Origin of the sequence: Mesonia sp. K7 (genome assembly GCF_003233725.1) — a bacterium.
Classification (GTDB): Bacteria; Bacteroidota; Bacteroidia; order Flavobacteriales; family Flavobacteriaceae; genus Mesonia.
In genome coordinates, this window is sequence record NZ_QKQV01000003.1 from 1 (window position 1) to 115,343 (window position 115,343).

The following is a 115,343-nucleotide window of genomic DNA, read 5'->3' on the forward strand; positions in this document are numbered from 1 at the left end:
AAATGCTTCGGAAAACTTACGTTGTTTCTTGATTAATTTTAAATTAGCTTTCATATAAATTGACTTTAGTGGTCAACCTATATCAGGGACGTACAAAACCACACCTTTCTCTACTAACTGCACACTATTAATCGCGACACTGGAGCTTAGAATTTTTTGTGCTACTTCTTCAAAGTTAACAGGATTTCCTTCATCATTTATGGTAAGCGCTAAGGTAAGTGCGGCTACATAACTATTTTTTAGCGCGTAATCTACATTTTGTTTGATCGAAGTAATCGTATTTTTTTCTCTTCGCTTTTCTTCCTCTAAGCTTAAATTATAATCTTGGTATAGTATAAATGAAAACAATACCACTACTCCAATAAAAACCAAAAGACCAATTAATTTTGTTCTTTTATAGAAACCAGATAGTATATGATTGATTTTTCTTTCCATTTATACTTCTAAAGTTAAATCAAAATATATTATTCTAAATGATTTACTGATGATTTCTTAAAAAAGAACTTTTCATTTTATTTAAATATCGCTTGCTAAAAAAATTAGAATGTCAGTATATTTAGACTAAAAAATTTGAACATGCTTCACGTCAAACAAACTACCAAATACCTTCAAGAAAAAGGCTTTAAAGACCCAGAAATAGGAATTGTTTTAGGAACCGGGCTCGGAAAACTTATCGAAGAAGTAGAGGTTATCGAAGAAGTAAGTTATAACCACATTCCACACTTTCCTACTGCAACTGTAGAATTCCATAAAGGAAAGCTTATTTACGGAAATCTCATGGGCAAAAAAGTAATCATTATGCAAGGTAGATTTCATTATTATGAAGGTTATAGCTTGCAAGATGTGACCTTCCCTATTCGTATTATGCATCGTTTAGGTATCAAAAAACTACTTATTTCTAATGCTTCTGGAGCGATTAACCTCAACTATAAGAAAGGAGAACTCATGCTCATCGACGACCACATCAATTTACAAGGGGATTCTCCGTTGGCGTTTTTGGGTGTTTCGCAATTTGGCGAACGCTTTGTAGATATGAGTTGTCCTTATGATAAGGATATGAGTAAAAAATTAGTAGAAATAGCTCAAGGCGAAAACATTAGTTTACACAAAGGTGTTTACGTAGCTGTTGTTGGCCCACAATTAGAAACTCGAGCAGAATACCGTTATTTAAAACTTATTGGCGGTGATGCTGTTGGTATGAGCACCGTTCCTGAAGTGATTGTTGCCAACCATCTTGGTTTGCCTGTGGTTGCCGTTTCGGTGTTAACCGATGAATGTGACCCCGACAATCTAAAGCCTGTCGACATCAACGATATTATGAAAATGGCTGCGAAAGCAGAACCCAATATGATTAAGCTTTTTATAGGTTTAATCGCTACTTTCTAAAACAAAAAAGCACCTTCAATAGGTGCTTTTTTAGTCTTTTATAGTAAAAAACTACCTGCTGATTTCTAAAATTTCAAAAGTGATTTTCCCGTTGGGTACTTCAATTTCGGCTTTTTCACCTACCTGTTTTCCTAACAAACCTTTTCCGATAGGAGAATCTACCGAAATTTTACCTGACTTTAAATCGGCTTCGCTTTGAGCGACCAATTTATAGGTCACTTCCATTTTATTCGCAAGGTTTTTTATTTTTACTGTACTGTGTATCAAAGCTTTGGTTGTATCTAATTGTGACTCATCTATTACTCTGGCGTTGGCAACTACTTCTTCCAGTTTCGAAATTTTCATCTCCAATAAACCTTGTGCTTCTTTTGCCGCATCATATTCGGCATTTTCACTCAAATCTCCTTTATCTCTAGCTTCTGCAATCGCTTGTGAAGCCTTTGGTCGCTCGACATCACGCAAGTGATCGAGCTCGTCTTTCAACTTTTTTAATCCTTCTGCGGTATAATAAGATACTTTACTCATAACATCATCGTTTATAATAACAAAAGAATCCCACAAAACTGGGATTCTTGATTACAACAAATATAATAAATTTTAAATTGCATCGCAATTATTATTATTTTGCATAAAAATTTTCAGATGAAAAAGCTTATTTTTTTCTTTTCCTTACTAGGAATTTTGACCGCCTGTAGCAACGACGATAACGTAAACCAAAATCCTAATTTGTTAGATGTAAACGTCAACTATTTTGTGGATATGAATTTACCGCAGTTCAATGCGCTTAACTTTCCTTCTAACCCTGTTTATATAGGTAATCAAGGAAACGGAGGAATCTATGTGATGAATACGGGACCCAATCAGTTTGTCGCTTGGGATGCTGCAGATCCCAATCACCCTTTTACCAACGAATGCCCGACTATGGAACTCGATGGCATACAAGTAACTTGTGCATGTGAGGGAAACACTTACGAGCTTTTTACAGGTAATTTTATGGAAAGTGAAAACGAATTGCAATATACGCTTTGGGCTTATCGCGTTACGGTAAACGGTAACAATACATTGCAAATAACTAATTAAAAAAGAGGCTCGCTTGAACCTCTTTTTAATATAAGTTTTACATATAGCTTAAAACTTTAAGGTTACCCCCAGCAAAAAGTTTCTCGTGGCTTGTGGGTAATAACCTGTTCCTTCTATTGTTGTGACTGTTCCTGGATTGGTAAAGTCATCATCATAACTAAAATAATAACCGTTACTTACATATTCTTCACTAAAAATATTATTCACCAGGCCTGTAAAAACGATTTCACTGAAAAGTTGGGAAGTTTTTAAGGTATACTGTACATTAAAATCGTTAACGAAATAAGCATCTAATTTTGAAGTTTCAGATTCAATATTACTCATGTATTGTTCCCCTACATATTTACTCAATAGGTTAAGGCTTAAATTTTCTAAGGGCTTGTAGGTAAAAATATTTCCTGCGACAACACTTGGTGAAAAAGAAATATCGGTATCGCCAAAGTTTTGCAGTTCACCATTAAAATTAGATTTAAAATCCCTGTTTTTGTTTTGGCTTAAAGCTATATTAGGTCTTACCGTAAATTTCTCCGAAATGTTATAAACCGCATCTATTTCCAATCCTAAACGATAGCTATTTCCACTGTTTTTTCTAATTTGGGCACCTTCCTCATCGATCTCTCCAGTAAGCACCAATTGGTTTTCGTAGTTCATATAATAAAGGTTGGTGTTTAACTGAAATTTTTCCTTTTTCAGACGATACCCCAATTCATAATCTAGGAGTTGCTCTTCAGAAGGGGCTTCTTCTCCATTTTCAAAAGCATCTTCATAATCAGACCTGCTTGGTTCGCGATGAGCTACAGCTACAGAAGCGTATAACTGATTTTGGTTATTGATTTGATAAGTTAAACCTCCTTTGGGGTTAAAGAAAGTAAAACTATCGTCGATAGGGAAATTTGACACCTCCTGTGTAGGACCTTCAGCTTCATAATTGATCGTTCTAATTTGTAAATCACCAAACGCCATGAGCTTTTCAGAAATAGCAAACGTAGCTTTTCCGTAAAGATTAAAATCAGTTTTTTTGGCATTGTTAAAATAATAAGGTTCGTACGGTTCGTTATTTTGAGCAAACCTTGTGTAAATCACATCACCAAAGTGATCGCCATCATATTTGTTCCAGCCACCACCAAAAACAGCGTCTAATTTATCGTTTTTGTAGTTAACACTAAAAACGGTTCCGTAAAAATGATTGTCTAACCAACTTCTATTCACAAGGTCTGAAGTGGTTACTTCTTCTCCGTTTGCGGTGAAATTTTGCATTCCGTATTCTTCTAAAGTAGCATCTTCCTGAAACTCTTCGTAATAACCTCTTCCTCGTGTATAATGAAAAGCCAAATTGGTGGACCAGTTATTATCTAATCTCTGGTTCCATAGCAATTGGTAATGGTCTTGTTGGTAATTGTCAGTTTGGTTGTCATAAAAAAGTTCATTCCCTGCTTCATCGGTGTAAACTCCAGCTGGATTATAGGTTCTATCTTCTTCTAATTGATCACCATCTATACCATACCAAGCTTGATACGTGCGTTCTTTCCCGCTAAACATAATCGCTTTAATCAAAGTATTATCGGCAATATAATTACCTTGTACGAAATACGATTTTAAATCGGATTCTGCGCGGTCGATATAACCATCACTTTTGATAAGCGAACCTCGACCCGAAAACTCAAAATGATTATTGATCAATCCTGTACTGAATTTTGCCGTGTGTTTCCTAGTGTTATACGAACCAAAAGAGTTGGCAATTTCAGCGGAAGCTTCTTTTTGGTATTCATCGGTCTGAATGTTTAAACTCGCACCAAAAGCTCCTGCTCCGTTGGTAGAAGTTCCCACACCACGTTGCAACTGAATGTTTTCTACCGAAGAGGCAAAATCTCCCAAATTTACCCAAAAACTACCTTGGCTTTCAGAGTCATTATACGGAATACCGTTAATGGTCACGTTGGTTCTCGTCGCATCGCTTCCGCGAACACGAATGCCAGTATAACCAACGCCGTTTCCGGCATCGGTTGTGGTCACTACCGAAGGCAAATAATTCATCAAAACGGGAATATCCTGCCCGAGGTTTCGCTCTTCTATTTCTTCTTTGGTAAGATTACTGTAAGTAATAGGCGAATCGGCATCTACCTTGATCGATGACAAAAAGACTTCACCCAATTGCTCTTGAACATTTGATAAATCAACCATCAAATATACATCCTCAAATGCTTCTACGCTTACTGTTTTGGCATTTCCGTAGGTAAATTTAAGGTTGTAATTTCCTGGAAGAACATCCAGTTTAAAATTTCCATCAAGATCGGTAATCGTACCTTGATTGGTTTCTAGAACTTCTACCGAAACATTCGGTAACTTTTTTCCGTCTTGAATAACTGTTCCGGAAATCGTGATTTTGTCTTGTGCAAAGACGAGTGTCGTCAAGAAAAGCGACACCACAAATAATACGTTTTTCATTCGTAAAAAAATTTATACGAAATAAAAGGGGCGATTATTCTTTGGTTAAAAATTAAATAAAAAAATCCTGTAGCATTTTGCATACAGGAGTACATACACACAAACCTATAGTTTGCATCATCCCTTGGCAGCATTACCCGCCCAGGTTCTTTGGGTATGATCTCAGCTTTTTTTAGTTTAGAATTCAGAATTCTTTATTCAAAATTCCGTACTAAAATTAGCACCCCTTTGAGATTTGCGGCAAATGTAAAAATTAATTTTTGATTGTTTTACTTAAAGAAAGTCTTTTTTACGTCGTTCTTTCTTCTCTGCTTGTACCTTTTTGTCTTTTAAGCGTTTTAGCTTCTGATTTTTACTAGGTTGTGTTTTTTTTCGTTTTTTGGTGGGTTTTAAAGCTGAAAATAACAGTTTAAAAAATAATTCGGTAACGGTTTTTTTGTTTTTATGCTGACTTCGCGAAGCATCTGAACTCAACTGTAAAACACCTTTTTTTGAAATTCTGTTTTTGAGCCTCTGTTTGATTTTTTCTTTTTCATTCTCAGAAAATTCCGCTGTTGCGGAAACATCCCAATGTAAAATCACTTTGGTCTCCACTTTATTGACGTGTTGCCCTCCTGCTCCACCACTTAAAGCTGTGGTATAGTATATCTCTTTTTCTAAAGCTTCACGAGAAAACACTTTCTTTAATTTTTATGACTCGATTTCAGTAAATCGTTTACTGTTTTTACTGGATTGAAAGTTGTTATGGGAACTTCTACAAAAATACTGTTCCATAATTCCATAGAACCATTCCAAAGCCCAGGAAGTTCAAGTGCTTTTAAAACTTTACCTTTTTTAAACTTTTCGGAAATGAAATATTTATCGTGATTTACATAATTGACTAAGTCGAACTTTTTACCTTTATAATCTTTAATACTACAAACAAGGTCTACTGGATTAAAATGTGTTGCCTGCTGCGCAATCTTGGCTTGCTCTGCGTCTTCTTTATGAATTTGTGCACTTTCTATGATTTGCAGCTTCGGAATTCCGTTTTGATCTTTTACCCAAAATGGTCCGCCACCAGGCTCTCCTTCATTTTTTACCATACCACAAACCCGAAGTGGTCGGTTTAAAAAGTCGAATGCTTCTTTTACCGAAAATGATTTATCGATATTAAAATAAGTTTGTAATACTTCTTCTGCCTTAGCGAGACCTTCTAATTCATCCTTTTCTAATAAATGAAGCGCTTCAAAAATTTCGCCTTGAGCTTTAACCAATAAACCGCCTATTAACTTTTTGTAATAAACTAAAGTTGGAAAATTATAATCGTTAGAAACATTGTCGATGTTTTTGATAAAAACAATATCTTCTTGTAATTGATTGAGATTTTTTAAAAGGGCTCCGTGGCCACCAGGTCGAAAAACAAGGTGATTATTGGACGTTCTAAAAGGCATGTTCTCTTTATTGACAGCAATGGTATTGCTATTGGAATCTTGCACCGAGAAACTTACTTCAAAAGTATCATCTGAAAATTTTCGCTTGGCTTTTTCTACTGCAACTTTAAATTTTTCTAAGTGATTTGGTGCTACCGTAAAATGCAGTTTAGCAATATTTTCAGCTGATGCATAAGCTTTTGCTTCTTCAAAATGTCTTTCTAACGGAGTAATTTCTTCACCGTCTTTTTCTTGAAAAGGAATCAGGCCTTTAGGGGATTCGCCATAATTCAGGCCATTTTCCAATAACAAGTATTTTATAAAATGATAGGCTTTTTGTTCTTCTTCCATACCTGAAAAGCCTTCCATATTTTCTTCTAAAGCCTTGATGATTCTGTCTGAAAAGGGAAAATCTTGGTAGTTTTCTATAAAAAACTTGAGTTGGTAATTTCCTTTTTTTTCTAAAAAAGAATAAAGTTTTTCAACTTTTGGGTTGAAATTCTCTAACAAATAATACAATGGGCTAAACATTCTTGTTGCACCGCCGCTTGCAGGAACAAACTTAATTTTGCTATGTGTAGAGTTGTCAAAAACAGCAAGTAGGTCTTGTTCTTCGTCGCTCGAAAAAGAAAAGATACCGTCGTTTACGGTTGCATATCTTTCTAAATTAACGCAAGTAGTTCCTTTTTTAAATTTTTCTATCTGCGAATTGATTTCTTCTAAAGATATCTTTTTATTGTTTATTTGTTGTAGGTCATCATTTGTCCACATCCATTTGAGGTTTTTCTAATAATTGTTCAACTATTGTGATTGCTTTTTTTAATCGTTGTTTTTTATTGCCTTCTAAAATAACATAATTTATGTTATCTGCATCTAAAGATGCCTTAAATAATTGAAGCATTTGCTCACGCTCATTGGGTTTGTCACGCAAATCGTCTGCTTCCCAAGGCACATCTATTTGGGTGAGAAAATATAAATCGTAGTGATGTTTTTCGACACACTCTTTCAGTGCTTTGTTTTCAAAATTTTTAAAATAAGCTTTTCCATACTCATAAGTTTGTCGCACATTGGTATCACAAAACAACACCCGATTGGCTTTTTTTGCCAACTCATTTTCTAACTTGATTTGCCCTTTGGCGATAGGAATTAAGTCTGAGATCTCACAAATTTTCTGCTCTTCATCCCACTTTTTTTGAAGGTACGCTCTAGAGTATTCCGGAACCCATTGGGTGTGAAAATGAACTGCCAATTCGCTGGCTAAAGTCGTCTTTCCGGTAGATTCTGGTCCGAAGAGAGCTATTTTTAAGCAGTTTGCAGGTTGTTGTTCAAGAGCTTTTTCCATGAGAAATATCCTAAAATGGCAATGATACTAAGAAAGATATAAAGAAAAGCACTAAAAGTTAATCCTTTATAAAAATAGAGAGGTACCGAAATAATATTGCCTATCATCAAGTAAATCCAATTTTCGATTTTTCTTTTGGCCAAAAGCCACATTCCCACAAAAAAGAAAGCAGTGGTAATAATATCGACATAAGAAACCCAAGTTTCCCATTTTTCAAAAAGCTCATAAACGAGACTAATAAAAACAATTGCTCCTATAAAAATACCTGTCATGATTTTTTTGTCTGCATTTACTACAGTTGAAATTGGCGTCACGTGTACTTCATCAACTTTTCTTGTCCAGATATACCAACCGTAGATACTCATTGCAAAGTAATAGGCATTGATGATCATATCGCCAAGAAGGTTATAAAAATATAAAATATAGACAAAAATTATGGTGCTGATAATACCTGTTGGATAAACCAGTACACTATTTTTTTTGGAATAAAGCACACTTAAAACAGCAAAAAAAACGCCTAAGAGTTCTAAAACAACCAGATGTGTTTCTATACCTTTATATTGTCCGAAAAGCCAATCAAAAATGTGGCTCATAATCGCTTCTATCTGATTTTACAATTTTCATGTACATCAATCCTCTTTCTACCGAGTTAAGTGCAACCTCAATCTCTTTGTTCAATAATTGCATCACTTTTTGGTAATCGCCATATACTTGTGTACTCAGTGGGTTTTCTTTGATTTCAAAACCCGAAGCCCGTAAAGCTTTTATAAAATTGATGATTGCCGGTTCGTAATTATCTTGAATCGGCGTAAACGTAAGTTCTACAGAAATTTTCATAAGGAAATTTATTTTTGGGGTAAAGCGTAGCCACAAGTAAAACCATCAAACTCTATAAAATAGATATTGAAGTATTCTATTTTACCATGATAGTTGACCCTTGCGGTGGTTTTTTGGTCTTCAAAATTAAAATCTTCAACATTAATGTGGTGTAAAAACAACAACCCAGGAATATTCACATACTTATAGATAGACTCCTTGGCACACCAAACAATCGTGAGTTTTCTTTTTACCGCATCTTCATTAGCTAAAGTTTTATATTCTTCTATAGGGGTAAATTTATGGGCTATTTTTAGAATTTTATCCCGTTGTTTTTCGATATCAATTCCTACGGGTTTATCGCTTACAATTATTCCTGAAAAGGTAAACGAATGCGTAATGGAAATAAATTTTCCGTCACTTAAATGCGGTTTTCCAGAATCGTCATAACTCAAATCGCCATCACCATAACCCGCTTCTGCCAACAAATGCCTAATGCTCATAAAACCTCTTCGGTGCAAATCAGACTTCATGTTATTTACCCGATCGGCACAATAAGAAGTAAGTTCTACATTTTTAGAGAGCGCTTCATAACTTTCTTCTATTTTCCAAATCAGCACTTTAGTGGCATTATCAACTGTTATAGTTTTGTAAAGTGGCATAAATTTCTTTAAATATTTATGTATTTTTGCAGTCTGTAAGAAAAATAAATTTTTCAGACTAAAACATTAATCATTCAAATATACTAATATGTCTATTAAAACAATGCCTTATATTCCATATAAAGTAAAAGATATTTCGCTAGCAAGCTGGGGAAGAAAAGAAATTGAGTTAGCTGAAGCTGAAATGCCAGGTTTAATGGCAATTCGCGAAGAATATAAAAACGAACAACCGCTTAAAGGTGCTCGGATTGCTGGATGTTTGCATATGACCATTCAGACAGCGGTACTTATCGAAACCCTTGTAGAATTAGGTGCAGAAGTAACTTGGAGTTCTTGTAATATTTTCTCTACACAAGACCAAGCTGCTGCTGCAATCGCTGAAGCGGGAATTCCAGTATATGCCTGGAAAGGAATGAACGAAGAAGAATTTGACTGGTGTATCGAGCAAACTTTATTTTTCGGCGAAGACCGTCAACCACTCAACATGATTTTAGATGATGGTGGTGATTTAACCAATATGGTTCTTGATAAGTATCCGGAATTGGCAAGCGGCATCAAGGGTCTTTCAGAAGAAACGACAACGGGAGTTCACCGTTTGTACGAGCGTATGAAAAACGGAACACTTCCAATGCCAGCCATTAATGTGAATGATTCGGTGACCAAATCTAAGTTTGATAATAAGTATGGCTGTCGCGAAAGTGCAGTTGATGCCATTAGAAGAGCAACCGACGTGATGCTTGCCGGAAAACGCGTGGTCGTTTGTGGTTATGGTGATGTGGGTAAAGGTACCGCGGCTTCGTTTAGAGGTGCTGGTTCTATTGTGACGGTAACCGAAATTGACCCTATTTGTGCGTTGCAAGCCGCCATGGATGGTTTTGAAGTGAAAAAACTCGAAACTGTGTTACCAAAAGCAGATATCGTAATCACCACTACCGGAAATAAAGACATCGTTCGTGGCGAGCATTTTGAGGCGATGAAAGACAAAACCATTGTTTGTAACATTGGTCATTTTGATAACGAAATTGATGTGGCTTGGTTGAAAAACAATCACGGCAGCACTAAAGTGGAAATCAAACCACAAGTAGATAAATATACCGTTAACGGAAACGACATCATTTTACTTGCTGAAGGTCGTTTGGTCAACTTAGGTTGTGCAACGGGTCACCCAAGCTTTGTGATGAGTAACTCGTTTACCAACCAAACTTTAGCCCAAATCGAACTTTGGAAAAACACCGATCAATATGAAAACAAAGTGTATATGCTGCCAAAACATCTCGATGAGAAAGTAGCAAAATTACACTTAGAAAAAATAGGTGTAGAACTAACCGAACTTTCTCAAGAACAAGCAGAATATATTGGTGTAGAGGTAGAAGGCCCGTTTAAGCCAGAGTATTACCGCTACTAATTTTTTTGCTTCAAGCGGATAAAATATAAAAAACCCTCGCAATTGTGAGGGTTTTTTTGTTGATAAGTATTTTAGATAATTTAAAATGTATGATTTAAATTTGTAACCATATAGAAAGATATATAATATGGTTACAAAATCTATTTACTCGATTTCGGAAGCAGCTGAAATTTTAAACAAAAACCCTGAAACACTAAGAAGATGGGATAATGAAGGGAAATTGAAAGCCGTAAGAGAACCTATGAGTAATTATAGAACTTACAAAAAAGAGCAATTAGAGGTTTTCCCTGAATTTAAAAATTATTTTAAGAAAATTGACGAAGGAAATTTTGTAACTCCTTTTAAAGATTATTCTGTAATGGAACTGTTTGCTGGAGCGGGTGGCTTAGCTATTGGTCTCGAAAAAGCAGGTTTAAATTGTAAAGCTCTTAATGAAATCGATAAATGGGCTTGTCAAACCCTTCGTAAAAACAGACCTAATTGGAACGTTTTAGAAGGCGACATTAAAGATTTGGATTTTTCTACATATCAAAATAAAATTGATGTTGTTACAGGCGGATTTCCTTGCCAAGCTTTCAGCTATGCAGGCAAAAAACTAGGATTTCAAGATGCTCGTGGTACACTTTTTTACGAGTTTGCTCGTGCTGTAAAAGAGATTCAACCTAAAATCTGTATCGGCGAAAATGTAAAAGGTCTTCTCAATCATGATAATGGTCGCACCTTAAAAGGTATGATTTCTATTTTAGACGAAATTGGCTACCGCGTTGTTTCGCCTGTCGAGGTTCTTAAAGCCATACATTATAATGTACCACAAAAAAGGGAAAGGCTTATTTTGGTTGCCATAAAAAAAGATATTGATGTTGATTATACCTATCCTAAACCTTTTTCTGAGGTGTATACCTTAAAAGATGCCTTAAAAAAAGGTTCTTTATTTGATAAAAATGTTCCTAAATCTAAAGGTTCGACTTATCCAGAACACAAAAAGAAAGTCTTAGAGTTGGTTCCGCCAAAAGGCTACTGGCGTGATTTACCGCTTGAAATCCAAAAAGAATATATGCAAAAAAGTTTTTATCTGGGTGGCGGAAAAACCGGTATGGCAAGACGTATTGGCTGGGATGAACCTTGCCTAACCCTAACTTGCAGTCCTGCTCAAAAACAAACTGAGCGTTGCCACCCTGATGAAACCAGACCTTTTACCGTGAGGGAATATGCCCGAATTCAGACCTTTCCCGATGAATGGAAGTTTGAAGGCTCAGTTTCCCAACAATACAAACAAATTGGAAATGCTGTACCCGTAAATCTCGCAAAGGAAATTGGATATTCTATAATTTCTTTTCTTAATAAAACTGAAATACAAAAAAAGAAGTATCAAGTTTCTCTTTCGGAAAATCCTTTGTAGTAATAGAAGTTTTGAAAAGTAATTTCATCTAATAAATTTCTGTTCGATTTTTGCGCATCCGCAGAAATATCAGATAAAATATCGTGTTGCTTCGTTTTTGTTGATTCAATTATTTTAAGAAAGTCATTGATTGCTATAGGTAGAGCTTGATATAGTTTCAATAGAGCATTACCATCACCTGTCAATAAACTGTAAAATTGATCTCCTGAAACAATATAAACTCTACTGTGACTGTATTCTTTTCGGTTAATAATTCCCTCCCATTTTTTAAGAAAGCTCTTTTTTGCTAAAATCTGTACCAAGTAACATTTAGCTTGACGATTGTCATCGGCAAAACGAGCTAATTTCTGAAAAGCACTTTCTGCCGAACTACTATTCATCGTATTGTGCTTGTTTTTGATTTCCGCAAAAAGTGAGTCATCATCAGCCTTTACATCATAACCAGCGTGTTTTGCACTAGAAAACCCTTCAATACCACCCAGTATTTCTTCATGAAAAGTCCCAATCGCATTATTTACCGATTTGTCAACTTGTCGAGACATTTCGAGTTTAATCAATTCTTCTTCTGAAAGCTCATTAAATTTAGAATCAAAAGTAAGTTTAAAAGTATCTACCTTATTTTTATAAAACTTGGCTTTGGTAAATTCCCTTTTGGCTTCCAAATACGACTGATACAGGTTAGATATACATTGCAATAGGTGCTCATCGCTCACAAAATCAACATACTTATTTTTAGATTGGTTCATTAAATTCTTATTTTTATTACAATTATGCCTTACGAAGATAAGAAAATAAAAGTACCTCGTTTTGAGGAGTCGGCTGGGTTTTATACCACCAAAAAACGCTCAAAAATAATGAGCAAAATTCGTAGCAAAAACACGAAGCCCGAATTAATTTTTCGTAAGGCTTTGTGGAAAAAAGGAGTGAGGTATAGATTAAACAACAAGCTTCCGGGGAAACCAGATATTTCCATCAAGAAGTACCGATTAGCTATATTTATAGATGGTGAGTTTTGGCATGGTCATAATTGGGAAGAACGTAAAAAAAACATCAAAAGCAATAGTCGTTTTTGGATTCCTAAGATTGAGCGTAACATGCAACGTGATCGAGAAGTAAACCTCCAATTGGAAAGAATGGACTATAGGGTCTTTAGGTTTTGGAGCCATGAAATAAAAAACAACCTCAACCAATGCATCAGTGATGTTCTCACCTATATTGAAACAGGAAGGAATGACTGGTAAACAAAAAAAACCCTTTCAGTTTTCTGAAAGGGTTTAAATATCAAAAAATCTATAATTTCTTAAGCTTCAAAAGGCTCTATAGAAACGTATGATTTGTTGTTCTTTTTCTTTTCAAACTTTACAATACCATCTACTTTGGCATGTAAGGTATGATCTTTACCTGCATATACATTCTCTCCTGGATTGTGTGCAGTTCCTCTTTGTCTTACAATGATATTTCCTGCCACAGCAGCCTGACCACCAAAAATCTTAACTCCTAAGCGTTTCGATTCTGATTCTCTACCGTTTTTAGAACTACCAACTCCTTTTTTGTGAGCCATGGTTTTAAGGTTTTAAATTATTAATATAAGAAGTAAATTATTTTTTAATTCCTCCGTCTAATTCGTCTTGTAATTTTTCTAATTCTTCCCACTTACCATCAGCAGCTAATTGTGCTTGCTCTGGCCAAGTGTCTGTAACTAAATGAGCTAATCTCGAACTTGCTTCTGTTAAAATCTCACTTAGTTTTTCTGCTTTGGTTTTTGCTACTTTTGCAAAAGTTTCTAAACCAGCATCGGTTAATGCTTCTGCAGCTTTAGGACCTACACCTTCGATTTTAGTTAAATCGTCACCTTTTTTAGTTGACTTTTTAGTTTCTTTCTTAGGTTCTGCTTTTTTGGTTTCAGCTTTAGCTGATTCTTTTTTAGCAGGTTTTTTCTTACCATCTACAGAAATATCTTCAATTACGATTTCTGTAAGGTACTGACGGTGACCATTCTTTACGCGATAGCCTTTACGTCTTTTCTTTTTGAAAACTATTACCTTATCACCTTTTAAGTGACGTGTAATTTTGGCTCCAACAAGAGCTCCTTCTATAGCTGGGGCGCCAAGTGTAACGTTATCACCATCTCCAGTAAGTAATACTTTATCGAAAGATACTGTATCACCTTCTTTACCTGACAAACGATGTACGAAAACTTTTTGGTCTTTCGCAACTTTAAATTGCTGCCCTGCTATCTCTACAATTGCATACATAGCTTAAATAATTAAAATTTATTTTAAAAATGGATGCAAATATACTTTCTTTTTTTGTATTTACAAATAATAGTTTGCAGAAAATCAAGAAGTTCTCGTTTGGTTTTTAATAGGGGTGGTATTCCATGAATCTTTCATAAGTTGCATGTATGCCAAAGTTAGCACTAAGGTTGTACAAAAGCCCATTACAGCTACCACAAAAAGCAACAAGCCTAAAGATTCAGAATATTCGTTTTCCCAGGTAGATAGTATTTCTGTAGCAAAATCGGGGTTAAAATGGGAAGCGTAAACACCAAAGAATGCCGTAAAAATGAGTGTCGCTAAAAACCCACAGATCAAGCCTGCGAGAAACCCTTTTTGATACTTGTATTTTTTTCCTTTATATCTTTTATAATCTCTTATACAGAAATATAAGCCAATTGCCATAATCAATCCGTTGAAAATACTAAAAGCAGGATATTTACTCAATCCAAAAACAGAAAGCAATAAAAAATAAGCAATTAAGGCAATCGCAATAAAAAGTGCGTACTTTACTTGAATGGCATTTATTTTCATAACAAATTAATTTTAGTATATAAATTTCGCTAAAAAACATGCATTTCAATATTAAAACGATGTTAATTTTCTTTTAGATCGAATTTTCACTTCATCGGATTTCACAAAAAAAAACAAGCTAAGTGTAACAAAATGTTACCTTTGTAGTCCAACTAATAGAATAATTAAAAAACAAAAACAATGTTGAAAAAAATTGGTTTAGCTGCAATTACACTACTTGCAACTTCTGGAATTTTTGCCCAGCAAGTTGAATTTACAGCGTATGAATTAGGTAACGGGCTTGACGTTATCTTACACCAAGACAATACTGCTCCTGTAGTAACTGTAGGTGTAATGTACCACGTTGGTGCAAAAGACGAAGCACCAGGAAGATCTGGTTTTGCTCACTTTTTTGAGCACTTACTTTTTGAAGGTACCGAAAATATCGCAAGAGGTGAATGGTTTAATATTGTTGCCGCTAATGGCGGAAGCAATAACGCCAATACCACTCAAGACAGAACCTATTATTACGAAGTTTTCCCTTCAAACAATTTAGAATTAGGATTATGGATGGAGTCTGAAAGAATGCTACACCCTGTAATCAACCAAATTGGTGTTGATACACAAAACGAAGTCGTAAAAGAAGAAAAACGTACACGTATAGATAATGCCCCTTACGGAAAAATAATTTATGGTACCGGAATTGGCCCTTATATGTTTGACAAGCATCCTTATAAAAATTCTGTCATTGGTACGATGGAAGACCTTGATGCTGCTAAGTTAGAGGAGTTCAAAGCATTTTTCAAAAAATATTACGGCCCAAACAATGCTACGCTTGTGATTACAGGTGATTTTCAAGAGAAAGAGACCAAAAAACTTATCAACGATTACTTTGCAGGCATTCCAAAAGGCCCTGAAGTAGCTAGAGTAAACATCAAAGAAGAACCAATCACAGAAACTATTGTTGCAACAGAATACGATAGCAACATCCAGATTCCTGCAAAACTTTTTGTATACAGAACTCCTTCTATGAAAGAAAGAGATGCGTATGTTCTAGATATGATTTCTTCGTTATTAACTGGAGGAAAAAGTTCGCGTATGTATAAAAAAATGGTAGATGAGGACAAAGAAGCGCTTCAGGTTTTAGCTTTCCCACGATCACAAGAAGACTACGGAACTTATGTAATGGGAGCTTTAGCAATGGGAGACACTCCTTTAGAAAATCTAGCAGAATCTATGGATGAGGAGATCAAAAAACTTCAAACAGAATTAATCTCCGAAGAAGAACACCAAAAATTACAAAACCAGTTTGAGAATAACTACGTAAACTCCAACAGCAGCATGCAAGGTATTGCTTCTTCTTTGGCAACCTATCATGTACTATACGGTGATGTAAATCTTATTAATGATGAGATCAAAATATACCGAAGCATTACCAGAGAAGACATTAAAAGGGTAGCCAACAAATACCTTAATCCAAATCAAAGGTTAGAATTAGATTATTTACCAACAAAAGATGGTGAACAATAATAAATCAAAAAATAGCATGACAATGAAATTCAAAATATTATCAATGATTATGATTTGCTTCATTTTCTTAGGAGCTGAAGCACAAATCGATCGATCTAAACAACCACAATCAGGGCCTGCACCAAAAATAAACTTAGGTAAGCCCGAAACTTTTACTTTAGATAACGGTATAAAAGTATTGGTAGTAGAAAACCACAAACTACCCAGAGTGAGAGCAAGTCTTATTATCGACAACAAACCTCATTCATCAGGAAGCAAAGTTGGTGTAAAGTCACTTTACAGCGCAATGATGGGTAATGGTACAACTACAAAAACCAAAGACGAGTTTAACGAACGTGTAGATTTCTTAGGGGCAAATGTAGGTTACGGAACCAATAGCGCTTATGCAAGTTCATTAAGCAAGTTTTTCCCAGAAGTTTTCGGCTTAATGGTCGATGGTTTGATCAACCCAAGATTTGAAGAAGAAGAGTTTACCAAAGAAAAAGATCGTGCAATCGAAGGCATTAAAGCCGAAGAGAAAAGTGCTAGTTCTATTGCAAGCAATGTAAGTAGTCTTTTGGCTTACGGTAAAAATCACCCTTACGGGGAATTTCCTACCAAAGAAAGTGTGGAAGGAATTACTTTAAATGATGTAAAAAACTATTACAACACTTATATCACTCCAAAAAACACATATTTGGTGGTTGTTGGAGATATCAAGGAAAAAGAAGTAAAAAAGCTTGCTGAAAAAGTTTTAGGAGAATGGCAAGCTGGAGCTCCTCCAGTAACAACAATCCCTAATGTTCCTGCTGTTCAGTACACACAAATCAATTTTATTGATGTACCTAACGCTGTACAAAGCGAGATGACTGTTCAAAACACAGTCAACCTAAAAATGGCTGACGAAGATTATTTCCCTATGTTGGTAACCAACCAAATTTTAGGAGGTAGTTTTGGTAGTTATTTAAATATGAACTTAAGAGAAGCCCACGGGTATACTTATGGTGCAAGATCTTATACTGGAAATGATAAATATACAGCTAGCCGTTTCTCTGCTGGAGCAAGTGTAAGAAATGCCGTTACCGACAGTGCGATTGTAGAAACTTTAAAAGAGATCAACCGAATCAAGACCGAAAAAGTATCTTTTGAAGACTTAAATAATGCTAAAAATAAATTTGCCGGTGATTTCGTATTAAGACTAGAAAGCCCTTCTACGATTGCCAATTATGCACTGAATATTGAGACAGAAGATCTTCCAAAAGATTTCTACCAAAAATTCTTACAAAAAATAAATACGGTAACTCAAGAAGATATTCTAAGAGTGGCTAACAAATACTATAAAACCGATAACATGCAAATTGTTGTAGCTGGTAAAGGTAGTGAAGTAGCCGAAAACTTAGAAAACATCACCTATAACGGAAAGAAAATTCCGGTGTTGTATTTTGACAAGGAAGGGAACAAAATCGCAAAACCAGAATACAACAAAGCTGTACCAGAAGGTGTGACTGTAAAAACCGTTTATGACAACTACGTCAAAGCCATTGGCGGAAAAGATGCTGCAGAAAAAGTGAAAACAGTTTCTATGAAAGGTATTGCAACCGTACAAGGAATGACCCTTAATTTTGAAAGAAAAAGCACTTCTGCTGGAAAATCTTTGGAACTTGTTACCATGAATGGAATGACATTACAAAAAGACGTTTTTGATGGTACCAAAGGTTACAAGGAAGCACAAGGACAAAGAATGGATTATACTGCCGAAGAAATAAAAGAAGCCAAAGAAGACACTGAGATTATCAATGAACTTTCTATTCCTGCAGATGCTAAGCTAACAGGTATTGAAAAAGTAGAAGGTGAAGATGCTTACGTTGTACAAATAGATGAAGACACCAAAAAATATTACAGCGTAAATACCGGATTATTAGTAAAAACTTCCAAAACAATAGCTGCTGGTGGTCAGACCATGGAGAATTCTACATACGTTAGTGACTACAAAGAAGTAAAAGGTGTAAAATTTCCACACACTGTTAAAGTAAGTATGGGACCTCAACTTATAGATATTAAGATGAATGAAGTAAAAGTAAACGAAGGCGTTACTGACGGAGATTTCAAATAATTCTCTACTTCCCTAAATTATTCCAAAACCGATTTTGTTACTACAGAATCGGTTTTTTTCTTTCTTTTTTTGTTGGCATAATAAACACCTACAAAAATCAATAAGCCAGAAAGTAATTGCCAAAAATTTAGGTTTTCGCCATCTAAAAAGCCCCAGATTAAAGCTACCACAGGAATCAAATAAGTGACTGAAGTAGAAAAAACCGGGGTTGAGATTTGCACCAATCTGTTAAAAAGGATTTTGGCAATTCCAGTTCCGATAACGGCCAAGATCAAGATATACCACATCGAAGTTTGCGCTGCTGGGTCTAATAATACTTCTTCAGAAAAAAAACCGGAGAAAACTAGTACCATTAGTGCCGGAACGAATAAAACCGTAAAGCATCCTACGGTAATGCTCAAGGCAGGAATATCATGTAAATAATTTTTAATCACATGTACGTTTATCGCATACATCGAAGTCGCAATGAGTGGTAAAATCGCATACCAATAATTTTGTCCTTCGTTAAAGGTTGCTCCACTTACAATCAATAAAATAGAACCTATCAACCCGATAATAACTCCGGTAATCTGTTTGTCGGTAGAAACCGTTTTAAACAGTAAAAAGCCAAAAATCACTGATAAAATAGGAACCGTAGAGTTCAAGATAGAAACAATCGCGCTATCGATTTCCAATTCCGCGAAAGCGAACAAAAAAGCAGGAAAAAAAGTACCTATAGCCGCAGAAATAGAAATCCATTTCCAGTGGTGCTTTTTGATTTTAAACACACTTTTAAAACCAATAATAAATAGAAAAAGAGCGGCAAAAGTGGTTCGTAATGCCCCGAGTTGAATTGGTGTAAGCCCAACCAAACCCTTTTTGATAAGGATAAAAGAAGTACCCCAAACCAAAGCCAAACCAATAAGGTAAATCCACTTGAGATTAGAATTTTGCATCGCCTTTCTTTTTTGCAAAATTGAGATTAAATTTTAGCTTAACCTAAGAAAAAAGATGAATAAAAATGATTTAAAAATAAGAGAAATTTATTTCCACTTAATGGTTTCTATCAAGTGGCGCATGTCATTTTTGAGGTAAGCTGCAGCGGGTAAAATCGAGTCGAAATTGGGTTTGGCATCAAAATAAATAGAGCCCGTCAGAAAATGTTTGATGCTATCGGTTACGTAAAACTGTGCCTGTGAAGCGGCATTTCCCTTTACTTCGTACAACATTCCGTAGGTTTTATTTTCATCGTTGACGTACAAATCACCTTCTATTTCGTCGGCTTTTACTGTATGCTCCAACGGTAATTTTTGACCATCGATAATCAGCTCTTTTAGGTTATCGGTAATAGGTTTGTAAGTGATAAAAATTGTTCCATTGATGCTGGGATACTCCAGGTTTACCCAACAAGCCTGTTTTGTTTTGGCATCTTTTAAAATCACATTTTTATTAACTTCGAAAGTGTATGGGCAAAAAGTAAGCGGCAACTCTTTGTAGCTTGCTTCTTCATAATTTAAAGCCAAATAGGCCTTGGGTTTGGGTTGCAGACTTTCTTCGCAACTTACAAAACCAATTATCGACAATAAAATAAACAGCAAACGGGTTTTCATTAAGCTATGGTAAGTTTTACTTGTTTTATTCTTTTACTTTCTACCGCTTCAATCACAAAAGTAAAATTTTCTACGACAATCTTTTGTCCTCTTCTAGGGAAAAGTCCAGACATTTCTAATAGAAAACCAGCTAAGGTTTCTGCATCTCCTCTATTATCTTCTATAAAATCTATTTCTTCTCGGTTAAGAACACGATAAAAATCTTTAATCGGTGTTTTTCCTTCAAACACATAATTGTTGTCATCTAATTTTGAATATACAAGGGATTCGTCATCAAACTCATCACTAATGTCGCCCACAATTTCTTCGATAATATCTTCTAACGAAATGATTCCGCTGGTACCACCGTATTCATCGACCACAATTGCAAGGTGATTTTTCTTTTCGTTGAAATCGTTGAGCAAATCATCTAATTTTTTGTTTTCAGGTATAAAATAAGCCTCACGGATAAGACCTTGCCAATTAAATTCTTCTTTATTGAGGTGCGGAAGCAAATCTTTGATGTACAAAATCCCTTTGATGTTATCAATACTTTCTTCAAACACGGGAATTCTAGAATAGCCTTGTTCTACAATTACTGCAATGACTTCTTTAAAAGCTTGTTGAATGTTGATTGCAAAAACATCCATTCGGTTTTTCATTACTTCGCGCGTTTCGGTATTTCCGAAGGTGACAATTCCCTGTAATATTTTTTGTTCTTCTTTGGTGGTATCTTCTTCGCTCGTGAGTTCTAAGGCGTGTGAAAGCTGGTCGACACTCAAATTAGATTTTTGCTTGCCTAACCTATTATGAATTAAAATCGTGATGTAACGCATCGGTAAACTAAAAACACTCAAAAATTTATCTAAAAAACTTAACGGATAAGCCATCATGTGCGAAAAAGCAATTTTGTTTCGGTTGGCATAGATTTTCGGCAAAATTTCGCCGAAGAGCAAAATGAGAAAGGTAACGACCACCACCTCAAAAACAAAGCGTAAATTGATTCCGAAAACGATGATTTCTAAAGACGAAAACAACGAATCACCTAACGAATCAAACAATAATACAATGGCAATGTTCACAAAATTGTTGGCTACCAAAATGGTTGCCAATAGCTTTTTGGGTCGGTCGAGTAATCGAATAAGTATTTTCTGCTGCGGACTCTGTTTACTTTCTTCTGCCTCAAAGTCTGTTGGCGTGAGCGAAAACAATGCTACTTCTGAACCTGAAATAAGCGCCGAACAAGCCAATAACAAAACAAGTACTACTATAGTTGCGACCTCGTATGAACCTATCGCTAAAAAATGTAAGAATAAAAAGGAAGGATCAGGATCCAAAGGCTAAAAATTTAATTCAACTTAAAAGGGTAAATCATCGTCGTCTTCCTGTACGTCAGGAGCCTGATAATTCTCATTATTATTAGAAGCTTGTTGGTTTTGTGGTGTAGAAGCTCCGCTTTGATCTTTTGGTGTTAAAAACGTAAAATCGGTACATTGTATCTCGGTAGAGTACCTATCGTTGCCATTCTCATCTGTCCATTTTCTAGTTTTTATACGGCCTTCTATATATACTTTATCTCCTTTTTTAAGGTATTTTTCACAAATTTCCGCACCTTTATTTCGCACTACAATATTGTGCCACTCGGTATTGCTCACACGCTCACCAGAAGTTTTGTTTACGTACTCTTCGTTGGTTGCCAACGGAAATCTACCAATGCAACCTCCTCCTTCAAAATAATGCATTTTTACTTCGTCTCCTGTGTGCCCAATCAGCATCACTTTATTTAATGTACCACTTGCCATAATTATATATTTTAGTAAAAATAATCAAAAAGAATTAGCTGTAAAAATTGTAGGTTTCCAAAAACTTATGAATCACAATTGGCACGGCAAAATCATTTACACGTTTATACTTTACTGGTATAAATTTTTGTGAAAAACCTTTAAAATCATCGACTTCGATTTTCCAAAAATTTACCCATAATTTACGGTGCGAAAGTACATGTTTTATGGGTTTTTCATGCTGTAACTCAATACTTTTTACAAGTAATTTAGGGTTTTGCTGGCGCATATATTCTTTAATGTCACTTTCGTGGAAAATTTGTTGTTCACTTTCGTATAAAGGAAACTGGAATAAATTTCGCCAAATACCTTTTTGTTCGCGTTTCTCTAATAAAACTTCCTCATGTTGGTTTTTAAAAATCAGGAAATTAAAATGCTTTTCCAGCACTTTTGTTTTTTTGAGTTTTACGGGAAGTTCTGTAATTTTATCCAATTGAAAGGCTTTGCAGTCTTTTACCAACGGACAAACTTGGCAATCGGGGTTTTTGGGAGTACATTGCCGTGCACCAAATTCCATAATGGCTTGGTTATAGATTGCAGGTTGGGCCTTGTCAAGTTGCCCCTCTGCCTTTTGTTTGAAGATTTTTATTCCTTCCGTACTATTTATAGGAATATCAATTCCGAAATAGCGACTCAAAACACGATAAACATTTCCATCGACCACAGCAACTGGCTCACCATAACAAAAAGAAGCAATCGCACTTGCGGTGTAATCACCAACACCTTTGAGCTTTTTTAAATCAAGATAATTATCTGGAAACCTGCCTCCGTTTTCTGCAATTTGTTTTGCCGTAAAATGTAGGTTTCTAGCTCGGGAGTAATACCCCAAACCTTGCCAAAGTTTTAAAACTTTATCTTCTTTTGCTTGGGCGAGTTCAAAAACAGTAGGGAAGTTTTTAATAAATTTTTTATAATAAGGTAAACCTTGAGCAACGCGAGTTTGCTGCAACATAATTTCGCTAAGCCATATATTATAAGGCTCCTTGGTTTTCCGCCAAGGTAAATCCCGAGCGTTTTCTCGATACCAAAAGATGATTTGTTGTGAAAATTTCATAAAAACAAGTTGCAAATATCGAACAATTTCTATACTTGGTTATTATTTAAACATTTAGAGTTGTTTGATTGGGAATTTAATTGCTATATTTGCACCCTCGAAAATAATAACTTTATATTAAAATAACACTATAATGACAAAAGCAGATATTGTAGCCAATATTTCAGAGAAATTAGGTATCGAAAAAGGTGATGTTCAAGCTACTATTGAGTCTTTTATGGACGAAGTAAAAACTTCATTAGAAGGCGGAGACAATGTTTACCTAAGAGGTTTTGGAAGTTTTATTATTAAAACTCGTGCAGAAAAAACAGGAAGAAATATTTCTAAGAATACAACTATTAAGATTCCTGCGCACAATATTCCGGCATTTAAACCTGCAAAAGTTTTTGTTGAAGGAGTAAAGACAAACGTAGAAGTAAAATAATTTAATAACTTAATAAAAACACTATCATATGCCAAGTGGTAAAAAAAGAAAAAGACATAAGGTAGCTACTCACAAGCGTAAAAAGAGAAGAAGAGCTAACCGTCACAAGAAGAAAAAGTAATTCTAGGAATTACTTTTTCTGTTCAATACGTTCATTGAAATTGAAACTATCACCGTATAGTTTCGCCGGGAGTTTTACAAAAACCCTGTGAAAAATATTGTTTAATCCATCTGTATACGAAAATTATACGGATAAAAATCTATAAGCAAGAATTATGGATAAAGAACTCATTATCAGATCAAATTCTGCTGCTATTGATTTTGCCTTATTAAAAGATGGAAAACTAATCGAATTACACAAAGAAGACGAAGATAACAACTTCTCTGTTGGCGATATTTTTATTGCCAAAATAAGAAAAGTGGTTCCTGGTCTCAACGCAGCCTTCGTAAATGTTGGCTACGAGAAAGATGGTTTTTTACACTATCATGACCTAGGACCAAAAATCGCCTCTTTGATCAAATTCACCAAACGTGTAAGCACAGGTAAAGCAAAAGATTTTTCTTTAAAGAATTTCAAATTTGAAGAAGACATCTCTAAAGACGGAAGTGTAAACGACGTCTTAAAATCAAATCAGTCTATACTAGTACAAGTAGTAAAAGAACCTATTTCTACCAAAGGCCCAAGAATAAGCAGTGAGCTTTCTTTTGCTGGAAGGTATATTGTTTTAGTTCCTTTTTCCAATCGTATTTCTATTTCACAAAAAATAGAAGAGAAAGAAGAAAAAGACAGACTAAAACGCTTGGTAAAAAGCATTAGACCAAAAGGTTTTGGTATCATTGTACGTACCGTAGCTGAAGGCAAAAAAGTAGCAGACCTCGACAAAGATCTTCAAAATTTGATGAATCGTTGGACGAGTATGTGTAAAAAACTTTATAAAGCATCACATCCTACCAAAGTGATGGGAGAATTAAGTCGTGCAAACTCTATTATTAGAGATATGTTTAACGATAGTTTCTCTGCCATCCATGTAGATGACGAAACTTTATACACACAAATCACAGACTACATCGGAGAGATTGCTCCGCAAAAAGAATCAATCGTAAAACATTATCAATCTAAAGTTCCGATTTTTGAAAAATTTGGAATCGAAAGGCAAATCAAAACCGCATTTGGTAAAACCGTATCTATGAGTAAAGGTGCATATTTGGTGATTGAACATACCGAAGCCATGCACGTAATCGATGTAAATAGCGGAAACCGAAGCAACAAAGAAAAAAGCCAAGAGAACACCGCTTTAGAAGTCAACCTTATCAGCGCTAGTGAAGTAGCTAGACAACTGAGACTTCGTGATATGGGTGGTATTATCGTGGTCGATTTTATAGATATGAACCATGCCGATAATCGCAAAAAACTTTACGATCACTTACGTAACGAAATGAGCGATGACCGTGCAAAACATAAAATCTTGCCACCAACAAAATTCGGACTTGTACAGATTACAAGACAACGAGTAAGACCAGAAATGAATATCAAAACCCGCGAGGTAAATCCAAACGGCCAAGGTGAAATTGAAGCACCGATTGTTTTGGTAGATAAAATAAATACCGATCTGCTCAAAATCATAAAAAAAGATCATAAAAAGATCTCTATAACAGCTCATCCTTTTGTGGCTGCATTCTTAACAAAAGGAATTCCATCACCCAGAAGCAAATGGTTTTTTGACCATAAACGCTGGGTAAAAGTCTTACCAAGAGACGCTTACACGTATTTAGAATATCATTTTCATGATAAAGACGGAAATGTAATTTTATAAAAAAATAATCCCTGTAAATTTATTTTTGCAGGGATTTTTTATTTTTATACCCTTATGAATTTGAGGCCTCAGAAATCTTACACCATAGAAGAAGCTACCCAAAAGCTCAAAAAATATTGTGCTTACCAAGAACGCTGTCACCAAGAGGTCGAGAAAAAACTGAAAGATCTTCGTATCATTCCGCAAGGAAGAGCTAAAATCATTGCCGAACTTATTCAAGAAAACTACCTCAACGAAGAGCGCTTTGCAAAGGCTTTTGCGCGCGGAAAATTCCGTATTAAAAAATGGGGGAAATTCCGTATCAAAAGAGAATTAGAACAAAGGGAGATTTCTGTTTTTAATATAAGATCTGCCTTAGCTGAAATATCTGAAGCCGCTTATGCGGAAACCCTAGAGGAACTTTTCCGAAAAAAAGTAAAAAACACCTCTGAAAATAACACCTACAAACTCAAAAAGAAAGTTGCTGATTATCTACTCTATCGAGGCTGGGAAAGCCATTTGGTTTACGAAAAATTACAGGAACTCGATTAGGGTTTCATTTTTCTTCCTTTATTCCACCACACTAGGAATCCGGTCACGGGCAAACTTGCACAAATCAAACTTATAAAAAAAGCCAAAAGTTTCCCTGCAAAACCAAACACAGCACCAATATGTATGTCATAATTAAGCATACTAATCTTGTCTGCCAGCGCTGCATTTTTATACTCATCGCCTTTTACTCGATAACGTTTTAAAGTATACCGATCGTAGAAATACTCATTACGATTGTAAAAAGAACCATGATCTTGATAAGCAATGATTTCAATAGCGTCATCTTCGTGATGTAATGTAGGAGACATGTAAAATCCACCTGCATTCATTTCTTGTTTACGAGTAAGGTACCAAGCTTTATCTAACGCCGATATACTATCGTTAAGAACTAATTCTGCCTTAGATACATCTGAGTGCGGGTGGCTATGCTCAGGTTTTTCTTGACCTCCTGAGGTTAGATAATATAAGCCATTTTCAAACCATTTAAAACTCCAAACCAATCCTGTTATGGCGATTACCATAGCTAACAATAAACTATAGAAACCTACTACATTATGTAAGTCATAATTTACCCGTTTAAACTTAGCTTTCCATTTAATTTTAAAACTCTTATCCCGATTGGACTTTTTCCAGTTTTTGGGCCACCACATAATCAACCCTGTAATAAGAAGCACTAAAAAAACCAGCGTGGCTATTCCCACAATAGGTCTTCCTATATCATAAGGCAACCATAAGGCACGATGTCCATCAATTATAAATCTGAAAAAATTAAACTCATCACCTCCTATAAGCTTCTGTTTTTTTATAAACTCTCCTGTATAAGGATTTAAGAAAACTGCTGTGAAATGACGTTTGCCGTTTATACGTTCATTAAAGCCAACTGCTGCTGCTCCTTCTCTATTACTGTAGGTTAAACCTGAGGGTTTTATATCTGGCATGTAAATTTTTGCCGTATCTATTAACTGACTTGGCGGTACAAAATCTTTTTTTTGATCTTTCACAAAACGCCAAGGCTCCATTGCATCTTTGATTTCTTGTTCAAACGCATAAATACAACCTGTAATACTTACAATAAAAACAATAATCCCTGAACCCAATCCTAACCACAAATGTAGCCAATCATTGAGTTTTCTTATGTTACTTTTCTTAGCTTTCTTTTTTGTGTTTTTATTTTTTGCCATCAGATAAAAGAAAAATCAGCCTACCTTAAGTAAGCTGATTTAGGTAATTTAATTCTATTAAAATTTAAAGAAACCAGCTACGAAACTTGCTTGAACTTTTGCTCCTTTTGTGGCCGTAAGTGTTCTTGTATCCATTTCATAAACATAGATACCGTTGTCTTCTGGAATACATAAGTAAATATTATCTCCTTCTTGTAAAGCAGCAAGTCTTCTTCCGTTTCCTTTATGCTCTGGCACACCTTGAATAAAATCTACTGTTTGGGTCTCAAAATCGATTACTGCAGATTGCAGCGGGCCATCAGACCATCGTTCTTGTGTATCTCTTGTAGCTGTATTCATTTCGGCGAAAGCCTTGTTAGCCCCTAAAAACTTAAGGTGAGCTGTATTAAAGCCGCCCGAGGCTGCGACTATGTCAAAATAATAGTTTTGATCAAACTCTGTTTCACCTGCGTTAATTCTTAAAACACCAGCCGGTTGGGTAGATTGACTAAAACCGTTTGCAGGATTAGAATGTGAAATCGCATAGACATTCCCATCATTATCTTTTACCAAACCTGATTTAACATTAAATCCTCCTATTGGGCCAACACGGGTATCGGTAATGACTTTTTGAAACTCTAATTCTGGATAAGAGAAAACAGCAACTTCTGCCTGATCTGTATAGTTAGTATCATATGTATTTGGGTCTGAAATATAATAGCTTAAAAATAACTCGTCTCCTCTAACAACCATTCCGGAATAGGAAGGCCCTACCAAATTGGTAAATTCTGAAACCTGTACCACCTTTTCTTCAGTTACGGTGATGCTATTGCTGTTAAATTTTCTAAATGTAATGATATCTGATGAAGAAGACATTGTTACTGAAACCAAAGTATTATCTCCTGCTTTTACCATATCTGAGAGACTATTTGAAAAAGAAACATCCCCTACTTGATTTAAAGTACCATCTGGGTTTTGAGAAATAGCAACTACATTCACATCGTCTAATCCTCCTAGGCTATAAATGGTATTGTCAAAACCAACAAAATCGTAATAACCTGGTTGTTCTATTCCTTGACCTTGAGCGGTTAAAGTTCCTTCCATAATCTGCTCAAAGGGTACTGTGTAATAACTAAAATTGCCTTCTGTACCTTGAATGGCCAGAGACAAAGCATAATCACCCCTACTTACAGGGTCGTTGTCCTCGTTATCATTACTACAAGAAATCATTGCAAATGATAAAAAAAGTAACACTACTATTCGGTTAAGATTTAAATTTAATCTATTCATTGTGTTTAATTTAATTATTGAATTTTTAATTATATACTGTATCTTAATTTTAGGTAAAAGGCCCTACCTGGTTTTTGTAATCTAAATTTGTCGTATAATACTTCGTCAGTAATATTTCGGCATTCTAATGATATATTATATTTACCTTTATCAAAACTATAGATGGCTTCTACACTGTGGGAAAGCTGCCGCGGAATTATAGCTTTACTGTCTGTATACCCATACCGTTCTGAACTTAGAAAATATTCTTCTGTAAAATTGAAGTAATAATTGAAATTGAAATTTGATTTTTCAACAAACAAGTCTTTAAAGTTTAGGCCCGCTACAACACTTCCAAATAAATAGGGTGTGTTTGGTATTCTAGCTCCTTTATTAAAATTTGGTTGAAAGCCAGAATAATCATTATAAATCAAATCTGCTTCATCGGTAATATTCTGGTAAGTAGCATTGGCACTTAGGTTAAAAAACTCTTTATACCTATACCCAAAATTTGCCTGTATTCCGTTAGCTTTTACTTCTGCAAGGTTGTCTTTTTTTGAAGTAGGTCCACTTACAGTTACTATATCATAAATCAAATCTTTCGCCTCACGGTAAATATATGTAGCACCAAGTTCAATATGATTATCTTCTAAGATTTTAAAATTGTAGCTACCCCCAATATTCAGGTTTTTGCTTTGTTCTGGTTTTAGATTTACATTGGGCACTATTGTTAAACCGTTTCCAAAAAATTCCTCTGCAGTAGGCAATCTAAAAGCATTCTCAAACGAAGTTTTAAACTGTAAATTTGGAGTGATAAAATAGGAGGAAGCAATACCATAACCATAATTATGGTTAGATATTTCTACCGCTTCAGTCGTTTCTATGGTGTTTCCTGAGCGTTGGCTTGATTCAACATTTAGGTGATAAGCTTTACCAAAAAAGGTAGTTGACCATTTTTTATTGAGCTGATATTTATAAGACAATCCTAAGGTGTTTTTATGTAATCTTTTAGGAAGGAAGTACTGATTGATATCGGTGTTTACTTCATCAAATTCGTCTCTTTTAAAGTATTGGAAAGAATGGTTAAACGCAAAAGAATGTTTTTCATTAAGTAAATAACTTAAGTTAAGCTGGTTGGCAAACTCATTATCGTCAAATTTTAATAGGTTTGCTTCTCCTAGTTCTGCATCTGTTTGAGATTCTGATGATAACTTTTCACCATACCAGTTGTAGCGAAAACCAACAAGGGTATCAATATTTTCTGTTTTAGTAATATTATAGGATGTGTTAAGACTAACATCTAAGCCTTCTGTAAATAAATCTCTTTTTTTATATTTTAAGGTTGGAATTATGGAATAGCTCTTGCTTTTTACAGCTCCAAAAACAGTTTCCATTGTTGCCCCTGTTTGTACATCTTTATTATCTCCAGATGTAATGACTCCAAATAAGATCTGATCTGCAAAACTCTTATCAATAAAACCTAACTCCAATTGAGCTGTTAAAGATTTATACGTATCATGAAAACGTTCTACTTCTACATTGTTTTCAATAACATTACCTAACTCATCCTTTATATTAACTAAGACATCATAGTTATTATCAGAATAATTGTAATTAGCATTACCTCTTACTGTAAAACCTGTAGTGTCGTTTGTAAAAGCTCCATTTACAGAAGCTCTGTGTGTATTAAAAGAACCATACGTGTAAGAAACATCCAAATATTCCTCTTTTTGATTGGTAATGATATTGACCGCTCCACCTAGAGCGTCGGTGCCTAACCAGATAGGTACTACACCATTATAAACATCGATACGTTCGATAGAATTGACAGGTATATTGCCTAAATTAAAAGAAGAACCAAAATTATCCATCGGGATACCGTTTAAGAAAAACTTTACTTGATTTCCTTTAAAGCCGTTAAGTGAAAAGGTATAATTTGAACCCAAACCGCCATCTTGAAGAATACGAACACTTGGTACTCGGTTTAATATTTGTTGAGCATCTACAGAACTATTTAATAATTCTTTGGTAGATACTGAAGTAACCGCATAGGCTTGCTCATTTATTTGACGAATTTTAGATTTTCCTTGAAGAGTTACCTCATCAATTGCGAAGGTTTCTTCCACTAAAGTGAAATTTAAAATAATATCTTTATTTTTTATTTCAATTTCTCTGGTTTGGACTTTATAACCCAATAAAGAGACTTCTATTATATGCCTCCCTTTCGAGATTCCTTCGATTTTATACTGACCTTGTTTATCGGTAGCAATGCCTATAAATTCATTTTTGAGTGTAATATTTACACCCTCTAATGGCTTATTGAGACCATCTACCACCAAACCGCTAATGCTTTGGGTATTTTGTGAGAAAGAGCTAAGATTATGAAATACAACACACAAAAAGATAGTGTGAAAAACAAAAGATTTATATATCTGCCTCAATTCTAAATTTATTTAGATTAATTATAGAATGACGGCAAAAATAAAAGATTTTTTAGAACTGGTAAAGTTTATTTAGAATTATTCTACCTTAATTTAAGATGTTTTTTTCGGTATTCTCGATGGCTTTTTTATTTTTATATTTCATCCATTTTTCACCTTTCCATTTTTTCTGAAAATTATCGTAATGTCGCATGATGCCAATATTATAAATTGCTTTCATAAGGTGAATAGGCTTTTTAGGCATCGAACGCAAACTCATGGAAAAACCTGGTGTGAGATAAGTCATAAAATGCCAATATCCTTCGGGCATATATAAAGCATCCCCATGATTTAGAGATGTTTCGTAACCTTTAGCATATTTTAGGCCAGGAAATTTTTTAAAATCTGGTTTGTTGAAATTAATATCCTCAAGGGAAATCAAAGCATAGGGTACTTTGTATAAAAATTTACTTTCAGAAGGAGGGTAAAGCACACAACGCTTTTTACCTTCAAAATGAAAATGTAAGATATTGGCGTAATCAATATCGTAATGCATAAAAACACTCGAGTTTTCACCTCCGAAAAACAAAAATGGTAAGCCTTTTAAAAATCGTAAACCTAAGTCTGGATATTTAAAATCGTTTTGCAGCTGCGGTACTTCTTTTAGTAAACTATATAAAAAAATGCGATAATTTGTCGGCTTAGATTGTAAAAGATTGATGTAATCTTCCATCCGCATTTCTGCGTGCGGCTCATTAAATTTATATTTGCTTGTTGTTGGCCTGTCGTCATACAAAGGCACAATTTTATTTTTAGCAATTTGTTTGATATAATCAAAATTCCATTTATGGTAGGCTGACCAATCTTTTGTCAAATTCTGTATGACCACAGGTGTTTGTGATTTTACATACTTATTGATAAAATCTTCTTTCGAAATTGAAGCAACGCGGTCAATTTCTTTTAGCTGAAGTTGATGCATATTATTTCCTTTCTTCTATAGCTTTTTGGGCGTTGGAGATCGCTTTTTGATTTTTATAATCTATCCAAGATTGTCCTTTTAATTTTCGCATAAGGTTGTCAAAAGGCATGGTAAAAGCAAGATTTTTAACAAATTGTAAAGTTTTGTTTAGCGATTTTGGGAAAGAACGCAAGGTAAGTGAAACACATGGGGTTTGATAACGGATGTAATGCCAATATCCACTTGGAATATATAGCATTTCACCAGGTTTTAGTGTAACTTCATAACCTTCTGCATTTTTTAAAGCTGGGTATTTTTTATAATCAGGATAATCAAACTCTATTTCTTCTATAGAAACAATAGAGTACGGAACGTGATACAAAAGTCTTTTCTGCTCATGCGGAAACAGGATAATTTTTTTTTCTCCTATAAAATTGAAATGAAAATTATTAGCAAAATCAATGTCATAATGCAATAAAACTTTTCCATTTTCTCCTCCAAAAAACAATACAGGCAATTTTTTAAAAAATTTAACCCCCAAGTCAGGATATTTAAAATCTTCTTGAAGATTTGGTGCTTTTTTTAGAATATTAAAAAAGAATATTCTTAGGTCTGTTGGCCCTTTTTTAAGAATATCAATATATGATTTAAGTGGTAAATGTTTTACAGGCTTCCTAGATGGCTCTTTTCCCTTAGCTGGATTACTATTATAAAGCGGCACTACAACGTCTCCATAATTATTGGCAAAATAATCTAATGACCATTTTTGGTATGCCGGCCAGTCTTGAGTGAAATTTTCTACAACGACAGGTTTCTCTTGTTTTAAGTAAAGCCTTATAAAATTCTCTTTTGATAGGTGTTTTACCCTAACAATTTGTTCATAGCTCACATGTTCTTTCGTCATTGTTATTGCTGTTAATGAGGTAAAGTTACAATATAGTTTAACTGTAAGCAATAAGAATAGCTATGATTAATAAAATTAAAAAAGGAGAGCTGTTATGCCTCCTTTATCTATTATATAGTAAATTTTATTCTTTTCTGTCGTTCTTACTTAATTCCTTTTAAAAGAAATTGAAAAATAAAAAGGGGCTATTTATATAAATAGCCCCTTTTCGTCTTGTTTTTTTATTAAAAGTTATTCTTTGATAACTTTGTAGGTTTTGGTCTCACCATTTGTGTTAACTTCTACTAAGAAAACACCTGAACCAGACAATCTAGCAGTATCTACTTGTGCATTTAAAGCATTAGGTTGTGTCTCTAAAACTTTTTGCCCTAATAAATTATAAACTTTAACTGTCTGAATTGTTTGTCTTGCTTCCAAGAACAATACATTCTTCACAGGGTTAGGGTATAACACAACCTCGGTAAGTTTATTTTGATTTACTGCAACAGTGTTCTCAATCATGATATCATCAATAGCATTTGCATGTCCGAAATTATTTATTCCTTCAAAAGCTAATTGATAAGTAGCAGAAGGATTAGGTAAAACAATGGTTTCTTGTGTCCAAGAATTTACTGCCGAATTAAGATCTGCTAATTCTACCCACGCATCTTGTTCGCTTATTCTATAATAAACCTTCATGGTATTGTAATCTCCTTGGAAATCTTCTTGAACATAATAAAAGCTTAGTTTAGGATTGTTTAAAGCAGATAAATCTAATACTGGACTTACAAATTTAGTGACAGGATCACCAGTTCCAGTTTGGCTTACATATAAAAGGTTTTTACTTCCGTTATATGCGGTGGTAATATTTCCTGAATTAGTTCCCTCTGCAAGAGTCCAATCTGCAGTACCAACCTCATAAATCTGTGTCCAACAGCTTAAGGTGTTACTGTCATCCTCAAAAGTTTCGACAAACGGATAATTAGTCACTACAGTTGCAGCACAAGGCAATACAAAATCAAAACAATCTGATACTATTGTACAACCATTGGCAGTAACTTCTACGGCATAGCTTCCGCTACTAGTAGGTGTAAAGTCCTGATTGGTTTCATTGGTAATAGGGCTATTCCCATTATTACAATCTAACCACTGATAAGTTGCACCCGCTTCAGCTACTGATAATGTGCTATCACTATTGGTAAGTGAAATTGTGGTGTCTAGACTTGAAGATATAGTGGCTCCAGTCACAAAGTTTGATGTTGTTCCCGTTAATGCAAAATCGTTTAAAACTCCTACATAATTATTTCCTGAGCTATCAATAATACTAGTCAGAGTTGAGTTATCGGCAGCTGGAATACCATCTTCAAACTTAAAATATGCTTTTAGAGAAGTGGGGATATTGCATATTTCAGCGTTCATAGTATTTTGAATTTCAGTTTGCGTTCTAGCTACATCCCAAACTCTAAGTTCATCTATTGTTCCTGAGAAAAAACCTCCAAAAGAAGGATTGATCCTTCTTCCTATAATTAAATCTGTATTTGCTGTTGTATTTAAAGTAGTGCTAATGTCAGCTTCTGTATCTAAAACACCGTCTACGTATAACTTATACTTGTTAGCACTTAAGGTTGGGTCGTAGGTTACTGCTACGTGATGCCAAGCACCATCGTTTACATTTACAGAACCGTTAAAACCACCTCCTTTTATCTCTATTCTTATGACATCATTAGTTCCAGAGGCATTTAAGCGAAAAGTAAAACGTTGTCCGTTTACAGCTTCACTTCCCCAAGTAGCAATAATCTGTTCATTATTATTACTTTCTGTTTTCACCCAAGCTTCAACCGTTCGGGCGTTATCGCCTAAAACTCCTGCATAATCAGTTTGAACATAATCATCTGTGCTATCAAAATGTAATCCTGTTTGAGCTTTTAGCGAACTGCACACCATTAAACTAGCACAGAACAATCCGCATAGGTTTAGTAATCTTTTTTTCATAAAATTTAGTTTATATTAATCATTATACTTTTTTTTTGATCGAAAATCATAAAACCTATTAACTTCTTGCATGATTTCCGCGAATAAATATAAATCATGAAGCTTTTCAGTAAATAAATTGCTTAATTAAAAAACACTCACGCCAAATATATTAACACTCTTTTTTTTATAATGTATTTGTTTTCAGAATATTAAATCATCAGCTCAATGAGCGTAAGTAAGTTGAAACGTTTACTTTTTTATTGGTAAGAAGGAGTTTTTTTCGGAGCCTAGTCCGTGAATTTTCAATCGATTTAAAAGACATTCCTGTAAGTTTTGCAATTTCTTTGGTTGAGAAGTCCAAGAAAAGTAAGATACATAAGCGCCTATCTTTAGGACTGAGTTTTGGGTGTTTTTCTGCTAAATTTTTAAAAAAGGATTGGTGTACTTGTGCAAAGCCTATCTCAAACTCTTTCCAAACATCTGGATTGAGGTCACGTTCTAATTTTTTCATAACTTGAGCAATCAGAAGCTGGGTTTCTTTCTTGACGGCCTTTCGTTTTAATATTTTCAAGTCATCTAAAACTGAAGTAATGGCGTTTGCTTTATGAGCTTCTACCATGGTTTTACTCACCAGTTCACTGTTTTTTTGATCTAATGTAGACGTTAACTCTTTATTTTTTGAAGTGATGAGTTCTCGCTCAATTCTATTATAAGCTATCTTATTTCTATACTTCACCAAAACCAACGCAAGTGCCAACAAAATACAGATAAGCCCCAAGAAAACCATAAAATATTTTGATTGGCTTTTCTCTGCTTGCAATTCACGTAAAGCTAATTTAGACTTGTACTCTTCTTGTAGTTTTATACGCTCTACATTTACAGCTTGTTTTTCCAATTGTAGACTATCGCGTATTTTGTTATACAACTCAAAATAAGTTGCAGCTTCTTCATAATCCTGCTTGTTTAAATTGGCTTTATAAAGGATTTCAATAGCATCTTGGTAATTGATGGAATATATTTTGTTCTTAAATCCTTCAATCGCTTTTTTTGCATAAAATATAGCTGAATCATGCTGTTTTTCATTTAAATAAAAGTCTGAAACATAACCGTTTACTAGAGCTTCTACACTTTTATCTTCTACTTTTTTTGCTATATCAAGCGCTTTATCGTAATATTCCTTTGCTTTTTTTGCTGCCGTACTGTCTTTTTCGTACATCGCCTTTCCGATATTGGTATTTAGGTAGGCCGCAATCATGTTATTATTTAATTTTTTGCTGATCTCTAAAGAGCGGTGGTAATAAGCTAAGGAAGAATCTATATTCTTTTTTAGATACAAAGTCCCCATATTGATAAGAATACTTGCATATTGCAACGAGTCTTTATTCTTAAAGCTCTTGTGGTAACGAAATGCTTTATTGAAATAATAAGTGGCTTTTTCTATATTTTCGAGACGGGCATAAATAATCGCTAGATTGTTCTGTATCGAAATCTGTTGTGCTAAATTTTCGGTGCTTTTGTAAATTTCTTCTGCTTTCAAGTAATATTCCAAAGCAACATCAATCACATCTTTAGCATAATACATTCTAGCTGTAGTTACATAAACAGAAGCCAATCGTTCTATGTTAGACAAGCTCTTTGCTTCTTTTTCTGCAAGTTCGATATACTTTAAAGCTTTGTCCCAATCTTCAAACATAAGGTCAAGAGCTATCTGCTTTCTTAAGTCTATTCTTTTTTCAACATCTATAGTAGTGTTTAAGCTATCTTGTAGTTTATCTACCTTATGTTGACCCCATATTAGGTTACAAGCGAAGAAGAAAAATATGAATAGGTATTTATTCATACATAAAACAGTTGATAAATTAATTCTTAAAGTTAAAACTTAAAAAGAAACCAAGCAAATATGGCTTGTTGCAACAAAAAACCAAGCTAAAAGCGCTTGGTTTAAAAAAATATATATTTAGTTTTTTATTAAGCTTTTACTTTCTTTCCTTGTGCCTCTAGGTTACGCTCAATTTGGTGTGCTGGTCTTGACCATTTTGGCTTTTCTCCCAAAGAAGTTAATTGAGATTCTGCAGCTTCGACTGTTCTTGGTTGCGCATGTTTCTCAAAAGGTTTTTGCACATCTAGACCTAATTGCTTAAACATTTCCATATCTTCATTTACATCAGGGTTTGGAGTCGTCAACAATTTATCTCCAGCAAAGATAGAGTTCGCTCCTGCGAAAAAGCACATCGCCTGCCCTTCTCTACTCATTTGTGTTCTACCGGCAGAAAGCCTTACCTGTGTTTTTGGCATGACAATTCTTGTGGTTGCAACCATTCTTATCATATCCCAAATCGGCACTGTTTGCTGTTCTTCCAATGGAGTTCCTTCAACAGCTACCAAAGCATTGATGGGTACCGATTCTGGTTGTGGGTTTAATCTTGCTAAGGCTACCAACATTCCTGCACGGTCTGCTTCGCTTTCGCCCATTCCGATAATTCCGCCACTACAAACGGTTACATTGGTTTTTCTAACGTTGTCTAAAGTTTTTAAACGATCTTCATAACCTCGCGTAGAGATTACCTCTTTATAATATTCTTCTGAGGTATCAAGATTGTGGTTGTAAGCATACAAACCGGCTTCTTCCAGGCGTTTTGCTTGGTTTTCGGTAAGCATTCCTAAAGTACAACAAACTTCCATATCTAGTTTATTGATGGTACGCACCATCTCCAAAACATTGTCAAATTCAGGACCATCTTTTACATTTCGCCAAGCCGCTCCCATACAAACTCTAGAGCTTCCAGAAGATTTTGCTCTTAAGGCTTGTGCTTTTACTTGCTGTACAGACATCAATTCATTTCCTTCCAGATCAGTGTGATACCTAGCCGCTTGAGGACAATAGCCACAATCTTCGGGACAACCACCGGTTTTAATCGAAAGTAGCGTAGAAACTTGCACCTTATTTGGGTCGTGATACTCACGATGTACAGTTGCTGCTTCGTACAATAACTGCATCAAAGGCTTGTTATAGATTGCTAAAATTTCCTCTTTCGTCCAGTGATGTTTGATCTTCATAATGATAAAGGTTAAGAGTTCAAAAATAAGAAATGTAATGTATTTTCTGAGAAGATTTGCTATTATTTTGAAATAATGATGCTCACGGCATTTCCGCCAAAACCAACAGAATTCACCATTACCGACTTTATTTCTTTCACTTCCGTGGAATTTTCATACAACGGATTTTCTAAAAACCGATTGTTTTTTAACATTAAAACAGCCATTTCCAAACTCATCATTCCCGAAGAGCCAAAGGTATGGCCAATTAAATATTTATTGGAAGTCAACAACGGTAGGTTATCTTTTCCATATACTTTTTGTAAGGCTTCAAGTTCAGATGAGTCACCTTTTACAGTTCCTGGTGCGTGCATCACTACCGCATCTACTTTTTTAAGATTTGCCATCTTTAAAGCGTTTGTCATTGATCTCTGTAAACAAACTGCATCTCTTGATATGGAAACACTGTGCTTTAAAGCTTCGTTAGCATAACCGAAACCAATAATTTCAGCAAGGCTATTTTCTGATTTTTGATTGGCCAATGCCATACAAGCAGCAGCTTCGCCTAGAATCATCGTGTTCTTCTTCTTCGAAAAATCTAAACTTTTATTGGGGTAAGTTTCTTCTAAATTAAAATTGGCATACAGTTTTAAAGCTTTCATCTGAGCGATGGTAAACTTGGTTAACGGCGCTTCACTTCCACCCGCCAAAAAATAATCGGTTAAACCCGATCTTATCCAGGCAATCGCATTCAGAACACTATGCATCGCACTCGAACAAGTAATCGAATGGCTGATTTCTGGACCATTTGCCATCAAGTCTTGCATCACCCACGAAGAAATATTTCCTAATGTAGTGGTTGGTGAAGCTTGCGTGCTTACTTTTCCTGTTGCTAAATATTCTTGTACATAGTTTTCAAACAATTGTGTTGCCCCACGAGAAGACCCAATATTTACTCCAAAATTTTGATGATTCCAGTTTGCTTTTTTAAGGGTTTCTCGGGCAGCAAATATGGCTAACAAAGCGGTCCTATCAAGTGTCGTGTATGCTTTGCTTTCTTTTGAAATGCTGTTTAAGAGCTCATTGCCTTGCTCACTAATTGGAGAAATAAATTCGCGTTCTTTACCTTGAATTTTCTGCTGACAGAATAAAGGCTTTTGTCGAAGATAAGATTGAAAAACTTCTTTCTCATGAACGCCCAATGCAGAAACTGAGCTAATCGCATCGATATATATTGGGGATGAAATCAAATTGGTTTTTTAATTGTCAAAAATAAAAAAAGCTCTGGTAAAACCCAGAGCTTAGTTTAAAAATTAGGTTACCCCATTCCTAATCTTTAATTGAAACAAATTTCCTTCTTACAATATTACTTAAAAAAGTTAATATTTTAAGGAAAAAAAGATAATTTATATATCTTCTAAATAATTATTCAAAAATTTTTCTATTACATTGTAAATATCAAGCATTTCAGAAGATTTTATCACGTAAGGAGCTAAAATATAAATGGTGTTTCCTAGAGGTCTTAAATAAATACCTTTATCAAGGAAAAAATGATATATTTTGTTTCTGAAATTTCCGTACCGCGAAAATTCGGTTGCCAAGTCTATGGCTAAGATGATACCAGTTTGTCTTACTGATTTTACATTTTTATGGTGTTCTATCGTTTTCGCGAAAGCTTGATGCCAACCTATAATAGCTTGAATATTCTGTTGAATTTCGTCTGAAAGTAACAAATCTATCGCCGCAGAAGCCACTTTACACGCCAACGGATTGGCTGTATAAGTATGCCCGTGGAATAAGCCTTTAGCAATATCTTGGTCGTAAAAAGCTTCGAAAATTTGCTGAGAACAAGTCGTTGCACCCATCGGCAACATGCCTGCCGTTAAAGCTTTAGATAAGCATATCACATCGGGTTTGGTCATCATATGATCAGAAGCAAAATTTTTACCTGTCTTCCCAAAACCTGTCATTACTTCATCGGCAATCAAGACCATCTCTTTTGCTTTACAAAAAGCCAGGATTTTATCAAGATGTTCGGCTTTGTGCATTTGCATGGCGGCTGCTCCTTGCACCAAAGGCTCGTAAATAAAACCTGCAATTGGCGTTTCTTGATGAATATGTTCAATCTGTTGTTTTATTTCATCAATATTTTCATCGGTTGGCACCGGAATTCTTTTAACATCTATAAAATGTTGTTCGAAAGCACCGTTATAAACCGATAGTCCAGAAACCGACATCGCTCCAAAAGTATCTCCGTGAAAACCATTTTCGAAAGCCAACATGGTCGTTCGTTTATTTCCCAAGTTAAAATGGTATTGCAAGGCCATTTTAATACCAATTTCTGTTGCCGTTGAACCGTTATCGTTAAAAAAGACTTTGGATTGACCTTCTGGTAAAATAGCTATCAGTTTTTCTGCTAGTCCTACCGCGGGTTGATGTGTAAACCCCGCAAAAACTACCTGATCTAATTGTTGAACTTGTTGCTGTATAGCTTCGACTATTTTTGGATGACAATGTCCATAAACAGCCGTGTACCAAGATGAAATTCCGTCGATATATTTTTTGCCGTTTACATCTTCTAAATAAACTCCTTGAGCAGATTTTATAGGCAATATAGGCTGCTCGTGCTGGTGTTGCGTAAGTGGATGCCAAATGTATTTATGGTCTTTTTCTATTAAACTCATACCAGTTTTTTTAGCGCCTTTTGGAATTTATCTGCGTAATATTTAACCACGTTGTTATCAAAATAAGGTTCGTCATCTATTCTTCCCAAGACAGGGACACCACTCATTTTTTGGATGATATTTTCGGTGGTTGGTGTTTCTTTTCCGTTAAAAATAATTCCAGCGACAGCGAAACCTCTGCTCTTTAGCGCTTCAATCGTGAGTAAAGTGTGATTGATACTTCCCAGATAATGTCTAGAAACCACAATAATTTTATCCTCTTTGTGTATCAAATCGGCAATGGTTTCGGTGTTATTGATCGGAACAAGCAAACCGCCAGCACCTTCAATCACAAGGGTGTTTTTGGTCTTTGGGCGTGAGATTTTACTAGCTTTTATTGCCACGTTATCTATTTCCGCGGAAGCGTGAGGACTCATAGGCGTATGAAGTTCAACAGCACTTTCGTGGAATTGAGACGTGTTGTTGCTCACTAATTTTCGCACTTTGTGCGTGTCTGTATTGTCTAAATCGCCCGCTTGAATAGGTTTAAAATAATCCGCCTTGAGCGACTCGACCACAATAGCCGAAGTGATGGTTTTTCCTATTTCGGTACCTATTCCGGTAATGAAAATATTAGTCATTGGTATTGAATTTTTTACCGCATTCTTCACACGTATAATCGTGACGCGTGTACAAAGGCAAAACAACAAAAATTATCGCGATTAAGTAAGCGATCATCGATTTAAAATCTTTGATATTCGAGTAAAAATTCACCTTTTTGCTACTACAATTAGGACATTGGATAGTGTTTCCGTCGTCATCAAGATTTTGCTGACTCACTTGATCTAAAATAAATCTCGCCTTGAGCTTTTGTTCTTCTGGAACTTGCAATTGTACGCCACCAATGGCATTGCTAATAAGCGGATCTGTATCTATCGTGTATTGATTAAGGATCTTTGCCTCGATATTTTCTGCTTCGAGGCGTCCTTTGTAAATCTGAGCTTCGGTAGAATAAGTAAATCGAGCTACCGTCACGTACTTTTTGGTCATAAATTACTGGAAATTACATCGAGTAAGGTATCAATTTCTTGCGAAGTATTAAAGCTATGCAAACAAATTCTAATGCGCTCTTTTCCTTGTGGAACGGTAGGCGAAAGTATGGCTTTTACCATCATATCTTGAGCTTGTATTTGCTCGGCGAGGTTTCTGGCTTGTTCATTTCCAGGAATAATAAAAGATTGTATTGCGGAATTACTTTCGATAAATTTGTTTGTCAAACCTTTTTTTGAAACGGATTTTTTGAAATAAGAAATATTTTCTTTCAGTTTTATAAGTGCATCGGTTTTTCCCAACTCTTGATAAGCCGCCGAGATCACGGTCAAGTGATGTGGTGGCAAAGCGGTCGTATAGATAAAGCTGCGAGCAAAATTAATCAAGTAATCTCTTAATTCTTTATTGCCAAGAATTACGGCTCCGTGACATCCCAATGCTTTCCCATACGTTATTACACGGGCAAAAACCTGATTTTGTAAATTTAACTTTTGTACCAAGCCAACGCCATTTCTTCCATAAACACCAAGTGCATGTGCTTCGTCGATAATTAAATAGACTTGATTTGCTAAACAGGTTTTTACTAAAGTTTCTAACGGAGCTTGATCACCATCCATCGAGAAAACAGATTCGGTCACTACATAAATTGTTTCAGATTGGGGTTTGAATTTAGATATTTTAGATTCTAAATCTTTAGTATTGTTGTGTTTGAATTTGTAGGCTTTTGCATTCGAAAGCAAAATTCCGTCACGAATAGAAGCATGCGAAAGTTCGTCGTATAAAATCACATCATTTTTCTGAGGCACACAAGAAAGCAGCCCTAAATTAGCCGTATAACCCGAATTGAAGATAAGAGCAGATTCTTCTTGGTGAAAATTGGCGATCTGTTGTTCTACTTTTTCATAAAAAGCAGAGTTTCCAGAAATGAGTCGCGATCCAGTTGCCCCGAGTGTTTCTATTTTTTCCTGTTGAAGGATTTGTTCGGCTCGATCAGCAATCTTTTTATTTTTTGAAAAACCGAGGTAATCGTTAGAATAAAAATCGATAACTTCTCTTTTAGAGACAGAGAGTGTCCGAAAAGCTTTATTTTGCTTTCTTTCTTTGAGTTTACTCTGCAATGATTGAGGTAGTTCCTTCATAGACTTTTCAAAAGTAAGATAAATCTATCGAAGTAAAATATTTTATAATACCTATAATAAGAAAAGGCTGATTAAAAAATCAGCCTTTTAAATATATATTTCGATTAAAATTTAGTCTGCTAAAACAATTGCCTTGTTATTGCTAAACTCCAATACACCACCTTTAATCATAAACTCTAAGCGACCGTCTTCACCTTTGGTAAATAAAGTCTTTGTTTCTTCTTCAAGAACTAAATTACCTGCGTCGATTTTCACTTTCCCTTCTTCTAAAACAGAAACGATAGGAGCGTGATTTTCTAACATCTGAAACTCACCTTCTACTCCAGGCACAGCCACAGAAGTTACTTGGGCGCTTAAGATTACTTTTTCAGGGGTTACGATTTCTAATTGCATATGTTTATAGTATTGAGATGTGAGATGTGAGATGTGAGACAATCTGATATCTCAAATCTAATCCCTCCTTTCTATTTTACGCTTCCGCTAACATTTTCTCACCAGTTTCAATCGCATCTTCAATGGTACCTTTAAGGTTGAAAGCTGCTTCTGGTAGGTGATCTAACTCACCATCCATAATCATATTGAAACCTTTGATGGTATCTTTGATATCTACCAATACTCCCGGAATACCTGTAAACTGTTCTGCTACATGGAAAGGTTGTGATAAGAAACGCTGTACACGTCTCGCACGAGATACCGCCAATTTATCTTCTTCAGATAATTCTTCCATCCCTAAAATCGCAATGATATCTTGTAATTCTTTGTAACGTTGTAACAACTCTTTTACTCTTTGTGCACAAGCATAATGCTCTTTCCCTAAGATTTCTGGAGTTAAAATTCTTGAAGTAGAATCTAACGGATCTACCGCTGGGTAAATACCAAGCTCGGCAATCTTACGTGAAAGTACGGTTGTTGCATCTAAGTGGGCGAAAGTTGTCGCCGGTGCTGGATCTGTCAAGTCATCTGCAGGTACGTAAACCGCTTGCACCGAAGTAATCGAACCTCTTTTGGTAGAAGTAATACGCTCTTGCATCGCACCCATCTCTGTTGCTAAAGTAGGTTGGTAACCTACTGCAGAAGGCATACGACCTAAAAGTGCCGAAACCTCTGAACCTGCTTGGGTAAAACGGAAAATGTTATCGACGAAGAAAAGTACGTCTTTTCCTTGTCCGTCTCCAGCTCCGTCACGGAAATATTCTGCTATTGTTAAACCAGAAAGTGCCACACGTGCACGAGCTCCTGGTGGCTCATTCATCTGTCCGAAAACGAAAGTCGCTTTCGATTCTTTCATCGTCTCTTTATCTACTTTAGATAAATCCCAACCACCTTCTTCCATCGAGTGCATAAAGTCATCACCATACTTGATAATACCCGACTCTAACATCTCTCTTAAAAGGTCGTTTCCTTCACGAGTTCTTTCACCAACACCTGCAAATACAGAAAGTCCTCCGTGACCTTTTGCAATGTTGTTAATCAATTCCTGAATCAATACGGTTTTACCTACACCAGCACCACCAAATAAACCAATTTTACCACCTTTTGCGTAAGGCTCGATCAAATCGATTACTTTGATACCGGTAAATAAAACTTCTGTAGAAACCGATAAGTCTTCAAATTTTGGTGCTTCACGGTGAATTGGAAGTCCATCTTTACCTGCTTTTGGTAAGTTTCCTAAACCATCGATAGCATCACCAGTTACGTTGAATAAACGTCCGTAAACGTCATCACCAATTGGCATTTGAATAGGAGCTCCTGTTGCAACAACTTCTGTACCACGGCTTAAACCGTCTGCAGAATCCATCGCAATGGTTCTTACCATATTTTCACCAATGTGGGATTGTACCTCTAAAACTAATTTTGAACCATCTTGATTTGCAATTTCCAACGAATCGTAAATCTTTGGTAATTCAGCATTTTCTGTGTTAAACTCAACGTCAACAACAGGACCGATAATTTGAGCAACTTTACCTGTAACTTTAGACATTATCTAGTGTATTTATATTGTTTTGTTATATACAAAAAAAGCACCCGCTTTTTTCGGGTGCAAAGATATGCTTTTTTATAAAACTTTTTTAATTTATTTTTAGAAAAAATATTTCTTATTCTACTGTAACTGATTTTGCTAGGTTTCTAGGCTGATCGACATTTTTACCTAACATGACCGCAATGTGGTAAGAAAGCAATTGCAAAGGAATCGTGGTTAACAATGGCGTAAAAGCTTCGATGGTATCTGGCACTTCTATTACATAGTCTGCCAAATTTCGAACGTTTTCGTCTCCTTCTGTTACAATAGCAATAATTTTTCCTTTACGCGATTTGATTTCCTCGATGTTACTTACTACTTTTTGGTAATGTCCTTTTTTGGTTGCAATCACAACTACGGGCATTTTTTCGTCGATCAAAGCAATTGGGCCGTGCTTCATTTCTGCAGCTGGGTAACCTTCTGCATGGATATAAGAAATTTCTTTTAGCTTTAAAGCACCTTCTAAAGCCACAGGAAAGTTAAACCCTCTACCGAGGTATAAAAAATTTGCAGAGCTCATATATTTTTCTGCTACTTGTTTGATATGCTCATTAGAGTTTAGTGCTTTTTCTACCTTTTCAGGGATTAAAGCCAACTCTGATAAGTGATGTTGGTAATCAGGTTTACTGATATTTCCTTTTGCTTTAGCTATTTTTAATGCTATTAATGAAAGAATGGTTATCTGTGTGGTAAAAGCTTTGGTGGATGCCACACCAATTTCTGGACCCGCATGAGTATATGCTCCAGCATGCGTTTCGCGGGAAATCGAAGAACCAACGACGTTACAAACCCCAAAAACAAAGGCTCCGTTTTGCTTAGCTAATTTAATAGCTGCCATCGTGTCTGCAGTCTCACCAGATTGGGAGATAGCAATGACAATATCGTCTTTATAAATTATAGGATTTCGATAAATAAATTCGGATGCATATTCTACTTCTACCGGAATTCTGGTGTATTCTTCAAAAATGTATTCTGCTACCAAACCTGCGTGCCAAGAAGTTCCACAAGCAACTACAATAATTCTTTTGGCGTTTAAGAACTTTTCGATGTTATCATCTACACCAGCCATCCTAATAATGCCTTTATCTACAAGCATTCTTCCACGATAAGTATCTGTAATCGCTCTTGGTTGCTCGTAGATTTCTTTCAACATAAAATGGTCGTAATTTCCTTTTTCGATCTGCTCTAAGTTCATCTGTAACTCTTGCACGTAAGGATCGACCATTTTATCACCTTGTATTTTTCTAATCTTTACTTCTTCGCCTGTCCTGATAATTGCCATTTCGCCATCTTCCAAATAAATTGCTTTTTGGGTAAATTCTATAAATGGTGATGCATCGGAAGCAATAAAAAACTCTTCTTCACCAATACCAATCGCGAGTGGACTTCCTAAACGAGCCACTACTATTTCATTTGGTTTTTGCTTGTCAAAAACAGCAATTGCATAAGCACCAACCACTTGATTTAAAGCTATTTGAACTGCCTTACCGAGCTTTATGTTTTCTTTTTTCTGTACGTCTTCAATTAAGTTAACTAATACTTCCGTATCAGTCTCTGACTTAAAAGAGTAACCTCTAGAGATCAACTCCTTGCGAAGGCTGTCGTAATTTTCGATAATTCCGTTATGAATAATCACTAGATTACCAGAATTGGAATAATGCGGATGTGAATTGACATCGTTTGGCACACCGTGAGTTGCCCATCTCGTATGGCCAATCCCAATACTCCCTTTGGTTATATTTTCATTTTCAGACTTGGTTTTTAAATCTGCTACTTTACCTTTGGTTTTACAGACATTCAAATTAGATCCGTCGTACAAGGCAATACCTGCACTATCGTAACCTCTATATTCGAGACGTTGCAATCCTTTTATCACAATAGGGTAAGCTTCTCTATGACCTATATAACCTACAATTCCGCACATAGTTTATTAATTAGATTCTGTGTAATGAATATTTAGTTTTAATCTTTTTTCATCTATAGCATTTACACCATAGAAAACACTTCCTTTAGGTGTCAACACCGATGGTGAAGGGGCAATATTTAGAGTGTCTACACCTTGCAACTTTAATGAAGAAGGGTTAAAAATGTTTACATTATTCGTCACTACAACTCCCAACTTTAAACCCAATGAATCTTGATTACTAATAACATCTGCGATTACATTTGTAATCCTGACTTTGTAGGCATCTGTTTCTTCATCATATTTCCCAAGATGGATAACCCTCGACAAGTTTGGATTATTATCATTTAGTGTTAAGTCTAAATTGTAATCTCTTAAAACTCTTTCATTTTGAAGGTCATAAATAAATAATCGGTTAGGTAAATCATCATCTACATTTACCACATCACGATTTACATAAAACGTAAGATTAGCGTCGTTTACTAACCAGTTTAGTTCTTGAATAGAGTCTAATTGAGTTTCGTCCGTAAAAATATCTATAACTGCCATCGAGCCTTGCAAACCTTTAAGGTATATATTATTATCAAAAGAAGTTGGAATTGTTGTTTCCACCGTATTGATAATATTTCCTGAAAAATTTAAGGAGAATTCTCTTTTCCTAAAATCATCATCTTCATCTACAGGATCTGTAGTTCTGTAATAAATAGTTATGTTAGCTTCACCTCCCTTTAGGTTAAGTAAACTCAAAGAATTGGTGATTTTTCCTTCTTGGTTGATTGGCTTTAAATAAATTCCTCTGAAGTAATTTTTAAAATTACTTGAACTTAACAGCTCTGCTCCACCTTCTTTATCAAAGATTAATTGTTTAAAATAATCCTTAGGCAGATGTATTCTTGCCCTAGGGGATTTAGTTACTAAAGTTGTATCACCTTGCGTGTCAAACTCGTAGTACGAAACTTCTTTATTATTAGGAATAAATCCCGTTACCGTAGTTATCGGGTTTGCTTCTAAATGATTTTCAAATTCTACTCCTTGATTGGTATAATATTTTTGAGCGTTATAGTTATCATCTGGATCTTGATCCCTTAATAGATAATTCGATCTATAAATCTCAAAATCCAACGGTTCCTCTGTATAAACTGAGTCTAATTCGTAAATAATACCATTTTCATCTTGACTCACAGCTCTAGAGAAATAAGGTAATGTCATCACTACACTATCGATAACTGGCTCTGGGCCAAATTCTGGATTTAGTGTTTCTAAACTCATTTGAGAAAGAACACTCACTGTCGCTTGCCCATATACCTCATCGTAATAATAACCTAAATTATAGGCTGTCAAATTATTTGATTGTATTTTTTCAATCACAGAAGAATAAGCATTGATCTTGCTATTGCTAAATAATTTTGTACTGAAATTATTGTTATCTACCAAATCACTACCAACATCACTAAAATCGTTTTCACAAGAAAACATACCAACGATAGCTATACAAAGAATCGCAAACGGAGTTACTTTTTTCATCAATTTTTTATTGTTCTTCATCAAGTACTTTTGTTAAATAAAAATCTTGGTAAGCCTGAGAAAACTCTTCCAAGGATTTGTAGCCTAAAACCGGCTTTTTTAATTGATCAATATATTTATCTAAACTTTTAGGCAGTTCTTCACTTCCTTTAACTATCGCATCTGAATTATCAATCGCCAATTTCATCAGGTTTTCGTAATTAGGTTTTGCAATCACCTCTACTTTATCTTCGTCTAAACCATCAAACAAAATTTTCTTCTGCGTATCACTATCTAAAGTACCTTCAAAACCTTGATTGTAGATCGAAGTGACAATTTTAGATTCTTTAAAAAGCGGTTCGTTTCCGTAATAATTTCGCAAGTACAGTGGCAGAAGTGATGCCAACCAACCGTGAACATGGATAATATCTGGAGACCAGTTCAGTTTTTTTACCGTTTCGATCACACCTTTTGCAAAGAAAATTGCACGTTCGTCGTTGTCAGAAAACAACTTACCGTCTTCATCGGTAAGCGTAGCTTTTCTTTTAAAATAATCTTCGTTATCGATAAAATAAACCTGCATTCTTTCTTTAGGAACCGAAGCTACTTTTATAATCAACGGCATGTCTAAGTCGTTAATTACCAAATTCATCCCCGATAAACGTATCACTTCGTGCAACTGATGTCTTCTCTCGTTGATGTTTCCAAACCTCGGCATAAAAATTCTGATCTGTCCGCCTTGGCTATTCACCATTCTCGGAGCTTCAAACGACATCGATGATATTTCTGTCTCTGGTAGGTAAGGAATTACTTCTGACGATACATACAAGATACGCTTATCTTTCATAAAAGTTTTGCTTTCAATTATTAATAACGATAAAAAACACGCAAAATTACAAAATTTTATGCAGTTACACAGTAATATATTAATTTTGCCCCACTTAAATTTTAGTTAATTGGAAGTTTTTCACCAACAAAAAGCTTTAAAAAGCTATCTTAACGACAAACGAGAGAACAATACCATTGGGTTTGTTCCGACGATGGGAGCACTGCACAACGGTCATTTATCACTAGTAGAAGAAGCCTATAAGCAGTGTGACTTGGTGGTAGTGAGTATTTTTGTTAACCCTACACAATTCGATAATCCTGAAGATTTAGAAAAATACCCAAAAACTTTACAAAAAGATAAAGAGCTCTTAGAGGAAAGCTTTCGCGAAATTATCATTTACGCTCCTGCAGTTGTTGATGTCTATCCTGAAAAAGTAGTTTCTCAACAGTTTGATTTTGGTGAACTCGAAACCAAAATGGAAGGTAAGTACAGAAGCGGACATTTTGACGGTGTCGGAACTATCGTTAAAAAACTCTTTGAAATTGTAGAACCACACAAAGCCTTCTTCGGAAAGAAAGATTACCAACAATACCTCATCATCAAAAAACTGGTTGAAGTCACCAAATTACCCGTAGAAATTATCGGTTGCCCCATCAAAAGGGAAGAAAACGGTTTGGCAAGGAGTTCGCGCAACGAGCGACTAAGCTCTACTGAAAGAAAAGAAGCCACTTTTATCTACCAGACCTTACAACAAGTAAAAAGTGAGTTTGGCATAAAATCTGCAAAAGAGATAATAGAAAATGTTAAAAAAGCGTTTGAAAAGCACCAAATATTTGAATTAGAATATTTTGAAATTGCAAACGCAGAAAATTTAAATCCGCTGGTAAGCAAACCAAAAAAGAATACTAAATATCGTGCTTTTATTGCAGCATATCTTGGTAAAATAAGATTGATCGACAATATTGCACTCAACTAAAAAATCAGAAAATGCAAGTAACGGTTGTAAAATCAAAAATTCACCGCGTAAAAGTAACAGGGGCAGATCTTAATTATATCGGAAGTATCACCATTGACGAAGACTTGATGGACGCTGCTAACATTCTTGAAGGCGAAAAAATACAGGTGGTTAACAACGACAATGGCGAGCGATTAGAAACCTACGTGATTCCTGGACCTCGAAATTCGGGTGAAATCACTTTAAACGGAGCTGCCGCCAGAAAAGTTTCTGTGGGAGACACGCTTATTTTAATGACTTTTGCGATGATGGATTACGAAGAAGCAAAAACTTTTAAGCCTGCTGTTGTTTTTCCTAACGAAGCTACCAACAAACTGAACTAATTTCTTTGAACAAAAAGAAAATCATAAAACTTCTTAAGGTTGTACTCCCAATTTTACTGGGAGTTTTTTTCATCTATTTATCTTTCTCCAGCTCGACACCTCAAGAAAGAGAAGAACTCTGGCAAAACATTCTTAACGCAAAACCTTTTTTTATAGGTTTATCGCTACTTTGTGGGTTTCTTTCGCATTTATCTCGTGCCTATCGCTGGAAATATCTGTTAGAACCTCTAGGTTATCAAATCAAATTTCGGAATAGTTTTATGGCAGTTATGAGTGCTTATTTAGCTAATTTAGGCATTCCTCGTTCTGGCGAAGTGCTACGTGCCGCAACGATTACTACTTACGAAAATATTCCTTTCGAAAAAAACTTTGGCACCATTATCTCCGAAAGAATGATCGATTTGGTGATGTTACTTCTTATCGTAGGCATCACGCTTTTATGGCAAACTGAAACATTACTACAAGTTTTCGAAACCTATCAAATCAATCCACTTTTTACCTTCGGAGCACTCATTATTTTGATTGCTTTAGGAGTATTATTTCTGAAACTCATCAAAAACTCAACACATCCGTTATTACAAAAAATAAAAAAGCTTGGCAGCGGAATTTTAAAAGGTATCAAAAGTGTTTTAAAATTAAAACATAAAGTTGCTTTCTTTTTACATACTATTTTTATCTGGACGATGTACATTACCATGTTTTTTCTGATAAAGTTTGCTGTTCCAGGAGCAGAAGAAATACCTTTTGCTGCCATTATGGTGGCTTTTGTCGTCGGTTCTTTTGCGATTTCGATCACCAATGGTGGTATTGGCGTTTATCCTGTGGCTATCGGAGCAGTTTTACTCCTATACGGAATCCCAAAACAAACGGGCGAAGCTTTTGGTTGGGTGATTTGGGGTTCGCAAACTTTGCTTAATATTGTTTTGGGTGGTTTATCTATGCTTTTGTTACCTATTTTAAATAGAAAAAAGTAAATTTAGCATGGTTTGTATTAGATATAAAAATGGAAGAAATCTTTAAAAAAATCGAGGCAAACCTAAAATATAGCTTACCCATAGGTTTTCTATGTATATTTCTCTTTATAACCGGCATATTATTTCATAGGCTTTCTACAGTTGATAAAACTTTAAGAAAGCCTGATAAAATTGATTTGCTTGTAGATGATGTATTTGAAAATAAAGGTTTCCTTACTTTTAACGATAGTATTGTAGTTTCTATGAATACTACAAACATAAATAACCCCAAACAAAAAATCGGGTATTTAAATCAACCGTTTCGGATTATAAAAAAGGCTCATGATGATACCATAAAAATTATTAAAGATGCCGATACCTTATATTTTAAATTAATTGATCCAGATGAATATGACCCTAACGACCCAAGCATTAAAGAAGCTTTACAACACCTGTTTCAATAAAACATCCAAGTTATCTCTATATTCTGGACACTTTAATTTATATAATAACTATATTCTTTAAATCGTTTATATGTATATAAAGCTATTTTTCATCTTTCTCATTCCCTTATTATTCTCCTGTAGCAATACTGCTATAGAAAATTTTGAAGATTTAAAAAAAATAGAAATTGGCATGTCGTTAGAGACTGCCAAATCAAAAATGAGGCATCAACCAGAAAAGGTAGAAACGGCTGTTTGGGATTCTACTAAATATGTTTATTATTATAAATCACCTGCTTTTGCAGCAGATTACTATAAAATAATTGTTTCAAAAAAAGATAGTTTAGTATCAGGAATTGATTATGGAGAATAATAATAATTTTACATATAAAATATTCATTTTATTGACCTTTCTTTTTGCGTAGTAGGCTACTCAAAAAAGGAAGAAAAGAAAGACTTAGACTTGATAATTCTAAATGAAGAAATTTAAAGAAACATATAATTCATTTTTCAAATGGTCAGGCTTAACAGAAAGTGAATTTATTGAAGGAAAGAGTCCGAAAAATCAAAAAATATCACCTCAAACTGAATGGACATCTCATTTTCCTTTAATGAATTTATTATTTAGTGAGGTTAAAGGAGAACTAATTACAGCAAATGGAAAGCACGAAAAACCTTTCTTAGAGAAATTGTTGTTATGTATTTTGATTGATGAAGAAGGCGAAAGCATAGCAGATTTACTATTTGAATATCTAAATAAAAGTGATATTCTCTTTTTATCTAATTTATCTTTAGAGAAAAAACTATTTGATGCTCAACGACAACTTATTGTTAGGATTTACGAAAATAATCTTGATGAAAGTTTTATAGGTTTATTTGAAAAGGAAACTACTTTTAAATACATCAAAGATTACATTTCTGATTATGTTAGGAAAAAAGAAGAACTTTAATTTCATCAAATTCCCTAAATTTGATTTCGTTTAAAACGAAAAATCAATGGCTACTTCCAAAACCACTTATTTTTGTCAGAATTGCGGGACACAACACGCCAAATGGCAAGGGCAATGTTCATCTTGCAAAGAATGGAACACCTTGGTTGAGGAAGTCATCCAAAAAAAATCTAAAACCGATTGGCAAGGCGATTATTCAAATTCTAAAACCAAAATCAATCCGAAACCTATTGCCATACAAGACATCACCTACGAAAAAACGCAACGCTACAAAACCGTAAGCAAAGAGTTTAACCGTGTGCTCGGCGGCGGAATTGTTCCTGGCTCGTTGATTTTATTGGGCGGTGAACCTGGTATCGGGAAAAGTACGTTGCTTCTGCAAATCGCTTTAAAAATTAAGTACAAAACGCTATATGTTTCGGGCGAAGAAAGTTTACAGCAAATCAAAATGCGAGCCGATCGTATTTTCAAAGACTCGAAAAACTGTTTTATCCTTTCGGAAACCAACACGCAAAACATATTTCAGCAGATTGAGAAAACCGCACCCGAATTGCTTATTGTCGATTCCATACAAACCCTACACACCAATTACATCGAGAGTTCACCAGGAAGCGTTTCGCAAATCAAAGCTTGTACAGCAGAACTTATCAAGTTTGCCAAACAGACGAATATTCCTGTCATTTTGATTGGTCATATCAACAAAGAAGGCAGCATCGCTGGTCCAAAAGTATTAGAACATATGGTCGATGTGGTATTGCAATTTGAAGGCGACCGCAACCATATGTATCGTATTTTGCGTTCGCACAAAAACCGTTTTGGTTCGACACACGAACTCGGAATTTATGAAATGCAAGGCGAAGGCTTACGCGAAATATTAAACCCTTCGGAAATTCTGATTTCCAACAAAAATACCGATCTCAGCGGAACGGCTATTGCTTCAACTCTCGAAGGGATGCGTACTTTGATGGTCGAAATTCAAGCCTTGGTCAGCACCGCTGTTTACGGAACTCCACAACGTTCTACCACGGGTTACAACTCCAAAAGATTGAATATGATTCTTGCGGTGCTGGAAAAACGAGCAGGTTTTAAACTCGGTGCCAAAGATGTTTTTCTGAATATCACCGGTGGAATTTCGGTTGATGACCCTGCAATCGATTTAGCAGTGGTTGCCGCTATACTGTCGTCAAACGAAGATATTACCATCGAAAAGAATATCTGTTTTGCAGGTGAAGTAGGTTTAACAGGCGAGATTAGACCCGTCACCAAGATCGAGCAACGTATCCTCGAAGCCGAAAAATTGGGTTTCGAAAAAATGGTCATTTCTTCTCACAGCAAAATAAACGCTGGTAAATATAGCATCGCTATCGAAAAAGTGACCAAAATAGAAGAAGTGGTCAGTATTCTTTTTGGGTGATTGCTAAGTCAACCTGTCCGGATAGTTATCGGGATTGTTTCAGGTTCTCATAATAATTTAAAAGATGAGATTCTGAAATAAATTCAGAATGACGTTTTTTTATTTTTTTATGCGGTATCAAATAACTCTATCTCCTATCATCACCCACTTCTTCTGCAGCTCTAGCTTCTTCGGCAGCTCGATCAATATCAAAACTACCACCTTCGTCACTTAATAAACGAGAAATTTCATCGTATTTTGGAGTAAGAATCACTTCTATTCTTCTATTCTTGGCTTTTCCTTCGGCAGTTTCGTTGGTCGCAATTGGGTAATATTCTCCTCTTCCTGCGGCTGTTAGCTGACGCGGATTTATATTTTTATTGGCCTCTAATAAATTGACAATCGCTGTTGCTCTTTTGGTTGATAGATCCCAATTATCAGTCAAAGCTCCGCTTCCACCGTAAGGCACATTGTCGGTATGGCCTTCTATCAAAACATTGATATCTCTGTTTTCTGCCAACACATAACCTAATTGTTTTACGGCTTGTTTACCTTGCTCGCCGACCGTCCAGCTTCCAGAATCAAACAAGAGCTTGTTTTCCATAGAAACATAAACTTTACCGTCTTTGGTGTGAACGGTCAAGCCTTTACCTTCAAAATTAGACATCGCGCTCGAAATGCTGTTTTTTAAGTCCTGCATTTTCTGCTCTTTTGCCACGATAGAGTTTTCTAATTCTTTGATACGTTGGGTTTGCCTCGCAATACTTTGTTGCATTTCTGTAAGTCTCGCTTGTTCTTCTGCAATTTTTTTCTGCTTTTCTTCTAACTCTGCAATAAGCCTTCTGTTTTGAGCCGAATTTTCTTGCATTGTACTCGAACTGTTTTGCTCTAAAGCATCATAAGAATGCTTTAATCGTTCTATAGTTTGTGATAAAGCTGCATTTTCTTGCTCCAGTTGTTGGTTTCTATTATTCACATCTGCTAACCTATCTGAAAGTTCGTTTATTTCAAGGTTACTATCATTACCTTTATTTCGGTATTGATCCAGTTCGTTTTCTAAATTGTTTCTTTCCGCTTTAAGCTCATTATATTTGTTTTCTAAATTGGCAAATTCTTTTGCCGGAACGCAAGACATCATCAATGCAAAAGCAGCGATTATTGGTAATAATTTTAATTTCATTTTAGTTTAAGTTTAGTTCTAGTAAAATAGGACAATGGTCACTATGATAAGCCTCTGGTAAAATAACGGCTCTTTTTATATTTTCTTGTAAAGGCTCGCTCACCATGTGATAATCGATGCGCCACCCTTTATTATTAGCCCTAGCATTGGCACGATAACTCCACCACGAGTAGGCTACTGTTTCTGGATTTTGATTTCTGAAGGTATCTACAAACCCCGAATTGATAAATTTACTCAACCATTCGCGTTCGATGGGTAAAAACCCAGATACGTTTTTTAACCGAACAGGATCGTGAATGTCTATAGGTTCATGACAAATATTAAAATCACCACAGACCACCAAATTGGGATGCGTCTGACGTAAAATGCTGGTATAATTTAGGAAATCGTCCATATACATCAGTTTGTGTTCGAGACGGTTGCTATTGGTTCCTGAAGGTAAATACAAACTCATCACCGATACATCGTCAAAATCGGCCCTGATATTTCGACCTTCAAAATCCATATAATCGATGCCGGTTCCGTAATGCACATTTTTTGGCTTGATTTTACTTAAAATGGCAACCCCGCTATAGCCTTTTTTTTGTGCCGGATACCAATAATTGTAATGGTAACCCAACTCATGAAAAACACTTTCGTCAAACTGTTCGGGAGTAGCTTTAATCTCCTGCAAACAAACTACGTCTGCTTTGACGTAAGAAAGCCATTCGAGCAAATCTTTTCGCAAAGCAGCACGTATTCCGTTGACATTGTAAGAAACTATAACCATCTTGTCGTTTTACACAAAAATAGAATTTTGAATGTTTTATAGAAGTATAATCCTTAAAATTTCATTTTAAATGATAAAATATTTTATAAAAGCAGTAGTTTTAAACGCATGCGAGCTTTACTATTGATAGCATTTTTATTCTTCTCTTTCAGTCTGTTGGGACAAACCAATCCTAACATGATAGAGAAAAAATTGGCTGTAAAAGACACCATTTTGATTGATAGCGTAAGTATCAATCCGAGTGATTTTAGGCTGTTCAACCTCAAAAACGAAGCAATAGACACGACACTTTATCAAGTAAATTTTGCAAAAAGTTATTTAATTATAAAAGATAGCATCATAAATAGCCTCGATTCGCTCAAAGTAGTTTACCGAAAATACCCTGATTTTTTGACCAAACGTTATTTTCAGTTTGATGAATCCCGTATTGTTAACAGCAACAATTTGATTAATCGTATTTACCAACTGGAAAACAACCAAAACCAACCCAAAGTGGTTCCCTTTGATGGATTGACCACCAGCGGAAACATCTCTCGCGGAGTCACCGTAGGAAGTAACCAGAATGCCGTTTTAAATTCAGAACTCGATTTACAAATCTCTGGAATGCTTAGCGAAAAAGTAGGTCTACGTGCCTCTCTACAAGATGCTAACGTACCCGTACAACAGAATGGTTATACCCAGAATCTCAACGAATTTGATCAGATTTTTATTGAATTATACAGTGATAACTGGAAAATACGAGCTGGTGATGTTGATCTCGAGCAACGGAATTCGTACTTTGGAAACTTTACCAAAAAAGTACAAGGCTTATCGATGATGGGAACATTTAATCCCGAAGGAAATTCTACCGATGTTTTTGCTGCTGGAGCCTTGGTGCGTGGTGTATTTACCCGAAATGAGTTCACCGCACAAGAAGGAAACCAGGGTCCATATAAACTTACTGGGCCCAATGGCGAGGTATTTGTATTGATTGTTTCGGGTAGCGAATCTGTTTTTGTAAACGGAATTCGCCTAGAACGTGGCGAAAACAACGATTATATTATTGATTACAATGCAGGAGAAATTATTTTTAACCCTACCTTTCCGATCACCTCTGAAATGCGAATTGTAATTGAGTTTCAATATGCCGATCGCAATTACTCGCGACTGGTGGCAACTGGCGGAGCCAAACATCACAACGAAGATTTTGAAATAGGTGCTTTTGTCTATTCTGAAAATGACATTAAAAATCAACCTTTACAACAAAACCTTAACGAAACACAAGCACAAATCTTATCGAACGCTGGTGACGATGAAACACAAATGATTGCTCCCAGTGCGGTAGAAGACACTTACGATGAAAACAAAATCTTGTACCGAAAAGAAATCATCAACGGTCAGGAAGCTTTTGTGTATTCCAACAATCCGGAAGACGAGTTGTTTCAGGTACGCTTTACCGAAGTAGGTCAAGGCAATGGAGATTATATCTTGAGCAGCAACAATGCGATTGCCCGTATTTACAGTTATGTTGCTCCTGTAAATGGAGTTCAACAGGGAAATTACGCTCCCATCATTAGGCTTTTTGCACCTACCAAATTGCAAATGGCTGTGGTACACGGAAAATACAATCCTTCTGAAAAAACCCATATAGGTTTTGAGTTTGCAGGTAGTCATTTTGACCAAAACCTTTTTTCTGATCTTGACGATACCAATAATAATGGTTTTGCCGGAAGAATTACAGGAGATCAACGGGTGGTGCAATTTGCCGATAGTTCGCAGATCAATCTTTTCGGAAATTTCAATTACTTAGATAACAGCTTTCAATCGGTTGAACGATTGTTTAATGTGGAGTTTAACCGTGATTGGAATATCGCTGTCACGCCAACAGGCAACCAACGTTATATCCAGGCTGGAGTCAATTATATCATTCCCCGAAAGGGAAATGTGACTTACCAGTTTGAAAATTTAGATTATTCAGAAAGCTACGATGGGATTCGACATTTGCTCAATTCCGCCTTGAGCTTTAAGAAATTTCGCGTAAGCACCAACAACAGTTTTCTAAAGAGTAATTCTACCCTGTATGAAAACTATTTTTTACGGTCTTATTTTAACGCTGTTTACGATTTCGGAAAAGTTTGGACAGGCAGTCGATTTTCCCATGAAAACAATTTGCAGGAAGATAAAAATACACAAGCGTTAACGCCTTTGAGTCAACGATTTTCGAGCTATGAAGTTTATACCGGAATTGGCGATAGCACAGCGGTATTTACTGAAGTGGGCTATCGCTATCGGGTGAATGATAGTTTGCGGAACAACCAATTGCAACGGGTTAATTATTCGAATAATTACTACGTAAAATCGCAGCTCATCCAAAATGAAAACACAAAACTTTTGCTGTTTGCTAATTTGCGAAAATTAAAAAGTGAACTTGAAAGTGTTGACGATGAAACTTCACTTAATTCCCGAATTTTGTACAACCAATTTTTGTTTGACAAAGTGCTTTCGCTAAATACTTCTTACGAAACCAACAGCGGACAAATTGCGATGCAAGAGTTTACTTACGTGGAAGTAAACCCGGGTGAAGGCCAATACACTTGGAACGATTATAATAACGATGGCATCCAGCAGTTGGATGAATTTGAAATTGCTCCTTTTCCTGACCAAGCGAAGTATGTTCGGGTTTTGTTACCCAATCAGGTTTTTGTAAAAACACACCAGAATAAATTTAGTCAAATTCTAACGCTCAATTTTATGCAGTTGAGTGATGACAAACCTTTAAACAAGTTTTTAAAACATTTTTACAACCAGACTTCTTACCTCATCGATAAAAAAGTAGAACGTGAAGGCGAAAAAATAGATCTCAACCCTTTTGATGACAGCGATAACGAATTGGGTGCGAATCTAAGTTTTAGAAACAGTTTGTTTTACAATCGTGGGAAACAGCATTACAGCACGACCTACAGTTACATCAGTACACGCATCAAAAACTTGCTTTCTACCGGTTTACAAGAAAACGACCTCGAAAGCCACCAAGTGCAATTTAACCACAAAATACAAGAGAGTTGGCTCATACAGCTCAACAACCAACTGACGGAAAACAACAGTACTTCCGAAAATTTTGAACAACGAAATTACCAAATCGAGAGTTTTCTTATCAACCCGAAACTCTCTTATTTAGCAGGCAGAAACACCAGAATTGATGTGTTCTACCAACTGCAAGAACAAAACAATGTTTTGGGCGCAGAATTGTTATCCCAACAAAAATTGGGAGCTGGTTTTAACTTTGCCAACGAACAAAAACACAGTATCAACGGAGAGTTCAATTATATCGTCAATGACTTTATAGGAAATGCATTTTCGCCCGTGGCTTATCAGATGTTACAAGGTTTACAGCCTGACAAAAACTATACGTGGTCACTTTTGCTACAGAAAAAAATTACCACTTACCTCGATCTTAACCTAGCCTATTACGGTAGAAAAAGCGAAAACACTAATACGATACATACTGGCAATGTGCAGTTAAGGGCTTATTTTTAGCATAAATTACACGTAACCAAAGCTTCATTTGCAATTTTGATTGGCTTAATCTATTTTTAACAGAACTTTTTTGACCCACTATTTTATGAAAAAACAACATTTCTCGAATTACCCCCCCTATCAATTTTTAAGCCAGATAGGCTAAAGTCACTACAAAGATTTACTCTTTTTATTATCCTCTCTATTTTATGTTTTGCCTGTTAGAAAGACGATTTTCTTGATGAAGATAAATCAAATTCGGCTACTTATTCTTCCGTAATCACCAACTTATCTTATAAGGACTTAAAAAACGAAGGTTCTATTTTTGAAATCATTACCAGAATACAAGAAAAATCTAAGCTTTCTGGTCGTGGCGTATTTGATGAAACTTTCCGAATGACCTTAGATACCACAAAAATCATAAAAGTAGAAGACAGCTTAAAACATTCTTATACCTTTCGGATCATAAATGACACCATAGAAAACAATATCACACAAAATCTAGTATTAAATTATAACAACCAAAATCATGAAGGAGGGTATTTTGCCTATATTTATGAATATCATATGAATGAAGATCAAGTAATAGAATTTCTTAGCGGTAATGCAGAAGAAATCAATTCCCTAACTACGCTATTTTATTACGATACAGACTATTCTCAAAATCAAGTTGAAGCAACTTTTGATGAAGATTGTTTTGAAACTATAACTATTATAGAAGCACAACCCTGTGAAACAGGATGTATGCCTGGGACTGGTTGTCCATGGGAGGGAGAACCCTATGGACCTCAAGAAGCTGTTACGGTACAAGTTTTTAGTTTAGACTGTGGTGGCGGTGGCGGCGCAAGCGGGGTAAATCCTTGGACAAATTGGTACCCCCATCACACTAGCGGTGGCACAAGCAACACCAATACTTACCCAGGAAATCCACCTGCCACCAACCCAGGTGAAGAACAACCCATTGGAAGTGATGATAACATTATGACAGTGCCTATTTTTGATCTGACACCATATAAAGAAGAAGATTGTGTATTCTTAAATGAAGCCTTAAAAGAAGATGATGTAAAAGACGCCATAAACTACCTAAAAACAAAAACAAGCGGAAAAATAGAGTATGGTTATAAAATTGAGTATAAATATAATAGTACAGAACAAAAATACCAACATTACCCAACGCTAAGTACTTCATCGGCAAATGCTTTAACGGTAAACATAAAAATTGGAGGGCAAGTGCAAGGCGGGGCTCATAATCATCCTATTAAAGCGCAAGCTATACCCTCTTGGGTTGATTTAGACTGGCTACGAGATTGTGAAAGAGAAAACTCTAAACTTAATGATGGCAATGCATTCAGTATCGTAGTTGTTAAAGACCCTGATTCCAATAATCCAAACAACAACATAACCTATGCGGTAACCATAAATGATTTCCATGCCTTATCTACCCAGATAGACTTTGAAAGAAACCAAAAAAAGGTGTTAAGAGAACCAGATGAGGATGATAAATTAAAAATAATAAATAAAAAATTTCAACAGAAATTTATCGATGTACAAGATGATTCTGAAGAACTGGAAAAGAGATTTTTACAAGTCTATGCTAATTATGGAATAAATCTCTATAAAAGAAACGATACAACAGATAATTGGGAAGAGGTTGTTATAGAAAATAATGTTGTTAAAAAAAATCCCTGTTTAAACTAAAAGCAATAAATTATGAAAAAACTTAATATTATAATATTATCCCTTGTTTTTTTGATAAGTCTTTCTTGCAAGGCTCAAATTACGATAAATATAGAAGATAATGATGGATCTGAAACACCCAACGTATATTATAAAGACACCAATAATCTTTTAGACCCTTTTGTGGGTACTTGGGTGTTTGATAATGGCACCCAATATCTAAAAATAGTCTTCGAGAAAAAAACCATGGTCGATGCAGGTGATTACCATGAAGATTTATTGATTGGCGAATTTCAATACAAAGAAAATGGGGTAGAGCTGGTCAATACGCTAAGCAAACTTACCAACCCTTCTTTGCCTTATGTATATCACCACAGCATACATGGTAATTATATCAACACCTATAAATACAGCCCTTTTAATGATTATACTACTGATGTATTTAGAATAGAATTAATTATGGGTGAACCTAATGGATATTCTAGTAACTTAGATGTAAGAATAGCTACTGTAAATGGGCAACCAGCCATTCAGATATTTAAGGCAGGAGGAATTAGAACTGTGCATGTAAATGATCCACCACCAGCGCCTATTATTCCAGATGGTTTTTATTTTTTGATGAAGCAATAATAAAAATTCTCTACTTTTATACTAGCGGTAGGGTTAAAAACCTAACCGTTTTTGTTATGTATTAGGTTTACAGTAAACCATGTCTTCTGAAAGGAGGAATTACTAAACGAGCTTTAAAGAATTCATAAAATTCCTGTGAAAACAGGAATCTCTATATAGAAAGCTGAAAAAGATTCCTGCCTTCGCAGGAATTCTTTACCTCTTCATCCAAGTTTTAAAATCAATTTCTTGGGAAATGATTTCTTTTAATTCAGCTATCGCTACTCGTTTTTGTTCCATCGTGTCGCGGTGACGAATCGTAACGGTATGATCTTCTTTGGTTTGGTGATCTACCGTAATACAAAAAGGCGTTCCGTTGGCATCTTGCCTTCTATAACGTCTTCCTACGGCATCTTTTTCGTCATAAATCACGTTAAAATCCCATTGTAAATCTTCTACAATCTGTTCGGCAATTTCTGGCAAACCATCTTTTTTCACCAATGGGAAAATTGCTGCTTTGGTCGGAGCTAAAATCGCTGGAAGTTTTAAAACCGTTCTGGTATTACCATCTTCTAATGCCTCTTCTTGTAGAGAACTAGAGAAAACTGCCAAAAACATACGGTCTAAACCAATCGAGGTTTCGATGACATAAGGCACATAATTTTTATTGAGCTCCGGATCGAAAAACTGTAATTTCTTACCCGAATGCTCTTCGTGTGCTTTTAAATCGAAATCTGTACGCGAGTGAATTCCTTCTAATTCTTTAAACCCGAATGGAAAATTAAATTCGATATCGGTTGCAGCATTGGCATAATGCGCCATCTTTTCGTGATCATGGAAGCGATAATTTTCTTCTCCTAATCCAAGCGAAGCGTGCCATTTCTGACGGGTTTCTTTCCAGTATTCAAACCATTTGAGTTCTTCTCCTGGACGCACAAAAAACTGCATTTCCATTTGTTCGAACTCACGTTGACGGAAAATAAACTGCCTCGCAACGATTTCATTCCTAAAGGCTTTACCGATTTGAGCAATCCCAAATGGGATTTTCATACGACCTGTTTTCTGTACGTTGGCAAAGTTGACAAAAATACCCTGGGCAGTTTCTGGTCTAAGGTAAAGATCTGTAGCAGAATCCGCCGAAGCACCTAATTTAGTACCAAACATCAAGTTAAACTGCTTGACGTCGGTCCAGTTTTTAGAACCACTTTCGGGGCAAGCAATACCCAGTTCTTCTATCAAGGCTTTGACATCGGCAAGGTTTTCTGCGGTAAGAGAAGTCGCCAAACGCTCCATAATGGTTTTTTGCTCTTCACGGTAACGTAATACTCTTGGGTTGGTCGTCACAAACTCTTCTTCGTTAAAAGCTTCCCCAAAACGCTTTTGGGCTTTATCGATCTCTTTTTGTGCTTTTTGATTGATTTTTTCTACATAATCTTCTACCAAAACATCAGCACGGTATCGTTTTTTGGAATCTTTGTTATCAATCAACGGATCATTAAACGCATCGACGTGACCCGAAGCTTTCCAAGTGGTGGGGTGCATCAAAATAGCTGCATCTAAACCTACAATGTTTTGGTGCATTTGCACCATACTTTTCCACCAATAATTTTTGATGTTATTTTTGAGCTCGACACCGTTTTGACCGTAATCGTAAACGGCACTCAAGCCATCGTAAATTTCGCTTGACGAAAATATATATCCATACTCTTTGGCATGGGATATCACTTGCTTAAAATTGTCTTGTTCTTTTGCCATGCCGCAAAAATATAAATTATCGGGATTTTAAATGCGAAATTTTGTAGGATGTTTATTCTAAAGTAAAGGTTTGCGTTGCAATACTGCTTTCGCCTTCAAATATATTGATGATGTAATCGCCTTTTACCAAGTTTTCTTGATTAACGACAAAAGAAATACAGGTTTCAATGGGTTTGTTTTGATAATCAACTTCAGTAGAAGCACTATAAATGAGTTGTTTTTCCCCGAAATTTTCCATTTTTCGCATACCCATCAAGTTATTTTTAGGATTGATGATTTGCATGTATAGCTTCTTTTTTCCTGTTTCTACAAACTCATTTCCTACCAACAAAAAGCATGAACTTATCTCATTGGTACGTTTTAGACTTGATGTCGTAATAGGTTCTTGTTTTTGGTTTCCATAAATGCCAAAAACAGCCAAATTACTCAATTGTAATAAGGAAGCCTTTTTTACTTTTTCTTCGAGCTCTGTGTTTTTATTTTGCAGTGAATCTGATTTCTGCTGTGTGAGTTGTAATTCTGTCGAAGTGCTATCGATTACTTTTTGTAATTGCTGATTTTCTGATTGCAAATTTTCTACTACTTTCTGAATTTTTACATTCTGCTGTTTTAGTAAATCTACTTGTATTTGGTAGCGTCTAAATTTGTCGGCAGTCATTTCCATCGTCTCTAGTGAATCTAACAAATTGGAAATACGCTGTTTTTCGGCAATTAAATCTTCTCGCAAAGATTTATTTTCGACAATAATAGATTCGTATTTTTTCTCGAGTTGGTCTAATTCTTCCTTTAGTTTTTGCTTTTCGGAAGCGATAATTTTGCCATTTTCCTCGTTTTCTTGATAGATGAGATAAGAATAACCAACTGCCAAAATGAGAAACAGGGCTAAAATTCCCAAAAGGATTTTTAAAACTTTATAATCATTTTTTTCACTCATAATCAAGTATTTGAAAAAAAAATCTTTATCTTATATCCCAATAGCTAGGTTGTGCTTAAAGATTTATTTCAACTTTTCTTACCTCATCATTGTGCTTGTTGCCAAACGCTTCTGAAAGGCGACGAAAAATGCCTTTGTACCTATTGCAGGTTTTTGTTGCCCACTACAAATATGCACAATCATAACGAAAATAGAATTAAAAAATTATTTAGACATAAAATTCCGATAGAAAATGCAGTGGCTTTATTGAATTTTAAAAAACAAAATTTAACGCAAGAGCTTTTACATCAATTGAAATATAAAGGAAATGAACAAGTTAGCTACACCTTAGGAAATTGGTTAGGGGAAAATCTAAAAGAGCGTGAATGGGCAAAAAAAGTGGATGTTATTATTCCTGTGCCGATTCATAAAAGAAGAAAACGCAAAAGAGGCTTTAACCAAGTTACCGGTTTTGGGAAAAACCTAGCTAAGCATTTGCAATGTGAATTTCACGAAAGTGTACTCTTGAAAAAAATACCCGCCAAAACACAAGTTTTTAAAAGCAAATATGAACGAGAAGCTATAAAATTAGATTGGCTCATTCTTCAAAAACCTGAAATCATTGCCAACAAACATGTGCTTTTGGTAGATGATATTATTACCACAGGTTCGACTTTAGCGGCTTGTGGCGAAAAACTACTCGAAGCCAAAAATGTAAAAATCAGTATCGCTACAATGGCGGTGACAGTTTAGCCAATTCACAAAAAATATCGTTTCTTTGTGGCTATATTTGCAGTGATGAATTACAGAAGCTTCGTATATTTTTTCTTCGCTTTAGTTTTGGTAAGCTCTTTGAGTAATTGCGCTAAACGCGGAAGACCAACTGGAGGTCCACAAGATACCTTGGCGCCACAGTACATTCGTTCGAGTCCAGAAAATTATACGACCAATTTTAATGCTAAAGAAATACGTATTTATTTTGATGAATACATCAAACTCGATAATCCGCAGCAGCAAATCATTTTTTCCCCACCCATCAATCCACGTCCGGTTATAGGACCAATGGGTTTACCGCGAAAGTATATTTCGTTAGAAATAAACGACACTTTACAACCCAACACAACCTACACCATCAACTTCGGGAAATCGATTGTAGATAATAACGAAAACAATCCCTTACCCTATTTTAAGTATGTTTTTTCGACAGGAGATCATCTCGACTCGCTACAAATCCGCGGAAGCGTAAAAGATGCTTTTGAAAAAGATACCGAAGAATATATTTCGGTGTTGTTGTACGAAATCAACGAAGCCTACACCGACTCGATTCCGTATAAAGAATTGCCCATCTATATTGGTTATACGCAAGATTCGACCACGACTTTTACCATTGAAAACATGAAAGCGGGAAAATACCGAGTCATCGCGATGAAAGATAACAACAGCAATTATTTATTTGAACCCAATGTCGATAAAATAGGTTTTCTAGAAGACACGTTAGTTTTACCTTCAGAAAACGCTTTGGATATCACCATTTTTAAAGAGCAGCTCGATTTTAAGGTAACCAACATCAAACAAAACGGAGCACAAAAAATATTGTTGGGTTACGAAGGTTTACTTGCCGAAAATTTTGAAGCAAGTGCGCTCAACGCAAGTTCAGATTTCACAAGCAGGTTTACCGAAGATATAGAAAAAGACACCATTTACCTTTGGTATGCACCCAAACAAGAATTAGACAGTTTGGTTTTTGAAGTCAAACAAGACCTTTACCGCGATACTTTAATGACGAGATTGAAGGAATTGTATAAAGATACGCTCACTTTTACGGCTTTACCGCAAGGGAAAATCAATTTTTATGAGAAGTTCCAACTGCAGGCGAATGTACCCATCACAAAAGTTGATAGCAGTAAGATTAGTATTCTCAATAAAGATTCTCTTTCGGTAGCTTTTACGACCAATTTTCTCAAAAATAAAAATACGCTTGAGTTAGATTTCGCTAAAGCGGAAGACGACAAATATGCGATTACGGTTTTACCCGAAGCTTTTACCGATTATTTTGACAGAACCAACGATACCTTAAGTTATCGTGTTTCTTCCCCAAAATTATCAGATTTAGGAACCCTCAGAATTAATTTGAGTAACCTTCAAGAAGCTCCTGTAATTGTAGAACTCATAGAAAACAAAAAGATTATTCAGCGAAAAACCTTGTTGAGTATAGAGGAAAATTCAGTGTTTTTTGAAAGCCTAAAACCTGCAAAATACAAGGTTCGCTTTATTTTTGACACCAACCAAAACGAGCGTTGGGACACTGGAAGTTTTCTAAAGAAAATACAACCTGAAGAAATAAGATACTTCCCCACTGAAATAGAAGTTCGCGCCAATTGGGATGTGGTCGAGCGTTTTAGTTTATAGTAAAACTATCCCGATCGTTGAGGAAACCTAATTTTTTTCTCGCTTCCAACATTTTTTCTTTGCTCAAAATCACGGTTTCTGTGTGTTCGTTTTCACGAAAGTTTTGATTGATTCTTTCTCCTAAATAATCATAAACTGCAGAATGCCCAACAAAATCAAAATCATTACCGTCTTTGCCCACACGATTTACGCCAAGCGTATAACACATATTTTCAACCGCTCTCGCTTGTAGTAAAACATCCCAAGCTTGGGTACGTTTGGCAGGCCAATTGGCTACATATAAAAGTAAGTCGTAATCTTGAGTGTTTCTCGCCCAAACCGGAAAACGTAAATCATAACAGATAAGCGGACAAATTTTCCAGCCCAAATAATCTACGATCAGTTTTCTGTCACCAGCAGTGTAATAATTTTGCTCGTTTGCCAAAGTAAACAAGTGTTTTTTATCATAGGTTTTGTAGTTTCCATCAGGAAAAACAAAATACAAACGGTTGTAAAAATGCTTGTCTTCTTCAATTATCAAACTTCCAGTAATTGCCGCATTCTTTGTTTTGGCAATTTTTTGCATCCACTGTAGGGTTTCACCATTTTCGGGTTCTGACAATTGGGTATTCATCGTAAAACCTGTCGAAAACATTTCTGGCAAAACAATAAGTTGTGTGTCTTCAACTTGAGAAACCATTTCGCTTAAAGCGGAAATATTCTTGGTTTTATTTTCCCAAAATATATCGAATTGTAAGTACGTGACTTGAAGCTTTTCCATCGTTTAGTGTGTAGAATTTAAAAATAAAGAATTATCTTTAAGAAAATCAACAAATTCTATCTAAAATGAGCTTTGGAGCTGGACATATACAAAATATGATTAATACAATAAAGTTTAATCGAAACCAGCAACGTTCTAATCTTAAAGGTTATAAAGATGATTATTTTTTCAAATCTGGTGAACTGGACGAAAACTATATAAATGTTTTTAAAGAAAAAGTTCCAGGAGAGAAATTAGACCTCATCAAAAAGCAAATTAGAAAAGAAGCTCAAAAAAGAAACCGTAAAGATACTATGTTAAAAATGGGCATTGTTATTTTCTGCCTGAGTTTACTTGCGATTTTTTTGTTTTGGCTATAGAATATTTATGATTTTCTTAATAAAATATTCAGTTTATTGATACTTTAACAAATTTTAACTTCTTTAGAAAAACTGTACCTCATTCATCTTCGTAAGTCTTGGTAAATCAACAAACTTTAGAAGATTATGAGAAACAAAAAAATTAAAGTAGAACCTGCTGCTGTCGGTAAAGGCAACAGTAGAAGAAAGTTTTTAAAGCTTAGTGGTCTTGCTGTTGCAGGAACTGGGCTACTACTAAGTTGCAGTAGCGATGACGATGGAGGAAATCCAAATCCCGATGTTTTTGACTTAGGTGGCGGTGATCTAGGTGTTCTTAACTATGCTTATGCATTAGAACAATTAGAAGCAGAGTTTTATACGCGTGTAGTAAATGGTTCTTATTGGTCTAGTGCTGCCACAGAAGAAAAAAATATTCTTGAAGATTTATATAACCATGAGGTAAATCACCGAGAATTTTTTAAAGCAGCCCTCAATGCAAACTTTAGTGCAGATGTTGTTTTACCCGCACAATTAGAATTTGACTTTTCATCCGTAGATTTTAATAACAGAAACTCTGTTTTACAAACAGCGATGGTTTTAGAAGATACTGGCGTTAAAGCATACAATGGTGCTGGTAAAATTATTGAAACTGCAGCCTATTTGGTGATTGCAGGTAAAATTGTATCGGTAGAAGCAAGACATGCCGCAGCCATAAGAAGTATTATTGGTGGTGATATGGACGATTTTAAACTATTCTCTGGTGATGATATCGTAGATGCAAATGGTTTAGATGGAGCAGAAAATCCTTCGGTAATCATTCAAGCGGCTGGTGGTTTTATTGTGACACCTTTTACAGCCAATCAGTTGCCGTAAAAATCAACTTTCATTAATTTAAAAAACAACATTATGAGTATTATAAAATTTTTAGACGAATTTACTAACGATAATATTGAAGGAAAGCTTGCTTCAAGAAAAGATGCGTTAAACAAAATCACGAGAATAGGAAAAAAAGCAGCGATGGCTTCTATACCTTTAGGATTAGCTGGTATGGTTTCACAAAAATCAAAAGCTGCAGTTTTTCAAAGTAACGATCAAGTAGTAGCTACTTTACAGTTAGCTTTAGTTTTAGAATATCTTGAAGCAAGTTTTTACAATCAAGCTTTAGATTCTGGGGTGTTAACCAATCCTAAAGCAACAGCTATTTATGAGCAAATCGCTAAACATGAAAATGCCCACGTAACACTTTTAAAAGACGTGATTAACAGTTTAGGAGAAACACCAGGAGCAGAACCAACATTCGATTTTACTGCTGGCGGAGCTTTTGACCCCTTTAATGAAAATGGTGCTGGTCAAGAAACTGCTTATGCACAACTTTTAGCTTTAGCACAAGCTTTCGAAGATACAGGTGTGCGAGCTTATAAAGGTCAAGCCGGAAATTTAATGGGCAACGATCAATTACTGACAGCAGCGCTTCAAATCCATTCGGTTGAAGCAAGACACGCTTCAGAAATTAGAAGATTAAGAGGTCTTGAAGGCTGGATCACACTCAATCAACGTGGTATAGGAATGCCTGCAGCAGCTCAGCCAGTTTATGATGGAGCGACACCCGAGAGCAACACTATTCAAGGTGGTGTTGATGTAACTACTTTAGGTAACGGAAACCCGTTTACTGCAGAAGCTTCTTCACAAGCTTATGACGAAGTGCTGACTGGTGATGAAGCAGTTGCCATCGCAAGTTTATTTATCGAGTAATGATAGAAAAAATTCTTAAAATTCTATAAAGCTTCCTTAATAGGAAGCTTTTTTATTGAAATATTCCGTAATTTTATTTGAAATCTAATTTTTAAAGCTATGGGAATTAAAAGTTTTCAAGGGAAACATGTGGGTATAACAACTTCAGAAAATATTACTGTAAAAGACTTTATGCATAAAGATGTATATGTTTTTCATAAAGGGCAACCCATTCTAAAAGTGATTGATGAAATGGTAAGAAATAGGATTTCTGGAGGACCTGTAATTAATGAAAAAGAAGAATTAATTGGTATTATTTCAGAAGGTGACTGTATTAAACAACTCTCAGAATCTCGTTATTACAACCAACCTATCGAAAACGTTTTGGTAGACGATTACATGGTTCATAAGGTAGAAACCGTTAACCCAGATATGAATTTGTTTGAAGTGGCAAACAAATTTCTAACCGAACGTAAAAGAAAATTTCCGGTTTGTGACGAACGCGGAAGACTTATTGGCTTGATAAGTCAAAAAAATGTACTCGAAACTGCTTTAAAACTTCACGGAGTAAATTGGAAATAAAAAAAGACCTCAAATTGAGGTTTTTTTTTAAGAAATCAGTGTTCCGTTATCGACACCTTTTTCATCTGGATTTACAAAAACCAATTTTCCGTCTTTATTTTGAGTCATCAATACCATTCCTTCACTTAATGTTCCTCTCAGCTTTATGGGTTTTAAGTTTACCACTACCGAAACTTTTTTACCCACCACTTCTTCTGGTGAAAAATGCTCTGCAATCCCAGAAACAATTGTTCTTTTATCAATTCCGGTATCTACTTTTAAGATTAATAATTTATTGGCTTTAGGCATCTTTTCTGCCTCAATTATTGTTGCAGTTCTGATATCGAGTTTGGTAAAATCGTCAAACTCTATCAATTCTTTTTGAGGTTCTACCGTTTTAGCTTCTGCCATATTTTCTTTTTTTGTTGCTGCTAGTTTCTCTAATTGTTGATTGATTTCTTCGTCTTCTATTTTCCCAAAAAGTAATTCTGATTGCCCAATTTGGTGTCCCGCTTCTATCAACTCTTTTTGCGTTACTACCGAATCCCAGGATTTTATGGTGTCAAGGTTTAAGATTTTCTGCAGTTTTCTCGAAGTAAACGGTAAGAAAGGCTCAGAAACAGTTGCCAAAGCAGCAGCAATCTGCAACGCAACATTCATCACGGTTTTGGTACGCTCTTCATCTGTTTTTATCGTTTTCCAAGGCTCTTCGTCGGCAAGGTATTTGTTACCGAGACGGGCTAAATTCATCATTTCGCCTTGAGCTTCTCTAAAACGATATTTCTCTATCGAACTCGCAATTACATTCGGATAAGCACGAAGTTCAAAAAGTGTATTTTCGTCTACATCACTCAATGCTCCCATTGCTGGAACTTTACCATCGTAATATTTATTGGTCAATACCACTACACGATTGATAAAGTTCCCGAAAATCGCCACTAGCTCACTGTTATTACGTTGCTGAAAGTCTTTCCAAGTAAAATCATTGTCTTTGGTTTCTGGTGCATTTGCTGTTAGCACATAACGTAACACATCTTCCTTTCCAGAGAAATCTTCTAAATACTCGTGCAACCAAACCGCCCAATTTTTAGAGGTCGAAAGTTTGTTGCCTTCTAAGTTTAGAAATTCATTTGCAGGGACATTGTCAGGCAAAATATAACTTCCTTCAGCGTTCAGCATCGCTGGGAAAATAATACAGTGAAAAACAATATTGTCTTTTCCTATAAAATGAACCAACTTGGTCTCTTCATCCTTCCAGTATAGCTGCCAATCTTTACCGGTTTTTTCTGCCCATTCTTTGGTTGCCGAAATATAACCGATAGGTGCGTCAAACCATACATAAAGCACTTTTCCTTCGGCATTTTCTACCGGGACTGGAATTCCCCAATCGAGGTCTCTGGTAACAGCTCTTGGACGTAAACCATCGTCAATCCAAGATTTGCATTGCCCGTAAACGTTAGCTTTCCAATCTTTTTGGTGTTGGTTTAAAATCCAATCTTTGAGCCAAGGTTCGTATTGGTCTAAAGGTAAGAACCAGTGTTTGGTTTCTTTTAAAATAGGCATATTTCCTGTAATTGCCGATCGTGGATTGATCAAATCGGTCGCGTTATGCGATGTCCCGCATTTTTCACATTGGTCACCATAACTATCCTCATTGCCGCATTTTGGGCAAGTACCTACCACAAAACGATCGGCGAGAAACTGCTGTGCTTCTTCATCGTATAATTGCTCGGTAACTTCTTCGGTAAACTTTCCGCTATCATATAGTTTTTTAAAGAATTCTGAAGCGGTCTGATGATGAATTTCTGCCGACGTACGAGAATAATTGTCGAAGGAAATTCCAAAATCTTCAAAAGATTTTTTGATGATACGATTGTATTTATCGACTACTTCTTGTGGTGTTACTCCTTCTTTTTTTGCTTTTATAGTAATAGGAACACCGTGTTCGTCACTTCCGCAAACAAAAACAACATCTTTGCCTAACTGCCTTAGATACCTTACATAAATATCTGCAGGAACATAAACTCCTGCCAAATGACCAATATGTATTGGGCCATTGGTATATGGTAATGCTGCTGTAACGGTGTATCTTTTTGGAAAATTCATTTATTTTATTTTGAAAGTGTAAAAATAGCAAAACCCTATTGGCTTAAAATAAATTATATGAAATATTTATGTATTATTGTGCTTTAATTTTTAAAAACATAAAACAATGAATTTAATTAAAAAAATTACCCTAGTTTGTTTCTTAGCTATAGCTGCAATTGCATGTAGTAACGATGATGATAATGGATCATCAAAGAAAAATGAATTTACCTATGATGGTACATCATATGAATTATCCTTGGGATATTTAGAAGATTTCGGAGAATTTTCAGAAGGAGTTTACAATTTTGACATCTATCTTCTTTCAAGCAATGCCGAGAATGGTATGTATTTTGAAATGTTTACAGATAACCAAAATAAATTAGAGGTTGGAACTTATACCCTAAGTAATAGTGGTAACGCAAATACATTTTCTAGTTCTTCTGAAATAGGTATAAATTTAAATAGCGAAAATGAAAAGTATTATGAGATAACTGAGGGAACGGTTGAAATATTATCAAACGATACTTATAAAATCGAGTTTGAGGGTACAGCAAACGGTAAAGCTTTCTCTGGATATTATAAAGGTTCTTTAAACAGTGGTGACATTCTGCCAAGACCTGCTAGAAAATAAAATAATTTTTGTTTAGAATAATTTAAAAATCCTCTTTTCATACCTTTGAAAAGAGGATTTTTTTATGAAAACACCACCCTATTTACAAAAAGGAGATACCATAGCCATTGTTGCCACGGCTAGAAAAGTCAAAAAAGAAGAGTTGAAGCCTGCCATCAAACTGATGGAAAGTTGGGGTTTACAGCCTTTTATTGGTAAAAGTATCGGTTTGGAAAACCATCAATTTGCAGGAAGTGATTTAGATCGAGCAAATGATTTTCAAAAACAACTTGATGACCCGAAAATAAAAGCGATTTGGTGTGCTAAAGGCGGTTATGGAACGGTAAGAATGCTTGACCTACTAAATTTTTCCAATTTCCACAAACAACCTAAATGGATAGTTGGTTACAGTGATGTAACTGTTTTGCATAATCATATTCACAATTTAGGATATTGCAGTCTGCACGCCCAAATGTGCTTAGGGGTCGAAACTAAAACAGAACTTAGTCGAGAAACGCTTCGCAAATCACTTTTTGATGAAAGTTTTGGTTATACATTCCCAAAATCAAAACTTAATAAAACTGGAAAGGCCCAAGGTGAAATTATCGGCGGAAACCTTTCAGTACTTTATTCACTTTGCGGAAGTAAAACCAATTTAAAGACAGATGGAAAAATATTGTTTTTGGAAGATTTAGATGAATACCTCTATCATATCGACCGCATGATGCAAAACCTAAAACGAAACGGAATGCTAGAAAATCTTGCTGGGTTAATTGTTGGGGGAATGTCTGAAATGAACGACAACAACATTCCTTTCGGGAAAACAGCCAAAGAAATTATCTCCGAAACCGTTGCCGAATATGATTTCCCTGTGGCTTTTAACTTTCCGGCAGGACATATCAAGAACAATCAAACCATTATATTGGGCAAAAAAATCACCTTAACGGTAGACAAAAACGAGAGCACTGTAAATTATAGCTGATGGCACAACACAACGAACTCGGAAACAAAGGAGAACAATTGGCGGTTGATTTTTTAATCGACAAAGGCTATCAAATTCTTGAGCGTAATTTTCGTTACCAAAAAGCTGAAATCGATATTATTGCTCAAAAAGCTGATATAATTTGTGCCGTCGAAGTAAAAACCAGAAGTACTTCTTCTTTTGGTAATCCGCAAGATTTTGTCAAACCCAAGCAAATACAACAATTGGTCAAAGCACTCGATTTTTATATTATCAATAATGACTTAGATGTCGAAGTGCGTTTTGATATTATTGCGATTGTTCAAAACAAATCGGGCTCCAAAATAGAACATCTCGAAGACGCTTTTTTACATTTCTAAACTTCAACTGTTTGTTTAGCAAAAGGCTGTAAAGCCTGTAATGCTTTACTTATCGAACTAATTTTATCAAATGTAATCAACAATCGTAAACCATTACGGGTTTGCTTTTCTTTGATTTGGCATTTCGAACTGTTTTGTTGGAAGTATTGCAACACTTTCGTGAATTTTTTTGACTGGTAAAACTCCGAGTTTTGGTCAGCAATAAAATAACCGACCAGCTTATTCTTTTTCATTACCAATCGTTCTATTCCCATATCGGAAGCAATCCACTTGATGCGAACACTGTTCAATAAGTCTTCCGCTTCGGTAGGGAGTTTACCAAAACGATCTACCAATTCACGCTCGTATTTCTGTAACTCATCTTCAGTAGTAATTTCGTTGAGCTTGGTATATAAATTCAATCGCTCGGTAATGCTATTGATATAGTCGTCAGGAAAAAGAATCTCAAAGTCGGTATCGATTTGGGTTTCTTTTACAAAAACTTTTTCCGTCGTAGCGGAATCATTTTCGTACAACTCTTTAAACTCATTTTCTTTAAGCTCTTCAATTGCTTCATTCAGAATTTTTTGATAGGTTTCAAAGCCAATCTCATTGATAAACCCACTTTGTTCACCTCCTAATAAATCCCCAGCCCCACGAATTTCAAGATCTTTCATCGCAATATTAAATCCGCTACCCAATTCTGAGAATTGTTCAATCGCCTGGATTCTTTTTCTGGCATCTTCGGTCATCACCGAAACAGGTGGAGTAATAAAATAACAAAAGGCTTTTTTATTACTTCGTCCCACACGACCTCGCATTTGGTGTAAATCAGACAAGCCAAAATTATTGGCATTATTAATAAAAATAGTATTGGCATTAGGCACATCTAAACCACTTTCGACAATGGTTGTACTCACCAAAACATCAAACTCACCATTCATAAAGCTCAACATTATCTTCTCGAGGTTTTTACCCTCCATTTGGCCGTGACCAATTCCTACTTTAGCATCGGGAACTAATCGTTGGATAAGTCCTGCAACCTCTTTGATATTTTCGATACGGTTATGAATAAAAAATACTTGTCCGCCCCGCTGAATTTCATACGAAATGGCATCGCGTATGGTCTCTTCCGAAAACTGAACCACATTGGTTTCGATAGGGTAACGATTGGGCGGTGGCGTAGTAATGGTCGATAAATCTCTGGCAGCCATCAAACTAAATTGTAGAGTTCGTGGGATTGGCGTTGCCGTAAGCGTAAGCGTATCTACGTTTTCTTTGATGGTTTTGAGTTTGTCTTTAACCGCTACTCCAAATTTTTGTTCTTCATCGATAATCAATAAGCCTAAATCTTTAAACACCACATTTTTATTGACCAGTTGATGTGTCCCTATGACGATATCTACTTTTCCAGCTTCGAGATTTTCTAATACCAATCGTTTTTCTTTAGCGGTTCTAAATCGGTTTAAATAATCTACGACTACAGGAAAATCTTTAAGTCTTTCGCTAAAGGTTTTAAAATGCTGAAAAGCCAAAATAGTTGTTGGCACTAAAACAGCTACTTGTTTGCCGTTGTCTACCGCCTTAAAAGCTGCACGCAGTGCAATTTCGGTTTTACCGAAACCAACATCTCCACAAATAAGTCTATCCATAGGTTGTTCGCTTTCCATATCCTTTTTTACTGCTTCGGTTGCAGTAACTTGATCTGGTGTGTCTTCATACATAAACGAAGCTTCGAGCTCGTGTTGCATAAACGTATCTGGACCAAAAGCGTGACCTTTTTCCAGCTTTCTTTTTGCATAAAGTTTGATGAGGTTAAAAGCGATATTTTTAACTCTGGTTTTGGTTTTTTGTTTAAGGTTTTTCCAGGCGTTACTGCCTAATTTATAGATTTTAGGAGGCTTACCGTCTTTTCCGTTGTATTTGGTAATTTTATGTAACGAGTGAATGCTTAGGTATAAAATATCACGTTCGCCATAAATAAGTTTGATAGCTTCTTGTTGTTTGCCTTCGACATCTATTTTCTGGAGTCCGCCAAATTTACCAATACCGTGATCAATATGTGTTACATAATCGCCAATTTCGAGGTTAGTAAGCTCTTTTAAGGTAATCGATTGTTTTTTGGCATACCCGTTTTTGAGATGAAATTTATGGTAGCGATCAAAAATCTGATGGTCGGTATAACCTGCTATTTTTAAATCGTCATCTATAAATCCTCTGTATAGAGAAGCAATTACAGTTTGATAATGTATCTCGTGCTCTTGATCATCGAAAATATCATGAAAACGTTGGGCTTGTTGCTCAGTAATACAAAAAATATAATTGGTATATCCTTTTTCGTGGTTTTCAATAAGATTTTGTATCAACAAATCGAAATGCTTATTGAACGAAGGCTGCGGTTTGGTCTGAAAAATAATTTCTTTATCGGATAGAAAATGAGTTTGATTGCTTAGTTCTAGCAATTTGTATTTCTCTATATCTTTAAGAAACTGTAAAGCATTTACAAATAAGTCTTGAGGCGATTTTTGAGCGATTTCTCCGTCAAGTTTTTTAAAACTTTCTTCTGCTTTTTCGAAAAGTTTATCGAATTGTGCCTGATGTAATGCTAGGTTTTGTGCAAATACAACCGTTTGATCCGAAATGTAATTGAGAAACGTTTCTCGAATCTCTTCGAGATGTTTGTTTTCAAGGTTGGGAATAATCTGAACTTTTTTGTGCTTTTCGGTAGAAAGTTGGCTCTCGACATCAAAACTGCGTATACTTTCTATCTCGTCGCCAAAAAACTCAATCCGATAAGGCTCGTCATTACTGAAAGAGAAAACGTCTATAATTCCGCCTCTGAGCGAAAATTCGCCTGGTTCGGTCACAAAATCTACCCGTCTAAATTTGTACTCAAACAAAACCTCGTTGACAAAATCTACCGAAAGTTCGTGACCGACTTCAATCTTTAAGGTGTTTTTGTTGAGCTCTTTTTTGGTCACTACCTTCTCAAAAAGAGCGTCAGGATAAGTGACAATAAGCGATGGTTTTTTTCGGGAATTGATTCGGTTTAAAACCTCAGCTCTCAGTAGAATATTTGCATTATCGGTTTCTTCTATTTGGTAAGGCCTGCGATAACTTCCTGGGTAAAAAAGCACGTTTTTATCACCCAGTAAGTTTTCAAAATCGTTGAGATAATAAGCCGCTTCTTCTTTGTCGTTAAAAATCAACAAAAAGGGCTTTTCAACTGCATTAAAGGCATTGGCTATCACAAAAGATAACGACGAACCGACCAATCCTTTGAGTTGTGCTTTCGCGAAAGCTTTATCAGAATTGAGAAAGTTTTTTAATTCTTGATGCTGAAGGTTATGCTTATACTTCTCTACTATCGTCGAAAGACTCATACATGAATAAAGAAAATCTATTTTACTTCTTCAAAAACAATTTTTTTATCGGTTTTTGGAATCAAAGCAATATAGTAAGGTTGTGTCATTACCGAAGTTGCCAACCCATCTGGACTTGTTTTTTTATATTTTACGGTTATATTTTCACCTGTAACTACATTTTCAATAAAAATACTATGACCTCCAGAGCCTTTTACTTGATCGAATAAAGCGATGGCGTAGTTTTTACTAAAATCTATTTTTGTCTCTAATAAGTTTCCATCAACAGGATTTACTGTTCCCATTTTTCGAAGTAATTCATTCCATTGTAGCTCAGACTTTACAACAGTTTGCTGCGCTTCGATGCCTTCTTCACCACTTCCGTGCAAGTCTCCTTGGGAAATTAAAGCCATGTTTTCTTGACTAATCGCTTTTTCTTGTCCTTCAGATTTCTCTTGAGACATACTTTTTTTGTTGCTATTGCACGCTAAAGTAAGAATAGCTACTAAGGCAAGGATAACTTTTTTCATATCTTAATTGTTTTTTCTAGATCAAATATCGCAATTTTCTTGTTTTCTCTAAAATAATTGACTTAAAACCTCTAATGATTTTGGTTTTTTAAAGCCATGCAAATGTAACTCATAATAAGTTAAAAGTAGATTTAAAATGTCTTGTCTTTGTGATTGGTTGAGTTTGTATTGCTGCGCTGCTGAAAACTTTTTATTTAAATTATTCTTCACAAACAAAACTTCTTCACTTTCTAGGCAATATTTATTGTCTTTATAGTTTTGAAAAGTTCCGTCAATCATATTAAAAACGTTTCCTTGGTTATTGTGTGGATAAAAACCAAGATACCTGGTGAGTTCTAACAATAACCAAAGATGAAAATTTGAAAATTCTTTTGAAATGTCTAATTCTTGGAAAGATTCTTCTAAAAAAATAAACAGACTTTCGTTTTTTTCTTCTTCTTGAATGCAATTTTTAAGAATCTCGGCAATAAAAATTGTTATGGAAGATTTATAAATATGCGTATGTATTTGTTGGTAAGGATAATTTATTTTAGCTTCTTTGATGTACTCTAAACTTCCTTTATTTTTATGATTTGCTACCAATTCAAGTTGCGACAAAGGCTGAAACATCGATGCTTTTAATTTTCCTTTTTTGCTTTTTAAAATACTTCTGAGTAGATATGATTTTAAACCATCGGTTTGTGTAAAGCATTTTACAATGAGATCGGCTTCGCCATAGCGAATAGCATGAATCACAATTGCCTTGGTATGAACAAGCATCTATCTAATAATCATAATTTTTGTAATCTTGGTCTCCAACTGATCTTCTGAAGTAAGCATCACCATATAAACTCCAGAAGCAACTTTATGTCTCCCAAAAGCTGTCGTATCCCATTGTATGCTTCCACCTTGAGCGGTTACTTCATAAACCAAATTGCCCGTAATATCCGTAATTTTAACATTGGCTCCCTCGCGAAGGCCATCTATGGTAACCATACCTGTGTAATTAGGACGAACGGGGTTTGGGAAAGCTCTTACTTGCTCAAAGGTTTCATTCCCTGAAGTTGCTGTTCCGCGAAAAGCTACCAAACCATTTATTGTCCCGATATAAACTTTACCAGAAGCTTCATCAACCTCGATTGAAGAAACCGAATTCGACGGTAAAGGAGAGTTTTCTTTGGTAAACCTGTAAATAGTCTCTTGCCCGTTAGAAGAAAGGTAAAAAGCACCTGCATCGGTAGCAATCCATTTGTTATTGTTTCCGTCAACAGTAATATCTGAAATAGAAGCGTCACGCAATAACTCTTGTGGAACACCATCTTCATCGAGGATTACAATTTCGCTGGCACTTAAATTAGGATCATTAAACATGGCTGAAGGACCGTAAAGTACCCTCAAACCGCGAGAAGAACCTATCCAAAGTTGATTATTGTTATCTAAAGCCAAACTTCTCACATAAGTTTCTGGGATATTCTCTGTTACTTTTCCAAAAGTATTTGAGTTTGAATTATAACCAACAACTCCTTCTCTGTATGAGCCAAAAAAAACATTACCAATATTATCAACGACTAAGTCTGTAAAACCAAGGTTTGCACCATTAAAATCGGGTATTATTTCTGTAATATCAAAAAATTGAAAGCTTATACTTGAACTATTAAATTTGAATAAGCCGTTCTTTACCATAGAAATATTTCCCCAAAGGTTCCCTTGTCTATCAAAACCTATTCCGTTGATTCTTACATCACCTTGCACTATAACATCGCCATTAGAATCTACAGTCTCTGGCATTTGGGTATTAGTTTCATCATAAACCATAAGTAACTGCCCCTCTAAAATCTCTATCAAACCGTCATAAAAACAACTTAAAAAAACTTGGTTAGTATTGGCAGGATTAATGGCTATTCTAGATATTTCTTTTTTTTCGTCTAACTGCTTGTAATCTACATTTTGCCATTCTTCATTTTTGTAATGACTTACACCTCTTTGGTTTAGCGGATATGGGTTTAGAGTAATGTCATATTCTCCGTGAGTTATCCATAATTCATTCGGAATAGCCTTGGTATTGAATATTCTATTCATCACAGGGCCATCTGGACTTAAAAAACTATAAGGTTCTGTTCCTTCAGGGTTGTGTCTTAACAAACCAAGTGTAGAATCACCAATAAAAGTGGTTTGTAAATCAAAAATTGCCGTGTTGAAGCTTTCTTCGAAATCTGGGAAATTGTTTAAGTTAATGAAAGTACTTACTTGACTGTTATATACTTTTACTTTGTTAACTCCGCAGACGGTTAGAAAGCTCCCAGCAGATTTAAAACTTCGTACATTGGTGTTAAAATTTTCCACAAAAGTGAAAGCATTGCCATTGAACCTGCTAATGTTATTATCATCATCCACAACAATCATTTGGTTTTCTAGTGTAACAATTCCTTTGTAAAAAGTGTTTGGGTCTATGGTTTGCCAAACATTATAATCGATAAGATTTGGATTGTCTTTTTCTGCAGTTTTTATACCAAATTCTGTTGCAGTATAAATTCTACTTTGGTTAACTGTAATTTGGTTGACTTTAATCTGACTTGCATTATCACCAATAAAATAGGAGTCGCCAAACTCCAAGTTGTTAAGTCTAAAAACTGAGATTCCGTAGTTGGTAGCTATGTAAAGTAGATTTTCGTCTTCGTAGAAATGGTTAATCATCTTGTTTTCTGGCGTAATGGTTACTTTTTCTACAATATCAATAACCGTTAAAACAGATTTATCTTGAGGGTTGTAGATATCTATCAAACCACTTTCGTAACCCACAAAAAGTAAATTATAAGCCCTAGAGAAGTGAATTTTACTTATTTTTTCACTTGATAAACCCTGAATTGAAGAAATTTTTTCGGTTTGGTTAGAAATTTTTGAAAAACTAAATACCGAATTTTCTGCAGCCGCATATATTTTCTGTGACCCTAAGGAAACATCCTGGATATTATAATAAGAAAACATATCTTCCCATTGGGTAGAATAATCTTGAGAAATTCCCCAAAAAGGGAAGAAAACCAAAAGTAAAAGAAGTACTTTTTTCATCATTTCTATAACCGAAAAAAAAGGTTTTTATTGTTTAGCGTCAGCTCTGCTTATATAAAAAAAGCCGCATGAATTGCGGCTTTTCTTTTAAGAGTTTTATGTTTATACCACTCCTTGTGCCAACATTGCATCGGCTACTTTTACAAAACCTGCAATATTTGCTCCTCTTACGTAATCTACATAACCTTTTCCGTCGGCTCCGTATTTTACACAAGCTGCGTGGATATCTTTCATAATATTATATAACTTTTTATCTACTTCTTCCGCTGTCCAGTTGTAACGCATCGAGTTTTGAGACATTTCTAAACCAGAAGTTGCTACACCTCCAGCATTAGAGGCTTTCCCTGGAGAGAACAGAATTTTAGCTTTCTGGAAAACCATAACTGCTTCTGGAGTACAAGGCATATTCGCACCTTCTCCTACACATATACAACCATTTTTTACTAACTTTTTAGCATCAGCTTCTTGAAGTTCATTTTGGGTAGCACAAGGTAAGGCTACGTCACATTTTACTTCCCAAGGTGTTTTTCCTTCAAAGTATTTTGCGGTTTTATATTTGTCTGCATATTCTTTTATTCTTCCTCTTTTTTCGTTTTTCAACTTCATCACAAAAGCTAATTTCTTAGCGTCTATTCCTGCTTCATCGTAAATATAACCAGAAGAATCTGAGAAAGTCACTACTTTACCGCCTAATTGTATCACTTTTTCGGCAGCATACTGCGCAACGTTTCCTGAACCTGAAACAACAACTGTTTTTCCTTTAAAAGAATCACCTTTGGTCCCCAACATACTTTGTGCAAAATATACGTTACCGTAACCAGTTGCTTCCGGTCTAATCAAAGAACCTCCGTAAGTGATTCCTTTACCGGTTAAAATACCTGTAAACTCGTTTCTCAATCTTTTGTATTGACCAAACATGTAACCAACTTCTCTTGCTCCAACACCAATATCTCCTGCAGGAACATCGGTATTTGCACCAATATGTCTTTGGAGTTCAGTCATAAAACTTTGACAAAAACGCATCACTTCATTATCTGATTTCCCTTTAGGGTCAAAGTCAGAACCTCCTTTTCCACCACCCATTGGTAGAGTTGTTAAACTATTTTTGAAAACTTGTTCGAAAGCTAAAAACTTTAAGATACTCAAATTAACCGAAGGGTGGAAACGACAACCACCTTTATATGGTCCAATCGCAGAATTCATTTGAATTCTAAAACCTCTATTGATTTGTGTATTGCCTTTATCATCAATCCAAGGCACTCTAAACATAATCACTCTCTCTGGTTCTACCATTCGCTCCAGAAGCATTTTGTTTTGGTACTTTTTGTTTTCTTCTATAAAAGGAATAATGGTCTCTGCTACTTCGTGAACTGCCTGCATGAACTCTGGTTCATTGGCATTTCTGATAGCAACTTTATCTAAAAAGTCTTTTACGCTTTTTTTCATAATAGTTTAAAAAATAAAAGTTGTTTTTTCGTGTTGCAAATATAAACTAACTTTCGTTGAAAGCGTTTTATTTTAGAAATAATATTTTCTAATCGCTTTATAACTAAAGTGCTATCTTACCCTATAGCTTGCTTCAAGTCATCAATCAAATCATCGATATCTTCAATTCCTACACTTAAGCGGATAAGCGAATCAACCACACCTGTTTTTTCCCTTTCTTCTTTCGGAATGGATGCATGCGTCATCGAAGCTGGGTGTCCAGCTAAAGATTCTACACCACCCAGTGATTCTGCTAAGGTAAAAACTTTGATTTTTTCCACAATTTTTACGGCAGAATCCAATGTTCCTTCTTTGGTTGTGAAAGAGAGCATTCCTCCAAAATCCTTCATTTGTGTGGCAGCAACATCACGGTTGGGGTGGTTTTCTAATCCTGGCCAATATACTTTATCAATTTTTGGATGCTGATCTAAAAACTCAGCAATCGCCTTACCATTTTCACAATGACGTTGCATTCTAACATGCAGTGTTTTTATTCCGCGTAAAGCGAGAAAACTATCTTGCGGACCAGCAATTGCACCACTTGCATTTTGTATGAAATACAACTTTTCTGCAAGTGCTTGGTCTTTTACCGCCAAAAGTCCCATCACGACATCACTATGACCTGCGATATATTTGGTCGCACTGTGCATCACGATATCGGCACCCAAATCTATAGGCTGTTGCAAATAAGGTGTTGCGAAGGTGTTGTCTACCGCCAAAAGTAAATTGTGCTTTTTTGTAATCGAAGCTATTTTTTTGATGTCAATGATATTCATCATCGGGTTAGTTGGGGTTTCTACCCAAACCATTTTTGTGTTATCGTTGATGTATTGCTCGATATGTTCGGCATTGTTCATCCCTACAAAATGGAATTTTAGCCCAAAATCTTCGAAAATCTTGGTGAAAAGTCGGTAAGTTCCGCCGTATAAATCGTTGGTAGAAATAATTTCATCGCCAGGTTTAAACAATTTTAAAATAGCATCGATTGCTGCCAAGCCCGAGCCAAAAGCCAAACCATGATTTCCGTTTTCTAAACTTGCAATTGCATTTTCTAAAGCGGTTCTCGTTGGGTTGGCACTTCTAGAGTACTCAAAACCTTTATGCCCACCAGGTGTTTTCTGGTGATAGGTCGATGTTTGATAAATTGGTGGCATCACTGCTCCGTATGCAGGATCTATATTTTCTTGTCCGCCGTGTATTGCTTTGGTATTAAATTTCATAGTATTTTATTTTTTACAAATGTATGATACGATTTGTGCAATCACAAAATACAACTTACCTTTAGTTTTTACTTAACTAAATAACGCAATGAAAAAACTTATCCCTTTATCGCTTTTTTTCTTGTTTTTGATGGCATGTAAAAACGATCCCAAGCAAGAAAATACGAAAGAAGAAATCACCACAACGGATTTAGTTACCGAAAAAGTAATGAAAAGAAGCACTGATTATACCAATTGTGAAGCTGTAAAATGCCCAAGCATAGATGTTGCTTATTATAATTTTAAGGGAACTGAAAATACTGAAGCACTTAACCAACGAAACCAAGCGTTTTTGGCAAAAGTTATCTACACAAATCAGGAAACGGGAGAATCGCCCGAAACCATTGATGAGGCAATAGATAAATTTATAAACGATTACCACAAGTTTAAACAGGATTTTCCGGAGTCATCTGCAGAATATGAGCTGATGATTGATCAGCACCTCAAGGAAGAAAACAAAAATAAATTGGTCATCGAAACCAAATCTTACACCTATATGGGTGGAGCGCACGGATATGGTGCAACACATTTTAGCACTTTCGATAAAAAAGACGGCCATTTTATAGAGAAGGAAGAAATGATTACCGATATCCAAGGTTTTACCCGCGAAATCGAAAATATTTTTAGAAAGAAAAAGGGCATCAGCCCGAAAGAAAGCCTAAATGCCCGTGGTTATTTTTTTGAAGACGATCAGTTTGTCTTGCCCGAAAATATGGCAATTACCAAAGACAGTGTTCATTTAATGTACAATCCATACGAAATTGCAGCTTACGCGGAAGGACAAATAAAAATGGTAGTGCCAACTGCACAGCTTCAAAAGTTTTTGAAAAATGAAGAATAAAGTCTATCATCTCTCTACTTGCGATACTTGTAAACGCATTTTAAATGAAGTGAGTTTGCCTGAAAACACGACACTCCAAAACATCAAAGAGCAACCAATTTCAGAGAAAGAATTAGAAGAATTGCATCAACTTGCTGGAAGTTACGAAAGTCTTTTTAATAAACGAGCACAGCTTTATAAGCAGCGAGATTTAAAAAACAAGAATCTTTCTGAAAAAGATTATAAAGACCTTATTCTAGAACACTACACATTTCTAAAAAGACCTGTTTTTGTGGTAAAAAATCAAGCCTTTATAGGAAACAGCAAGAAAACGGTTGCATCTTTAAAAGAAAATTTATAATTCTAAATCCTGCGGTTTTTTACCAAATTTTCTCGTGTCTTCTTTGGTGAGCACTCTAAAATCTGTTGTCTTAGATAAACCTTGAAGGTTTTTGAGCAAGTGTTCTGGTAAAATGGTGATTTTTCGAGTTTTTAAATCGATCCATGTTCCTAACATTTCGCAACTTGCACAATGTTTTCCGTCTTCGGTGTAGAAGTTGTGCGAAAATTCAAAAAACATCCCGTCTTCAGACAAACCCTTTAATTCTAAGGTAACCGTTATCGGTTTCCCTGGAAAAATTTCTTTGAAATAATAAATGTGCTCGTAAAAGACTACGGGACCAATGTTGTATTTTTTAAGTTCGTCTTGACCAAAACCGTTTTGTAATAAAAAAGACATTCGGGTGTGGCTCATAAAATTGAGGTAAGCCGAATTTGCCAAATGACGATTGGCATCGATATCACTCCAACGAATTTCAAACTTTTTTTTGTACATGCTCTTATTTATTATGCGTGCATAAAATTACAAAAATAAATTCAACTCGCTTAAAAATTGTTTTTCATTACCTTTGCCTTTTTAAAAACAGCCTATGATTTTATCGATGACAGGTTTTGGAAAAGCCGTAAAAACCTTACCCGAAAACAAAATTACGATAGAAATAAAATCTTTAAACAGTAAGAGTTTAGATTTAAACACCCGTATTCCGTCGCAATACCGCGAAAAAGAACTGAGCATGAGACAGTTTATCGCACAGAAATTACAACGTGGGAAAATAGATTTAAACCTGTATATAGAATCTACGGGCGAAAACACCTCAGCAAGTGTCAACGAAGCGGTAGTAAAAACTTACATCAAACAACTTCAGAATATTTCAAATCATTCCAGCGAAAGCGAGCTGATGGCGATTGCCATGCGACTGCCAGACACCTTAAAAACCGAGCGTGAAGAAATAGATGAAGGTCAGTATAAAGAAATAGAAGCTACGATTTCCGAGGCTACAGAAAGTCTTTTGCAGCACCGTAAAGACGAAGGCGCTGTCTTGGAAAAAGAGTTTTTATTACGCATTACCAACCTCAAAAAACTCTTGGAAGATGTCGTTGAGATTGATCCCGAGCGAATTATCGCTGTACGCGAAAGGTTAGAAAAGGGCATTGCAGAAATCAAAGAAAATGTAGATGAAAATCGTTTTGAGCAAGAACTCATTTTCTACATCGAAAAATACGATATCACCGAAGAAAAAATAAGGTTGGGCAATCATTTAGCATACTTTTTAGAAACTATGAAAACTGAGACTCCAAATGGAAAAAAACTAGGTTTTATCGGTCAAGAAATTGGTCGTGAAATCAACACCATTGGAAGCAAGTCTAATTATGCCCCGATGCAAAAACTCGTCGTACAGATGAAAGACGAGCTTGAAAAAATAAAAGAACAATTACTAAACGTATTGTAATGATAGAAGGTAAACTTATTGTGTTTTCTGCTCCCTCTGGTTCAGGAAAAACAACCATTGTAAAACATTTACTCAACCAAGAAGACCTCAATTTAGAATTCTCTATTTCGGCGACTTCACGTGCTCCACGAGGTGACGAACAACACGGTAAAGAATACTATTTTATGAGTGCCGAAGAGTTTAAAAAACACATCAAAAATGATGATTTTTTAGAATGGGAGGAAGTCTATCGCGACAATTTTTATGGCACCTTAAAAAAAGAAGTCTATCGCATTTGGGAAAGTGGGAAACACGTTGTTTTTGATATTGACGTAGTTGGTGGATTGGACATTAAAAAATTATATCCCGAAAGGACCTTAGCGGTTTTTGTAAAACCACCAAGCATCGAAGAACTAAAAATTAGACTTAAAAAGCGAAAAACAGAAAGTGAAGACCGTATCAATATGCGGATTGCCAAAGCCTCGATAGAGTTGGCAACAGCGCCACAATTTGATTATATTATCGAAAACAATAACCTGAAAGAAGCTTTAGACGAATCGTATCGATTGGTAAAAAACTACCTCAATAACTAGCAGATGAAAAAGAAAGTGGCTCTTTTTTTTGGCACCTTCAACCCGATACATATTGGGCATTTGGCTATTGCCAATCATATTGCAGAGTTTGGTGATGTAGATGAAGTTTGGATGGTGGTCACGCCACATAATCCGCATAAAAAAAAGAAAACATTGCTAGATGACTACCAACGTCTCGAAATAGTACATCTGGCAACACAAGATTATACCAAACTCAAACCCAGTGACATTGAGTTTGGTTTACCACAACCCAATTATACGGTAAATACGTTGGTGCATCTGGAAGAAAAATACCCCGATTATCATTTTGTTTTGGTGATGGGCGAAGACAATTTACAAAGCTTTAAAAAATGGAAAAACTACGAGGTGATTCTTCAAAACCAAGAATTGTTGGTTTATCCTCGTGTATATGCCCAAAAAACTACTCCAGAACTTGCTACGCATCCCAAAGTAAAAATGATTGCTGCTCCCATTATGGAAATTTCCTCTACCTTTATTCGCAAGGCCATTAAAGAAAAGAAAAATATCAAACCTTTATTACCCAAAGAAGTTTGGGAATATATCGACAAAATGGGGTTTTATGAGTGAATTTTTATTATGACAAAACTCACTCTCTGGTTATAACATCATTCAAGCCTACCCCTACACCATATGCCTTAAAGAAGTTATTCTCTTGAGGTACTATAACATAGATTTTTTTTGTTTTAAAATTATAAAAAAAGTCTGTCGCTGTAATTTCTTCTAGCTTTTTCTCACCTAAGATAGGTATATTTTCACCAAATATAGAAATATCAGAAAAAGTCAACTCATCATATGGAGATGGAACAATAATATACTCTACTCTGTCAGAGTTTTCTGTCAATTTTTTTTGTTTCTTTAAGTGATTTAAAATTATCTCTGACTCTTTTCCTCTTAAATGAAAACTTTTTACTTTAATTAGGTTATCTTCATCAACTCTAGCAATATAATCCCTTATATAATTTTTAGAATCATTTAAATCAAACAAAACCAATATTGTATCGTTATACTTATACTCCTTGATTATTGAGGAATCATAGCTTTTAACCATAAAAACATCTTTGTCTGTATTCTTTAAAGAATCACATGACTGTAAAATTGTTCCTAAAAATAAAATGATAAAGTATTTATTGATAATCATTAAAGGTAATTTTTAGGTTTATTCTCTTCTAACCACTTTTTTGAATCCCCGAGCTATTGCGAGTTTGCAACTCGTGTCCTACTCATACATTTTTAAATCTACATTCGGCACCCAACTCAGTCTAACACTAGCGGGATTAGAGTCATAATAAAATTTGTTTTCATCGCTAGCTCCATCATCTGAATTTCCAGAAGCATTATTATCATAAAATATAAAATAACCTCCTTAAGTATCTGACCCCATACCTACAATTACAACAAAATGATCTGTTACATTTATTTTAAACGAGAGGTAGCAATTGAATCTAGCCATTTACTGTTATAATCACATAAACACTTTTTGAAAACTTTTTTTCCTTGTGCAGATTCATGTGCTGTTGTTAGAGATTTTATTGAATCTTTTTTAATAGCTTTTGCAGTTAACTTTGCGAGACTATCTATGTATTTATAGTTCTGCATTCCTAATATAAAATCTGATCTATAGCTTTTATCTTCTACCAATATCTTCATTATCTCATCAGATTTATTAAAACCATGTTTTAAACAATCTTGGAAATAGGTAAACTTAAAATGGTCTCGTAAAAAATTATACTCTGCTTTAGTGGTTCTTGTAGTAGTTTTACAATTATACATAAATAGTATAATTATGAATAACAAAAAGTTTCTTTTCATCATTATCTAATTTAACACCCAAAAATCAATTTCTTGTGCAACATTAAAATAACATTTTGCAGCACATTTATTGCCGTCAAACATATCTGCATGACCACTTGCACCAAAATTAGCTTGTGGATCAGGTATCATGCTATAAATACCCTTTTTCCCGTTTAAAAGAGTGGGGAAGTTTTCTCCATCAGTTCCTCCATCAACAGAATTATATTTATAATGTTGTGGATTTGATGGTGAAATTCCAAAAGTTTTTTTCATCCACACATTTAAAGCCTTAGCGTTTAAAAAATAATATTTTCCATCAGCACCTTGAATTGTACCAGGATTTCCTGATGTACTTTGTATAAAGGGTATGTTAATTCCTGATTCATTTAAAGCAATAGAAACTTTTAATGCACAAGTATTATTTGTTTCAATTGGATAATCTAACCTAGCTTGCGCTACATCACCACCAACATAACTATATACATTATCGGCTCCTGTCATAAACGAACCGTCTTCGTTTCTTGGGTAACCATCATTGAAATCATTCCAACTAGGTAAATTTTGTTAAGGAAATGTTAAATTTGGATTTTCCCAATAATCCGCATCATAAAAAAAATCTTGACTTTCATCTTCTCTTGAAAACCAATTTTCATATTCACTAAAAGTTATCCCAGGATTTTCCGATATAAATTGCATGGCTTCTAGGGCGAAGGCTTGGGCTTCTGGTAAAACATCTCCATTTTCGTCTTTATTATCAGTAAGAAAGTTAATCACTTGCTGCATTGTTTCTCCTTCCATCTCAAAATTGATGTAATTATATAGAGGATGGTTGATATTCATATCCAACAATGCTATCAATACAGAAATCCTAATATCTATATTTTCGCTAAATTGTTTGATAGCTGTTAACTCGTTAGATACAGCACTTGTTCCTATTCCGCTTAGGGGTTGTCCATCGATAATTAATGTACCATCGGTTTGGCCATTATAGTTGCCATTACCACCTCCATTACTTGGTGGATCATTGCTGCCCGGATCTCCATTACCTGGATTATTATTCCCAGAACCGTCACCAGGTTCTCCATCTGAAGGCTCTCCTCCGTCTTCACCGCTTCCTCCTCCGATACTCACGGTATAACAACTTTCTACAAAATTTTGTGAAAAAGGGCCATTACATTTTGGCCCTCTTACATGAGGTTCCCCATTTGGGTTTCCTGAATAGGTATTAGAGCAGTATTGCACAAGTGAAAAGCTGCAAATAGTAATTGTAATGCTATTAATAGCCTGTGTTTCTGGCTCATATCTCCATATCTCCTCGCGTTCGAGACTATACTTTGTAATGGTCCCTTCAAAGTTTTCGGGATCAATCACAAAATTTCCTTCTGGGGTATAATTCAACTCATCTGCCATATATTCATCAGAAGGGGTATAGCGCATAATGTAACTGATGTAACCGTCTGTTGTTTCCATCAAAATCATGTTTTCTAAGTAGCCTGTTTCTTCAAAATGGGTATCAATCTCTAAAATATAATTGCTCACTCCATATTCATCCGTAATTTGTATGACTTCATCAGTAATCACGTTTTCTATCCCATAATAAGTTTCAACTGTTCTACCTAAAAAAATTGAAGAAGTGTTTTCTAAGTTTCCAAGGTTTGTCTTGATTTTATCGAAATCAGGAATTTCCTCCGATGTAATAATTTTGTATGAATGCTCTATGATAGCATCCTCTTTCTCTATTTCTATATCGGGTTCGCAACCCACCATTCCAACAAAAATTAAACAAAGTAGTAGCTTAAGCGTGTAGCGTGTAGCGTGTAGCGTGTAAATTTCATAATTAGCGATAAAGTATGTTAATGTTTTGCTAATAAATAAAATTTTATCGTCAAAAGCAAGTTTTAGGCAGTTAGATTATTGTTAAGTAATGGTTTAGCTTTAAAAGTATTGCTAAGAACATCTTTCTGAGCCAACTCTTTTTTTTAATCCTACCTCTCAATTTCCTGTAGCCAAAACAAAGTAAGCCATCTCTACTAGAAAACCTATGTAAAAGCCCTGAACACTTCTATTTCCAAGGTATTTATCCTTATACCAAGCCTATAGCTAACCCGATACTAACTCGATACTCCTTCGATGCTAGCTCGTACAAAGTCCCCATTTACGGGGGAACTACGGGTCAGCATCGAACCAGCAGCGGTCCAGCTATACTTGAACCCTACTCTTGATAGGGCGTTACTAGGGAGCTGTTGGGAAGGAACATGGGGGAATCTTAGCGAATGTATCACATAGGTGAAACCATTCAGTAGGCATCAAAAACCAAAATTTATTTTATCGCTTAACTTTATAAAAAAGATAAAATCACTATTACAAGAAAAGTGGAAGAAAGTATGCTGCAAATAAGCATTGGAATTAGAAAACCGCTTTACAAAATCCTTATAAAAGAATAGTAAAGCGGTTTTCAACTAAATAACCAACCAAAAAATCTATTACAATAACGGAGTATTTTCAGAATTAATTGTACAACAAAAATTATAATTTTGTTAAAATTTATAACTTCCTAAATTTCAGAAGAGTTACAAACCTAAAAAAGTCCATTTTTTTTGAATATTTTTGTAGTGATGAAACAACAAACAAAAATTGCCGTTTTTGGCGGCGGAAGTTGGGCAACAGCCATTACCAAAATGCTGTGCGAAAACACCGAAAAAGTGATTTGGTACATGCGAAATACCGATGCGATTGCCCATATACAAAAAGAAGAACACAACCCCAATTACCTAAGTTCGGTAGAGTTTGACGTAACGCAACTACAACTCACCAATAATATCAACGAAGCGGTAGAACAAGCAGATGTACTTATTTTTGCCATCCCTTCGGCATTTTTGAGCAGCGAATTGGAGAAACTTAGCGTCTCGCTCAAAGACAAGTTGGTTTTTAGTGCCATTAAGGGTATTGTCCCAGAAACCAGCCTCATTGTCGGCGAACATTTTCACGATGTGTACGAAATCCCATTTAAAAATATTGGCGTAATTACCGGTCCTTGTCACGCCGAAGAAGTCGCACTCGAACGGCTTTCTTACCTCACGATCGCTTGCGCGGATAAAGACAACGCAAAACTTTTAGCCACACATCTTGACAGCGAATACATCAACTGTAAAATTTCAGAAGACATTATCGGTACCGAATATGCGGCAATGCTTAAAAATATTTACGCCATTGCTGCCGGAATTGCCCATGGCTTGGGTTATGGTGACAATTTTCAAAGCGTATTGATGAGTAACGCTATTCGCGAAATGAAGCGCTATATCAAACGTATTTACAAGATGAAACGCAACATCAACGACTCCGCTTATTTGGGTGATTTGTTGGTGACCGGTTATTCGGTTTTTAGCCGTAATCGTATGTTCGGAAATATGATTGGGAAAGGTTATACCGTAAAAAGTGCCCAAATGGAAATGAGTATGATTGCCGAAGGTTATTATGCTGCCAAAAGTGCCTACGAAATCAACCAAAGTAAAGGGAAGAAAAAAGCGAAAACGCCTATTATCAATGCCGTTTATGAAATTCTATACGAAAAGAAAAACCCTAAAAAAGTCTTTAAAAAACTAACCGAAAAACTCAACTAACACTTGAAAAACCAAACCTTAAAAGGTATCATTTTGGTGGTTTTGGGAGCTGCCAGTTATGGCGTATTGACTACTTTCGTGAAATTGGCTTACCAAGATGGTTTTACTCCTTTTGAAGTCACTTTTGCACAGATGTTGCTCGGTTTGGTCACGCTATTTATCATCAATATTTTTTACAACCAAAAGAAGAAAAAGAAGCGACAAGTTTATGCGGGCAAAAATATTGTAAAACTTATTTTGTCTGGGACTTCATTGGGTTTAACCAGCATTTTTTATTACCTATCGGTACAATACATTTCGGTCTCCGCCGGAATTGTTTTGCTCATGCAAAGCGTTTGGATGGGAGTTCTTATCGAAAGTATACTGCTTAAAAAATTCCCCGAAAGTGTAAAAATTATTGCTGTAATTCTCATTTTGTTAGGAACAGTTCTAGCAAACAACGTCTTGACAGAAAATGTTGCTTTAGATATTTTGGGCGTTGTCTATGGTCTTATCGCAGCACTTTCGTATGCGATTACGATTTATGCTTCGAGCCAAATTGCAACCGAAATGCCATCGATCACACGTAGCAAATATATGCTCATCGGCGGATTTTTAATCGTAGCAATAGTCACTTTACCGTCGTTAGTCAAGTCGTTTGATTTGGGAGTTTTTTTATTATGGGGACCCATTTTAGCCTTTTTCGGCACCATTTTACCACCACTTCTTTTTACGGCGGGAATGCCAAAAATAAATGTTGGTTTGGGTGCAATTCTCTCTGCCATCGAATTGCCTGTTGCTGTTATCATGGCTTATTTTTTACTACAGGAAAAAGTAAGTCTTATACAATGGCTTGGAATTTTGATGATTCTTTTTTCGATTGTGTTGATGAATCTGAGAAAAGTAAAGTCTTAGTTTTATTCTGCCAAGATACCTTGCTCTCCTATCAAGGGAATTTTTTGGGTGCTACTTTCTTTAATCGTTCCCGCTTTGAAGATAAAATCTTTATGATACATTTTACTTCCGTGAAAGTAACTCACCGAGAACTGATTGTTGATGTTGATTAAATCATCGGTTAACATCTCAATTTTTGAAAAGGATTTGGCAGGCAAAACATCAATTTTATGGCGTATGGTTGATGATTTTTTGTCGTTCTTACTGCCTGTAGAAACAATAAGCACGGTTTCTATAGGTTCGTTATTATCATTGATTACGTAAGCATTCCATTCGTCTTCTTTAAAAGCAACATTGTAGGTATAAATTGCGGCGACAAAAACGCCTTTTACTTCTGGAATATCAATATCTTTTCGCATCTAAATCACCGATTTAAACTGATTTAAAAACCTTAAATCATTTTCATAAAACATTCTGATATCACTTATTTGATACAACAACATGGCAATACGTTCGATTCCCATCCCAAAAGCAAAACCCGAATAATCTTCAGGGTTGATGTTACAGTTTTTTAAGACATTTGGGTCTACCATTCCGCAGCCCATAATTTCTAACCATCCTGTTCCTTTGGTAATTCTATAATCGGTTTCGGTTTTGAGTCCCCAATAAATATCTACTTCAGCACTTGGCTCGGTAAACGGAAAATAAGAAGGTCTCAGTCTGATTTTAGACTTTCCGAAGAGTTGTTGCGTAAAATATTGCAAGGTTTGTTTTAAATCGGCAAAACTTACGTCTTTATCGATATACAAGCCTTCCACTTGATGGAAAATACAATGTGAACGTGCAGAAATGGCTTCATTTCTGAAAACACGGCCTGGAGAGATGGTACGAATTGGCGGTTTGTTTTCTTCCATATAACGTACTTGTACACTCGACGTATGCGTACGCAACAAAATATCTTCAGGATTGGTTTGGATAAAAAACGTGTCTTGCATATCTCGCGCCGGATGATATTCGGGCAAGTTCAAAGCTGTAAAGTTGTGCCAGTCGTCCTCGATTTCTGGACCTTCGGAAACGTTAAACCCAATGTTTGAAAAAATATCGATGATCTGATTTTTAACCATCGAAATTGGGTGTCTTGAACCTAAATTAATCTCTTCGCCTGGACGTGACAAATCACCATAAACTCCTTTTTCTTCTTGCTTATCCGATAAGGCATTTTTTAAAGCCTCTACTTTATTTTGTGCCGCAGTTTTGAGTTCGTTGATGGTTTGTCCAAACTCTTTTTTCTGTTCGTTGGGTACATTTTTAAATTCCGCAAAAAACGCATTTAGAATTCCCTTTTTACCAAGGTATTCTATCCTGAATTTTTCTACCTCTTCGGCAACATCGGTCTGGAAGTTTTCTACGTCTGCAATATGAGCTTTTATCTTGTCGATCATTGGGCTAAAAACATTAAAGGTGCAAATTTAAGAAAATTTGCACCTTTAAAAACCATTTTATAAGCTTATCTTATTGCTTTGCAAAAGTTGAAGAAAAACCATCTTCTTCAATGGTAAACTTATTGTTGTTGTTTGAAAAAATAACTTCTGTAGTAGTAGTTTCTCCTGCAAAAGTTGTTTGATAAGTTGTTCCTTGTGTCAACTCCCAAGTTCCTTCTGAAATTGTATCTACTTCACATTCATCATTTTCATTCAACATGTAATCCGTAGCAATAACCTCTCCGTTACTTTTAAATTGAACTGTAGTTTCTCCTTCACATTCTTCTAGAGGGAATTCTTGCCCTTCAAAAGAAATGCTTTCAAGCTCCCAAGTTCCAATGATTGGATCTTGACCTCCATCATCATCATTGCTACAGCTTACTAACGAAATGGATAAAATTAAACTCGCTAATACTAATAATTTTTTCATTTTAAATAATTTTAGGTTTTTATATAGATGCAATAATGAAAAAAGGTTGCGCGTGTTTTTAGGTTTTTTTATTTAATGTAATTTTTCTCCAAAAAATAAGCCACCAACGCTTCTTTCATCATAATACTTTGTTCGCCAGCTTTGAGGTTAGGAAGTTTTTCTAAACTTTTATAATGCGGCCAACCATCGTCATCTACATAATCAAACTCATAATAACCGTAAGGTTCTAACAGTTTGCAAATCGCAATATGCATCAAATCCAGCTTGTGGTCTTTTTTAAAGCGTCGATGCAATTGTCCCAATTCTTGAACACCAACCAAATAAATAATCGCGTCTAAGTCTAAAGTTTCGCCGTCGGCAAACTGTTTCGAAAGTTTTTGTTGTAGGGTTTCCCAGCGTGTTTTAAGTTCTTCGTCTCTTACCATAGTGCAAAGATACATAAGTGATGAATTTATTTTTGTTCTATATTTGAAATATGAATTTAATTGATGTTCTGCTGGGAATTATTTTTGTGTATGCTTTTGTACGCGGTTTTATGCAAGGTTTTATTTCTGCTGTGGTTTCGCTCATAGCACTTGCCGCAGCCATTTATGCGACGCTATATCATAGCGATATCATTACTAATTTTCTCATTAATACTTTAAATTTCGAAATCAACAACCTCAGCATTATTGGTTATATACTTACTTTCTTATTGGTTTTTATTGTGCTGGTTTTAATCGGAAGAATTCTCACCAAACTCGCTGGTTTTTTAGCCCTTGGGATTGTCAATCGGATTTTAGGAGGCTTTTTTAATGTTGCTAAATATGCCCTTCTAGTCAGTGCTATCATCATGTATAAACCCGCTTTTACAGAAAAGATTTTCTTTAAAGAAAAAACGATTGAAAACTCTTTCTTGTATCTTCCTGTAAAATCGATAGCACCAAAAGTGTTTGATGTTTCGTTAGATTATATCGAAAAACGAAAAGAGAAAAATGGGGAGGAAAACAAGATTTAAACAACATCTCTTACATTTGCTGTAATCCATTCTTTACACTCATCAAAATTTTCAAAAATAAACTCTTCCGCAACCACATCCGGAATTACATCTATTCTTTCCATCATATAACGTGGTTGCTTTAAAAGATTGACAAATAAAACCTTTATCTTGGCTTTTTGTAAATCTTGTATCACTCGTAGTAAGGTATAAAGTCCCGATTGGTCAATATATTGCATTCTTCCGAATCTAAAGATAACCGTCGTTGCCGTAGCAGGTATTTTTGCAGCAAGATTTTCAAACTCTTCTGTCGAGCCAAAAAACAAAGGTCCTTTGACGTATTTTACGAAAACTTCTTCTTTTAAGTTTTCAGGTATCCCTATTTGGTCTGCCCAGGATTTTTTCTGCGACAAGGTTTTTACTGAAGAGCGCTGTGCAGTAAGGTTTCCTATTTGTTTCATAAACATGAGTGAAGCAATGATAAAACCTATTCCGACGGCGTAAACCAAATTCCAAACGGCAGAAAGGATCATCACCACAAACATCACCATTACTTCAGAACTTATTTTAATCCAACCAAAATCTAAGTCTTTTGGTAAACTTGGTATGGCTTTTAAGCCTTTATAATCGATAACCCCAATTCCAACCGTAATTAAAATTCCTGCTAAAACAGCCGCTGGAATGGTTGAAGCAATGGGCCCTAAAAGCAATAAGGTGACCAGCAACAATAAACCTGCTATCATCCCTGAAAGTCTTGTCTTTCCTCCCGATTGAATATTGACCACCGTTCTTATGGTTGCTCCCGCTCCTGGAATTCCACCAAAAAGAGCAGCAATACTGTTACCAATTCCTTGACCAACCAATTCTTTGTTGGGTTGATGCTTGGTTTTGGTCATATTATCAGCCACTAAACTGGTAAGCAAAGAATCGATTGCCCCAAGTAATGAAAGTGTAATTGCCGCAAAAATGTAAGGTGTAATAGCGCCCAATTTAAATTCGGTAATAATCTCTAACTTAGGAATAGGAAAACCGTCTGGTATTTTAGCGATAGGTTTATAATCGAAGTTAAACAAAATCGCCACAAGTGTCATCACCACCAAAGCCACTAAAGTACTTGGAACTGCGGTCGTTATTTTCTTAAATCCGTAAATGATCAAGATAGTGCCGAGAGCTAAAAAGAGTTCTAAAAAATTGATATTACCCAAAGCCTTGGGCAAAACTTTTATAGTTCCTATAACTCCCGAAGAATCGTTGGCGGCTAATATTTTTGCCTCTTTCATCACATCTTCCTCCGAAATATAATTTGCCCTGCGAATCGTTTCTTTGAAATCTTCGAGCACCAAAATGCCTTCTTCGGCCTCATCTTTCAAAATGTTTTCTAAAACGACTTCTTGTGCTCTGGGCCTATATTTTTCTAGTAATTCTTTATCTTCTAACGGGTAATATCCCAAAGATGGTAAAATCTGAGTGACAATAATGATGATCCCGATAGCTGTCATAAAGCCAGAAACCACCGGATAAGGAATATAACGAATATAATTTCCTAATTTTAAAACCCCCAACAAAATCTGGATAAGCCCCGCTAATAGAAAAACGGTTAATATAGCTGGCAATGCTTGATTGACATCTCCTTTATTAGCAGCAACAATGCCTGCCACTACCACCATACTTACGGCTGTCATCGGAGCTGTTGGCCCAGAAATTTGGGTATTGGTTCCGCCGAAGAGCGCCGCAAAGAAACCAATAAAAATTGCTCCGTAAAGACCAGCACTTGGCCCTAGACCCGAGCTTACACCAAAAGCCAATGCTAAAGGTAAAGCGACTATTCCAGCGGTAATCCCGCCAAAAAAGTCGCCTTTTAAGTTTGAAAATAATCCTTTCATATTTCCGATTTTAGGAAACAGAAAGTTAATTATTTATTTCTAATTTTAAAAAATTATCTGTCTAGAGCTAATTCTGGTCGAACCTTTCTCTTGAAAAATTCTCTGTAACTCTCAGGATTTTTTATTGTTCCTCTTTCGGATAACAAAGTGATATTTATATTTTTCTCTGCCGCCCTTATCTTAAATTCGTCTAAAATCTCGATAATGTCGAAATCTAAACTTCTCGTTTTGCGTACATCTATTTCTAAATAAGCATTTTTAGGCAAACTGTGTAATTCCCTAGAAATAGCTCCTTTGTTTAAAAACGTCACTTCTTCCGCTAAGGTCATTTTAAAACTCTTCTCATCTGCACTAGTTTCCTTATGCAAAAAATGAGAGTTTTTGTAACTGTATAATAAAATAGTGATGATTCCTACCGCTAAACCTAAGCCTATTCCTATCAATAAATCGGTAAAAACGATACCTATAATAGTTGCTATAAAGGGAAAAAACTGAGGTTTTCCTAAACTATACATTTCTTTGAACAGTGAGGGTTTTGCCAACTTGTAACCTACCAATAACAATATCGCAGCCAATACGGCTAAAGGAATCATATTAAGAAGCGTAGGAATAGTGATAATAGAAACTAATAGAAAAATACCATGTAGTATGGTTGAAAGTTTAGTTTGACCTCCCGACTGTACATTGGCAGAACTTCTCACAATTACTTGGGTTACGGGTAAACCTCCAATTAATCCAGAAAGCATATTTCCAGTACCTTGCGCAAAGAGCTCTCGATTGGTAGGTGTCTCACGCTTGTGAGGATCCATTTTATCTGATGCTTCTACACAAAGTAAGGTTTCTAAACTGGCCACAATAGCAATTGTTACCCCTGTTACCCATACTTCATAATTGGTAATGGCAGCAAAGTTGGGAAAAGTAAATTGCCCCAAAAAGTCAGATGCGCTTTCTGGCACAGGAACCTGTACCAAATGTTCTGTAGAAATTCTTAAAGCTTCATTGTCATTCATCAAAATTTGATAAATCACTCCAAAGACTACCGCTACTAATGGTCCTGGTATAACTGTAAAAATTTTATGCTTTTTTGTTAAAATAAATTCCCAAAGCAACAATATCAATAAGCTAACTCCTGTTACTACTAAGGCTCCTGGCGAAATATAGTCGAGCATATTGATAAGCTCGGTAAAAGTATTTTGCCCGTCAGATTGGAAAAAATTGAGGTCACCTTCATAATCTTTATCGTAACCAAATGCGTGTGGAATTTGTTTTAAAAATATGATAATACCTATACCTGCCAGCATCCCTTTGATAACCGACGAGGGGAAGAAGTAACCAATCACACCTGCTTTTAGTGCTCCCATGATGATTTGAAGAATCCCGCCAATAACCACAGCTACCAAGAAATTTTCAAAGCCCAAAGAGGCTATTGCCGCCAAAACAATAACGGCCAAACCTGCGGCTGGACCACTTACACCGAGTTGAGAACCACTGATAGATCCGACAACGATACCACCAATAATTCCAGCGATAAGCCCTGAAAATAATGGTGCTCCACTTGCCAAAGCAATACCCAAACATAAAGGTAATGCTACAAAAAATACGACCAAACTTGCTGGAAGGTCTTTACTGATATGCTTAAACATAAATAAAAAAGTTGTGTAGGAAATATTTCCTACGGTTAGAAATAAATTAGTTAAATAAAAAAGTAAACGAGATTAACTAACTGATTTCTGGTGGTGGAGAAAAAGTTTCTGAATAATGAATATTATTTCCAAGAATGTAGTGAAAATACTCCCCAAACTGTAATTCGTTAGGATTTACAATAGAAACATCTGATTTTGGAATAAGTTTCCAGGAAATGTTATGACTGGTTTCTTTTTCACTACTCGAAGAGTTTTCTTCCTCTTCGGTAAATGTATAGACATAAGAAATATCAGCGTCATTTTCTATTAAAATCACAACGGTTGGCATGACAATAAATGTCATAAAAAGTGATATAAAAAATATTGCTAAATATTTCATAGGCTGCAAAAGTACAGTTTTAAACTATCTATTTTGTTAAAAACTTATTAAGTTATCTAATCTTATTATAGAGTTTTTATATCGTCTTTAAAAATCCAACCCTGTGAACCATTAGGTAATTCTAATTTATAAAACCCATTAAAACTATCCAGTATTTTAATTTTTGCTCCTTCATGTAACTGAAAAGCCGTTGATGAGTTTTGATTGGGCTCTGACTTTACATCGGTCTCTTTTTCAAAAACGATTGCATAATTATTAGAAGCTACTTCCCTTGCCTTGGTATAAGCAAATGTGGTAAAGCTTATCAATAAGACTAACGAGATGACAGAAAGTACAAAGTAAAGTTTTTTCTTTTTTGAAAATCCTGTGAAAAAATAGGCCAAGAAAAAAACACACATCAACACAGAAGCGATAATTGCCAATACTGCCCATTGGTTTTGGGTAAAAGCTCCTATCGTGTTTTCCTTAAACTTCTGAAACGCCGTTTTGGGCAGTTCTTCAAAAGCATCGAGTGTCATATTTTGGGCAAAAGCCAAATTGTTTATGATGTCTTTGTGGTTTGGGTCAAGCTGCAAACCTTTTTCGTAATAATAGATACTGGGTGCAATTTGGTTGAGTTTATAATGGGCGTTACCAAGATTATAATACAAGTTACTCGATTCTTTTCCCTGATTTAAAATCTGTTCATACTTTGTAATCGCATCCTCAAAATTTCCGTTAGCATAATCTTGTGTCGCGCTTTCAAACAATTCATCGGGTGATTGTGCCCAACCCAACACCGAAAAAATCAACAATATAACCGATACAAATGTTTTCATCTTCATAATTCTTTATCTATCGCTGGCAATACCTCAGTGGCTCTTTCATAAACTTGTGTGTTTTCTCCCGTTGTAGTAGGCGAGTATCTTGCCATTTCGCAATTTTCCAATAAACCAATAAATTCATTTGCGTTAGCTTCTGAAGCCCCTTTTTCTGCAAGTGCTTTACGAATATTTTCTTTACTCATTTCACTGGTGGTAATTCGCAATTTTGCTTTCAAGTAATTGTGCAAAGCTTTTTCGAGCGCTACATAAAAAATAGTATTTTCACCAATATTACTTTTGGCTTCGCTTAAATACTTTCGCGCCAGCTTATCTGCTTTTTTTACATTATTGCTTACCTGATCGTTTTGCTTATTTATATATTTTCTTCCCGCTAATATCCCTATCGGAATTAATAATAAAGGGAAAAGCAATAACACCCAAAACCAAGTCGATTCAAAGAAATCCTCTTTACCGATTTCCTTTAATTTTGGTTTTAACTGAATGTACCGAAACTGGTTTCCTGCTTCCACAAGATTTTTGGTAGTTCCAACAGAAGCAGATTGATTACCTGAATTTAATGGACCGTTTTCGACATCTATCACAATTTGGTTTGAGGTAATTGTGCGGTAGGTTTCTGAACGTGTGTCGAAATAAGAAAAGCTCACAGGCGAAATAGGAAATTTACCTTTTTGTTGCGGCACAATGGTATAATTATCAGAAATGCTACCGTAAACACCATTCAAATTAGTGTTGATGTCTTCCTGGTGTTGGGGCTCATAAACTTCTAATGAAGAAGGCAAGTCTAATTTTGGCAACTGAAAAAGCATTAAATTTCCGTTACCGGAAACTTTTACGCTGGCTTCGAGTGCTTCACCAGCATCAAGGGTTTCTCTGTTGGTCGTTACACTAAAATTAAAACTTCCTACTGCACCGCTAAAATTAACTGGTTTACCTTCTGTTGGCAAAGGTCGTACCTCTATTGTTCTGGTTTGCGCAGCTACTCTTTGTTGCACGGTTTCGTATAATCTTCTCCCAAAAAAATCCCGTTTATCTGAAGGAACATCTACCGAAACCGAAAGTGTCAACGGTTCTATTTTTAATTCTCCTATTTTCTGTGGGTAAAGAATGGTTTTCCTTAAAGTCACATAACGATAAGGTTCGCCTTGGAATGTTCCTTGCTTGACATTAAGCTGATTGATATCTATATTCTGGCTCCAAAAATCGGGAAAAGTCGGGTTGTTTAAAGCTCGCCATTGACTCACATTGATATTCGGACTCACATACAATATATATTCTACGCTAATGCCTTCATTTAAGTAGGGTGTTTCGTCGGAGATTTTAGTCACCAAATGTATGTTTTGAGAAGCTGTAATTTCTGCATTATTTCCATCGGTTGGGTTATTTACAGCGGCAACCACTTCTACTTCAATCGGTGTGGTTTTATAGGTTTTTCCACCTATTTGTATTTCGGCTTGACCAATGGTAAATTTACCACGCGAATTAGGTTGTAAATAGTAACCATAAGACTTCTCATAACTTTTTTTACCATTGATCCAGCTATTGCTGATGGATTGAAACGGGCCTCCAACCACCTGAAAACCTCTAAAATCGGGTGGATTGAAATTATCACCGTCTTGATTCATGGTGAAATCTACCCGAACACGTTCGTTTAAACCAATCGTGTTGCGGCTCACTTTGGCTTCAAACTTTACTTGAGCTTGCGCAAAAAAGCCGATAAAAAATACGAGTATGTACAATAATTTCGATTTCATTACCAATCTTTTCCGTTACTTGGCTGACTTTGTTTTGCCTTTTGGGCGTTTATTTTATCTTGTATTTCCTTTTCCTTGTTTTCCATCGCTTCTAACAAACTTTTGATTTGCTGTGGCGAAAGCTGACCTTTGGCTTGTTGCGGCTGCTGATTTTCTTTTTTCTCATCGCCTTGCTCCTTTTTAGGATTTTGCTGTTCTTTATTTTGTTGGTCTTTTTTCTGATCGCCTTCGTTTTCTTTTGGCTCTTGCTTTTCTTGGTTGTCTTTAATGTCACCTTGATCGCCCTCTTCGCTTTTCTTGTCTTCTTGATCTTTGTTTTGTCCTTCTTTTTGATCTTGGTTTTGCTGTTGTTGATCTTGATTTTGGTTGTCCTTATTCTGGTCTTTATTATCCTGGTTCTGCTCGTTTTCTTGCTGCTCTTTTTCCAGCATTTTTTTAGCTAAGGCCAAGTTATACCGCGTCTCGTCATCGGTAGGATTATTACGCAAAGCGTTTTTGTAGGCATTTACTGCTTTTTCGTACTGTTTTTGCTTCATAAAGGCATTGCCTTGATTATGAAAAGCCTTGTGTTTAACCACTTTTTCTTCTGTGGTGGTTGCTGCCGTTTTGTGGTTAAAGCCTGCTTCGGTATTTTTCTCTTGGCTATAATACATATTCCCAAGATTATATCTCGCTTCAGCATTTTGCGGGTCTCTCGCAATCGCTTTTCTATAATTGGCTTCTGCTTCTGCGAAATTATTATCAGACAGATTTTCTTGCGCCTCTGCCGCAAATGCTCTTGCTTCTCGTTGCGCTTTTTTTTCTTCTTTGGTTTGTGCATGGAGCACTGAAAAACTCAATAGACCGAAGAACACCCCTAAAAGCGAAACAAAATTTTTATTTATTTTCTGTAACTTCATTTTCTTTCTTTTCATTAAATAAATTCAGTTGGGTAATCCAACTGGTTTTTCTTTCCAATAATAAAATCTCAAATACCAAAAATAAGATTCCTAAGCCTAAAAACCATTGAAACTGCGATTTGTAATCGGCAAATTGCTTGGCTTCAAACTCGGTTTTCTCAACATCTTGTAATAAAGTATTTATCTCTTCTACTACTTTAGAAGTGTTAGTGCCGTCGATATAACTACCATCGGTTTCTTCCGCAATAGCGGTTAAAACTTCTTGATCTAATTTGGTGATGACCGTTTGGTTGTTTTGGTCTTTTTTAAACTCAATAACCCTACCATTTCTTTTTATAGGGATGGTTCCCCCCTTTTCGGTTCCTACACCAACGGTAAAAATTTTGATACCTACTTCTGCCGCTTTTTCCGAAATGGCTTCGATATCGCCACTGTGATCTTCGCCGTCACTCAAAATTACGAGAATTCTACTCGTTTTGGTTTCATCATCATAATAAGTGGTTGCCAATTCTATCGCATCGTTTATCGCGGTTCCTTGGCTAGAAACCATATCGGTGTTAAGTGCTTGCAGAAACAATTTTGCCGAACTGTAATCCGTTGTGATGGGCAGTTGCGGAAACGCACTTCCAGCGTAAGCGATAATACCTACACGATCACCCGCCAAATTGTTGAGTATTTGCGTCACAATTTGTTTCGATTTTTCTAACCGATTGGGCGCAATGTCTTCGGCTAGCATACTTTTGGAAACATCGACAGCAAAGACAATATCAACCCCTTCGCGCTTTACGGTTTCTAATTTTGACCCGATTTGCGGATTGACCAATGCCAAAATAAAAAAGCAAAGTGCCAATAAGAAAACAATAAATTTTAATACCACTTTAAAGGTGGATAGATTTGGGCTCAATATTTTAAGAAATTTCGCAGAAGCAAACTTTTGATGTGCTTTTTTACGCCACAGCAAATAGCCCAAAAACAGCAGTACCAAAATTGGGATGATTACAAATAGCCAAAAGTATATTTTCTGTTCAAAAATCATTTACACAAAACTTCTAAATAGCGTTAATTTTAAAATATAACCAAGCAACAATAAAATTCCAGCCAACAGAACGAGTGGTCTATATTTTTCGTCGTAATTGTAAAATTTCAATTCTTCGATTTCGGTTTTTTCCAATTTATTGATCTCGTCGTAAATCTCTTTTAGTTTGGTATTATTAGTTGCTCTAAAATACTTTCCTTCAGTTTGTTCGGCAATGCTCTTCAGTAATTGTTCGTCTATTTCTACAGGCATATTTCGGTACTGAATTCGCCCACGAGCATCAATAAAATAAGGACTCAAAGCCATCCCGTTTGTTCCGAGACCAATAGTATAAACTTTTATATCGTACTCTACGGCTAATTCTGTCGCAATTTTTGGGTCGATAAAACCCGTATTGTTTACACCGTCGGTCATCAAAATAATGACTTTGCTCAAAGCATCACTGTCTTTTATACGATTTACAGCGGTGGCTAAACCCATTCCGATAGCGGTTCCGCCCTGAAGCACATCGCTATATTCTATATCCCGAAGCGAAGACAAAACAATACGTTCGTCACTGGTAATTGGCGTTTGCGTAAAACTTTCTCCTGCGTATTGCACGATTCCTATTCTATCGTTTGGTCTACCTTTTACAAATTCTGCAGCGACATTTTTTAAAGCCTCCAATCGGTTTGGGCGTAAATCTTTTGCCAACATACTTGCCGAAACGTCTATTGCCAAAACAATGTCGATACCTTGTGTAGTTTTGGTTTGCGTACTCACATCTACTGTTCTCGGTCTTGCCATTGCAGTGATTAATAAAGCCAATGCAAGAAGTTTTAAAAGAAACAAAAGTGGTCTTAATCGCGACATCAAACTTTGTGACTTTTCCAGACCAGCGGTATTCGAAACCTTTACTTCGGGCAATTGCTTGTTTCGTTTCCAGAAATACCAAAAAACCAATAAGGGCAGTAGCAAAAACAGCCAAAACCATTGTGGATTTTCAAACGTCATATTTCCGAAATCAAACATTATTCTTGTTCTTGTATTAATTCGATTGAACTTGTGATTTTACTCGTTATTTCCTCGCCATAACTGTTTTCAAAATCATATACCAAGGTTAACATTTGTATATTGTTGAGATGATTAAAAACAATCATTTCGTATTCTTTTTTGAGGGTTTGTTCTTTATTAATTGGATTTGCGATATTAAAAGTCCCTGAAATTTTTACTCCTTCGGTTCCATTATTGGCGACAAAAGTTTCTTGTTTTGTCAAAATGTTACTCGCTCCTTTGCTTTCTAAAAATTGTGAAATCAAACCGGTAGCTTTTTCTAAATCTATTTGTATGCCTTGTTCACTAGAAACGACCTCTAAATTGATGTAATATTCGCCCAAAATACTTCCGTAGGAAAAACTTTCTACATTTTGGGTAGGATTTATCAAAATAGAATCTGCAGTCTGTCTTACCAAAACTCGAGGTGTGGTTAATGCTACAGGCGGATAACCGTATTCGCTTCGGTACCAATCGCCCTTGACCAAATCTTTAGTCGGACTGCCAATAATTTTGTCTTGTACGTAATCGTAACCTTTTATTCCCACGAAAGTGAAAAGCGCAATCACAATCACCAAAAAACCGATCACAGAACCCACAATAATTTTTCTTCGCTTTTTCTTTTTGGCTAATTTCTCACGGTATTCTTGGTCTCTCAATAACTCTTCTTCAGTAGGCTCTGGTTTAGAAGTCTTAATGGTTTCTATTTGAAGCGTCACTTTTTTTCGATCTTCACGAGCCGTGAGGATATCGGTAGAACCTCCTGCAAACTTGATCAAATCTGCACGTTGCAGCAAATTGTTCAGTTCATCAATCTTGTCTTGCGAAAGTTTGAGTTTATCGTTGGCGACCAGTTCATTGAGTCGTGCTGTAAGTTCGCTGGTTGTTCTTTCTAAAGCTCCGTCGTCAATCTCTTCGTCGATGTAACGTTTGACCGCATCGGTTAAACCGGAATAATATTTTTTGATTTCTCCATGTTCCAAAGCATGGCTTTCGTCTAAGTTTTTTAGCGTAAGCATCGCTTTTTCGTATGGTGGCAATTGTCTCTCTTTTCTTTCTTTATGCTTTTTTCGGAAAAAGAAAATCAAGAAAATAAGTCCGCCCAAAATAATTGCTCCTAAAATCCACCAAAGTATAGCTGATATCTCAAAAGGTTCTTCTATTTCTATCGAAGGTTTTATAGGATACATTTTTTGTTTGGTGGTATCGACCGCTACGTCATTTACCAAAACTTGCAACGAATCTGTATAAAATGCTTTTTCATTTATCATCACTCGCTGTCGCGGAATGGTATAACGACCCGAATCAAACTGTGTCAAGGCATATTCTTTCTGTAAACGAAATTTTCTGCCGTTGATAACGGTGTCTATCGGGTTATTTTCAAAGCTTTCTAAGGGCATAAAAGTTTGTCCTTCTGGGAAAACCACCAAATCAGTCGTGTCGGTTTCTACTTGAATTTTAAAAGCTATTTTTTCACCTATTTTGATGTTGGTCGTATCAACTTGTGAAGTAAGCGTCTGTGCTTTGGTCAACTGAAAAACAAAAAACAAAAAGCCAAGCCATAGCAAGGTTTTGGTTTTCATTAGCTGTATTTCTCTTTGTTGAACACTCATTTTATCTAGCTCTTTGTTTAAAATATCCCAGCAATTTTTTGACATAGCTTTCATCGACTCGACAACTAAAAGCGCCTGCTCTGCTCAAGCGAAAACTGTTGGTAAAATAATCTTCAAATTCACGGTAATTGGCCAAATAGCGGTTCCTTACTTGTTTTGAAGCTGTGTTGAGTAAAATATTCTTACCCGTTTCGGCATCTTGCATTTGCAGTAAACCAACGTTCGGTAAAACTTTTTCCCTTTCGTCATAAATTCTTATGCCGGTAACGTCATGTTTGTTGGCTACAATTTTTAAGGTATGCTCGTAATTTTTATCCAAAAAGTCTGAAAGAATAAACACAATGGCTCTTTTTTTCTGGAAATTCTGTAAAAATCGCAATGCTTTCTGGATGTCTGTTTTTTTGCTTTGCGGCTGAAACTCGATAAGTTCCCTGATAATTCGCAATACGTGCGAACGTCCTTTTTTTGGCGGCACAAAAAGTTCGACCTCATCAGAAAAAAGTAATAAACCTATTTTATCGTTGTTTTGGGTTGCCGAAAATGCTAAGGTTGCAGCGATTTCGGTTACAATTTCTTTTTTAAGCTGCGTGTCACTACCAAAATTTTCTGAACCCGAAATATCTACCAAAAGCATCAAGGTAAGTTCGCGTTCTTCTTCAAAAACTTTTACAAAAGGTTCGTTATAACGAGCGGTCACATTCCAATCGATCGCACGTACGTCGTCACCAAATTGGTACTGTCGTACCTCGCTAAAAGTCATTCCGCGACCTTTGAACGTAGAATGGTATTCGCCACCAAACACGTGATTGCTCAAACGCCGCGTTTTGATTTCGATTTTACGAACTTTTTTTAATAATTCTTTGGTATTCATTGTGATGAAACAGAAATAGTTTTCAGAAATTTTTATTCCGCTTAAAGCGAATTTACTTTTCTATACTTTTTATGGCACTTCTATTTCGTTGACAATTTTTTGTACAATATCTTCTGAGGTCACGTTCTCGGCTTCGGCTTCGTAAGTGATTCCTATTCTATGTCTTAAAACATCTAGCACAACCGCACGAACGTCTTCCGGAATCACATAACCTCTACGTTTGATAAAAGCATAACACTTAGCAGCATTGGCAAGATTGATACTTCCTCGAGGTGAAGCCCCAAAAGAAATAAGCGGTTTTAAATCAGACAACCTATATTTTTCTGGATAACGGGTTGCAAAAATAATATCGAGAATGTATTTTTCTATTTTTTCGTCCATGTAGACTTCACGAACGGTTTGTTGAGCTCGTAAAATCTGTTCTAAAGTCACGACTTGATTCACCTCTTCAAACTCACCTTTGAGATTGGCTCTAATCACTAGCTGCTCTTCTTCTAACTTAGGATAGTCAATAACAGTTTTGAGCATAAAACGGTCGACCTGAGCTTCTGGTAACGGATAGGTTCCTTCTTGCTCTACAGGGTTTTGCGTTGCCATTACCAAAAATGGTTTGTCGAGTTTAAAGCTTTGATCACCAATGGTTACCTGTTTTTCTTGCATCGCTTCAAGAAGTGCCGATTGTACTTTTGCGGGAGCACGGTTGATCTCATCTGCTAAGACAAAATTGGCAAAAATAGGACCTTTTTTGATGCTAAAATCGTTGACTTTAATGTTGTAAATCATCGTACCAATGACATCGGCAGGTAATAAATCTGGTGTAAATTGTATTCTGCTAAAACTTCCGTGAACGGCTTTAGAAAGTGTGTTGATGGCCAGTGTTTTTGCCAAACCAGGAACACCTTCCAACAAAATATGTCCTTGACCAAGAAGCCCAATCAATAATCGTTCGACCATGTGTTTTTGGCCAACAATTACCTTATTCATTTCGGTTACTAATAAATCTACAAATGCACTTTCTTTTTGTATCTTTTCGTTAAGTTCTGCTATGTTGACTGACGTTGATGTCGTATCCATTATTGAGTATCTTTTTGTATTAAGAAAATTATTCGCAAATTGGCAAATTCTTGAATTTTTGCTTGTTAAATATTGGTTAAAAAGCAAGAATACAAAAATTCCATTATAAGCGCTATTATAATGGACTGATAAAAATTGGAAACGTTGCAAAAAAAAAACTTCTTTTAAAAAAGAAGCTTTTTTGAAATTTTAAACTGCAATTTATTAAGGAGTTGTAGTATTCAAGTCTATTTCTCCCATTGCTGAAACTTCACCTGCGGTAACATCTATATCGTTTACCGTAACTACGTTAAGCCCTAAAGTTGCATCTGGTGTAAAAGTTACCGTGTAAGTACCTTCTGGCAACCCGTGTAAAACAAACTCGCCTTGTGCATTGGTATAAGCATCTACTGTTGTCGTACCGTCTGTTGCAGAAACTAATACTGCATCGGTCGCTGGTAAAACTGTTCCTGAAACGGTTCCTGTTTGAGCTTCCGCGGAAGCTCTAATTACTGGCTTCAATAAATAACCGCCGTTTCCTTGTTCTACAATAGATTCTTCAACGTCAAAATCTAAAGTATACTCGTAAACTACATCGGCTTGTAAAGTTTCATTTAAATTAATTTTTAATCCTGATTGTTGTGCACTTGGCGTTTGCAAATCGTGCGTTGTGCCGTCTACAACAACTGTATTGTTGGAGCCTAAAACCAATCTAATTTGATTGATATCTCCCGCAGGGATTTCATACTCTGTCGCTAAAGCTGCAGAAACACCTCCTGTTAATTCTAGTAGATTATAAATTTCATCATCTACATCTAAAGAAACTTCTGTATCATTATTATATTTAATCATGACATCAACCACTTCGATGTTTACTTCTTCGTAATCACCTGGTGCATCAACCAATTTTACAGACATCTTTGCATTACCTTCTTGCTCTCTTGGGCTTTCATCGTCACTACAAGAAGTGAAACCAACAGCAGCAATCAATAGAACTGCTAAACTTTTTAATTTTAAATTTTTCATAATTTTAAATTTGGGTTTTTGGGTTTAATTTTTATGTTATTAATGTAACACGTCGAAAATTATATTTTTATTGCTTATAGACAATGCTATTAACTTAACTTTAGATAAACCTTAACTTGTATTGCTGTAGTTTCATAAAAAATGTTAAACCTTTGGCTAGGTTTGTAAGGCTAATAGAATATACCCACCATTGGGTATTTGACAGAAATCTATTATCTTTAGTTTTAGCTACATAAATCTTAGTAAAAAAACAATGATGAATAGAACAGCTTTAATTACAGGTGCCTCAAGTGGAATAGGCAAAGCAACAGCAATTGCTCTGGCTAGAGAAAATTTTAATTTGATTCTTTGCGGAAGACGTACAGAAAAGTTACAAGAACTTAATGATTTTCTAAAAGATACGCCAACCCATCTTCTTAATTTTGATGTGCGAGAGAAAGAAAAAATAAACGAAGCCATACAAAGTTTGCCCGAAAATTTTAAAGAAATAGACGTGCTTATAAATAATGCAGGTAACGCACATGGTTTAGATTTTATTCAAGATGGAGATTTAAACGACTGGGATGCGATGATCGATATTAATGTAAAAGGTTTGCTCTATGTGAGCAATGCCATTATTCCAGGAATGGTCAAAAGAAAACGCGGACATATCATTAACATTGGTTCGACTGCTGGAAAAGAAGTTTACCCCAAAGGCAATGTCTATTGCGCGAGCAAACATGCCGTAAACGCGCTTACCGAAGGGATGCGTCTCGACCTTAACGGAATGGGAATAAAAGTTGGTGCTATTCATCCGGGTATTGTAGAAACCGATTTTAGTAATGTTCGTTTTAAAGGCGACTCGCATAGAGCAAAAAAAGTTTACGAAGGCTTTAGAGCTTTACAACCTAGAGATATTGCCGATATTATCGCTTTTACCGTAACCCGGCCTTGTCACGTAAATATCGCCGATATTATGGTTATGAGTACTGCACAAGCTTCATCAACGATTATCGATAAAAGTGAGGTTGCTATATGATTAACAAACGCTTATTGATTAAAAACTTGTTGGCTCACGTCGCCGAAAATAGTTTTTATGATAAAAAGTTGAAAATTAATCTCTCAGACAAAGAAGGAAAAGCAAAATTTCTAAAACACATTTGTGCACTTTCTAATACCAACCCGTATAACAACAGTTATATCGTCATAGGTGTAGAAGACAAACACAACCAGATTGTGGGTGTCGATTTTTACGATGACAGCAAAATTCAGAACCTCATCAATGCTTATCTCACCAATCCTCCGAAGGTAAATTATGCAAATATTCCTTTTCCGCATTTAGGAGAAAATAAAGTGGTTGGTTTGGTGAGTATTTCTCCTAATCAAGGAAAAATTTGTTCGCTTAGAAAAAATATTTGGAAATATTATGGCGGAATGGTTTTTTACCGGGAAGGTAGCAATAGCAAACCTCAAGATTTTGAAGCCAACCTTAACGACCACAACGAAGCAGTTGTTCATTCTATCGAAAGTCACTCACAAAACACGATAAAATATACGCTCGATGGCGTTTTCGATTTTATGGAACTCGCCAAAGATTACAACCCAAAATATCAAGTTTTTAAAGAATACTTTGTGGTCTGTTGGGCAGGAAAGAAAAAAACAACTGAGAAAGGTACTTTTTATTCGCGTGTAAATATCGAGTTGATCAACGAGCAGATAAAACTGTTTTATTCCAATTTAGACGAAGTGAGTATCGATTTTGATGAAGACAAGTTTACGATTTTAGAATATGTGCACCTCGGCCTTCAAAAAAGCTATAAATATTACCCCTTAGAAGAAGTGACCATATATTTTAAGAATAATGTAAGTTATGAAATCGAAAATAAAATGGTTTTTGAACCACCGAAATTTTCGAAATCTACGCTTTACCATATTGTAAATAGTAACAACGCACTTTTAGAAAAACTCAAAAAAAATGTTCCGCTTAGCGAAAGAGAAGAAAGAGACCTTGTAAAACTTCCCGCCAATTACCTGTTGAGTTATTTTAACGGTTTCCCAGAATCGATAGACAAGTTGGAAGAAATAAAACCGTACCTAAAAGAAAAGTATGCAGAAGCTTACCTTCGTTATAAAGAGAATATAAGAATTTTAAGAAAAGTAAAATACAGTTAATGATGAAAACCTTTGCAGTTGGCGATATTCATGGTGGTTTAAAAGCTTTAAAACAGCTTTTTGAGAGCGCAAAAATCACCACGAAAGATCAATTTATTTTTTTAGGCGATTATGTCGATGGTTGGAGCGATTCTGTAAAAACCGTTTCTTTTTTAATCGAGTTTCAGAAAACACATCGTTGCGTTTTTTTACGCGGCAACCATGATGAGTTGGCTTATGATTGGCTAAGAACCAAACAAGACAATGAGCTTTGGTTTGCTCACGGCGGAAAGCTTACCCAAGAAAAATACCTAGAACTCGATGAGAAAACAACCGATGAGCATCTTCTTTTCTACAAAAACTTAAAAAATTATCATATTCAAAATAACAAACTTTTTGTTCATGCAGGTTTTACCAACCTTCACGGACCCCAACACGAATATGCACCTTATATGGTTTATTGGGATAGAACTTTGTGGGAAACTGCATTGGCAACAAATCCAAAAATGAGTGAAAATGATGTTCGTTTTCCGAAAAGATTAAAACTTTTTGATGAAATTTATATTGGTCATACTCCAACCACAAGAATTGGTGAAAACAAACCTACAAAAGCCATAAATGTCTGGAATGTTGATACCGGAGCAGCTTTTAAAGGACAGCTCTCCATGATTGATATCGATAGCAAAGAAATATTTCAGAGTGAACCTGTTTACCATTTTTACCCTAACGAAAATGGAAGAAATTAGCTTATATTTGTTACCAAAATAAAATACCATGAAAAAACTTAGCTTATTATTACTTGCAATGTTTATTTGCAATTTTACCCTTGCACAAGTAGAAACCTACCCTCAAAACGAAGTAAAATTTAACATCGCCAATGTCATGGTTGTTGCGGCAGTAGAAGTAGGTTACGAGCGTTTTGTTGCTTTTAACCAGTCAGTAGAATTGGTTGCGTTGATAAATGACCGAATGAATTATCACTCAGAAAGTGGTTCTCGTAAATTCAACACTAATAGCTTTAAACTAGGTTACAACTACTATTTTGGAAGAGAAACAGCAGGCTCTGGTCTTTACGCCAATCCATTTCTAAAATACAGAACCGGTGACTTTGAAGAACAAAAAGACATAGATAATGACGGTGATCGTGAAGAAGTAATTACCGATATGAATGCTTTTATTATTGGTATTGGCGCAGGTTATAAATGGAACTTTGGCGACAAGTTTGTTTTTGGTCCATTTGTAAATATCGCTAGAAACTTTAGTGAAGAAACCGAAGCCCGTTTTACTGCATTTGAATTTAATAGCGGTTTATTTGTTGGTTATCGGTTTTAACATTTAAACAAAAGAATATACGCTCTAAAGCCTGCTTTTTGCAGGCTTTTTTCTTTTATGACTTTTTAAAATGTTAAAGAAATCATCGGTAAAGTGTAAATTTTAAACGATTATTTGCACAATCTATTTTTACGCCCTATATTTGTCATTGTAAATGATTTAAAACCCATGAGCAATGAAGAAGATTTCTTTAATAATGGTAACCTTTTTAATGGCTTTTAGCTTACAGGCTTTTAATATGGTTAATGAGGGATGTAACGATAACAATACCTCTACAAACTTTGAAGAAGACAATTCTTGTACGGCAACTATTCTTGATATCACCAAGCAAAATAGCCTAGAAGAAATGAATAACGTAAAGTTTTACGCTCAAACAGAGGTAAATGAAAACATAGATATCACCAGTAGTACTTTTGAAGTTGTTTACAACAACGGTTATAAAGTAAACTATTTCGGACATATCGATCCTACAAGTGGTGATCCGGTTATCAATTTAAATATAGATTGCGATACCAACTCTCATTTAGTACAACAAATAAAAGTGACTATTTACACCTCAGATAATAACGGTAATAATTGCTCTTCTACACAAATACGTGATTGGTCTTCTATAGGCGGTATTTGTGCTAGCACAGCAAACAATATAATAGATATTGCTCAACAAGATTAGTCGAGTAAATTTTGGTTGAAGAAAAAAATCCGCTTTACGCGGATTTTTTGTTTTCTAAGGTAAAATTAAATTTTACAAATCAAACTTGATACCCTGTGCTAAAGGTAATTCTGTTGTATAATTAATCGTGTTCGTTTGACGACGCATATAAATTTTCCATGCATCAGAACCCGATTCTCTTCCGCCTCCAGTTTCTTTTTCACCACCAAAAGCACCTCCAATTTCTGCTCCAGAAGTTCCAATATTTACATTAGCGATTCCGCAATCAGAGCCTTGAGCTGATAAGAAAAGCTCTGCCTCACGTAAGTTATTGGTCATAATTGCCGATGACAAACCTTGACGGACATTGTTCTGCTTTTCAATAGCATTTTCTACATTTCCTGAATATTTTAATAAATACAGTACTGGTGCAAAAGTCTCGTGTTGAACAATTTCAAAATGGTTTTCTGCTTCTGCTATTGCAGGTTTAACATAACAACCACTTTCGTAACCCTCACCTTCAAGAACACCACCATCAACAATTACTTTTCCGCCTTGAGCGAGCACTTGTTCTAAAGCTCTGTTATAATTTTTTACGGCATCTTTATCGATAAGCGGACCAACGTGATTATTTTCGTCAAGCGGATTTCCTATGCGTAACTGTTTATATGCATCAACCAAAGCATTTTTTACTTGATCATAAACTTCTTCATGTACGATCAAACGACGGGTTGAAGTACAACGTTGTCCGCAAGTGCCTACCGCTCCAAAAACAGCTCCAATCACGGTGTTTTTGATATCGGCTTCTGGTGTAACAATAATGGCATTGTTTCCGCCAAGCTCTAGCAATGTTTTTCCTAGTCTGCCTGCCACTTCTTGAGCTACAATTTTACCCATTCTAGTCGAACCTGTGGCCGAAATCAACGGAATTCGCTCGTCTTTGGTCATCATTTCGCCCACTTTATAATCACCAGTAATCAAACAAGAAATGCCTTCAGGTAAATTATTTTCAGCAAAAACCCTTGCTGCTATTCTCTGGCAAGCTACCGAGACCATAGGTGTTTTTTCTGAACCTTTCCAAACCGTGCAATCGCCACAAACCCATGCTAGTGCTGTGTTCCAAGACCAAACTGCTACCGGAAAATTAAACGCTGAAATGATACCAACTATGCCAAGCGGATGGTATTGCTCATACATTCTGTGACCTGGTCTTTCTGAATGCATGGTCAATCCGTGAAGCTGGCGCGAAAGTCCAACTGCAAAATCACAGATATCTATCATTTCTTGTACTTCACCTAAACCTTCTTGATAAGATTTTCCCATTTCATAAGACACAAGCTTACCTAGCGGTTCTTTTAATCTACGCAGTTCGTCATTAAATTGTCTTACGATTTCTCCTCGTTGCGGAGCTGGCATTTTTCTCCAAACCTTAAAAGCTTTTTCTGCTGCAGAGATCGTTTTATCGTAGTCTGCTTGTG

General features: G+C 35.6%; 112 protein-coding genes (1 of these 112 running past the window's edge). 42 read left to right on the forward strand and 70 right to left on the reverse strand.

Going from position 1 to position 115,343, the window contains the following annotated elements; genetic code table 11:
• Nucleotides 1-72: 72 nt before the first annotated feature.
• Nucleotides 73-435 carry a hypothetical protein gene (locus DNG35_RS02725; protein WP_111126223.1) on the reverse strand — a complete coding sequence of 121 codons (363 nt, stop codon included), beginning with the start codon at nt 433-435 and terminating at the stop codon, nt 73-75.
• A gap of 141 nt (nt 436-576) precedes the next feature.
• Between DNG35_RS02725 and DNG35_RS02730 the strand changes: the two genes are divergently transcribed.
• On the forward strand, nt 577-1,386 hold the full coding sequence (locus DNG35_RS02730) for a purine-nucleoside phosphorylase (RefSeq protein WP_111126224.1): 810 nt from the start codon (nt 577-579) through the stop codon (nt 1,384-1,386).
• Between the two features lie 51 nt (nt 1,387-1,437).
• Here the strand turns inward: DNG35_RS02730 and greA are convergent, their stop codons facing one another.
• The gene (gene greA, locus DNG35_RS02735; RefSeq protein ID WP_111126453.1) at nt 1,438-1,911 is read right to left on the reverse strand and encodes a transcription elongation factor GreA; all 474 of its coding nucleotides are present in this window, start codon (nt 1,909-1,911) and stop codon (nt 1,438-1,440) included.
• A 117-nt stretch (nt 1,912-2,028) separates the two neighbouring features.
• Between greA and DNG35_RS02740 the strand changes: the two genes are divergently transcribed.
• Nucleotides 2,029-2,466, forward strand: a complete 438-nt coding sequence (locus tag DNG35_RS02740; RefSeq protein WP_111126225.1) for a membrane lipoprotein lipid attachment site-containing protein — start codon at nt 2,029-2,031, stop codon at nt 2,464-2,466.
• A gap of 48 nt (nt 2,467-2,514) precedes the next feature.
• On the opposite strand, the gene DNG35_RS02745 is transcribed toward DNG35_RS02740, so the two are convergent.
• The 7 genes from DNG35_RS02745 to DNG35_RS02775 form a co-directional block, all read right to left on the reverse strand.
• Complete coding sequence (locus DNG35_RS02745) at nt 2,515-4,911, reverse strand: TonB-dependent receptor domain-containing protein (RefSeq protein WP_111126226.1); 2,397 nt, start codon at nt 4,909-4,911, stop codon at nt 2,515-2,517.
• Nucleotides 4,912-5,184: 273 nt separating this feature from the next.
• Nucleotides 5,185-5,589 (reverse strand): alternative ribosome rescue aminoacyl-tRNA hydrolase ArfB, encoded by a 405-nt coding sequence (gene arfB / locus DNG35_RS02750; protein WP_111126227.1) that lies wholly within the window; start codon nt 5,587-5,589, stop codon nt 5,185-5,187.
• Between the two features lie 5 nt (nt 5,590-5,594).
• Nucleotides 5,595-7,094 carry a DUF4301 family protein gene (locus tag DNG35_RS02755; protein ID WP_111126228.1) on the reverse strand — a complete coding sequence of 500 codons (1,500 nt, stop codon included), beginning with the start codon at nt 7,092-7,094 and terminating at the stop codon, nt 5,595-5,597.
• Nucleotides 7,081-7,665, reverse strand: a complete 585-nt coding sequence (locus tag DNG35_RS02760) for an AAA family ATPase (protein WP_111126229.1) — start codon at nt 7,663-7,665, stop codon at nt 7,081-7,083. Before DNG35_RS02760 ends, DNG35_RS02755 begins: the two co-directional genes overlap by 14 nt.
• Entirely contained in the window at nt 7,626-8,258 is a 633-nt protein-coding gene (gene pnuC, locus DNG35_RS02765; protein ID WP_111126230.1) for a nicotinamide riboside transporter PnuC, read from the reverse strand. Before pnuC ends, DNG35_RS02760 begins: the two co-directional genes overlap by 40 nt.
• On the reverse strand, nt 8,242-8,502 hold the full coding sequence (locus tag DNG35_RS02770; protein ID WP_111126231.1) for a thiamine-binding protein: 261 nt from the start codon (nt 8,500-8,502) through the stop codon (nt 8,242-8,244). The genes pnuC and DNG35_RS02770 overlap by 17 nt, the downstream gene beginning before the upstream one ends.
• An 8-nt stretch (nt 8,503-8,510) precedes the next feature.
• A complete protein-coding gene (locus DNG35_RS02775; RefSeq protein WP_111126232.1) occupies nt 8,511-9,143 on the reverse strand; it encodes a 4'-phosphopantetheinyl transferase superfamily protein in 633 nt (210 codons plus the stop codon).
• 88 nt (nt 9,144-9,231) lie between these two features.
• On the opposite strand from DNG35_RS02775, the gene ahcY reads away from it, so the two are divergent.
• Nucleotides 9,232-10,548 carry an adenosylhomocysteinase gene (ahcY, locus tag DNG35_RS02780; protein WP_111126233.1) on the forward strand — a complete coding sequence of 439 codons (1,317 nt, stop codon included), beginning with the start codon at nt 9,232-9,234 and terminating at the stop codon, nt 10,546-10,548.
• 127 nt (nt 10,549-10,675) lie between these two features.
• Nucleotides 10,676-11,947, forward strand: a complete 1,272-nt coding sequence (gene dcm, locus DNG35_RS02785; protein ID WP_111126234.1) for a DNA (cytosine-5-)-methyltransferase — start codon at nt 10,676-10,678, stop codon at nt 11,945-11,947.
• Here the strand turns inward: dcm and DNG35_RS02790 are convergent.
• Nucleotides 11,917-12,693, reverse strand: coding sequence for an Eco47II family restriction endonuclease (locus tag DNG35_RS02790; RefSeq protein WP_111126235.1), 777 nt, complete (start codon nt 12,691-12,693; stop codon nt 11,917-11,919). The genes dcm and DNG35_RS02790 overlap by 31 nt on opposite strands.
• Nucleotides 12,694-12,717: 24 nt before the next feature.
• Here DNG35_RS02790 and DNG35_RS02795 point away from each other — a divergent pair, with 24 nt between their 5' ends.
• Nucleotides 12,718-13,188 carry a very short patch repair endonuclease gene (locus tag DNG35_RS02795; protein WP_111126236.1) on the forward strand — a complete coding sequence of 157 codons (471 nt, stop codon included), beginning with the start codon at nt 12,718-12,720 and terminating at the stop codon, nt 13,186-13,188.
• A gap of 59 nt (nt 13,189-13,247) precedes the next feature.
• Here DNG35_RS02795 and rpmA read toward each other — a convergent pair whose 3' ends face one another.
• From rpmA to DNG35_RS02810, 3 genes are all read right to left on the reverse strand, one after another.
• Complete coding sequence (rpmA, locus tag DNG35_RS02800; protein ID WP_111126237.1) at nt 13,248-13,508, reverse strand: 50S ribosomal protein L27; 261 nt, start codon at nt 13,506-13,508, stop codon at nt 13,248-13,250.
• A 37-nt stretch (nt 13,509-13,545) separates the two neighbouring features.
• The gene (rplU, locus tag DNG35_RS02805; protein WP_111126238.1) at nt 13,546-14,202 is read right to left on the reverse strand and encodes a 50S ribosomal protein L21; all 657 of its coding nucleotides are present in this window, start codon (nt 14,200-14,202) and stop codon (nt 13,546-13,548) included.
• Nucleotides 14,203-14,286: 84 nt separating this feature from the next.
• A complete protein-coding gene (locus DNG35_RS02810) occupies nt 14,287-14,757 on the reverse strand; it encodes a DUF4199 family protein (protein WP_111126239.1) in 471 nt (156 codons plus the stop codon).
• 180 nt (nt 14,758-14,937) lie between these two features.
• On the opposite strand from DNG35_RS02810, the gene DNG35_RS02815 reads away from it, so the two are divergent.
• Nucleotides 14,938-16,266: a pitrilysin family protein gene (locus DNG35_RS02815; RefSeq protein ID WP_111126240.1), complete on the forward strand. Its 1,329-nt coding sequence runs from the start codon at nt 14,938-14,940 to the stop codon at nt 16,264-16,266.
• 22 nt (nt 16,267-16,288) lie between these two features.
• Nucleotides 16,289-18,358, forward strand: a complete 2,070-nt coding sequence (locus tag DNG35_RS02820; protein ID WP_111126454.1) for a pitrilysin family protein — start codon at nt 16,289-16,291, stop codon at nt 18,356-18,358.
• 17 nt (nt 18,359-18,375) lie between these two features.
• Here DNG35_RS02820 and DNG35_RS02825 read toward each other — a convergent pair whose 3' ends face one another.
• From DNG35_RS02825 to mutY, 5 genes are all read right to left on the reverse strand, one after another.
• Nucleotides 18,376-19,293 carry a DMT family transporter gene (locus DNG35_RS02825; protein WP_111126241.1) on the reverse strand — a complete coding sequence of 306 codons (918 nt, stop codon included), beginning with the start codon at nt 19,291-19,293 and terminating at the stop codon, nt 18,376-18,378.
• An 87-nt stretch (nt 19,294-19,380) separates the two neighbouring features.
• Complete coding sequence (gene gldD, locus DNG35_RS02830; RefSeq protein WP_111126242.1) at nt 19,381-19,947, reverse strand: gliding motility lipoprotein GldD; 567 nt, start codon at nt 19,945-19,947, stop codon at nt 19,381-19,383.
• Nucleotides 19,947-21,263 (reverse strand): gliding motility-associated protein GldE, encoded by a 1,317-nt coding sequence (locus DNG35_RS02835; RefSeq protein WP_111126243.1) that lies wholly within the window; start codon nt 21,261-21,263, stop codon nt 19,947-19,949. The genes gldD and DNG35_RS02835 overlap by 1 nt, the downstream gene beginning before the upstream one ends.
• A 21-nt stretch (nt 21,264-21,284) precedes the next feature.
• Nucleotides 21,285-21,728: a single-stranded DNA-binding protein gene (locus tag DNG35_RS02840; RefSeq protein WP_111126244.1), complete on the reverse strand. Its 444-nt coding sequence runs from the start codon at nt 21,726-21,728 to the stop codon at nt 21,285-21,287.
• 34 nt (nt 21,729-21,762) lie between these two features.
• Nucleotides 21,763-22,821: an A/G-specific adenine glycosylase gene (gene mutY / locus DNG35_RS02845; protein WP_111126245.1), complete on the reverse strand. Its 1,059-nt coding sequence runs from the start codon at nt 22,819-22,821 to the stop codon at nt 21,763-21,765.
• A gap of 133 nt (nt 22,822-22,954) precedes the next feature.
• On the opposite strand from mutY, the gene DNG35_RS02850 reads away from it, so the two are divergent.
• The 3 genes from DNG35_RS02850 (at nt 22,955) to DNG35_RS02860 (ending at nt 25,590) form a co-directional block, all read left to right on the forward strand.
• Nucleotides 22,955-23,245: an HU family DNA-binding protein gene (locus DNG35_RS02850; protein WP_111126246.1), complete on the forward strand. Its 291-nt coding sequence runs from the start codon at nt 22,955-22,957 to the stop codon at nt 23,243-23,245.
• Between the two features lie 275 nt (nt 23,246-23,520).
• Nucleotides 23,521-25,059 (forward strand): Rne/Rng family ribonuclease, encoded by a 1,539-nt coding sequence (locus DNG35_RS02855; RefSeq protein WP_111126247.1) that lies wholly within the window; start codon nt 23,521-23,523, stop codon nt 25,057-25,059.
• A gap of 54 nt (nt 25,060-25,113) precedes the next feature.
• Nucleotides 25,114-25,590: a regulatory protein RecX gene (locus DNG35_RS02860; protein WP_111126248.1), complete on the forward strand. Its 477-nt coding sequence runs from the start codon at nt 25,114-25,116 to the stop codon at nt 25,588-25,590.
• Here the strand turns inward: DNG35_RS02860 and DNG35_RS02865 are convergent.
• From DNG35_RS02865 to DNG35_RS02950, 18 genes are all read right to left on the reverse strand, one after another.
• A complete protein-coding gene (locus DNG35_RS02865) occupies nt 25,587-26,771 on the reverse strand; it encodes a PepSY domain-containing protein (protein WP_111126249.1) in 1,185 nt (394 codons plus the stop codon). The two genes, DNG35_RS02860 and DNG35_RS02865, sit on opposite strands and share 4 nt — an antisense overlap.
• 57 nt (nt 26,772-26,828) lie before the next feature.
• Nucleotides 26,829-28,040 carry a DUF4374 domain-containing protein gene (locus tag DNG35_RS02870; RefSeq protein ID WP_111126250.1) on the reverse strand — a complete coding sequence of 404 codons (1,212 nt, stop codon included), beginning with the start codon at nt 28,038-28,040 and terminating at the stop codon, nt 26,829-26,831.
• Nucleotides 28,041-28,069: 29 nt separating this feature from the next.
• The gene (locus tag DNG35_RS02875; protein WP_199489090.1) at nt 28,070-30,460 is read right to left on the reverse strand and encodes a TonB-dependent receptor; all 2,391 of its coding nucleotides are present in this window, start codon (nt 30,458-30,460) and stop codon (nt 28,070-28,072) included.
• Nucleotides 30,461-30,548: 88 nt separating this feature from the next.
• The gene (locus DNG35_RS02880; protein WP_111126251.1) at nt 30,549-31,418 is read right to left on the reverse strand and encodes a cupin-like domain-containing protein; all 870 of its coding nucleotides are present in this window, start codon (nt 31,416-31,418) and stop codon (nt 30,549-30,551) included.
• Nucleotide 31,419: 1 nt separating this feature from the next.
• Nucleotides 31,420-32,301, reverse strand: a complete 882-nt coding sequence (locus DNG35_RS02885; RefSeq protein WP_111126252.1) for a cupin-like domain-containing protein — start codon at nt 32,299-32,301, stop codon at nt 31,420-31,422.
• A 231-nt stretch (nt 32,302-32,532) separates the two neighbouring features.
• Nucleotides 32,533-34,272, reverse strand: coding sequence for a LamG-like jellyroll fold domain-containing protein (locus tag DNG35_RS02890; RefSeq protein WP_111126253.1), 1,740 nt, complete (start codon nt 34,270-34,272; stop codon nt 32,533-32,535).
• A gap of 199 nt (nt 34,273-34,471) precedes the next feature.
• Nucleotides 34,472-36,094 (reverse strand): tetratricopeptide repeat protein, encoded by a 1,623-nt coding sequence (locus tag DNG35_RS02895; RefSeq protein WP_111126254.1) that lies wholly within the window; start codon nt 36,092-36,094, stop codon nt 34,472-34,474.
• 128 nt (nt 36,095-36,222) lie between these two features.
• Entirely contained in the window at nt 36,223-37,311 is a 1,089-nt protein-coding gene (gene bioB, locus DNG35_RS02900; RefSeq protein WP_199489091.1) for a biotin synthase BioB, read from the reverse strand.
• A gap of 62 nt (nt 37,312-37,373) precedes the next feature.
• On the reverse strand, nt 37,374-38,540 hold the full coding sequence (locus tag DNG35_RS02905) for a beta-ketoacyl synthase N-terminal-like domain-containing protein (protein WP_369908028.1): 1,167 nt from the start codon (nt 38,538-38,540) through the stop codon (nt 37,374-37,376).
• 156 nt (nt 38,541-38,696) lie between these two features.
• Complete coding sequence (gene bioA, locus DNG35_RS02910; RefSeq protein ID WP_111126256.1) at nt 38,697-39,974, reverse strand: adenosylmethionine--8-amino-7-oxononanoate transaminase; 1,278 nt, start codon at nt 39,972-39,974, stop codon at nt 38,697-38,699.
• Complete coding sequence (gene bioD, locus DNG35_RS02915; protein ID WP_111126257.1) at nt 39,971-40,594, reverse strand: dethiobiotin synthase; 624 nt, start codon at nt 40,592-40,594, stop codon at nt 39,971-39,973. The genes bioA and bioD overlap by 4 nt, the downstream gene beginning before the upstream one ends.
• A complete protein-coding gene (locus DNG35_RS02920) occupies nt 40,587-41,003 on the reverse strand; it encodes a DUF2007 domain-containing protein (RefSeq protein ID WP_111126258.1) in 417 nt (138 codons plus the stop codon). The genes bioD and DNG35_RS02920 overlap by 8 nt, the downstream gene beginning before the upstream one ends.
• Complete coding sequence (locus tag DNG35_RS02925) at nt 41,000-42,142, reverse strand: pyridoxal phosphate-dependent aminotransferase family protein (protein ID WP_111126259.1); 1,143 nt, start codon at nt 42,140-42,142, stop codon at nt 41,000-41,002. The genes DNG35_RS02920 and DNG35_RS02925 overlap by 4 nt, the downstream gene beginning before the upstream one ends.
• A gap of 111 nt (nt 42,143-42,253) precedes the next feature.
• Nucleotides 42,254-42,535, reverse strand: a complete 282-nt coding sequence (locus DNG35_RS02930) for a hypothetical protein (RefSeq protein WP_111126260.1) — start codon at nt 42,533-42,535, stop codon at nt 42,254-42,256.
• Nucleotides 42,536-42,611: 76 nt separating this feature from the next.
• Nucleotides 42,612-44,123 (reverse strand): F0F1 ATP synthase subunit beta, encoded by a 1,512-nt coding sequence (gene atpD, locus DNG35_RS02935; RefSeq protein WP_111126261.1) that lies wholly within the window; start codon nt 44,121-44,123, stop codon nt 42,612-42,614.
• A gap of 115 nt (nt 44,124-44,238) precedes the next feature.
• Nucleotides 44,239-46,086: a glutamine--fructose-6-phosphate transaminase (isomerizing) gene (gene glmS / locus DNG35_RS02940; RefSeq protein ID WP_111126262.1), complete on the reverse strand. Its 1,848-nt coding sequence runs from the start codon at nt 46,084-46,086 to the stop codon at nt 44,239-44,241.
• Between the two features lie 6 nt (nt 46,087-46,092).
• Nucleotides 46,093-47,610, reverse strand: coding sequence for a DUF4270 domain-containing protein (locus DNG35_RS02945; RefSeq protein ID WP_111126263.1), 1,518 nt, complete (start codon nt 47,608-47,610; stop codon nt 46,093-46,095).
• On the reverse strand, nt 47,597-48,415 hold the full coding sequence (locus DNG35_RS02950; RefSeq protein WP_111126264.1) for a glycogen/starch synthase: 819 nt from the start codon (nt 48,413-48,415) through the stop codon (nt 47,597-47,599). Before DNG35_RS02950 ends, DNG35_RS02945 begins: the two co-directional genes overlap by 14 nt.
• 109 nt (nt 48,416-48,524) lie before the next feature.
• On the opposite strand from DNG35_RS02950, the gene panC reads away from it, so the two are divergent.
• The 7 genes from panC to radA all read left to right on the forward strand — a co-directional run bounded on the left by panC (nt 48,525) and on the right by radA (nt 53,495).
• Nucleotides 48,525-49,373 carry a pantoate--beta-alanine ligase gene (panC, locus tag DNG35_RS02955; RefSeq protein WP_111126265.1) on the forward strand — a complete coding sequence of 283 codons (849 nt, stop codon included), beginning with the start codon at nt 48,525-48,527 and terminating at the stop codon, nt 49,371-49,373.
• A gap of 11 nt (nt 49,374-49,384) precedes the next feature.
• The gene (gene panD / locus DNG35_RS02960; protein WP_111126266.1) at nt 49,385-49,735 is read left to right on the forward strand and encodes an aspartate 1-decarboxylase; all 351 of its coding nucleotides are present in this window, start codon (nt 49,385-49,387) and stop codon (nt 49,733-49,735) included.
• Nucleotides 49,736-49,740: 5 nt separating this feature from the next.
• Nucleotides 49,741-50,709, forward strand: a complete 969-nt coding sequence (locus DNG35_RS02965; protein ID WP_111126267.1) for a lysylphosphatidylglycerol synthase transmembrane domain-containing protein — start codon at nt 49,741-49,743, stop codon at nt 50,707-50,709.
• 29 nt (nt 50,710-50,738) lie between these two features.
• A complete protein-coding gene (locus DNG35_RS02970) occupies nt 50,739-51,152 on the forward strand; it encodes a hypothetical protein (RefSeq protein WP_111126268.1) in 414 nt (137 codons plus the stop codon).
• 70 nt (nt 51,153-51,222) lie between these two features.
• The gene (locus tag DNG35_RS02975; RefSeq protein ID WP_111126269.1) at nt 51,223-51,504 is read left to right on the forward strand and encodes a hypothetical protein; all 282 of its coding nucleotides are present in this window, start codon (nt 51,223-51,225) and stop codon (nt 51,502-51,504) included.
• 103 nt (nt 51,505-51,607) lie between these two features.
• A complete protein-coding gene (locus tag DNG35_RS02980; protein ID WP_111126270.1) occupies nt 51,608-52,081 on the forward strand; it encodes a hypothetical protein in 474 nt (157 codons plus the stop codon).
• A gap of 46 nt (nt 52,082-52,127) precedes the next feature.
• Complete coding sequence (gene radA, locus DNG35_RS02985; protein WP_111126271.1) at nt 52,128-53,495, forward strand: DNA repair protein RadA; 1,368 nt, start codon at nt 52,128-52,130, stop codon at nt 53,493-53,495.
• A gap of 127 nt (nt 53,496-53,622) precedes the next feature.
• On the opposite strand, the gene DNG35_RS02990 is transcribed toward radA, so the two are convergent.
• Both DNG35_RS02990 and DNG35_RS02995 read right to left on the reverse strand, forming a co-directional pair.
• Complete coding sequence (locus tag DNG35_RS02990) at nt 53,623-54,654, reverse strand: OmpA family protein (protein WP_111126272.1); 1,032 nt, start codon at nt 54,652-54,654, stop codon at nt 53,623-53,625.
• Nucleotide 54,655: 1 nt separating this feature from the next.
• A complete protein-coding gene (locus tag DNG35_RS02995; protein ID WP_111126273.1) occupies nt 54,656-55,423 on the reverse strand; it encodes an exodeoxyribonuclease III in 768 nt (255 codons plus the stop codon).
• Nucleotides 55,424-55,531: 108 nt separating this feature from the next.
• Here DNG35_RS02995 and DNG35_RS03000 point away from each other — a divergent pair, with 108 nt between their 5' ends.
• From DNG35_RS03000 to DNG35_RS03010, 3 genes are all read left to right on the forward strand, one after another.
• Nucleotides 55,532-58,939: a hypothetical protein gene (locus DNG35_RS03000; protein WP_111126274.1), complete on the forward strand. Its 3,408-nt coding sequence runs from the start codon at nt 55,532-55,534 to the stop codon at nt 58,937-58,939.
• A gap of 375 nt (nt 58,940-59,314) precedes the next feature.
• A complete protein-coding gene (locus DNG35_RS03005) occupies nt 59,315-60,616 on the forward strand; it encodes a hypothetical protein (RefSeq protein WP_111126275.1) in 1,302 nt (433 codons plus the stop codon).
• A gap of 12 nt (nt 60,617-60,628) precedes the next feature.
• Complete coding sequence (locus DNG35_RS03010) at nt 60,629-61,225, forward strand: DUF6705 family protein (protein WP_111126276.1); 597 nt, start codon at nt 60,629-60,631, stop codon at nt 61,223-61,225.
• A gap of 195 nt (nt 61,226-61,420) precedes the next feature.
• Here the strand turns inward: DNG35_RS03010 and DNG35_RS03015 are convergent, their stop codons facing one another.
• Nucleotides 61,421-62,959, reverse strand: coding sequence for a glycine--tRNA ligase (locus DNG35_RS03015; RefSeq protein ID WP_111126277.1), 1,539 nt, complete (start codon nt 62,957-62,959; stop codon nt 61,421-61,423).
• Between the two features lie 52 nt (nt 62,960-63,011).
• Nucleotides 63,012-63,893 (reverse strand): hypothetical protein, encoded by an 882-nt coding sequence (locus DNG35_RS03020; RefSeq protein WP_111126278.1) that lies wholly within the window; start codon nt 63,891-63,893, stop codon nt 63,012-63,014.
• A 51-nt stretch (nt 63,894-63,944) separates the two neighbouring features.
• Here DNG35_RS03020 and DNG35_RS03025 point away from each other — a divergent pair, with 51 nt between their 5' ends.
• Both DNG35_RS03025 and DNG35_RS03030 read left to right on the forward strand, forming a co-directional pair.
• The gene (locus tag DNG35_RS03025) at nt 63,945-64,625 is read left to right on the forward strand and encodes a ComF family protein (RefSeq protein WP_146228823.1); all 681 of its coding nucleotides are present in this window, start codon (nt 63,945-63,947) and stop codon (nt 64,623-64,625) included.
• A 27-nt stretch (nt 64,626-64,652) separates the two neighbouring features.
• Nucleotides 64,653-66,281: an Ig-like domain-containing protein gene (locus DNG35_RS03030; protein ID WP_146228824.1), complete on the forward strand. Its 1,629-nt coding sequence runs from the start codon at nt 64,653-64,655 to the stop codon at nt 66,279-66,281.
• Here DNG35_RS03030 and DNG35_RS03035 read toward each other — a convergent pair.
• Nucleotides 66,271-67,041, reverse strand: coding sequence for an amidohydrolase (locus DNG35_RS03035; RefSeq protein ID WP_111126281.1), 771 nt, complete (start codon nt 67,039-67,041; stop codon nt 66,271-66,273). The two genes, DNG35_RS03030 and DNG35_RS03035, sit on opposite strands and share 11 nt — an antisense overlap.
• 95 nt (nt 67,042-67,136) lie before the next feature.
• Here DNG35_RS03035 and DNG35_RS03040 point away from each other — a divergent pair, with 95 nt between their 5' ends.
• The 4 genes from DNG35_RS03040 (at nt 67,137) to DNG35_RS03055 (ending at nt 69,692) form a co-directional block, all read left to right on the forward strand.
• Nucleotides 67,137-67,400: a hypothetical protein gene (locus DNG35_RS03040; RefSeq protein ID WP_146228825.1), complete on the forward strand. Its 264-nt coding sequence runs from the start codon at nt 67,137-67,139 to the stop codon at nt 67,398-67,400.
• Between the two features lie 126 nt (nt 67,401-67,526).
• On the forward strand, nt 67,527-68,252 hold the full coding sequence (locus DNG35_RS03045) for a ferritin-like domain-containing protein (protein WP_111126283.1): 726 nt from the start codon (nt 67,527-67,529) through the stop codon (nt 68,250-68,252).
• Between the two features lie 33 nt (nt 68,253-68,285).
• Nucleotides 68,286-69,131 (forward strand): ferritin-like domain-containing protein, encoded by an 846-nt coding sequence (locus tag DNG35_RS03050; protein ID WP_111126284.1) that lies wholly within the window; start codon nt 68,286-68,288, stop codon nt 69,129-69,131.
• A 99-nt stretch (nt 69,132-69,230) separates the two neighbouring features.
• The gene (locus DNG35_RS03055; protein WP_111126285.1) at nt 69,231-69,692 is read left to right on the forward strand and encodes a CBS domain-containing protein; all 462 of its coding nucleotides are present in this window, start codon (nt 69,231-69,233) and stop codon (nt 69,690-69,692) included.
• Between the two features lie 27 nt (nt 69,693-69,719).
• Here the strand turns inward: DNG35_RS03055 and metG are convergent, their stop codons facing one another.
• Nucleotides 69,720-71,777, reverse strand: coding sequence for a methionine--tRNA ligase (metG, locus tag DNG35_RS03060; protein ID WP_111126286.1), 2,058 nt, complete (start codon nt 71,775-71,777; stop codon nt 69,720-69,722).
• Between the two features lie 106 nt (nt 71,778-71,883).
• Here metG and DNG35_RS03065 point away from each other — a divergent pair, with 106 nt between their 5' ends.
• The 3 genes from DNG35_RS03065 (at nt 71,884) to DNG35_RS03075 (ending at nt 73,710) form a co-directional block, all read left to right on the forward strand.
• Entirely contained in the window at nt 71,884-72,390 is a 507-nt protein-coding gene (locus DNG35_RS03065) for a hypothetical protein (protein WP_111126287.1), read from the forward strand.
• 64 nt (nt 72,391-72,454) lie between these two features.
• Nucleotides 72,455-73,351 (forward strand): LD-carboxypeptidase, encoded by an 897-nt coding sequence (locus DNG35_RS03070; protein ID WP_111126288.1) that lies wholly within the window; start codon nt 72,455-72,457, stop codon nt 73,349-73,351.
• The gene (locus DNG35_RS03075; protein ID WP_111126289.1) at nt 73,351-73,710 is read left to right on the forward strand and encodes a YraN family protein; all 360 of its coding nucleotides are present in this window, start codon (nt 73,351-73,353) and stop codon (nt 73,708-73,710) included. The genes DNG35_RS03070 and DNG35_RS03075 overlap by 1 nt, the downstream gene beginning before the upstream one ends.
• Here DNG35_RS03075 and mfd read toward each other — a convergent pair.
• The 6 genes from mfd to DNG35_RS03105 all read right to left on the reverse strand — a co-directional run bounded on the left by mfd (nt 73,707) and on the right by DNG35_RS03105 (nt 83,331).
• The gene (gene mfd, locus DNG35_RS03080) at nt 73,707-77,072 is read right to left on the reverse strand and encodes a transcription-repair coupling factor (RefSeq protein ID WP_111126290.1); all 3,366 of its coding nucleotides are present in this window, start codon (nt 77,070-77,072) and stop codon (nt 73,707-73,709) included. The genes DNG35_RS03075 and mfd overlap by 4 nt on opposite strands.
• Nucleotides 77,073-77,089: 17 nt before the next feature.
• Nucleotides 77,090-77,581, reverse strand: a complete 492-nt coding sequence (locus tag DNG35_RS03085; protein ID WP_111126291.1) for a protease complex subunit PrcB family protein — start codon at nt 77,579-77,581, stop codon at nt 77,090-77,092.
• A gap of 48 nt (nt 77,582-77,629) precedes the next feature.
• Nucleotides 77,630-78,340, reverse strand: a complete 711-nt coding sequence (gene recO, locus DNG35_RS03090; protein ID WP_111126292.1) for a DNA repair protein RecO — start codon at nt 78,338-78,340, stop codon at nt 77,630-77,632.
• Complete coding sequence (locus DNG35_RS03095; protein ID WP_158524864.1) at nt 78,341-80,626, reverse strand: two-component regulator propeller domain-containing protein; 2,286 nt, start codon at nt 80,624-80,626, stop codon at nt 78,341-78,343. It abuts the gene before it with no gap.
• Between the two features lie 102 nt (nt 80,627-80,728).
• Nucleotides 80,729-82,072 (reverse strand): NADP-specific glutamate dehydrogenase, encoded by a 1,344-nt coding sequence (gene gdhA, locus DNG35_RS03100; RefSeq protein WP_111126294.1) that lies wholly within the window; start codon nt 82,070-82,072, stop codon nt 80,729-80,731.
• A gap of 116 nt (nt 82,073-82,188) precedes the next feature.
• The gene (locus tag DNG35_RS03105; RefSeq protein WP_111126295.1) at nt 82,189-83,331 is read right to left on the reverse strand and encodes a cystathionine gamma-synthase; all 1,143 of its coding nucleotides are present in this window, start codon (nt 83,329-83,331) and stop codon (nt 82,189-82,191) included.
• Between the two features lie 88 nt (nt 83,332-83,419).
• Between DNG35_RS03105 and DNG35_RS03110 the strand changes: the two genes are divergently transcribed.
• Together DNG35_RS03110 and DNG35_RS03115 are read left to right on the forward strand one after the other, a co-directional pair.
• Nucleotides 83,420-84,211, forward strand: coding sequence for a DUF3298 and DUF4163 domain-containing protein (locus DNG35_RS03110; protein ID WP_111126296.1), 792 nt, complete (start codon nt 83,420-83,422; stop codon nt 84,209-84,211).
• On the forward strand, nt 84,201-84,551 hold the full coding sequence (locus tag DNG35_RS03115; protein ID WP_111126297.1) for an arsenate reductase family protein: 351 nt from the start codon (nt 84,201-84,203) through the stop codon (nt 84,549-84,551). The genes DNG35_RS03110 and DNG35_RS03115 overlap by 11 nt, the downstream gene beginning before the upstream one ends.
• On the opposite strand, the gene DNG35_RS03120 is transcribed toward DNG35_RS03115, so the two are convergent.
• The gene (locus tag DNG35_RS03120; protein ID WP_111126298.1) at nt 84,546-85,025 is read right to left on the reverse strand and encodes a thioesterase family protein; all 480 of its coding nucleotides are present in this window, start codon (nt 85,023-85,025) and stop codon (nt 84,546-84,548) included. The two genes, DNG35_RS03115 and DNG35_RS03120, sit on opposite strands and share 6 nt — an antisense overlap.
• Before the next feature lie 94 nt (nt 85,026-85,119).
• On the opposite strand from DNG35_RS03120, the gene DNG35_RS03125 reads away from it, so the two are divergent.
• Genes DNG35_RS03125 through nadD form a run of 3 tightly spaced genes read left to right on the forward strand, consistent with a single transcriptional unit; the run spans nt 85,120 to nt 87,140 of the window.
• Nucleotides 85,120-85,980: a YicC/YloC family endoribonuclease gene (locus DNG35_RS03125; RefSeq protein WP_111126299.1), complete on the forward strand. Its 861-nt coding sequence runs from the start codon at nt 85,120-85,122 to the stop codon at nt 85,978-85,980.
• On the forward strand, nt 85,980-86,552 hold the full coding sequence (gene gmk, locus DNG35_RS03130) for a guanylate kinase (RefSeq protein ID WP_111126300.1): 573 nt from the start codon (nt 85,980-85,982) through the stop codon (nt 86,550-86,552). Before DNG35_RS03125 ends, gmk begins: the two co-directional genes overlap by 1 nt.
• A gap of 3 nt (nt 86,553-86,555) precedes the next feature.
• Complete coding sequence (nadD, locus tag DNG35_RS03135) at nt 86,556-87,140, forward strand: nicotinate (nicotinamide) nucleotide adenylyltransferase (protein ID WP_111126301.1); 585 nt, start codon at nt 86,556-86,558, stop codon at nt 87,138-87,140.
• Nucleotides 87,141-87,159: 19 nt separating this feature from the next.
• Here the strand turns inward: nadD and DNG35_RS03140 are convergent, their stop codons facing one another.
• The 4 genes from DNG35_RS03140 to DNG35_RS03155 form a co-directional block, all read right to left on the reverse strand.
• On the reverse strand, nt 87,160-87,711 hold the full coding sequence (locus DNG35_RS03140; protein ID WP_111126302.1) for a hypothetical protein: 552 nt from the start codon (nt 87,709-87,711) through the stop codon (nt 87,160-87,162).
• 275 nt (nt 87,712-87,986) lie between these two features.
• The gene (locus tag DNG35_RS03145; RefSeq protein ID WP_146228826.1) at nt 87,987-88,382 is read right to left on the reverse strand and encodes a hypothetical protein; all 396 of its coding nucleotides are present in this window, start codon (nt 88,380-88,382) and stop codon (nt 87,987-87,989) included.
• A 6-nt stretch (nt 88,383-88,388) separates the two neighbouring features.
• Nucleotides 88,389-88,865: a T6SS effector amidase Tae4 family protein gene (locus DNG35_RS03150; protein ID WP_111126304.1), complete on the reverse strand. Its 477-nt coding sequence runs from the start codon at nt 88,863-88,865 to the stop codon at nt 88,389-88,391.
• A 63-nt stretch (nt 88,866-88,928) separates the two neighbouring features.
• Nucleotides 88,929-90,131 carry a hypothetical protein gene (locus DNG35_RS03155; protein WP_111126305.1) on the reverse strand — a complete coding sequence of 401 codons (1,203 nt, stop codon included), beginning with the start codon at nt 90,129-90,131 and terminating at the stop codon, nt 88,929-88,931.
• Between the two features lie 848 nt (nt 90,132-90,979).
• Here DNG35_RS03155 and DNG35_RS03160 point away from each other — a divergent pair.
• Both DNG35_RS03160 and DNG35_RS03165 read left to right on the forward strand, forming a co-directional pair.
• Entirely contained in the window at nt 90,980-91,984 is a 1,005-nt protein-coding gene (locus tag DNG35_RS03160; RefSeq protein WP_111126306.1) for an NAD(P)H-dependent glycerol-3-phosphate dehydrogenase, read from the forward strand.
• 3 nt (nt 91,985-91,987) lie between these two features.
• Nucleotides 91,988-92,878: a DMT family transporter gene (locus DNG35_RS03165; RefSeq protein ID WP_111126307.1), complete on the forward strand. Its 891-nt coding sequence runs from the start codon at nt 91,988-91,990 to the stop codon at nt 92,876-92,878.
• A gap of 2 nt (nt 92,879-92,880) precedes the next feature.
• Here the strand turns inward: DNG35_RS03165 and DNG35_RS03170 are convergent, their stop codons facing one another.
• The 4 genes from DNG35_RS03170 to DNG35_RS03185 form a co-directional block, all read right to left on the reverse strand.
• Complete coding sequence (locus tag DNG35_RS03170) at nt 92,881-93,276, reverse strand: hypothetical protein (protein WP_111126308.1); 396 nt, start codon at nt 93,274-93,276, stop codon at nt 92,881-92,883.
• Nucleotides 93,277-94,299 carry a phenylalanine--tRNA ligase subunit alpha gene (gene pheS, locus DNG35_RS03175; protein ID WP_111126309.1) on the reverse strand — a complete coding sequence of 341 codons (1,023 nt, stop codon included), beginning with the start codon at nt 94,297-94,299 and terminating at the stop codon, nt 93,277-93,279.
• Nucleotides 94,300-94,369: 70 nt separating this feature from the next.
• Nucleotides 94,370-94,768 carry a lipocalin family protein gene (locus tag DNG35_RS03180; RefSeq protein ID WP_111126310.1) on the reverse strand — a complete coding sequence of 133 codons (399 nt, stop codon included), beginning with the start codon at nt 94,766-94,768 and terminating at the stop codon, nt 94,370-94,372.
• Between the two features lie 68 nt (nt 94,769-94,836).
• Entirely contained in the window at nt 94,837-95,193 is a 357-nt protein-coding gene (locus DNG35_RS03185) for a hypothetical protein (protein ID WP_111126311.1), read from the reverse strand.
• A gap of 50 nt (nt 95,194-95,243) precedes the next feature.
• Between DNG35_RS03185 and DNG35_RS03190 the strand changes: the two genes are divergently transcribed.
• On the forward strand, nt 95,244-95,765 hold the full coding sequence (locus tag DNG35_RS03190) for a CvpA family protein (protein ID WP_111126312.1): 522 nt from the start codon (nt 95,244-95,246) through the stop codon (nt 95,763-95,765).
• Here DNG35_RS03190 and DNG35_RS03195 read toward each other — a convergent pair.
• From DNG35_RS03195 to DNG35_RS03250, 12 genes are all read right to left on the reverse strand, one after another.
• The gene (locus DNG35_RS03195) at nt 95,762-97,627 is read right to left on the reverse strand and encodes a SulP family inorganic anion transporter (RefSeq protein ID WP_111126313.1); all 1,866 of its coding nucleotides are present in this window, start codon (nt 97,625-97,627) and stop codon (nt 95,762-95,764) included. The genes DNG35_RS03190 and DNG35_RS03195 overlap by 4 nt on opposite strands.
• Before the next feature lie 53 nt (nt 97,628-97,680).
• Nucleotides 97,681-99,270 (reverse strand): SulP family inorganic anion transporter, encoded by a 1,590-nt coding sequence (locus DNG35_RS03200; protein ID WP_111126314.1) that lies wholly within the window; start codon nt 99,268-99,270, stop codon nt 97,681-97,683.
• A 76-nt stretch (nt 99,271-99,346) separates the two neighbouring features.
• Nucleotides 99,347-99,649, reverse strand: coding sequence for a hypothetical protein (locus DNG35_RS03205; RefSeq protein WP_111126315.1), 303 nt, complete (start codon nt 99,647-99,649; stop codon nt 99,347-99,349).
• A 65-nt stretch (nt 99,650-99,714) separates the two neighbouring features.
• On the reverse strand, nt 99,715-100,467 hold the full coding sequence (locus DNG35_RS03210; protein WP_158524865.1) for a tetratricopeptide repeat protein: 753 nt from the start codon (nt 100,465-100,467) through the stop codon (nt 99,715-99,717).
• Between the two features lie 2 nt (nt 100,468-100,469).
• Nucleotides 100,470-102,224, reverse strand: a complete 1,755-nt coding sequence (locus DNG35_RS03215; protein ID WP_111126317.1) for a BatD family protein — start codon at nt 102,222-102,224, stop codon at nt 100,470-100,472.
• Nucleotides 102,224-103,138 carry a tetratricopeptide repeat protein gene (locus tag DNG35_RS03220; protein WP_111126318.1) on the reverse strand — a complete coding sequence of 305 codons (915 nt, stop codon included), beginning with the start codon at nt 103,136-103,138 and terminating at the stop codon, nt 102,224-102,226. The genes DNG35_RS03215 and DNG35_RS03220 overlap by 1 nt, the downstream gene beginning before the upstream one ends.
• The gene (locus tag DNG35_RS03225) at nt 103,101-104,159 is read right to left on the reverse strand and encodes a VWA domain-containing protein (RefSeq protein ID WP_111126319.1); all 1,059 of its coding nucleotides are present in this window, start codon (nt 104,157-104,159) and stop codon (nt 103,101-103,103) included. The genes DNG35_RS03220 and DNG35_RS03225 overlap by 38 nt, the downstream gene beginning before the upstream one ends.
• The gene (locus DNG35_RS03230) at nt 104,160-105,170 is read right to left on the reverse strand and encodes a VWA domain-containing protein (protein WP_111126320.1); all 1,011 of its coding nucleotides are present in this window, start codon (nt 105,168-105,170) and stop codon (nt 104,160-104,162) included. It lies immediately after the preceding gene.
• Nucleotides 105,170-106,804 carry a DUF4381 domain-containing protein gene (locus DNG35_RS03235; RefSeq protein ID WP_146228827.1) on the reverse strand — a complete coding sequence of 545 codons (1,635 nt, stop codon included), beginning with the start codon at nt 106,802-106,804 and terminating at the stop codon, nt 105,170-105,172. Before DNG35_RS03235 ends, DNG35_RS03230 begins: the two co-directional genes overlap by 1 nt.
• Nucleotide 106,805: 1 nt before the next feature.
• Entirely contained in the window at nt 106,806-107,675 is an 870-nt protein-coding gene (locus DNG35_RS03240) for a DUF58 domain-containing protein (protein ID WP_111126322.1), read from the reverse strand.
• A 69-nt stretch (nt 107,676-107,744) separates the two neighbouring features.
• Nucleotides 107,745-108,749: a MoxR family ATPase gene (locus DNG35_RS03245; protein WP_111126323.1), complete on the reverse strand. Its 1,005-nt coding sequence runs from the start codon at nt 108,747-108,749 to the stop codon at nt 107,745-107,747.
• Between the two features lie 204 nt (nt 108,750-108,953).
• Entirely contained in the window at nt 108,954-109,754 is an 801-nt protein-coding gene (locus tag DNG35_RS03250; protein WP_111126324.1) for a DUF4382 domain-containing protein, read from the reverse strand.
• 256 nt (nt 109,755-110,010) lie between these two features.
• On the opposite strand from DNG35_RS03250, the gene DNG35_RS03255 reads away from it, so the two are divergent.
• From DNG35_RS03255 to DNG35_RS03275, 5 genes are all read left to right on the forward strand, one after another.
• A complete protein-coding gene (locus DNG35_RS03255; protein ID WP_111126325.1) occupies nt 110,011-110,772 on the forward strand; it encodes an SDR family NAD(P)-dependent oxidoreductase in 762 nt (253 codons plus the stop codon).
• Entirely contained in the window at nt 110,769-111,905 is a 1,137-nt protein-coding gene (locus tag DNG35_RS03260) for an ATP-binding protein (protein WP_111126326.1), read from the forward strand. Before DNG35_RS03255 ends, DNG35_RS03260 begins: the two co-directional genes overlap by 4 nt.
• Before the next feature lie 2 nt (nt 111,906-111,907).
• Complete coding sequence (locus DNG35_RS03265; RefSeq protein WP_111126457.1) at nt 111,908-112,630, forward strand: metallophosphoesterase family protein; 723 nt, start codon at nt 111,908-111,910, stop codon at nt 112,628-112,630.
• Nucleotides 112,631-112,658: 28 nt separating this feature from the next.
• Nucleotides 112,659-113,216: an autotransporter outer membrane beta-barrel domain-containing protein gene (locus tag DNG35_RS03270; RefSeq protein ID WP_111126327.1), complete on the forward strand. Its 558-nt coding sequence runs from the start codon at nt 112,659-112,661 to the stop codon at nt 113,214-113,216.
• A 175-nt stretch (nt 113,217-113,391) separates the two neighbouring features.
• Nucleotides 113,392-113,886, forward strand: coding sequence for a hypothetical protein (locus tag DNG35_RS03275; protein ID WP_111126328.1), 495 nt, complete (start codon nt 113,392-113,394; stop codon nt 113,884-113,886).
• Nucleotides 113,887-113,958: 72 nt separating this feature from the next.
• Here DNG35_RS03275 and DNG35_RS03280 read toward each other — a convergent pair whose 3' ends face one another.
• Nucleotides 113,959-115,343, reverse strand: the 3' portion of a protein-coding gene (locus DNG35_RS03280) for an aldehyde dehydrogenase family protein (RefSeq protein WP_111126329.1). The gene runs 169 nt beyond the window's last position; only the last 1,385 of its 1,554 coding nucleotides appear in the window; the start codon falls outside the window, past its right edge; its stop codon occupies nt 113,959-113,961.

Excerpts from the sequence above, each read along its gene's own strand:
- DNG35_RS02880 (WP_111126251.1), bottom strand. The coding sequence starts at position 31,418 with ATGCATCAACTTCAGCTAAAAGAAATTGACCGCGTTGCTTCAATTTCG.
- DNG35_RS03145 (WP_146228826.1), bottom strand. The coding sequence starts at position 88,382 with ATGAAAAGAAACTTTTTGTTATTCATAATTATACTATTTATGTATAAT.
- DNG35_RS03120 (WP_111126298.1), bottom strand. The coding sequence starts at position 85,025 with ATGTACAAAAAAAAGTTTGAAATTCGTTGGAGTGATATCGATGCCAAT.
- DNG35_RS03105 (WP_111126295.1), bottom strand. The coding sequence starts at position 83,331 with ATGAAATTTAATACCAAAGCAATACACGGCGGACAAGAAAATATAGAT.
- radA (WP_111126271.1), top strand. The coding sequence starts at position 52,128 with ATGGCTACTTCCAAAACCACTTATTTTTGTCAGAATTGCGGGACACAA.
- DNG35_RS03075 (WP_111126289.1), top strand. The coding sequence starts at position 73,351 with ATGGCACAACACAACGAACTCGGAAACAAAGGAGAACAATTGGCGGTT.
- atpD (WP_111126261.1), bottom strand. The coding sequence starts at position 44,123 with ATGTCTAAAGTTACAGGTAAAGTTGCTCAAATTATCGGTCCTGTTGTT.
- DNG35_RS03195 (WP_111126313.1), bottom strand. The coding sequence starts at position 97,627 with ATGAAAGGATTATTTTCAAACTTAAAAGGCGACTTTTTTGGCGGGATT.
- DNG35_RS02860 (WP_111126248.1), top strand. The coding sequence starts at position 25,114 with ATGAATTTGAGGCCTCAGAAATCTTACACCATAGAAGAAGCTACCCAA.
- DNG35_RS02945 (WP_111126263.1), bottom strand. The coding sequence starts at position 47,610 with ATGAAGAACAATAAAAAATTGATGAAAAAAGTAACTCCGTTTGCGATT.
- DNG35_RS02770 (WP_111126231.1), bottom strand. The coding sequence starts at position 8,502 with ATGAAAATTTCTGTAGAACTTACGTTTACGCCGATTCAAGATAATTAC.
- DNG35_RS02925 (WP_111126259.1), bottom strand. The coding sequence starts at position 42,142 with ATGAAGGAACTACCTCAATCATTGCAGAGTAAACTCAAAGAAAGAAAG.
- DNG35_RS03065 (WP_111126287.1), top strand. The coding sequence starts at position 71,884 with ATGAATTTAATTAAAAAAATTACCCTAGTTTGTTTCTTAGCTATAGCT.
- dcm (WP_111126234.1), top strand. The coding sequence starts at position 10,676 with ATGGTTACAAAATCTATTTACTCGATTTCGGAAGCAGCTGAAATTTTA.
- DNG35_RS02840 (WP_111126244.1), bottom strand. The coding sequence starts at position 21,728 with ATGGCAAGTGGTACATTAAATAAAGTGATGCTGATTGGGCACACAGGA.
- mutY (WP_111126245.1), bottom strand. The coding sequence starts at position 22,821 with ATGAAATTTTCACAACAAATCATCTTTTGGTATCGAGAAAACGCTCGG.
- rpmA (WP_111126237.1), bottom strand. The coding sequence starts at position 13,508 with ATGGCTCACAAAAAAGGAGTTGGTAGTTCTAAAAACGGTAGAGAATCA.
- DNG35_RS02730 (WP_111126224.1), top strand. The coding sequence starts at position 577 with ATGCTTCACGTCAAACAAACTACCAAATACCTTCAAGAAAAAGGCTTT.
- DNG35_RS02725 (WP_111126223.1), bottom strand. The coding sequence starts at position 435 with ATGGAAAGAAAAATCAATCATATACTATCTGGTTTCTATAAAAGAACA.
- pheS (WP_111126309.1), bottom strand. The coding sequence starts at position 94,299 with ATGATCGACAAGATAAAAGCTCATATTGCAGACGTAGAAAACTTCCAG.
- DNG35_RS02920 (WP_111126258.1), bottom strand. The coding sequence starts at position 41,003 with ATGACCAAAAAGTACGTGACGGTAGCTCGATTTACTTATTCTACCGAA.
- gmk (WP_111126300.1), top strand. The coding sequence starts at position 85,980 with ATGATAGAAGGTAAACTTATTGTGTTTTCTGCTCCCTCTGGTTCAGGA.
- DNG35_RS03125 (WP_111126299.1), top strand. The coding sequence starts at position 85,120 with ATGATTTTATCGATGACAGGTTTTGGAAAAGCCGTAAAAACCTTACCC.
- DNG35_RS02825 (WP_111126241.1), bottom strand. The coding sequence starts at position 19,293 with ATGCAAAATTCTAATCTCAAGTGGATTTACCTTATTGGTTTGGCTTTG.
- DNG35_RS02950 (WP_111126264.1), bottom strand. The coding sequence starts at position 48,415 with ATGAAAGATAAGCGTATCTTGTATGTATCGTCAGAAGTAATTCCTTAC.
- DNG35_RS02995 (WP_111126273.1), bottom strand. The coding sequence starts at position 55,423 with ATGGTTATAGTTTCTTACAATGTCAACGGAATACGTGCTGCTTTGCGA.
- DNG35_RS03260 (WP_111126326.1), top strand. The coding sequence starts at position 110,769 with ATGATTAACAAACGCTTATTGATTAAAAACTTGTTGGCTCACGTCGCC.
- recO (WP_111126292.1), bottom strand. The coding sequence starts at position 78,340 with ATGCTTGTTCATACCAAGGCAATTGTGATTCATGCTATTCGCTATGGC.
- nadD (WP_111126301.1), top strand. The coding sequence starts at position 86,556 with ATGAAAAAGAAAGTGGCTCTTTTTTTTGGCACCTTCAACCCGATACAT.
- pnuC (WP_111126230.1), bottom strand. The coding sequence starts at position 8,258 with ATGAGCCACATTTTTGATTGGCTTTTCGGACAATATAAAGGTATAGAA.
- DNG35_RS03040 (WP_146228825.1), top strand. The coding sequence starts at position 67,137 with ATGATTAATACAATAAAGTTTAATCGAAACCAGCAACGTTCTAATCTT.
- DNG35_RS02895 (WP_111126254.1), bottom strand. The coding sequence starts at position 36,094 with ATGAATAAATACCTATTCATATTTTTCTTCTTCGCTTGTAACCTAATA.
- DNG35_RS03220 (WP_111126318.1), bottom strand. The coding sequence starts at position 103,138 with ATGAAAAGAAAGAAAATGAAGTTACAGAAAATAAATAAAAATTTTGTT.
- DNG35_RS03235 (WP_146228827.1), bottom strand. The coding sequence starts at position 106,804 with ATGAGTGTTCAACAAAGAGAAATACAGCTAATGAAAACCAAAACCTTG.
- DNG35_RS03185 (WP_111126311.1), bottom strand. The coding sequence starts at position 95,193 with ATGGTAAGAGACGAAGAACTTAAAACACGCTGGGAAACCCTACAACAA.
- rplU (WP_111126238.1), bottom strand. The coding sequence starts at position 14,202 with ATGTATGCAATTGTAGAGATAGCAGGGCAGCAATTTAAAGTTGCGAAA.
- DNG35_RS03205 (WP_111126315.1), bottom strand. The coding sequence starts at position 99,649 with ATGAAATATTTAGCAATATTTTTTATATCACTTTTTATGACATTTATT.
- DNG35_RS02990 (WP_111126272.1), bottom strand. The coding sequence starts at position 54,654 with ATGAAATTAAAATTATTACCAATAATCGCTGCTTTTGCATTGATGATG.
- DNG35_RS03245 (WP_111126323.1), bottom strand. The coding sequence starts at position 108,749 with ATGGATACGACATCAACGTCAGTCAACATAGCAGAACTTAACGAAAAG.
- DNG35_RS02795 (WP_111126236.1), top strand. The coding sequence starts at position 12,718 with ATGCCTTACGAAGATAAGAAAATAAAAGTACCTCGTTTTGAGGAGTCG.
- DNG35_RS03050 (WP_111126284.1), top strand. The coding sequence starts at position 68,286 with ATGAGTATTATAAAATTTTTAGACGAATTTACTAACGATAATATTGAA.
- gdhA (WP_111126294.1), bottom strand. The coding sequence starts at position 82,072 with ATGAAAAAAAGCGTAAAAGACTTTTTAGATAAAGTTGCTATCAGAAAT.
- gldD (WP_111126242.1), bottom strand. The coding sequence starts at position 19,947 with ATGAAAACCCGTTTGCTGTTTATTTTATTGTCGATAATTGGTTTTGTA.
- DNG35_RS02970 (WP_111126268.1), top strand. The coding sequence starts at position 50,739 with ATGGAAGAAATCTTTAAAAAAATCGAGGCAAACCTAAAATATAGCTTA.
- DNG35_RS03115 (WP_111126297.1), top strand. The coding sequence starts at position 84,201 with ATGAAGAATAAAGTCTATCATCTCTCTACTTGCGATACTTGTAAACGC.
- DNG35_RS02870 (WP_111126250.1), bottom strand. The coding sequence starts at position 28,040 with ATGAATAGATTAAATTTAAATCTTAACCGAATAGTAGTGTTACTTTTT.
- DNG35_RS03275 (WP_111126328.1), top strand. The coding sequence starts at position 113,392 with ATGAAGAAGATTTCTTTAATAATGGTAACCTTTTTAATGGCTTTTAGC.
- DNG35_RS03250 (WP_111126324.1), bottom strand. The coding sequence starts at position 109,754 with ATGAAAAATTTAAAATTAAAAAGTTTAGCAGTTCTATTGATTGCTGCT.
- DNG35_RS02930 (WP_111126260.1), bottom strand. The coding sequence starts at position 42,535 with ATGCAATTAGAAATCGTAACCCCTGAAAAAGTAATCTTAAGCGCCCAA.
- DNG35_RS03070 (WP_111126288.1), top strand. The coding sequence starts at position 72,455 with ATGAAAACACCACCCTATTTACAAAAAGGAGATACCATAGCCATTGTT.
- bioA (WP_111126256.1), bottom strand. The coding sequence starts at position 39,974 with ATGAGTTTAATAGAAAAAGACCATAAATACATTTGGCATCCACTTACG.
- DNG35_RS03230 (WP_111126320.1), bottom strand. The coding sequence starts at position 105,170 with ATGTTTGATTTCGGAAATATGACGTTTGAAAATCCACAATGGTTTTGG.
- DNG35_RS03180 (WP_111126310.1), bottom strand. The coding sequence starts at position 94,768 with ATGAAAAAATTATTAGTATTAGCGAGTTTAATTTTATCCATTTCGTTA.
- DNG35_RS03255 (WP_111126325.1), top strand. The coding sequence starts at position 110,011 with ATGAATAGAACAGCTTTAATTACAGGTGCCTCAAGTGGAATAGGCAAA.
- DNG35_RS02755 (WP_111126228.1), bottom strand. The coding sequence starts at position 7,094 with ATGTGGACAAATGATGACCTACAACAAATAAACAATAAAAAGATATCT.
- DNG35_RS02745 (WP_111126226.1), bottom strand. The coding sequence starts at position 4,911 with ATGAAAAACGTATTATTTGTGGTGTCGCTTTTCTTGACGACACTCGTC.
- glmS (WP_111126262.1), bottom strand. The coding sequence starts at position 46,086 with ATGTGCGGAATTGTAGGTTATATAGGTCATAGAGAAGCTTACCCTATT.
- DNG35_RS03110 (WP_111126296.1), top strand. The coding sequence starts at position 83,420 with ATGAAAAAACTTATCCCTTTATCGCTTTTTTTCTTGTTTTTGATGGCA.
- DNG35_RS02740 (WP_111126225.1), top strand. The coding sequence starts at position 2,029 with ATGAAAAAGCTTATTTTTTTCTTTTCCTTACTAGGAATTTTGACCGCC.
- DNG35_RS03140 (WP_111126302.1), bottom strand. The coding sequence starts at position 87,711 with ATGATTATCAATAAATACTTTATCATTTTATTTTTAGGAACAATTTTA.
- mfd (WP_111126290.1), bottom strand. The coding sequence starts at position 77,072 with ATGAGTCTTTCGACGATAGTAGAGAAGTATAAGCATAACCTTCAGCAT.
- DNG35_RS03150 (WP_111126304.1), bottom strand. The coding sequence starts at position 88,865 with ATGACAGGAGCCGATAATGTATATAGTTATGTTGGTGGTGATGTAGCG.
- DNG35_RS03170 (WP_111126308.1), bottom strand. The coding sequence starts at position 93,276 with ATGCGAAAAGATATTGATATTCCAGAAGTAAAAGGCGTTTTTGTCGCC.
- DNG35_RS02820 (WP_111126454.1), top strand. The coding sequence starts at position 16,289 with ATGAAATTCAAAATATTATCAATGATTATGATTTGCTTCATTTTCTTA.
- ahcY (WP_111126233.1), top strand. The coding sequence starts at position 9,232 with ATGTCTATTAAAACAATGCCTTATATTCCATATAAAGTAAAAGATATT.
- DNG35_RS02790 (WP_111126235.1), bottom strand. The coding sequence starts at position 12,693 with ATGAACCAATCTAAAAATAAGTATGTTGATTTTGTGAGCGATGAGCAC.
- bioB (WP_199489091.1), bottom strand. The coding sequence starts at position 37,311 with ATGAAGATCAAACATCACTGGACGAAAGAGGAAATTTTAGCAATCTAT.
- DNG35_RS03085 (WP_111126291.1), bottom strand. The coding sequence starts at position 77,581 with ATGAAAAAAGTTATCCTTGCCTTAGTAGCTATTCTTACTTTAGCGTGC.
- DNG35_RS03035 (WP_111126281.1), bottom strand. The coding sequence starts at position 67,041 with ATGGAAAAGCTTCAAGTCACGTACTTACAATTCGATATATTTTGGGAA.
- bioD (WP_111126257.1), bottom strand. The coding sequence starts at position 40,594 with ATGACTAATATTTTCATTACCGGAATAGGTACCGAAATAGGAAAAACC.
- DNG35_RS03265 (WP_111126457.1), top strand. The coding sequence starts at position 111,908 with ATGAAAACCTTTGCAGTTGGCGATATTCATGGTGGTTTAAAAGCTTTA.
- DNG35_RS03010 (WP_111126276.1), top strand. The coding sequence starts at position 60,629 with ATGAAAAAACTTAATATTATAATATTATCCCTTGTTTTTTTGATAAGT.
- DNG35_RS03210 (WP_158524865.1), bottom strand. The coding sequence starts at position 100,467 with ATGAAAACATTTGTATCGGTTATATTGTTGATTTTTTCGGTGTTGGGT.
- DNG35_RS03045 (WP_111126283.1), top strand. The coding sequence starts at position 67,527 with ATGAGAAACAAAAAAATTAAAGTAGAACCTGCTGCTGTCGGTAAAGGC.
- DNG35_RS02775 (WP_111126232.1), bottom strand. The coding sequence starts at position 9,143 with ATGCCACTTTACAAAACTATAACAGTTGATAATGCCACTAAAGTGCTG.
- DNG35_RS03190 (WP_111126312.1), top strand. The coding sequence starts at position 95,244 with ATGAATTTAATTGATGTTCTGCTGGGAATTATTTTTGTGTATGCTTTT.
- DNG35_RS02890 (WP_111126253.1), bottom strand. The coding sequence starts at position 34,272 with ATGAAAAAAAGATTACTAAACCTATGCGGATTGTTCTGTGCTAGTTTA.
- DNG35_RS02810 (WP_111126239.1), bottom strand. The coding sequence starts at position 14,757 with ATGAAAATAAATGCCATTCAAGTAAAGTACGCACTTTTTATTGCGATT.
- DNG35_RS02885 (WP_111126252.1), bottom strand. The coding sequence starts at position 32,301 with ATGACGAAAGAACATGTGAGCTATGAACAAATTGTTAGGGTAAAACAC.
- DNG35_RS02855 (WP_111126247.1), top strand. The coding sequence starts at position 23,521 with ATGGATAAAGAACTCATTATCAGATCAAATTCTGCTGCTATTGATTTT.
- DNG35_RS03000 (WP_111126274.1), top strand. The coding sequence starts at position 55,532 with ATGCGAGCTTTACTATTGATAGCATTTTTATTCTTCTCTTTCAGTCTG.
- DNG35_RS02815 (WP_111126240.1), top strand. The coding sequence starts at position 14,938 with ATGTTGAAAAAAATTGGTTTAGCTGCAATTACACTACTTGCAACTTCT.
- DNG35_RS03270 (WP_111126327.1), top strand. The coding sequence starts at position 112,659 with ATGAAAAAACTTAGCTTATTATTACTTGCAATGTTTATTTGCAATTTT.
- DNG35_RS03005 (WP_111126275.1), top strand. The coding sequence starts at position 59,315 with ATGACCTTAGATACCACAAAAATCATAAAAGTAGAAGACAGCTTAAAA.
- DNG35_RS03155 (WP_111126305.1), bottom strand. The coding sequence starts at position 90,131 with ATGGTGGGTTGCGAACCCGATATAGAAATAGAGAAAGAGGATGCTATC.
- DNG35_RS02865 (WP_111126249.1), bottom strand. The coding sequence starts at position 26,771 with ATGGCAAAAAATAAAAACACAAAAAAGAAAGCTAAGAAAAGTAACATA.
- DNG35_RS03095 (WP_158524864.1), bottom strand. The coding sequence starts at position 80,626 with ATGAAAAAAGTACTTCTTTTACTTTTGGTTTTCTTCCCTTTTTGGGGA.
- DNG35_RS03020 (WP_111126278.1), bottom strand. The coding sequence starts at position 63,893 with ATGAGTGAAAAAAATGATTATAAAGTTTTAAAAATCCTTTTGGGAATT.
- panD (WP_111126266.1), top strand. The coding sequence starts at position 49,385 with ATGCAAGTAACGGTTGTAAAATCAAAAATTCACCGCGTAAAAGTAACA.
- DNG35_RS03160 (WP_111126306.1), top strand. The coding sequence starts at position 90,980 with ATGAAACAACAAACAAAAATTGCCGTTTTTGGCGGCGGAAGTTGGGCA.
- greA (WP_111126453.1), bottom strand. The coding sequence starts at position 1,911 with ATGAGTAAAGTATCTTATTATACCGCAGAAGGATTAAAAAAGTTGAAA.
- DNG35_RS03240 (WP_111126322.1), bottom strand. The coding sequence starts at position 107,675 with ATGAATACCAAAGAATTATTAAAAAAAGTTCGTAAAATCGAAATCAAA.
- DNG35_RS03225 (WP_111126319.1), bottom strand. The coding sequence starts at position 104,159 with ATGATTTTTGAACAGAAAATATACTTTTGGCTATTTGTAATCATCCCA.
- DNG35_RS03015 (WP_111126277.1), bottom strand. The coding sequence starts at position 62,959 with ATGGCAAAAGAACAAGACAATTTTAAGCAAGTGATATCCCATGCCAAA.
- DNG35_RS03200 (WP_111126314.1), bottom strand. The coding sequence starts at position 99,270 with ATGTTTAAGCATATCAGTAAAGACCTTCCAGCAAGTTTGGTCGTATTT.
- DNG35_RS03215 (WP_111126317.1), bottom strand. The coding sequence starts at position 102,224 with ATGAAATCGAAATTATTGTACATACTCGTATTTTTTATCGGCTTTTTT.
- DNG35_RS02760 (WP_111126229.1), bottom strand. The coding sequence starts at position 7,665 with ATGGAAAAAGCTCTTGAACAACAACCTGCAAACTGCTTAAAAATAGCT.
- DNG35_RS02850 (WP_111126246.1), top strand. The coding sequence starts at position 22,955 with ATGACAAAAGCAGATATTGTAGCCAATATTTCAGAGAAATTAGGTATC.
- DNG35_RS03055 (WP_111126285.1), top strand. The coding sequence starts at position 69,231 with ATGGGAATTAAAAGTTTTCAAGGGAAACATGTGGGTATAACAACTTCA.
- DNG35_RS02980 (WP_111126270.1), top strand. The coding sequence starts at position 51,608 with ATGAAGAAATTTAAAGAAACATATAATTCATTTTTCAAATGGTCAGGC.
- metG (WP_111126286.1), bottom strand. The coding sequence starts at position 71,777 with ATGAATTTTCCAAAAAGATACACCGTTACAGCAGCATTACCATATACC.
- DNG35_RS02975 (WP_111126269.1), top strand. The coding sequence starts at position 51,223 with ATGTATATAAAGCTATTTTTCATCTTTCTCATTCCCTTATTATTCTCC.